The following is a 113,574-nucleotide window of genomic DNA, read 5'->3' on the forward strand; positions in this document are numbered from 1 at the left end:
CGTTGATAGGTCGGGTGTGTAAGCGCTGCGAGGCGTTGAGCTAACCGATACTAATTGCTCGTGCGGCTTGACTATATAACACCCAAGACAATTGCGGATAACGCAACGAAATCAACATCACCTGTTCTGTCTCGTCCCCCAGTGATCAACCGTTTTGCCTGACGACCATAGCGGTCTGGAACCACCTGATCCCATCCCGAACTCAGCAGTGAAACAGACCAGCGCCGATGGTAGTGTGGCTTCTGCCCATGTGAGAGTAGGTCATCGTCAGGCTCTTAATACCTAAAAACCCCCGCGGCTTCGCCGTCGGGGGTTTTTTATTGCCTGAATTAAAAAGGGTCAGGGCAACCAGATCTCAAACACCCCACCGCCCAGACTGCCACCATTATGCAGTCGAATGGACCCGGTCCGGTCCCCTTCATTGTGCAGCTGAGCAACAGACGACGCGAAGAACAACCCCAGGCTGGTGCTGCCGCTCTTGAAGTTCAGGGATTTGAAACTCGGTGTACCGCTGTGCTGCATATTCTCCGGATAACCATCTCCGTCATCCTCAACGCCAACAACCAGGAAACCCTGCTGTTCTGAGGCAGTCAGTTTGATCTTGCTCTTGGTGTAGCGAATGGCGTTGTTAATGGTGTTATTCAGCACGCCGGTCAGCAAATCTTCATCGAAGAACCCATTGATGTCATCGGCTTCGATCGCCAGCTCGATACCCAAGCCCTCGAGAAGAGGGGTGTGCCGGGCCATATGCTCGGACAGAAAGCCGGGGACGAAGTGTTCCTCTATGTGAGCCGACAGGTTGTTTTCACCAAGCCGGTAGATGCCCAGCAGTTGCACCAGATCATTGTGCATACGCTCGGCTTCATATTGCAGGGTATTGAAGCGGGACGACTCACCCACCGAGTTACCTTGCTCCTGGCGCAGCTCATCTAGAGAATTCAGCAACATGCCCAGGGAATTCTTCATGTCATGAACGGCGGATGCCAGAACCATGGAGAAGTCGATACTTTGAGACTCGCGAGGACCAGAAGAGGTCTCCTGATTTTCGGTGGTCATGACATCATTCCTTTCAGTTTTTTGCGCAAGGACATCAGCCGTCGATACTGCCGGTGTTGCTCCGGCAAACCGGAGAGCTTGGCGAGGTATTTCTCACAGCGCTTCAACAGATCGCGGTCGTCTGGGGTTTCCTGGTACTTCTTCATCAGTACCTGCACCAGATTGAGGTTGAGTGAGGCGTGAGAGGGCACTATCTCGAGGGCCTGGCTGAACGTTGACGCGGCCTCGTCAAGCTTTCCTGCCTCAAACGCCTTGATGCCATCCCGGTTCAGGGACCTTGCCTGCAATTTTTGCCGGAAGCCTACCGGCTCATCAAGCAGGTTCTCGATCTTCTGCAGCAATGTCGGATTATCCTGGCAGCGATTGGCCAGGGTTGTCAGCAGGGTTTTTGCTTCTTCGTCCCGGCCCAGCCGGAACAATGTCTTGGCATAATCCAGGCCGGCCTCAGGATCCATGAGCTCCGGTTCGCCCAGTTCGTCAGCAATACTCTCGATTGCCTTCTGGGCTTCGTTCATCCTGCCCTGGCCGGCATGAACCCGGGACTGCACAATGCGGCTGCGGACCTTGATATCCTCCTGGTCTGCGAAACGTTTTTCCATACGCCGCAGAATGGTCAGAGCTTCGTCCGCATGAGCCGAACCTTCGTCGGATGTATCACCTTCGCTGAGATCCGACAGCGACTGGCCCAGCGCGAGGTAATGCTCGGAGCTGTCGTGAATAGAGTAGGTGCCCAGGGAAACCGTTTGTCGCCATGCCTCCGATGCGGTCGACATGTCCTGATTGGAAGCTGCCAGTCCAGCCAGGTGCTTGTGCCGCAGGAGCGCGTTAGGGGAGTGCTCGGCGGCCTTCTCCAGGATTTGCTGTGCCTGGGTGGGGCGTCCCTGCTTCTCCAGTGCTTCGGCCAGCAAGTCATAGGCTTCCATGTAGTCAGGGTGTTTGCTGACGAGGTCTTTGAGGGTGACAACGGCATCGTCGTAGTTCTGATTGGCTACCAGGATTTTGCCGCGCCCCGCCCTGGCCCATGAGAGATCCCGCTGTGCCAGCACGTCGTCATAGATTTTCAGAGCATGGCTGAAATCGCCGACCTGGTAGTAAAGGTCGGCAAGGGTTTTCATCAGCCATGTCTTGTAACGGGGCTTCGCGGGTAGCGCCTGCAGGCAAAGGGAGATGGCTTCAGGGTAGTTTTCACGGTCGATTTCCCGATTGATGGGAAGCAAAGCGTTTCGCTGTGTGATCAGCCCGCTGAGCCGTTTTTCCAGCATGGCGCGGTTGATGGGTTTCGTCAGGTAGGCATCGGGCTGGTATTCCCTGGCGCCCATGACCATCTCCTTGGACGTTTCAGCGGTAACCATCAGGAACAGGGACGAGCGTTTCAGAAGTTTCTTGTGCCGCAGTTCCTCCAGAATGTGCTGGCCGTTCTTGCCGTCTCCCAGGTTGTAGTCGCACAGGACCACATCCACATGGTTGTAGGAACAGTACTGGACGGCGGTAGACGCATTGGGTAGAAGTTCGATCTTGTCAGCACCACAGCTTCGTAACATCTGCCTCATGGACAGGCGAAAATTCTCAAAGTCATCGACAACCAGATAACTGAGTTTGGCAAAGGTGTTACCGATGGCGGTGTCTGTTGAATCTGTCATGGGCGCTTCTGTTTGAGTAACTTGTTAACCACAGCCCTGAGGGCCGCTGGTTTAACAGGTTTGTAAAGAATCTGATAACCCCTGCCAATAGCATCTTCCCTGACTTCCGGGGCCATGTAGCCGGTAATAAGTATGCCAGGTATATCATTGGTTGCCTCTTCTCTCAATGCGTCCATTGCGTCGAGACCATTACGGTTATCATCGAGCTGATAATCCGCCAGGATGATGTCCGGTTCTGTGCCGTTCAGCTTGTAGCGCGCATCTTCGAGGCTTTCGGCGGTGGTGACGTCACACTGCCAGTTGTCCAGAAGGGCACTCATGCCATGAAGGATGGCAGGGTCGTTGTCGATGCACAGCACGTGTAATCCTCCCAGGCTGGAGAGGCGCCGTGGTGCAGAGGCGGGCTTGGCGGCGTTCTGTTCGCTGTGTTCGGGGGCAGCGACCGGTACGGTGATGCTGAACACACTCCCCAGACCCTGAACAGAGCGAACATTGACCGGATGGTTGAGCATGCCGCAGATACGGTCGACAATGGCCAGCCCCAGGCCCAGCCCCTTTTTATCCCGGCCCTGCTGGAAACGGCGAAACTCTTCAAAGATATGGGCGAGCTGGTCATCCGGAATGCCCGGTCCGGTGTCCCAGACTTCGATGCGAATATAGCCCTTCAGACGGCGGCACCCGAGGAGGATCCTCCCGCTGGGGGTATATCGGATGGCATTGGAAAGAAAGTTCTGGATCACCCGTCTGAGCAGTTTGGAGTCAGAGCGTATCCAGGCACTGCTGGGCACCACGTGCAGATCCAGGCCCTGATCCTTGGCGATGGCGGAAAAATCCGTAGCCAGGTGACGCATGATCTCGTTGACCGGGAACACGCCGATATCCGGCTCCAGGGCGCCTGCGTCCAGTTTGGAAATGTCCAGCAGGGTGCTGATAATTTCCTCGGCGGCCCCCAGAGAGCTGTCGATATGTTCCACCAGTTCTGTCATTTCCGGGTCACGGGCCTTGCCGGCAAGCGCAGACGTGAACAGACGGGCAGCGTTCAGCGGCTGTAGCAGATCGTGACTGGCTGACGCGAGGAAGCGGGTTTTGCTCTGGTTAGCCTGCTCGGCAACCGACTTGGCCTTGAGCATCTGCTCATTGATGACCTGCAACTCCTGGGTGCGTTCCTTCACCCGTTGTTCCAGATAGATATTGGTTTCCTTCAGCGCCTGTTCGGTGCGGCGCATGGCAGTGATGTCCTGGAAGGTGGTCACATAACCGCCGCCGGGAATCGGGCTGCCGTCGATTCGCAGCACGGTGCCGTCCGGTCGCTGACGCTCGTAGGACATGGCAAGGCCCTCCCGCATCTTGCTGCAACGGTCGGTAATAATCTCGTCAATACGTCTTGCCGGCAGATTGGCATTGGTCAGGTTGTAGCGCATCAGGTCTTCCACCGGCCGTCCGACCCGGACAAAACCGGCGGGGTAGTTGAATTGCTCCAGGTAGCGTTGATTCCATACCACCAGCTGTTGCTGATGATTCACCACTGAAACGCCCAGGCTGATGTTCTCAATGGCGGACTGCAGGAGCTCGCGGCTGAACGTCATGGCCTGGGAGGCTTCATCGACAATGCTGACAACGTCCTCGATCTGCATGTCCCGGCCGGTCAGGGTCGACTCAAGCACAACTCTGGCGGTTGAAGCGCCGATGACTGAGGCCAGCTGGCGTTCGATGAACTTCATCAGGTGCGATGAAGCAGGGCGGTGAAGGTGCAGGCGGATGGCGTTGCGCCGCTCGTAGTTGCGGAATATGGCCTCCGCCCGCTCCTCTCCCATAAAGCGGTCAGCAATGGCCTGGAGGTCAGATGTCAGGATTTCACCCTGCCAGCTTTGTTGCTGGGGTGTTTCCGCTTTTGGCTGGGGGTCCTGGAAGAACGAAGCGATCTGGATTTTTTCCCGCACCCGTTGGCGGGTGAGCATGGACAGCACGATGTAGGTGACGGTGTTGATGCCAAGGCTCCAGATGATGCCATGGCTTATCTGGTCGAGCTCGGAGCCGAACAGGGCCGTTGGCCTGGTCCAGTTGATTCCCCAGATACCCTGTTCGATGAGGGTATCGTTCAGCCATCCGGTTGAAGCCAGTGCCGGTAGCAACAGGGTGTAGCACCACATAAGGAACCCGAGCCCCAGCCCCCATACCGCGCCCGTATGGTTGCCCCTGCGCCAGAGGATGCCCCCCACCAGGGCAGGACCGAACTGGGCTGCTGCAGCAAACGAGAGGAGCCCGAAAGCCGTCAGGCTGTAGTCTTCCCCGGCCATACGATAAAAACCGTAGGCAGTTAACAGAACCACGAAGATGGCCACACGGCGGATGCTCAGCAGCAGGTAGCTGAGATCCGAGCGCTTGTTCATGCCGGGGCGGAAAAATTTCAGCAGGGCGGGCATGATGATTTCGTTGCTCACCATGGTGGCGATGGCCACGGAACAGACGATTACCATTGCAGCTGCGGCCGAGCCACCGCCGAGAAATGCCAGTATGGCGAGCCATTGTTCGCCGGCAGCAATAGGCAGGTTGAGAATCAGTATGTCGGGGTCCGAGGAACCGATTTCCGGCGACAGAAGTCCCGCCGCGGCAATGGGAAGCACAAAGGCACTGGCGATGATCAGGTAGATGGGCATGGCCCACCGGGCAGTCTCGAAATCCCGGTAGTCGGTGTTCTCTACCACCATAACGTGAAACTGCCGTGGCAGGCAGATAATGGCAAGCATGGCCACCAGTGTCTGGGTAATAAAGGCTGGCGCCTCAATTGCATCAGTGGTCAGGGTACCCACCAGTCCGGCCTCCTGGACATTGCCCCAGAGATCACCGAAACCACCGTAAAGGCCATAACCCACAAACAGCCCGACAGCCACAAAGGCAACAATCTTGATCAGTGATTCGAAGGCAACCGCCTGAATCATGCCGCGATGGTGTTCCGTGGATTCCAGGTGCCGGGTGCCGAACAGCACGGTAAACACCGCCAGCACCAGGGTGATGTACCAGGCAGAGTCGTTCCAGGCGGCTGTGCTCAGCTCGGTATGGGCCGTTCCGGCGTCGGAAAGCACGTTGAAGCCCATGGAGATGGCTTTTAGCTGGAGCGCAATGTAGGGAACGCTGCCAATGAGCGCAAAGATGGCGACCATCGCCGCCAGGGACTGGGATTTGCCATACCGCGAGGCAATGAAATCAGCGATGGAGGTGCTGTTGTTGCGCTTACTGATGAAGATGATGCGGCGAAGAAGGGGAGCGCCGAACACGAACACCAGCAAGGGACCCAGATAGATGGGCAGGAAGCCCAGCCCTTCCTGGGTAGCACGCCCGACAGCGCCGTAGAAGGTCCAGGAGGTGAAATAGACCGCAAGGGACAGGGCATAGACATGGGTTCTTGCCCAACGCCGGCGATAGAGCCCGGGGTGGCGGTCACCAGCCCAGGCAATGGCAAACAGCAGCGAGATGTAAGTGATCGAAATGAGGACTAACAGCCAGCCACTGAGCATAAACAGGCTTTCCCAGAGTACGATGAACAGACGTCAGGCCCGGTAACCGGATCTACTGGTCGCAGGCAAGCTCCAGCAACGGGTCGTCTTCGGGCAATGTTCGGAGTGCACTGGTATCCAGGCTCTTTTCGCCCTTGAGGGGGACCAGCTCACGCGAATCACAGTTTAGCAGATACATTTTCTGGGACACCGCATCGGTGTAGGACTGCTCGAAGCGATAAAGACTGAAACGGACGATATTCTGTTCAGGGTTGTCCACCATAATGCTGTTGGTGTCCAGAACGGTAAAAGCAGCGATCTGTGGCACAACATAGGCCCATGGCCGCCAGGGCGCGCCATATTCCTCGGTGCTGACGACGACAGCTTCTTCCGGGAGTTGCGTCTGCTTGAGATCAAACCAGGTGTACTCCATGTAAATCAGGTAACCCAGCATGCCGGCGCCGGCAAATACCGGAATAATCCACTTGGGCGCCTTTTGTCGGGTGATGGCACGTATAGCGAGGGCGATACCTGCGGCGCCGAGACCACAGAATACTGTCGCCACAAAAGTCCAGAACATATAATTGATTCCTCGAAAAAAAACGGGCTTCCCCAAGGAGGAAGCCCGTTCAGGTTCAGCCTGTCAGATTCTCATCTATCGTTGGCTGACATGTTGCTTAGTGGTCATAGGATTTTCCGGCACCGCGTGGGTAACGGACGCTTTCGACCAGTTCCTGAATCTCAATGGGCGGCTCTTCGGTCGCATGAGAGACCGCAAAGGCTACCGCAAAGTTGATGATTGCACCAACTGCACCGAACGACAGCGGGGAAATGCCCAGCAGCCAGTTGTCCGGAGTGTTGGCCAGGTTGTTGGTTCCCGGAATGAAGAACCAGCCAAGGAAGATGAAGATGTAGACCAGGGTAGCACCCAAGCCAGCCAACATTCCCGAGATGGCGCCCACATTGTTAATGCGCTTGAAGAAGATACCCATCATCAGCGCCGGGAACAGCGAGGCAGCCGCGATACCGAAGGCCAGAGCTACCACCTGTGCGGCGAACCCTGGAGGGTTGGCACCAAGGTAGGTGGCCAGCACTATGGCAACGGCCATGGAGATACGTGCAGCCAGCAGTTCCCCTTTCTCTGAGATGTTGGGATTGAAGCCACCTTTGATCAGGTCGTGACTCACCGCAGACGATATCGCCAGCAACAGACCAGCCGCTGTCGACAGTGCCGCCGCAAGACCACCAGCTGCAATCAGGCCGATAACCCAGCCTGGCAGGTTGGCAATCTCGGGGTTGGCCAATACCAGAATATCGTTGTTGTAGGTGAATTCGTTGCCTTCCCAGCCGCGGGCTTCAGCCTCGTCTGCGAACTCTGCATTACCATCGTTGTAGAACTGGATGCGGCCGTCGTTGTTCTTGTCTTCGAACTGGATCAGGCCGGTCACTTCCCACTCCTGAATCCACTGTGGCCGTTCATCATATTCGATGGCCTGACCCTCGACACCATCCGGATAGATAGTGGTCATCAGGTTCAGTCGAGCCATGGATGCAACTGCAGGCGCAGTCAGGTACAGCAGGGCGATGAACACCAGCGCCCAGCCAGCGGACCAGCGTGCGTCTGCAACCTTGGGTACGGTGAAGAAGCGGATGATGACGTGAGGCAGGCCGGCAGTACCGATCATCAGAGACAGGGTAAACAGAACCATGTTCAGTTTGTTGTCCACGTCTGCCGTGTAGTCCCGGAAGCCGAGTTCAGTGATAACCTGGTCCAGTTTCTCCAGCAGGGGAAGTCCCGAATCAACGTGAGTCGAGAACAGGCCGAGCGGAGGCAGCGGATTGCCAGTCAGTTGCAGTGAGATGAACACCGCAGGAATGGTGTACGCGATGATCAGAACGCAGTACTGGGCCACCTGGGTATAGGTGATGCCTTTCATACCACCGAGTACCGCGTAGATGAAGATCACGACCGCAGCGATGATCAGACCCATGGTGGCGTCCACTTCCAGGAACCGTGAGAAGGCTACACCGGCACCGGCCATCTGGCCGATAACGTAGGTAACCGACGCCACGATCAGACAGGCCACAGCCACAAACCGTGCGTTTCGGCTGTAGAAGCGATCACCGATGAACTCGGGAACCGTGAACTTGCCGAACTTACGCAGGTAAGGTGCAAGCAGCATGGCCAGCAGTACATAACCACCGGTCCAGCCCATCAGGAAGGTTGAGTTGGCATAACCACCAGCGGCAATCAGGCCCGCCATGGAGATAAAGGATGCCGCAGACATCCAGTCAGCACCGATAGCAGCACCGTTGGTGATCGGATGAACGCCGCCACCCGCGACGTAGAAATCACTTGTGCTACCGGCCTTCGCCCAGATGGCAATGCCGATATAGAGGGCGAATGAACCGCCTACGAATAACAGGTTGATTATAAACTGATCCATTCGAACTTACTCCTCATGCACGTCGAATTTTTCATCGAGCTTGTTCATTCGCCATGCGTAATGAAAGATCAGCGCGATGAAGGTAAGAATCGAGCCCTGTTGGGCGAACCAGAAACCTAGGTCGGTTCCGCCGATAGGGATCCCGGCGAGCATGGGGCGAAGCAATATGGCGAATCCATAAGATACCAGGGCCCAGACGATCAGGCTCCCGAATATCAGGCGAAGGTTCGCCTTCCAGTAATTCACAGCATCGTAGTCATGACCTGACATAGGATCACTCCTGTCTTGTTGTTGTGGGGGTTGGGTGGGTTTTCTGTGACGTGTTTGTTGTAGAGAAATTATTATTCATATAGTTCTTCTCCGACTTGTTGTCCTCTCCGACTTTACCCGTCAAGCGATATATAGATATTGGCAAAAGGTCTAATTCTCAGTTATTTGCCTGCTAAAACGTCTTCAAACGCGACACAGTTCCAGGGTTTCTAACCTGGCCGATGCATGTTTTTAAGACGCCGGTAGTACTTTAGCTTGTCGTTGAGGCCCTGCAATGTGACAACGTCGTTTTTGTGAGCTCTGTTTATGACTGCCAGGGTCAATTCTGCGGTGGCGAGGGCATCGGCGGCTGCATGGTGGCGGGCACTGACCTCAAGGCCGAAAAAGTCAGCCCAGTTGTCCAGGCCCCGGCCTCCGGTTTTCGCATCGGGAAAAAAGGCCGGAAGCATCTCGGCCACATCAATCCAGGTGTGTGGTTGGGTGTATCCAAGGGTAGTTTTGAGCGCTTTTTCAAGGAACTTCTGGTCAAACGCTGAATGGTAGGCAAGGATCAGGTCGCCGTTCATCCATTCCAGCAGATGCAACAGGGCATCTTCGGTCTCGTGGCCCCGGGTCAGGGCTTCCGGGCCGATACCGTGAATCAGTACAGTCTCACTGATGTCCAGCTCCGGGCGCCGGAGAATAAGGTCGAACTGATCACCCATGCCTATGGCATTTTTGTGGATAGCCACGGCTCCGATGGCAATGACTTCATCTTTTGCGGCGTTGAGGCCAGTGGTTTCAAGATCAAGCACGATCAGCCTGCAATCGGACAGGCGCTGATCGCCGGCGGTTTTCGGGGTTGGCAGGTGTTCACGGTCGGGCCCGCCCGTGCTGCCGGCCCTGAGCCGTTCAATCCAGTCTTTGATCTGCTCCAGCATAATGGTCGGCCCCGGGGGTCAGAGTTGATAGGTCACTTCCAGCTTCTGCTGCAAGCGCTGGGCCTGGCGGAAAGATTCGCGAAGAATTCGCCGGTCCAGTGGGTTGAGATCGTCGGGGTCGATATAGTTGGACAAGGGTTCATCCCGCTCCAGCATTTCCTGGTGGGCCCTCATCCGGATGGCCTGAATGAGGCTATAGGCCTCCTGCCAGGCATTGGCATCCTTGGGGTCGAAGACACCTTTCTCCGCCAGCTTGTTCATGCGCTCCAGTGTATTGGCTTCGCCAACACCATTGGCGAGGGCGAATACCCGGACCGCCTCCACGAAGGGCGCGAGCCCCTGGCGTTTCAGGTCCAGTTTTTTCTTCTTGCCTTCCTGGACATAGCGGAAGTTGCGGAACATGGTCAGAGGGGGTTTGCGGGTGATGGCATTGCCGGCCAGCATCTTCTGAAACAGGGCGTTCTTGCGGATGCGTGCGAGAACCTTGTCCAGCAGGGCGTCCAGTGGCTCTGTTGGCCCGAACACCGCTCTCATGTCGAGGAATATGGACGAGTACACCAGGTTTTGCGGGGTAGATGCGTCGATAAACCGGATGAACCAGTCGTCCCACTCACGGCCACTGAGGCACAGTTTCGGATTGCTGGCCATGATGTTGCCCTTGCACAGGGTGAAACCACATTCTGCCAGTTCCTTGTTGATGGTTTCGGCAAACGGCAGAAGTTTTTCCCTTGCCTGGTCTTCGCTCATTCCCTCTGGTGTTTCGAACAGGATGCCGTTGTCCTGGTCCGTCAACAATGTCTGCTCCTGCCGGCCTTCGCTGCCGAAGGTCAGCCAGGTGAAGGGAATGCCCGGGTCGTGCTTCTTTATGTTCAACTCCAGCACCCGGCGCACAGTAACATCGTTCAGGGTGGTAATGATTTTTACCACCTGACCGGAGTCTGCTCCGTGGGCAAGCATGGCGTCCACGAGCCTGGAAACGTCGGTTCTCAGGCTGACCAGGGTCCTTAGATGGCTGGCGGTGCCGATGGTACGGGCGAGATTGACCAGATCCACCCGTTGCAGGGAGAACAGGTCTCTCTCCGAGACCATGCCTATCAGGCGCTTGTCCTCATCCACCACACAGATATGGGCAAAGTGGTGCTCTGCCATGAGCATGGCGGCTTCAAAGGCGTCGGCCTGGGCTGTCAGGCAGCAGGGTTTTTTTGTCATCACCTGCCCGATGGGTGTGTCCAGCGGACCTTTCTCTTCCGCCACCATGGTGCGCAGGTCCCTCAGGGTAAAGATGCCCGTGGGGTGCCGCTCGTCATCGGTTATGACAATGCTGCCTACATTATTCTCGTGCATGCGTGCGACGGCCTTGCGCACTGGCAGGTCCGGTGAGCACACAATGGGGTTGCGAATGGCATAGCGTTCCAGGGGGGTGTCCAGAGAGTTGCTGGAGCCTATGGAGGCCATGGCGCCAGTCTGTATTCGCTGGTTGACCTGGTCCAGCAGGCTGCTGACACCCCGCAGGCAGAAATCGCGGAAAGGGTCACTCTGTGAGAACAGCGTGACAAAGGTGTCGTGTTCAATGCTGAGGCAGAAAGTGTCCCCGGAGGCGCGGTGAAGCGTACGGGTGGGGCGCTCGCCGATCAGGGCTGCCAGAGGAAAACACTCACCCTGGCTGATTTCGAACGTGGTTTCCGTCTCGCCGTCCTTGTCCCGGGCGCGTTCGCCGCGAATGCGCCCCTGCTTGACGATGTAGAATCGTTTTACAGGGCCGTCCTCCGGCGAGAGTACGACATCGTCATCGGCATAGAACCGCAGGGAAGCGTGTTCTGCAAAATGGGCCAGATGTGAATCGTCCATGTTCGAAAATGGCGAATGCTCACGCAGAAAGGTCATAATGGCGCGTGTATTCTGGGGGCGTTCGCTGTCCTGGGGTGCGGCGGTCATAAACGCGCTCCGTTGTGGTTGTTATGTGCCTGAAGTGTAGACTAACTACAGGTAAGCGGGCCCTAAGATTTTCGTCGGATAGTCAATTATTAACGCTGTGGCGGGTGTGGGCCGGCGGGTGTTAAAGTCCCATCAACCCGACTGCAAATGATATCGACATGACGACCAAAGATGAGCGCCTTAGCTTTCTGGAGGAGATGAAGGACGTCCGTCGCATCCGGAAACCCAACAAGGCCGACGTGAAGACTCCGAAGGAACTGACGCCGGGTCACCTCGAGCGGCAACGGTCAGCCATGGATCAGCCGCTGAAGGACCGTAACCCGCTGACCGCTGATATGGTGGAGCCGCTGACGGCACACGATGTCCTGTGCTGGCAGCGCCCGGGTGTCCAGAACGGGGTGTTTCGCAAGTTCCGTCTTGGGCAGTACCCGATTGAAGCACGCCTGGATCTGCACCGGATGACAGTCGAGGAGGCACGCCGGGAGGTGTTCGGCTTTATAAATGACTGTGTCCGCTACGGGCTAAGGTCGGTGATCATCCTGCACGGCAAGGGTGAGCGTAACCCGGACGGTATCGCCCAGCTCAAGAGCTACATCGCCAAATGGCTTCCGGAGCTGGACGATGTGCTGGCGTTCCATTCGGCACAGAAGCGTCACGGCGGCACCGGTGCCGTCTACGTCATGGTTCGCAAGAGCGACCGTGACAAGCAGCGCAACCGTGAAATTCACGGTGCCTGAAGATAATCAGCCAAAACCGATGAGATCGGTCCGGAGGTAAGAGTGAAACAGTTGATGTTGGTACTTTTTGTGGCAGCGGCCCTGGTCGGGTGCAAGGACCGTGTTATCTGGAATGATAACGGCAAGGTCGAAGAGGCGACAACGGACCGTGAGGTCTGGGACTCCGAGGGGAAAATGCCGACTGGCGAACGAAAGATCTGGACTGACAAGGACGGTAAGGACGTCGTCAAGTAAGGCCGTTCCGGCTGACAAACAATAAAAACTCAGCCGGGGCCATGGCTCCGGTAAACACGGGAGAGTATTCATGGCCGTGCGCCTGACTGTGAATGGCAAAAAGCAAACCGTTGAGGTTGAAAGCGACACCCCCCTGCTGTGGGTCGTTCGCGACGAACTTGGGCTTAAAGGTACCAAATTCGGCTGCGGCAAGGGGCTTTGCGGCGCCTGTACCGTCCACTTGAATGGACAGCCGGTACGTTCCTGCTCCACGCCGGTGGAAATGGCCGAAGGTGGAGATGTGACCACGATCGAAGGCCTGACAAGCGATGGCGATTTGCATCCCCTGCAACAGGCCTGGGTGGAACACGGGGTGCCCCAGTGCGGCTATTGCCAGTCAGGTCAGATCATGAGCGCTGCTCACTTGTTGCAGCACAACGAGTCTCCCTCCCGTGAGGATATTGTTGCTGCGGTAAGCGGTAATCTGTGTCGTTGCGGCACCTACTCCCGTATTGTTGCCGCCGTCGAGTCCGTGGTTGAAAACCGCGCCGGGCAGTCCAGCCGCGGGGAGGCGTGATATGACCATGAATAGACGCGACTTCCTCAAGGTTACTGCAGGCACGTCTGGCGGGCTGGTGATTTCCCTGTCGCTGCCGGGCTGTGCCGGAATACAGACCGGTTACGATGAAAAAAGCGGCGACTGGAAGCCGGATGCCTGGCTTGAGCTGACGGCCGACGACAAGGTTTATTTCACCCTGGCCCGGGTAGAAATGGGACAGGGCACCTACACCGGCCTGACCACACTGATCGCCGAAGAGCTGGAAGTGGCCCCTGCTGCCATACAGCCCAGGTTCGCACCGGTGGCCCCTGAGTACCGCAATCCTCTGTACAAGCTGCAACTGACGGGCGGAAGCACCAGCATGGCGACCAGTTGGCAGCCATTACGGATAGCCGGGGCCTCTGCCCGCATCATGCTGATCAGGGCAGCTGCCAGCGTCTGGGGCGTCAGCCCGGAAGACTGCCGGGCGGCTGACGGCCGGGTGGTGCACCCGAGCGGCGATGAAAGCCTGCCTTATGGCCGACTGGTGGAGCTGGCGGCGAAACAGGAGGCTCCAGGAGATCCCGATCTCAAGCCCCGCAACGAATGGAAATACATCGGCAAGAACCGGGGCCGCCTGGATGCCGAAGCCAAATCCACCGGCGCCCCGATCTATGGCATTGATGTTGAGCTGGACGGCATGGTTTACGCCGTTGTCACCCGTCCGCCCCGCTATGGCGCCCGCGTCCGGTCCTTCGACGATTCGGAAGCTCGCAGGTTGCCCGGTGTCCTGGACGTTTTCGACATTGAGCGGGGCGTTGCGGTGGTCGCCGACAAATACTGGCGGGCTCGCAAGGCACAGGATGCACTGACCATTGAATGGGATAACAGCGACGCCCTGAGCCTGTCGAATGACGAGGTTTTTTCTTCCTATCACAAGGCGGCCGACGAAGACCCGGGCGAAAGCGAACGCAGCGAGGGCGACTACGGAGATGCGGTCGAGAGTGCTGAACGCCTGGTTGACGCCAGCTACGAGCAGCCCTACCTGGCCCACGCCACGCTGGAGCCGATGAATGCGACGGCCTGGTATCGGAACAACGGAATTGAAGTCTGGGCACCAACCCAGGCACCGGATCTTGGCCGTATTGCGGCTGCCAGGGTAACCGACCTGTCACCGGATGATGTGACCATCCATACCACCTTCCTCGGTGGCGGTTTCGGGCGTCGGCTGACCAACGATTACATCGAGGAAGCCTCTGCGGTGGCGTTCAGAGTTGGCAAACCGGTCAAACTGATCTGGTCGCGGGAGGAAGACACCCGCCATGACCTGTATCGCCCGGCCATGCTGCATCGCATGCAGGCCAGTGTCAGCGGTGATCAGGTTACCGGCTGGCACCACCAGGTTGTTGGCCCCCAGATACTGGACTGGTACGTACGCAACGCGGCGCCTGCGCAGTATCCCTGGGCACCGAAATTTCTGTACAACACGCTGGGTCGGGTGGGGCTGATGGCCGAGGGCATTGCCACACCAAAGGATCACTCCGCCATAGAAGGCGCCATCGAGTATCCGTACCGGGTGCCGAATCTTGATATCCGCCACACCCACACGGACCCGGGCGTGCCCGTTTCCTGGTGGCGGTCAGTCGGGTTTTCCCACAACGGCTTTGCGGTGGAAACCTTCATGGATGAGCTGGCCAGTGAACTGGGGCAGGACCCCTATCAGTTCCGGCGGTCGCTGATTGACCATGAGCCCAGGCATCTGGAGGTGCTCGATCGCGCCGTCAGGCTGGCGCAATGGGACGACCCGGCACCGGAGGGCCGGGCACGCGGCATAGCCCTGTTCCGCAGTTTTGGCACCTACGTCGCCCAGGTGGTCGAGGCCAGTGTTGAGGCCGGCGAAATCCGCGTGCACAAGGTGGTCTGCGCCGTTGACTGTGGCCAGGTGGTCAATCCGGACATTGTGCGCGATCAGATCGAGGGTGGTGTGATCTTCGGTCTCACAGCGGCGCTTTATGGCGACATTACCTTCAGGGACGGGCAGGTCCAGCAGAGCAATTTCCACGATTACCCGTTGATGCGGCACGACCAGCGCCCGGAAGTGGTTGTCGACATTGTTGATAGTGACGAGGCGCCAACGGGCGTTGGCGAGCCGGGTGTTCCGCCGGTGATTCCGGCGCTGGGTAATGCGCTGTTTGCCCTGACTGGCAAGCGCCAGCGCAGGCTTCCCCTGAAAGCGCAGGTGTAAACACCGGATGGCCACTGGCGCCCACGAGTCCGTTTTCAATGACGTCCGGGACTGGCTGCTGGCGGCTTTGAATTCCGGGGCTTCTTACGTTGGTGCCATGGGCTCGGTCCGAACCTCCGCCGAGCGCCGGGAACGGCTGGCATCGCTGGGAGTGGCGGAAGAACAGCTGGGCAGGCTGAGAGCGCCCGTCGGCATCAATATTCCCAGCAAGACCCCTGCCGAGATCGCCATTTCCGTGGTTGCGGACCTGATCGCCGTACGTCACCATTTGCGGGTGGCCCGCCCATCCTTATAATGGAAATCATCAAGCGCTGAACCGGCGTGTCTGTTCCGAGGTGCCTTTTGTTTGACGTAACCCGCTACGCCATTGCCGCGCAATCCATCATTGATGCAGGCCGATTTCTGTACGGCCAGGGCTGGTCTCCGGCCACCAGCAGCAACTATTCGGCGCGCATCGACGATGAACATATTGCCGTTACCGTCTCCGGTCGCCACAAGGGGCAACTGGTCGCCGGCGATGTGATGGTGGTGGATCTGGCTGGAAAAGCCGTTCAGAGCAACGCCCGCTCATCCGCTGAAACACAGCTGCACACCGTTCTTTACCAGACCTTCCCGGAAGTCGGTGCGGTATTGCATACTCATTCGGTCAAGGCGACAGTGCTGAGCCGGCTGCTGCCGGCCGGAAAGCCTCTGACATTGCAGGGATACGAGTTACAGAAAGCCTTTTCAGGCATTGATACCCACGAATCAGAGCTCACGGTGCCGGTTTTCGACAACACCCAGGACATTCCTGCGCTTGCACGGCAAACCGGAGAATGGTTCCACCAGCATCCCGGGCAGCCGGGCTACCTGATCCGCGGACATGGCCTTTATACCTGGGGCAGGACCATGGCAGACTGCTTGCGCCATGTTGAAGCCTTTGAATTTCTGTTTGAATGTGAGCTTGAAACCATGAGGGTCCGCCGATGACAACCTTGAGTATTTTTGACCAGAGTGCACCCGAAACGCCTCGCATCGTCACCGAAGACGCCGGCAAGATTGCCAACCTGCTGGCGGAGCACGGTGTGCGGTTCGAACAATGGAACACCCGGGACCTGCCCGCGGACGCATCGTCAGACGATATCCTGGAAGCCTACGCAGGCGAGATTCAGGCCCTCAAGGACGAGTGTGGGTTTCAGGCAGCAGACGTGATCAGCCTGAACCCGGATAACCCCCAGAAGGAGGCATTTCGTAACAAGTTCCTGGACGAGCATGTACACAGCGAGGACGAAGTTCGGTTCTTCGTCCGCGGACAGGGCCTGTTCTATCTGCATTTCGGCGACCAGATATACGCCGTTCTGTGCCAGAAAAACGACCTGATCAGCGTGCCGGATGGCACACGGCACTGGTTTGATATGGGCCCGGAGCCTGCGTTTACCTGCATTCGCCTGTTCACCAATCCCGAAGGCTGGGTTGCAGATTTCACCGGCGAGGACATTGCCAGCCGGTTACCCCGTTATGAACGCCTGGCAGGAGCCGCCGGATGATTCGCGTGATCCTGACAGACATCGAGGGGACCACCAGCTCGATCTCCTTCGTTCATGAGGTGCTGTTTCCCTATTCGGCGAAGCACATGGCCGATTTTGTGCGGGAGGGCGAGGCCGACAGCATCGAGATTCGGGAACAACTGGATGCGATTGCGCAAACGTCCGGAGTGGCCAGGAACGATGTCGAGGGGCTCATTGGAGTGCTGGATACCTGGATTCGCGAAGATCGCAAGGAAACACCCCTGAAAACCCTGCAGGGCATGCTCTGGGAGCAGGGCTACCAGCAGGGTGCCTTTCGCGGCCACATCTACGAGGATGCCGCCGAATACCTTCAGCGCTGGCATGATCGGGGATTTCGCCTGTACGTATATTCTTCCGGTTCCGTGAAGGCGCAGAAGCTGATTTTCGGATTCAGCGAGGCGGGGGATCTGACACCGTTCTTTTCCGGGTATTTTGATACCCGTATCGGTGGCAAGAAAGAGCCGGAATCCTATGGCAACATCATCAATGAACTGGGCGTAGAACCCGGAACCGTGCTGTTCCTGTCGGATGTGGAAGCCGAATTGCAGGCCGCTGAAAGTGCTGGCATGCAGACGGTCTGGCTGATTCGCGAGGGAGATATCCCGGAAACTGAACGTCAGGTGGCCCGGGAATTTGCTGACGTAGACCGGTTTCTCCTGCAGCGCTGACCCACCTATTGCGCCTTCTTCTCTGAGAGCACCGTGAGCAGGAGGCAGTGTGCCTGATACCCGAAAACTGATTATCTCTCTTCTGTGCTTCTATCTGGCGGGCTGCGCCCCGGACTCGGGCGTTCCGGAGATGATGGACAACTATGTGATCCGGGTGGCGGACGCCCTGGAACTGAGCCCTGAGTTGTCCGAAGTCAGTCCGGTCTCACAGATCCCCCGTCGCCGTGAGCGCTTCCTGGAAATGCCTGACCTGGATATGGGAATGCTGGATTTCCTGTCTCTCTATGGATGTGAGCTGCAATACGTGGTTGGTGAGCGAAATTCCATTATGGGCCGGGTGATGCAACCCCTGAACCGGTTACGTTACGAGGCGAACTTTATCCGCGCCGCTGAAAACTGTATCCCCCAGACTGATCGGGAAAGTGTCAAGGAAGATCTGCAAGAGGCTATCGAGAGTAAATCCGAAACGCTGGCCATCGCTGTCTGGAATGCGACCTGGGGCGTGGAGGAGGTTGAGCGGCTTTTCACCCTGGCCCAAGGGTACTATCCCGGGAAGAGTGACGAGAACCCGGTCGCTGAGCTGGCCAGTGGTGTCATGAAGCTTAATGGGACCGTCACTGGTCTGTTGGCTGGCAACACCGATGAGCCACTGGAATACGTTGGAGAGGTACACCAGCGCTGGCAGGCTGCGCATCGGGCAGGCCAGTTGATGAACAGCGCGCAGTTGCTGGTTACACGGCTTGATGATGCGACAGCTCTGCTGGCCAGGAGGGCTGAAACCGATCCGTTATGTCCGGAGGACGGTGCCAGCACAGCAACTGGGGCCCTCGGGGAGGCCTATTCCAGAGCTTACGTTGACGGTGTTCAGACTTATCTGCAACGCGTTGACCAGGCTAAAGAGGCTCTGATCGAACCGCTGGAGAAACTGGCGGCGCAGCAGGAGGACACCATGCCGGAGGCTTTCAGGGACTGGTACCGGCAGCACCTGGACACAGGAAATACCGAAAGCCTGTGGGGCCAACTGGACCGGGCGACTGAATCCCATGCCCGGCGCTGGCAGCAGCTTCTGGCCCAGTGCGGCGTGTCCCCGGATTCGTGAAAAAGGGGGCAGCTTACCGCTGGCTTTCGGGGGTAACCCGCAGGATCTCCTCGACAGTGGTAGAGCCGGCTGACACTTTCTGTGCACCGCTGAGCCGTAGCGATTTCATACCATCCTTGTAGGCATCCACCCGCAGCTGCTCCAGTTCGCACTGCTCGGTAATCTGGCGGATCAGGTTGCCGGAGATCTGCATGATTTCATACACCCCCGCGCGACCGTAATAGCCGGTATTCCGGCACTCCAGGCATCCCACCGGGTGATAGACCTGTTTGGGCGTGGTTGCCTTCCAGGGCCGTGTCAGGCTTTGCCAGGCCTGCTCGTCCACAGGCCCCGGCTCCTTGCAGTGGGGGCACAGGGTTCTGGCCAGCCGCTGGGCCATTACACCCAGCACCGTGGCGCGAATCAGGTAAGGGGGAATGCCCAGCTCCATCAGCCGGGTAATCGCGCTGGGGGCATCGTTGGTGTGCAGGGTGGACAGCACCAGGTGCCCGGTCAGTGCAGCCTGCACGGCCATCTCGGCTGTCTCAAGGTCGCGGATCTCGCCGATCATGATGATGTCCGGATCCTGCCGCAGCAAGGCCCGCACGCCGGAGGCGAAGGTCAGCTCAATGTTGGTCTGTACCTGCATCTGGTTGAAGGCCGGTTCCACCATCTCGATGGGATCCTCAATGGTGCAGATGTTCACCTCGGGGGTGGCCAGCTGCTTGAGGGTGGAATACAGGGTGGTGGTCTTGCCGGAACCGGTGGGGCCGGTGACCAGCACGATGCCATGGGGCCTGTCGGTAATGCCCTGCCAGCGTTCCCGATCTTCCTTTGAAAAGCCCAGTTGTTCGTAGGATTTCAGCAGCACTTCCGGGTCGAAGATCCGCATTACCATTTTTTCGCCAAATGCGGTGGGCATGGTGGCCAGGCGCAGCTCCACTTCGCTGTTGTCCGGCTTGCGGGTCTTGATGCGGCCGTCCTGGGGGCGGCGTTTTTCCGCCACGTTCAGCCGGCCAAGGATCTTCAGGCGGCTGGTAACCGCCACGCCGACCTGGTCCGGAAATTCGTACACGTTGTGCAGCACGCCGTCGATGCGGAAACGCACCTGGGTGACGTTGCGCCGTGGTTCGATGTGGATGTCAGACGCACGCTGGTCAAAGGCGTACTGCAGTAACCAGTCGACAATCTTGACCACGTGCTGGTCGTTGGCGTCCGGGTTTTCGCTGGCGCCCAGGTCCAGCAGTTGTTCGAAGTTCTGCGCACCTGCGGGGTTGGCTGACTTGTTGCCACCGGCCTTGCTGACAGAACTGGCCAGCTGGTAGAACTCGACCGTGTAACGGCGGATATCCTCGGGGTTGGCCACCACCCGGCGGATATCCTTGCCGACTGCCTGCCGCAGGTTGCTTTCCCAGTCGCCCTTGAACGGCTCGCTGCTGGCGATCAGCACCTCGTCACGGCCGATTTCAACGGCAAGAATGCCATGCCGCTGGGCAAAGGCATAGGACATCACCCGGGCGATGGCCGGCGTGTCTATCTTCAGGGGGTCAATGTGGTAATAGGGTTGCTCCGCCCATTCCGCGAGCCATTGGGTAAGCTTGTCCAGATCCAGGGTGCGGCCGGTTTTCTGGCTTTCCAGGCCGGCCTTGGCGACCAGTTCCAGCGGGTGGCGATGGCTGGCTGGCCCGCTGCCACCTGTAAAAGCACTGATGTTGGCTGACAGAACCCGCTCAGCGTCCTCCTGGGTGATGTCACCGCTGGTTACCAGTGCCGTACAGATGTCCCTCAGGGTCAGTGTGCTTCTGTGGGGCGCAGGTGGATGGGTGCTGTCGGCCATGGAGTGCTTCCTGTCAGGTTTCTGAAACCGGCTGTGGGCGATTTACCTTAAGATGGACCATGGCCACTGTAAACAGCAGGAAGGTCAGCACTGTGAGGATCAGCGGCGCAATGGCGCCTTCGCTGAGCCAGGCGGACACAACGTGACGGGTGAAATAGAAAATGACCACAAAGCTCAGCCATATATAACCCCGGTTATGGCCGCGGAATACGGGCACTGCAAACACCAGTAGCGGGATCAGTTTGATGCTGAGCATCAGGGTTACCGAGACACCCTCAGTCTGCACCGGATAAAACGTCGTAACGACCAGAGTCACCAGGGTTGCAAGATAAAGCGCAATGGTCAGTCGGGCCGTGATGCGTGCTTTCGGATTGTGAAGCATTCAGGATTCCGTTGTTGGTAATGGGCTGTCAGTCGATAAGTTTTACGGCGAGCCGGGCCAGGCGTTCACCGAATGTCTGGCAGATGGTTTTTTCGTGGTCGGTCACTGCCTGCTGCACTCCGGTGCCGGCCCAGTGGGACGGGCCATAGGGGGTGCCCCCGGACGTGGTCTCGTTGAGGGCGTTTTCGGAGTAGGGCACCCCGCACAGCACCATTCCGTGGTGCAAAAGCGGCACCATCATGGTCAGCAGGGTGCTTTCCTGTCCTCCGTGAAGGCTGCCAGTTGAAGTAAAGGCACCGGCAGGTTTGCCGGAGAGCGTTCCGTTCAGCCACAGGTCCCCGGTGCTGTCGAGAAAATACTTCAGTGGCGCGGCCATGTTACCAAAGCGGGTCGGACTGCCGATGGCCAGGCCAGAACAGTTTGCCAGGTCACCCTTGCTGGCGTAGGGTGCGCCATCGTCCGGCACCGCCGGCAGCGACGCCTCGGTATCCGGCGATACGCTCGGCACTGTGCGAATTCTGGCATCAATGCCAGCCACCCGGGACACGCCCCGGGCGATCTGGGTAGCCATTTCTGCAGTCTGGCCGGTGCGGCTGTAGTACAACACCAGAATGTAGGGGGCCTCGGCAGCCATCACCTGTCTCCGTTTAAAGAATGTTGAGGACGTTCTCGGGCGGTCGGCCCAGGGCCACATTGTTGCCTTTGATGACGATGGGGCGCTCGATCAGTTTCGGGGTGGCCACCATGGCTTTGATCAGGGTCTCCCGATCCAGCTCTGGATCGTCCAGGCCCTGTTCCCGGTATTCTTTTTCGCCGGTTCGCATCAGCTCCCGTGGGCCAATATCGAGAGCCTCCAGGATGTGTTCCAGTATCTGCACTGTTGGCGGCGTTTCCAGGTAGCGTATAATTTCTGGTTCAACACCCTGTTCTCGAAGGAGTTCAAGGGTTTGCCGGGATTTTGAGCAGCGTGGGTTGTGGAAAATCCGGGTCGGTTCTGTCATGGTTCTCCCTCTTTCCGGGTCAGGTAAACCGCAAGTATGTACGAGCGCCGTAGTCTAACAGGAGGCCACCCTGTGCAATACCCTGCCGGGCACACTGTTGATAAACCCTTAGAGCATCGTGCAATGATGTCTAATTCCAGCAGGGCACGTGGAATCGGTATAATACTCGTCTTATTGATGCTGGCGGGCTGCCAGAATCCGGAGTTTGAAAAGCCGGATGGCACGGTGCTGAAATGGGAGAGCCTGCGCGGCCACTGGGTGCTGGTCAACTACTGGGCAGAATGGTGCAAGCCCTGCCTGGAGGAAATCCCGGAACTTAATGACCTCGACAGGTCCGGTGCCATTGTGGTCCTGGGCGTAAACTTCGATGACATCCGGGGCCAGGAATTGATTGAACTGGGCGACAGAATGGGAATCCGGTACGGCATGCTGAACGAGGACCCTGGCCCTGAATTCGGCTGGAAAACCCCGGTAGCCTTGCCGGCCACCTTCGTTATCAACCCTGACGGAGACCTGGTGGAAGCCCGTTTCGGCCCACAGACAGAAGAAGACATCAAAGAACTGATCGGGCGCTGAACCCACCCGATCCGGAATCATCAAGCAGGATTACCCCGGCGCTATGTCACAGACCTTTGTCCACCTCCGCGTGCACTCCGAATATTCCATGGTAGATGGGCTGGTGCGGGTGAAACCGCTGATCAGTCGGGTTGCAGAGCTGGGCATGCCAGCAGTTGGCCTGACCGAGCAGTCCAACATGTGTTCCCTGGTGCGTTTCTACAAGGCCGCCATGGGTGCCGGGGTAAAACCCGTCATTGGTGCGGATCTCTGGGTTGAAAACCCGGAAGAGCCGGACAACCCCTTCCGCATTACCCTGCTGGCACGTGATAACGACGGCTATCTGAATCTCACCGAAGTGGTTTCCCTGGGGTATACGGAAGGGCAGCGGTTCGGCAAGCCCATCATCCAGCGCAAGTGGCTGGAAGACCGCTCCGGCGGGCTTATTGCCTTGTCGGGGGCGCGGATGGGCGATGTCGGCAAGGCACTGATGGCCGGCAAGCTGGATCTTGCCCGGCAGCGCGCTGAATACTGGATGACGCTTTATCCCGGGTCGTTCTACCTGGAACTTCAGCGCACCGGCCGGCCGGGAGATGAAGACTGCCTGCACCTGAATATCGAACTGGCAGAAGCCCTTTCATGCCCGGTAGTAGCCACGAACGACGTTCACTTCCTCCACGCCGAAGATTTCGAGGCCCACGAGGCCAGGGTCTGCATCGGCGAAAGCCGCACCCTCGATGACCCGAGACGGGATCGCCGCTTCAGCGATCAGCAATACCTGCGCAGTGCCGAGGAAATGATCGAGCTGTTTTCGGACATTCCCGAGGCGGTGGAGAACACGGTCGAGATCGCCCGCCGTTGCTCGGTACAGGTGCGGATGGGGGAGTACTTCCTGCCGAACTACCCCATCCCTGATGGCATGACCATGGATGAATACTTCCGCAAGGTGTCGGAAGAGGGCCTGGAAGAGCGGCTGGCGAAGACCCTGAGCAAGGATGACCCGGACTACGACACCAAGCGCGAGGCCTACTACACACGGCTGAATTTCGAGCTCGATATCATCACCCAGATGGGCTTCCCCGGCTACTTCCTGATCGTTATGGACTTCATCAAGTGGGCCAAGAATAACGGCGTGCCGGTGGGCCCGGGTCGGGGCTCCGGTGCCGGCTCGCTGGTGGCCTACGCCCAGTTGATTACCGATCTGGACCCACTGGAATACGACCTGCTGTTCGAGCGCTTCCTGAACCCGGAGCGGGTATCCATGCCCGACTTCGACGTGGATTTCTGCATGGAAGGCCGTGACCGGGTCATCGCCTATGTGGCAGAGAAATACGGCCGTGAAGCGGTATCCCAGATCATCACCTTCGGTACCATGGCCGCCAAGGCGGTGGTTCGCGACGTGGCCCGGGTTCAGGGCAAGTCCTACGGGCTGGCGGACAAGCTGTCCAAGATGATTCCTTTCGAGCCGGGCATGACCCTGGAGAAAGCCCTGGAACAGGAGCCGCAGCTGGTCGAGTTCCTGGAAAACGACGAAGAAGCCCAGGAAATCTGGGAAATGGCCCTTAAGCTTGAGGGGGTCTGCCGTAATGCCGGTAAACACGCCGGTGGTGTGGTGATCGCGCCCACCAAGATTACCGACTTCTCGCCACTGTATTGCGATGATGAGGGCGGCAGCCTGGTAACCCAGTTCGACAAGGGTGATGTGGAAGATGCCGGCCTGGTGAAGTTCGACTTCCTGGGCCTGCGAACCCTCACCATCATCGACTGGGCCCTGAAGATGATCAATCCCCGCCGGGAGAAGCAGGGCAAGCCGGCACTGGACATCAACGAGATACCGCTGGACGACGTTCCGTCTTTCACCATGCTCAAGAAAGCGGAAACCACCGCGGTATTCCAGCTGGAATCCCGTGGCATGAAAGACCTGATCCGCCGCCTGCAGCCGGATTCCCTGGAAGACATGATTGCCCTGGTGGCGCTGTTCCGTCCTGGCCCGCTGCAATCGGGCATGGTGGATGACTTTATCGACCGTAAGCACGGCCGACAGCCAATGTCGTTTCCGCACCCGGACTATCAGTATGATGGCCTGAAGCCGGTTCTGGAGCCCACCTACGGGGTTATCCTGTACCAGGAGCAGGTCATGCAGATCGCCCAGGTGATGGCCGGCTACACGCTCGGTAACGCCGACATGCTGCGCCGGGCCATGGGCAAGAAAAAGCCCGAGGAGATGGCCAAGCAGAAGCAGTTCTTCCTGGACGGCTGTGAAAAGAACGGCATCGACAAGACGCTGGCGGAAAACATCTTCGACCTCGTCGAGAAGTTCGCCGGTTACGGCTTCAACAAATCCCACTCTGCTGCCTACGCCCTGGTTTCCTACCAGACGCTCTGGCTGAAGGCTCATTATCCAGCTGAGTTCATGGCAGCGGTGCTGACAGCGGACATGCAGAACACTGACAAGGTGGTCACGCTGGTGGAGGAATGCCGCAGTATGGGGCTGGAACTGCTGGTGCCTGATGTCAGCCGTTCCGAGTTCACCTTCACGGTGAACGAGGATGGCGCCATTATTTACGGCCTGGGCGCGATCAAGGGCCTGGGCGAGGGTCCGATTGGCAGCATCCAGGCCGGGCGCGCAGAGGGTGAACCCTACCAGGATATATTTGATTTCTGCCGCCGCGTGGACCTGAAGAAAGTGAACAAGCGGGCCATGGAGGCGCTGATTCGTTCCGGGGCCATGGACAAGCTGGGCGCCGGACGTGCACAGCTGATGGCAAGCATTGATAAGGCCATTCAACAGGCCGGCCAGCAGTCCCGCAACGAATCCGCAGGTATGACGGATATGTTCGGCGAAATGCTCATGGGCGGTGAGGATGGCGACCCCTACTCTGATGTGGCAGATGTACGGGAATGGCCAAAGAAACAGCGCCTGAAGGGGGAGAAGGATACCCTCGGCATTTATCTGACCGGCCACCCCTTCGATGAATATGAGAAAGAGGTTCGACGGTTTGTACGTTCTTCCATTGCCGACCTCAAGCCTGCGCGACAACCCCAGCGCGTTGCTGGCCTGGTGGTGGCTCAACGCTCAATGAAAACCCGTACCGGCTCTACCATGGCGTTTATCACCCTGGACGACCGCAGTGCCCGCATCGAGGCAACGTTGTTCTCCGAGGCGTTTTTCGAGAACCGGGAGCTGTTGCAGTCAGATCAGGTGATCGTGGTTGAGGGGCAGGTCAGCCACGACGATTACTCTGGCCAGATGAAAATGCGGGTGAATTCGGTGATGGACGTGGGCACGGCCCGGCAACAGTTCAGCCGCGGGCTCAAACTCGCCATTCACGCCGACCAGTTGCAGAACGGCCTGCTGGACAAGCTGGACTCCACTCTGCGGCCCTTCCGTTGTGAAGGCAGCCCGGTGTGGATCGAATACAGCAGCGACAACGCCAGCACCCGCATCGAACTGGGTGAATCCTGGCGTGTTCAGCCAGATGACGACCTATTGCTGGAGCTGAAGTATCTGGTGGGCGACCAGTCCGTAGAACTGGTCTATGATTGATAGTGTCCGGCAAGGTTCATCCCCGGTGTGGCGACGTGCTGAAACATTACGTTTTTGTCAGAAAGCGGACTCATACCAAGGTACGCTTTAGCCATGGCCCGGGCGCTGCTATCTTTGTCCAAAATTCTGGTTTGGTGACTTACATTCTCGCCATGCAAGCAAATGATGGAACATCATGAACCCTAACTATCTGGATTTCGAACAGCCTATTGCCGACCTTGAAGCCAAGATTGAAGAGCTTCGTATGGTGGGCAACGACACCGACATCAACATTACCGACGAGATCAGCCGGCTACGCAAAAAGAGCGTAAGCCTGACGGAAAGCATCTTCTCGGACCTCCAGCCCTGGGACGTGTCGAGACTGGCGCGCCATCCACGCAGGCCCTACACCCTCGACTACGTCGACATGATCTTTGACGATTTCGACGAGTTGCATGGTGACCGTCGTTACGCCGACGACCAGGCCATTGTAGGCGGTACTGCCCGCCTGGACGGTAAACCGGTGATGGTGATCGGCCATCAGAAGGGCCGGGAAGTGCGCGACAAGGTAAAGCGCAATTTCGGCATGCCCCGCCCGGAAGGCTACCGCAAGGCCCTGCGGTTGATGGAAATGGCCGAACGCTTCAGCATGCCGATCCTCACGTTTATCGATACGCCGGGCGCCTATCCCGGCATCGGCGCCGAGGAGCGTGGCCAGAGTGAAGCCATCGCTTTCAACCTGGCAGTGATGTCACGCCTGAAAACGCCGATTATCTCCACGGTAGTGGGTGAGGGCGGTTCAGGTGGCGCACTGGCCATTGGTGTATGCGACCAGCTCAACATGCTCCAGTATTCCACCTATGCGGTTATCTCCCCGGAGGGCTGTGCCTCCATTTTGTGGAAGAGCGCAGAGTTTGCCTCCCAGGCAGCCGAGGCCATGGGGGTGACCGCTGACCGCCTGAGGGACCTTGGGCTGGCGGACAATGTGATTGCCGAACCCCTGGGTGGCGCTCATCGCAACCCTGAGAAGATGGCCGAATCCCTTCGCGCGACCCTGAGCAAGGGCATTGCCGAACTCAGCCGTTTGCCGGCAGAAGAGCTGGTGTCCCGCCGCTACGAGCGGTTGACCCGATATGACACGGGCCGGTAACCCCGGCTCAGGATCAGGCTGGCCGGAGGCTCTCTGCGCCCCGGTCAGGCAACTGCCTTCAGCGCCCCGGTTACGAGTCGCCCTCAGTGGAGGGATGGACTCGGTCCTGCTTCTTCATGTTGCTGCAACCCTGCACGCCGATTCAGGTCGGTTGTCAGCGGTTCACGTCAATCATCAGTTGCAACCCAATGCCGATCGAACGGAGCAATTCTGCCAGCAGCTTTGCCGCGAACTGGGTGTGCCTCTTGAGGTCCGCCGGGTTGTGATCAATGGCCGCGAGGACGGCGCCAGTGGAGGGGTTGAGGAAGCGGCAAGGACTGCCCGTTACAATGTCTTCGAAGAGGTACTGACGTCCGGCGAACTGTTGTTGATGGCCCATCATGGTGACGATCAGGCCGAGACAGTGCTGTTTCGATTGCTGCGAGGCACCGGCGTAGCCGGGCTTGGAGGCATGCCCCATTCAAGGTCGTTGGGAGACGGGATACTGTATCGGCCCCTGCTGGGTTTCAGCCGCAATGAACTGGAAGCCTGGGCAGTCGCAAAGGGGATCAGCTGGGTGGAGGATCCCAGCAACACCGATGAGCGTTTTGACCGCAATTTCCTCCGTCAATCTATCATGCCACTTCTAAAGACCCGCTGGCCGTCACTGGTCAACCGTGTTGCGCACAGTGCACGTTCCTGTCGTGAGGGTGATGAACTGGCCGGAAAACTGGCAGAAATCCGTTTCCAGCAGTGCGCTACCGACCAGGGTGGCATCTGCGTCGACGCTTTGGGGCAACTTGTCGAGGTGGAGCAAAAAAACCTGATTCGTTGGTGGATCATCCGTAACCGATACACTCCGCCATCCATTGCCGATTGGCCTCAGGTGATTGAAGATCTGGTCAGAGCGCCTGCGGATCGGGAGCCTGAACTGCGTGGTAATGGCTATGTGGTGCGCCGCTATCAGGGCAATCTGTATCTGGTTGGTGAACCCACGGCGCTGCCATCGGTTAAACTGACACTGGTTCCTGGCCAGGAACGGGTATGGGGAGAGTGGCGTCTGCGGCTGGTGGCAGTGGCTAACCCTGAAATGCCCGTGCCGGATATACGGATATCTACGAGGGCAGGAGGCGAACGCCTCAGGCCGGCTCCCGATGGCCCCTCGAAATCCCTCAAGAACTGGCTGCAGGAAAAAAATATTCCACCCTGGGAGAGGGCGCGGCTACCGCTGCTTCTGGAGGTGAAGGATGGCCACGAAGAAGTGGTCGGAGCCGGCGACCTGTGGCTTTCCCGCAAATACTGCGGGGAGGCCCCGGCCAGTGGCTGGCGGATTGTTGTGGAGCGGGAATGTAATTGAGAAGCGGAGGCCTTTCTGGTAGTCTGGCGTCCCATCTTGAGATGACAATCTCCCTCCTTCACCGAACCAGACAAATCACGGAATCTGCATGACGCGTTATATTTTCGTCACCGGCGGTGTCGTGTCCTCCTTGGGGAAAGGTATCGCATCGGCCTCTCTGGCCGCGATACTTGAGGCACGCGGCCTGAAGGTCACTATTCTCAAGCTGGACCCATACATCAACGTGGACCCCGGCACCATGAGCCCGTTTCAGCACGGTGAGGTTTTTGTCACCGAAGATGGCGCGGAAACCGATCTGGACCTGGGGCACTACGAGCGGTTCATCCGCACGCCGATGTCACGCAGGAACAACTTCACCACCGGCCGCGTTTACGAGGAAGTCATTCGTAAGGAACGCCGCGGTGATTACCTGGGCGGCACGGTTCAGGTGATCCCCCACATTACTGACGAGATCAAGCGTCGTGTGGTCGAAGGCGCTTCCGGTGCCGATGTGGCGATGATCGAGATCGGCGGTACCGTGGGCGACATCGAATCCCTGCCTTTCCTGGAAGCCTGTCGTCAGTTGAAGGTGGAAGTCGGGCCCCAGCGCGCACTGTTCATGCACCTTACCCTGGTTCCGTACATTGCCACAGCCGGTGAGATCAAGACCAAACCCACACAGCACTCCGTGAAAGAAATGCGGTCCATCGGCCTGCAGCCGGATATTCTGCTGTGCCGTTCCGAGCACGAGGTGGACGCCAGTTCCCGCCGCAAGATCGCGCTGTTTACCAACGTGGAAGAGCGGGCTGTCATTCCGCTCCAGGACGCCAAGTCCATCTATGCGATTCCGCGCATGCTTCATGAATTCGGTCTGGACCAGCTGGTCATCGAGCGTTTCGGCATTGACGCCAGCCCGGCCGATCTTGGTGAATGGGACGCGGTGGTCGAATCCCTGATGAACCCAGACCATGAAGTCACTATTGCCATGGTCGGCAAATACATGGAGCTGCTGGACGCCTACAAGTCCCTGATTGAATCCCTGCTCCATGCCGGCATCAAAACCCGCACCAAGGTCCGGATGAACTACATCGACTCTGAAGACATCGAGCGCGATGGCACCGGTGCACTCCAGAGTGCCGATGCCATTCTGGTTCCCGGTGGCTTCGGTGAGCGTGGCGTGGAGGGCAAGATCCGCACTGTGCAATACGCCCGGGAAAACAAGGTTCCCTACCTGGGAATCTGTCTGGGTATGCAGGTTGCCGTTATCGAATACGCCCGCAACGTTGCCGGCCTGAAAGACGCCCACAGCACCGAATTCCGCGAACACACGCCGGAGCCGGTGGTCGGCCTGATTACCGAATGGCTGGATGCCAGCGGAGAGAAGGAAGAGCGCACCGAAGCGTCTGACCTCGGCGGCACCATGCGCCTGGGTGCTCAGGACTGCGTGGTGACAGAAGGCTCCACCATCGCCAACTGTTACGGTCGCAAGATTATCCGCGAGCGCCACCGGCACCGCTTTGAAGTGAATAACCATTTCCTGCCACAACTGGAAGGCGCCGGCCTGAGAATTTCCGGCCGCTCAACCGATGGCAAACTGGTGGAAGTGGTGGAAGTACCCGATCATCCCTGGTTTGTAGCCTGCCAGTTCCACCCGGAATTCACTTCCACTCCCAGGGACGGCCATCCGCTGTTCAAGGGTTTTGTAGAGGCAGCCCTGGCCCGTAAAAAGGAATTCTGATCATGGCGCAGAGTACGGTCAACGTCTCGGGAATTCAGATCGCTAACGACAAGCCGTTCGTGCTGTTTGGTGGTATGAACGTGCTGGAATCGCCGGAGATGGCCATGGAAGTGGCCGAGGCTTATGTCGAGGCCACCGGCAAGCTCGGTATTCCTTACGTATTCAAGGCTTCCTTCGACAAGGCCAACCGCTCGTCGGTCCACTCGTTCCGTGGTCCGGGGCTGGAAAAAGGTCTACAGACCCTGGCTGACATCAAGAGCAAATTTGGTGTCCCCATCATTTCCGATGTCCACGAACCGGCCCAGGCAGCCCCGGCTGCTGAAGTCTGTGACATCATCCAACTGCCCGCCTTCCTGAGCCGCCAGACCGACCTGGTGGTGGCCATGGCCCAGACCGGCGCCGTTATTAATATCAAGAAGGCCCAGTTCCTCGCGCCCCAGGAAATGCAGCACATCATCAAGAAGTGTGAAGAGGCGGGGAACGACAAGGTGATCCTGTGTGAGCGGGGCAGCAGCTTCGGTTATAACAACCTGGTAGTGGATATGCTGGGCTTCGGCATCATGAAGTCGATGAGTGTGCCGGTCATGTTTGATGTGACCCACTCATTGCAGATGCCCGGCGGACGTGCTGATTCCGCTGGCGGTCGTCGTGCACAGGTAACCGATCTTGCCCTGGCGGGTATGTCCCAGGGGCTTGCTGGCCTGTTCCTGGAGGCACATCCTGACCCGGATAAAGCCAAGTGTGATGGCCCCTGTGCGTTGCGGCTTAGTCAGTTAGAGCCGTTTCTCCAGCGGGTAAAAGCTGTGGATGACCTTGTTAAAAGCTTTAAGCCTCTCGATACCGCCTGATTGGCGGTTTTTTGCGTTCCAGAAGGACTATGGGAGTGAGCGGGAACGGCCCTACGAAAATGTGCGGAGCCATGGATGGCGGAGCTCAAGCGCACATGGATGTGCTTGTAGCGTTTTTCGTAGGGCCGTTCCCGCTCGCTCTTACTCCCAAATTTGAAATCAAACTTGGAGACAGAGAAGAATGACCAAGATTGCCAACATTAAAGGCCGTGAGGTACTGGATTCCCGCGGAAATCCTACGGTTGAAGCGGACGTTATTCTTGAAGATGGGACGGTAGGTAGTGCTTGTGCACCGTCTGGTGCGTCTACTGGTTCACGCGAAGCCCTGGAGCTTCGGGACAAAGACGCAAATCGCTATCTGGGCAAAGGTGTCCTGAAGGCTGTTGAAGCTGTGAACACCAAAATCCGCGACGCTCTCATCGGTAAAGATGCAGCTGACCAGCGTGCTCTCGATAACATCATGCTGGAGCTGGATGGCACCGAGAACAAAGCGAATCTGGGCGCCAACGCGATTCTGGCGGTATCCCTGGCAGCCGCCAAGGCTGCCGCTGCGTCACTGGGCAAGCCGCTGTATGCGCACATTGCGGATCTTAACGGAACTTCCGGCAAGTACAGCATGCCAGTGCCGATGATGAATATCCTCAACGGCGGTGAGCACGCGGACAACAACGTTGATATCCAGGAGTTCATGGTTCAGCCGGTGGCGGCCAAGAGCTTTGCCGAGGCGCTACGGGTAGGCGCAGAGATTTTCCACAGCCTGAAGAAAGTGCTGAAGGCTCAGGGCCTGAACACCGCGGTAGGTGATGAAGGTGGCTTTGCGCCCAACCTGCCGTCCAATGAAGCGGCACTGGCGGTGATTCAGGAAGCGGTGGAGAAGGCCGGTTACAAGCTGGGTACCGATGTGACCCTGGCGCTGGACTGTGCGTCTTCCGAGTTCTACAAAGATGGCCAGTACCAGCTGTCCGGTGAGGGCAAGTCCTTCGATTCCGCCGGTTTTGCCGACTACCTGGCGGGGCTGTGTGAGCGCTATCCGATTGTGTCCATTGAAGATGGTATGGACGAGAGTGACTGGGACGGTTGGAAAGTGCTTACCGAGAAGCTGGGTAGCAAGGTTCAACTCGTGGGTGATGACCTGTTCGTTACCAATACCAAAATCCTCAAGCAGGGGATCGACAAGAGCATTGCCAACTCCATCCTGATCAAGTTCAATCAGATCGGCAGCCTGAGTGAAACCCTGGACGCCATCAGGATGGCCCAGGACGCGGGCTACACGGCGGTGATCTCTCACCGTTCCGGTGAGACCGAGGACACCACTATTGCCGACCTGGCGGTTGCTACCTGTGCCGGACAGATCAAGACTGGTTCCCTGTGCCGCTCTGACCGGGTGGCCAAGTACAACCAGCTGCTTCGTATCGAGGAAGCGCTGGATGGCAGCGCGCCTTATCGTGGTCTGAGCGAGATCAAGGGCCAGGGCTGATCGCCCGGTCACCAGAATTACTCGTCGGGCAGGACTCTGGCGGGTAACCGACCGGAAAAGGCCATCGTAGCTCTGAAATTGAGAAGCACGATGGCCTTTTTGTACAACTGGTTAGCAGAACTTGTTGCTAAACTACACTAAGGTCTATACTGACTGTCCGGTTGTTGCATCGTAAACGGAATCCGCAATGAAGTTGCTCTGGTCCATCATGATTATTCTCATTCTCCTGCTACAGGTGCGCCTGTGGGTCGGGGAGGGCAGTTTTGCCCAGGTATGGGGGCTGGAAAAGGCCATTGCCGAACAGCGCGAGGTAAATGATGAGCTGGCTGTTCGTAACGAACGTCTGTATGCCGAGGTCCGCAATCTCCGTGGCGAGAAGGGTGCGGTAGAAGAGCGGGCGCGCATGAACCTGGGACTGATCCGAAACGATGAAACCTTCTTCCTGGTGGTTGAGCAGTAGGCAGCCACAAGCCAGACCTTTCAAAGCCGACCACGTTCATGAGTAAACCCCGCTACTGGCTGATCGTTCCCGCCGCAGGCTCCGGCCAGCGAATGAAGGCTGACTGCCCCAAACAGTACCTTCGGCTGGGCCAGCGTTTTATTCTCGATATCACACTTTCCTGTTTACTGGATAACGCCGCTTTTGCCGCGTGCGTGGTGGCTACAGGGCCCAATGACCAGTGGTGGCCGGGAACGGAGGCCAGCAAGGACCGCCGTATCACTACCTGTATCGGTGGTGCGGAGCGTGCAGAGTCAGTGTTGGCGGCCCTTGATGCGTTGTCTGACCGTGCGAATGATGATGACTGGGTTCTGGTCCACGACGCGGCTCGTCCCTGTCTTCATGCTGACGATCTTGCGCGTTTGTTAACCGAACTGAAGAGTCATCCGGTAGGAGGCTTGCTGGCAACGCCAGTGGCGGATACCCTCAAGCGTACCGGGCCCGGGAGCCACGAGGTTGAAGCGACGGTAGACCGTCGCGATCTCTGGCGCGCCCTGACTCCCCAGATGTTTCGTTTCCTGGCACTGAAGCAGGCACTTGAGAGCGCCATCGACTCCGGGTATCCGGTAACCGACGAAGCCTCCGCGATCGAGTTTGCGGGCCAGATACCCTGTATCGTGGAGGGACGACCGGATAACATAAAGGTTACTGTACCTGCCGATCTGGCCCTCGCCGGTTTTATCTTGGAAAGGAAATAACACTATGCGAATCGGGCAAGGATTCGATGTCCATGCGTTTTGCGAGGGTGACCATGTCACCCTCGGCGGCGTCCGTATTCCGTTCAGTCAGGGCCTGAGGGCCCACTCTGACGGGGATGTGCTGCTGCATGCCCTCGCTGATGCGTTGCTCGGCGCCACTGCCTTGGGAGATATCGGCCACTTGTTCCCGGACACCAGTGATGAGTGGGCCGGCGCCGATAGCCGGGATCTGTTGCGCAGGGTTCTGGAGCGCGTATCAGACGAAGGTTTTGTGATTGGCAATGTGGATGCCACCATCATTGCCCAGGCTCCGAAGATGGCTCCGCATATTCAAGCCATGCGTCTGAATATTGCCGAAGATCTTGCCATTCCTGCCAGCCGCGTCAGCGTCAAGGCAACCACCACCGAGAAACTGGGTTTTACCGGCCGCGGCGAGGGCATCGCCTGCCAGGCCATTTGTCTGCTTGAAGCGGTATCCTCATGATCGACGCCACTGACAGAAACCCGGAGAAGTCTGGCTGGCGCCTCGACTGGCCTACCTCCGGCGGAGGGAGAGTGGCCAGTGCCCTGCTCAAGTCCACCCCGGATGATTTTTTCGTGGATGAAGACCTGCCTCTGCCGGATGACCTGGCGTCCGGTGGCGAGCACCTCTGCATTCGGCTGGAAAAAAGGGGTGATAATACCGATTACGTTGCGCGGCAACTGGCCACTCTTTCTGGCTGTCGCCATTTCGATGTGGGTTTTTGCGGGCTCAAGGACCGCCATGCGGTCACTCGTCAATGGTTCAGTGTTTACCGGCCGGGCCAGGAAGATGAAGACGCCGCGTTCCTCGGGGAAGTAGCGGAGAACCGGCGAGTCCTCGAATACCACCGCCAGGCTCGAAAGCTGCGCCGGAGCGACCACCGGGGTAACTATTTCGAGTTGGTTCTGCGGGAGGTGTCGGGGGACCCGGAGGCTGTTGACGAGGCTCTGACCCGGTTGCGGGACCTGGGTTGTCCGAATTACTTCGGGCCCCAGCGATTTGGTCATAACGGGGCTAACCTGGACCGGGCGCTGGCCATGGATCCGTCAAAGCTGAATCGTCGTGGTTCCCGCAACGTCAAAAAGCGTGGCAGGGGGCGGTCGACCTCTGGCAGTGGCGACAGTAAAAACGTATTGTACTTTTCGGCGGCACGCTCCTGGTTATTCAACGAAGTGCTTGCGTACCGGGTGCAGAGTGGCACCTGGCTGGCACCTCTGGAAGGTGAACCAGGAACCAATGACAATCAGGATATAATGGTGACCGGCCCCCTCTGGGGTGACGGCGGAACAGAGGCGGTATCAGTCCAGGGGGAAATCGAGCGGACGGTGGTTGCTGAGCATCCAGAGTTGGCGGCGGTGTTTGCAACAACGCGGATGAAGCCGGAACGCCGGCCACTTCGGATGAGGCCGGAAGCGTTCGAGTGGCAGTGGCAGGGTCGTGACCAGCTATTGCTGAAGTTCTGGCTCGCGCCCGGGCAATATGCGACGACCTTGCTGGGTGATGTATTCGAGATAACGGATGCCACCAGGGAGACAGGGCAGGACTGACGCCTCCCGGTTTCAATAAAAGGGGCGCAAGACCCCGACAATAGAATACCCGGCACCACGTTGCGGCTTGTTGAGGTGGACACGGGTAATCAAGGCTAGCGGAGAAAATTGTGCGAATTCTGTTGTCCAATGATGATGGCGTTCATTCACCCGGACTGCAGGCCCTTTATGAAGGGCTTGTCGGTTTGGGGGATCTAGAAGTTGTAGCGCCGGATCGCGACCACAGCGGTGCCAGCAATGCGTTAACGCTGAACCGCCCATTAACGGTTGAAGACCATCCGAACGGATTCCGTTCGGTGGATGGCACTCCTACGGACTGTGTTCACCTGGGGGTAAATGGTCTGTTCGACGAGCCCTTTGATCGGGTGGTGTCGGGCATCAATACCCACGCCAATCTCGGGGATGACATTATCTATTCCGGAACCGTTGCTGCCGCCACCGAAGGCCGGAATCTCGGGTTGCCGGCGATCGCGGTGTCATTGGTCAATGAGGGGCGCTTCCATTACGAAACCGCTGCCCGGGTTGTTCGGGTGTTACTGGAGAGCAAAGATCCGCTCACTCTCGGGCCCCGTTGTATCCTCAATGTGAATGTCCCCGATGTGCCCTGGGAAGAGATAGCGGGCTTTCGCGTTACTCGCCTGGGCCATCGTGATCGAGCAGAGGGTGCGGTTCCCATGACCTGCCCACGGGGCAAGGCCCGTTACTGGATTGGCGCGGCAGGCAAAGGCAGTGATGCCGGGCCGGGTACCGATTTCAACGCTGTCCGTGAGAACTATGTGTCGATTACCCCGGTCCATGTGGATATGACCAGGCACGAAGTGCTTTCAGCCCTGCGGGAGTGGGTTGGGCTGCTGTCGGAACGGGAGGCGCGCTGATGGTCGCAGAAATCGATGGTATCGGTATGACATCACGCAGAACCCGCATGCGGCTGATACAAAGGCTGAGAGCGGCCGGCATTTCCGATGAGCAGGTGCTGCAGGCGATGTCTGATACCCCGCGCCATATCTTCCTGGATGAGGCCCTTTCCCACCGGGCCTATGAAGACACGTCATTGCCTATCGGTTATAGCCAGACCCTTTCCCAGCCCTATATTGTTGCGCGAATGACCGAAGCACTGATGCGCCACAAGCCACGCAAGGTGCTCGAGCTGGGTACCGGTTCCGGTTACCAGACCGCAATCCTGGCCCGGTTGGTGGATCAGGTGTTCAGTGTTGAGCGCATCCGGCCGCTACAGGACCGGGCCCGGGACCGGCTACGTCAGCTTGGTCTGCGCAATGTCATGCTCAAGCATGCCGACGGCGGCATGGGCTGGCCAGATCAGGGGCCCTTTGACGGGATCATCGTCACCGCCGCTCCCCGGGAAATCCCCCCGGAGCTCAAGGAGCAGCTTGCGGACGGTGGTGTGATCGTCGCTCCGATCGGTGAAGGAACCCAGATGCTGGTGGAAATGGTCCGCCATGGTGACCGGTTTGAAACCACAGACATCGAGCCGGTGCGTTTTGTTCCTCTCCTGGGCGGGGTTGTCCGGTGACCTCAGAGCCCCAAACTCAAGACACTACTGAACCGGCCCGCTCTCACCATCCTTTTGCTGTGTTTCTCAGGGGTATGGCCATGGGGGCTGCGGATATCGTGCCCGGAGTGTCCGGGGGTACCATCGCCTTCATCACCGGCATCTACTTCCGACTGCTGGAAGCCATCGGGGCAATCCCCCTGGCGGTATTCAGGCACCTGATTCGCGGCCGGATAAATGCATTCTGGCTGGCCTGTGACGGCACTTTCCTGTTGAGCCTGCTGATGGGCATTGTTGTCAGTATCGCTACACTGGCCTCTGCCATCAGTTTTATCCTGACGGAATATCCCGTTCTTATCTGGAGTTTTTTCTTTGGCCTGATTGTGGCTTCTGTCTGGCATGTGGGCCGCCAGGTTCGCCATTACGTGCCAATGCTTATCCTGCCGTTTCTTGCCGGGACGGTATTTGCCTGGTGGGTGACCACCTTGCCGGCCAGTCAGCTTGACCCCTCGGCCATGGTCTTTTTCGGAGCCGGCGCCCTGGCGATCTGTGCGATGATACTTCCGGGTATTTCCGGTAGCTTCATACTGGTCATTCTGGGCATGTACGTTCCGGTCCTGGACGCCATACGTGCACTGGATCTGGGAACGTTACTGATTTTCGTTGGCGGATGCCTTGTGGGGCTGCTGTCTGTGGCCAGGCTTATTACCTGGGCGTTCAGGCGGTTTCACGACCCGGTTCTGGCCCTGCTTACGGGGTTTATGGTGGGGGCACTGAACAAGGTCTGGCCCTGGAAGGAAGCGATGAGTTGGCGGACCAACAGCGCAGGCGAGCAGGTGCCGCTTAACGAGGCGAGCATCAGCCCCCTGGGCTATGCTGAGATGACTGGTCAGGATCCGCAACTGATGCTGGCTGTCATCTGTGCGTCCCTGGGCCTGTTATTGGTATTGCTGGTGGAATGGGCCGGCAGGAAAGAAACTGTCTGATGATCACTGCCAGCGGCTGATTTTCGCTCGGATCTGTGCGGTGGATCACAGGTCTATCGAGACGAAGTGTTACTTTTTGCTCATTGAAGGTGTGTCGACCGGTAACAAATACAACAAGTGGGTAACTTGGTTTTCTGTCCAAAATGTGCAATAAATTAGCGGGTTACTTACAACACTTTATAAAGTGCCGTATTTTTTATACGAATTTTTGATAACGGGCATATTTTTATTCTTTTCAGATCAGTGCGTGGGTTTATTATCACTGCAAAGGCAGTTCTCCCGCGGCTCCCCTCCGGTGCCCCTGTCTCTCCGTGTTCGAAAAAGCAGGGTCGCCATCGCACCCTCCCTGTGTTGCTGCTCAGTTTGGTGTTGTTTCCTTTTCTGCTCAGTGGCTGCAACACCCAGGCACTGTACCAGGACGACATTTACAACCCGCCGGTATATTGGGGCAGGCATGTGGTCAAGCCGGGTGAAACTCTCTATAGCATTGCCTGGCGCTATGGCCGCGACTACCGCGAGCTTGGCGACGCCAACGGAATCAATCCCCCTTTTAACATCAAGGCAGGGCAGGTGCTCCGGCTGGATGTTCGTGGAAATGTAACATCGTCTGGAGATAATCGGAGCAGAAGCAAACCTGCGGTGTCTTCTTCACCGACGCGGTCTGCACCGAGCGTTTCTCGCCAGCAGGCAGCGAAACCGACGGTCTCGAAAGCACCAGACAGGTCATCGCCGCTAACAGGGCAAAGCCAGACCGTCGCCAGTATCGACTGGCGTTGGCCACACGTTGGCACCGTAATTGCAGGCTATTCAACGTCCGGGAAAGTCAATAAAGGTATTGATATTGCTGGAAAAGAAGGGGACTCTGTAAGGGCGGCGGCAAGTGGTAATGTCGTCTATGCCGGTAGCGGATTACTTGGCTACGGCAACCTGGTTATAGTGAACCACAACGAGCACTATTTGAGTGCTTATGCACACAACCGGAAGATTCTGGTGCAGGAAGGGGAGGATGTAAAAGCCGGACAGGTCATCGCTGAACTGGGAAACAGCGGCACGGATCGACCCAAGTTGCATTTTGAAATCCGCAAAAATGGCAACCCTGTGGACCCCGCGCACTACCTCCCACCCCGATGAGACGGACTTGCGACACAATCCTGATGCCGGCATCAGAGACAATCGACACCAAGAACAATAATCGGCGTTTTATTATCGCCGTGAGCTAGCAATAAATGTCCTGAACAAGAAAGCGAATAACAGCAGGCGCTCGCAATAACAAGAAACGGTGAGCGAATACCCAGGATCATTGAAAGGCGGGGCAAGAGTTATGTCAGCAGAGCATGAAGAACTCATTATCGATCGCGTATCCGACGTCGAGGATGCAGACGATCAACTGTTAGCAGAAGACAAGGTAGAAGAAAAAGAGACCGCGGAAGTAGAAGCGGCCGAAACAGAAGACGATATTCCGGCCCAGGGTCGATATTTCACCAGCCAGAAACAGCTGGATGCCACTCAGCTATACCTCAACGAAATCGGTTTTTCTCCCCTTCTTACGCCTGAAGAAGAAGTCTATTTTTCACGGCTTGCCCGTAAAGGCGAAGAGTCCGGCCGGAAGCGGATGATAGAGAGCAACCTGCGGCTGGTGGTCAAGATAGCCCGTCGTTACGTCAATCGCGGCCTGACGCTGCTGGACCTGATCGAGGAAGGCAATCTGGGCCTGATCCGGGCTGTTGAGAAGTTTGATCCGGAACGGGGCTTCCGCTTCTCCACCTACGCCACCTGGTGGATTCGCCAGACCATTGAGCGGGCGATCATGAACCAGACCCGCACCATCCGCCTTCCCATTCATGTGGTCAAGGAGCTTAATCTCTATCTGCGTGCGGCCAGGGAGCTGACACAGAAACTGGACCACGAGCCTTCTGCTGAAGAAATCGCAAAGATGGTGGACAAGCCGGTTTCCGATGTGAAGCGGATGCTGGGGTTGAATGAGCGTGTTGCCTCCATGGATACACCCATCGGTAGCGGTGGTGAGAAGTCCCTGCTGGACACCGTTGCGGATGAAGGCGCATCAGACCCGGCTGATCTGCTGCAGGACAACAACATGTGTTCCTGCGTCGAGAAGTGGATTGACCAGCTCAGCGACAAGCAGCAGGAAGTGCTCTCCCGCCGCTTTGGTCTGAGGGGTTATCCCATCAGCACGCTGGAAGAGGTTGGCCAGGAGATCGGCCTGACCCGTGAGCGGGTGCGGCAGATTCAGGTCGAGGCGCTTCGCCGCCTCCGGGAAATCCTGGAAAAAGAAGGCCTGTCAGGAACCATGCTTTTCAAGTAACGGGTTCTGTCTGATCAAAAACCGGCCCGCTATCCGCGGGCCGGTTTTTTTTGCATTGCCAAATGAGAACCAGCCGGCGTAAGCGTCCGTTTGCTCCCTGTTAAACTTGTCTGGCCGGAGGGGGATAAGGGTGTCGAACTCCGGCAACTAATACCAAGACATTCAATAATAACGATCAATAAGGAAAGGACGATGAAAAAGGCCCTATCAACAGGATTTGCCTCACTGCTGCTGACTGCAGCCCTGTCAGCCCCCGCTACCGCGCTGACGGTGGAAGGAGTTGACCTGCCGGATACCTATTCGGCAATGGATACCGAGCTCAAGCTGAATGGTGCGGGCACCCGCTCCAAGTGGTTCATGGACCTCTACATCGGTGGTCTTTACGTGCCTGAGACCATTGACGATGGCCAGGCCATTATCAATGCGGATGAGCCCCAGGCGATTACCCTGCATATCATTTCCGGGATGATCACCAGCGACAAGATGAAATCGGCCACCCTGGAGGGGTTCGAGAACTCTACCGGCGGCGATCTTTCAGCCATTCAGGGCGATGTCGATACCTTCCTCGATGTATTCTCCGAGGAAATAAAGGATGGCGACGTGTTCGACCTGGTCTATTTGCCGGGTGAGGGTGTGCGTGTGCTGAAGAATGGCGACGAGCGCGCCACCATTGGTGACCTGGAATTCAAGAAGGCACTATTTGGGATCTGGCTGTCGGACGAACCCGCCCAGGAAGACCTGAAAGAGAAAATGCTGGGTCAGCGATAATAGCCTGGTAACGTGCCGGCTTCCCCGCTGGGGAAGCCAGCACTACTCCATGTAGTCCCTTTTCTGTTTGAACTCGCAAAGATCCTCGATAATGCAGGCGCCGCACTTGGGCTTTCTTGCCGTACAGGTATAACGGCCGTGCAGGATCAACCAGTGGTGGGCGTCCAGCAGGAATTCCTTCGGCACCACCCGCATCAGGCGTTTTTCCACTTCCAGTACATTCTTGCCCGGAGCAATGCCTGTGCGGTTCGAGACCCTGAAGATGTGTGTATCCACAGCCATGGCAGGCTGCCCGAAAGCGGTGTTCAGAACCACATTGGCGGTTTTGCGCCCGACACCAGGCAGTGCTTCCAGATCCTCCCGGTTATCCGGCACCTCACCCCCGTGTTTTTCAATCAGGGCGCGGCAGGTTTTGATGACGTTCTCGGCCTTGCTGTTAAACAGCCCGATGGTTTTGATGTAGTCTTTCAGCCCGTCAACGCCAAGGGCCAGAATTTTCTCCGGGGTGTTGGCAACCGGGTAAAGTTTGGCGGTTGCCTTGTTCACGCCTACATCCGTGGCCTGGGCAGACAATATCACGGCAATCAGCAACTCGAACGGGCTGGAGTAGTTCAGCTCGGTGGTCGGGTTGGGGTTGGCGTCCCGTAAGCGGGTAAAGATTTTAATGCGTTTTTGTTTGTTCATCAGCTCTCAATCAACTGCGGCCATGAATTCAGGAAACGTGCCCGGTAACCCGGACCCGCTTGCTTCCGGAGGCTACCGGGGCGGGTTCGCTGGCCTTGCGGCGTTCCTCCAGGTGGCTGTCGATGTCGTTTTTCAGGGCAATCAGCAGCCCGAGGCCAACAAAGGCGCCGGGCGGCAATACCATAAAAAGCATATCCGGATAGTTTTCAAATGGTCGGATGACCCAGTCAGCAGCAGCGGGGCCGAGCAGCAGGTTCATGTCCACAAACAGACTTCCCTGGCCAATGAGCTCTCGCATGCCGCCGAGCACGATCAGAACGGCCAGAAAGCCGATTCCCATCATGGTTCCGTCCAGCAGGGCAGGGCCTGGTGCGTTTCTGGAAGCAAAGGCATCGGCCCGGCCCAGGATCGCGCAGTTGGTCACGATCAGCGGTATAAAAATGCCCAGTATCTGGTAGAGCTGGTAGGTGAAGGCCTGCATCAGTAGTTCGGCGCAGGTCACGAATGAAGCGATGATCATCACAAAAGCGGGCAACCGTACGGATTCACTGACGAAATTGCGGATAAGTGACACCGCAAGATTGGAACCCATCAGCACCATCAGGGTCGCCAGGCCCAGTCCGATGGCATTGACCACGGTGCTGGTGACGGCCAGCAGAGGGCAGAGCCCGAGCACCTGTACCAGTGCCGGGTTGTTGGTCCAGAGTCCGTCGCGGATGATTTCGCTGGAAGGTTTGGTTGCCATGATCAGGAATGCTCCGTATTGGACGATTCGCCGGCAATTGCTTCGGGATTCAGGGTCTTTTCCCTCAGAGAGGGCGCTTCATTAAGTCGTTCTCGTATTATCTGGCGATTCTCGCGGAAATAGATCAGGGCTTTCTGAACAGCCTTGACCACGGCCCGCGGAGTAATCGTGGCGCCGGTGAACTGGTCAAACTCACCGCCGTTTTTCTTGACGTTCCATTCCCGGTGAGGGGGTTTGTCCAGAGACCGGCCTTCGAAGCTATAGATCCAGTCCGATTTTTTGGTTTCGATACGGTCACCCAGCCCGGGGGTTTCCCTGTGACCGGTTACCCGGACGCCCAGTATCGTGCCCTGCATATTCACACCAACCAGCAGGTTTATCTTGCCGGAGTAGCCGTCGGGCGCCACGATGGGCATGATCACGCCGATGGGGCGATCATCCTTGCGGGCAACCCAGACCGTGAGAGGGCCGGGCTGAGCCAGGCGTTCACTGGCCGGCAGTTGCACGGTGTCCCTCAGCAGATCGTTGGTGTGCCGGCTCTCCGGGATGATCTCGAACAGGGCCTGCGCCTCTGCACGGGCGGCCTGCTCCTGAATCCGTTCCTCGGTTATGGCCTGGGTCAAGGCAATGGTGCCACCGGTTATAACGGCGAACAAGCCAAGCCCGATGGCACTGCGACGGATTGATTGCGCGATGGCGGCCATGATTTACCCCTGACTGCCCGGCACACCCCGGCGGGCCTTGTGATGGCCGTAGGTCCGCGGTGGTGTGTAGTGGTCGATGAATGGCACGGCAAAGTTCATCAGCAGAACGCTGAAGGCTACGGCATCCGGGTAGTTGCCCCAGGTACGGATCAGGTAGATCAGGATACCGATGCCGGCGCCATAGATCAGTTTGCCCTGGTGACTGGTGGCGGCAGAGACCGGATCAGTGGCAATAAAAAAGGCACCGAGCATGGTGCCACCGGCGAGCAGGTGAAGTGACAGGGGCGCGTAAAGGTCGGCATTGCTACCAAAAGCCAGGCTCATCAAGGCCAGGCCGCCAAGAAAACCCGCGGGAATGTGCCAGGTGATGATTCGCAGGCCAATCAACAGCAGGCCGCCGGCAAGAAAGGCTGCGTTAACCCACTCCCAGCCCTTGGCAATGCCGTCACCAAAGGTGGGGTGGGCAAGCACTTCGGTCGCCGTGTGTCTGGCAATCTTGTGTTTGTATTCGTCCAGGGGTGTTGCCATGGTCCAGCCGTCGATGGCTGTTTGCTGGCCCGAGGCAATGGTTGCCAGGGTTTCGCCGAAGCCCGGGGCACCTTCCCAGAGCATGGCCGGTTCCGCCCAGTTGGTGGTCATGGCCACGGGGAAGGAAACGAGGACCAATGCATAGCCCACCATGGCCGGGTTGAAAGGATTGGAACCCAGCCCGCCGTATAGTTGCTTGGCGACGACGATGGCAGAAATAACCGCGACCGCCGACACCCACCAGGGGGTAAATTGCGGCAATGACAGCCCCAGCAGTAAGCCGGTAACAGCGGCGGTGTTGTCCCTGATAAAAAAGGCCACCGGTTTTTTCCTGAGCCGCAGCAGGGCCGCCTCCGAGGCAATGGCAACGGCGATGCAGAAGACCACGTTGATCAGGTTGCCCCAGCCGAAAAACAGAGTCTGGGCGAACAGGCCAGGCAATGCCGCAATCAGGACCCATAACATCACCCGGGATGTCGGTCGGGCCCTGTGGGCATGAGGTGAAGACTGCTGAACAAACGCCATGAATGTCGTGCCTGATTTCGTTTAATGGGTGGACTGGGGTTCGGTTGGCCGGGTGCCCGGTGTGTCACGGGCCTCAGCCAGAGCCTCTTCGGCCCGTTTAACCCGATCGTGGTTCTTCGCCACTGCGCGCTCTAGTTTCTCTACGTTGTCGGCCTGTTGCGCCTTCGCGTCATCGAGCATGCCCTGCATGGTTTCCAGCTTGGACCTGGCCTGATTCAGCTGCTTTTCCAGAGCCTCTGTATCCGGCTTCTCTGCGGCCGGCTGACTCGCCGGGGACGACTGGTTTGCTTCGGCTTTTGCCTTCTTGCGGGCCAGGGCCTGCTCGACAATAGCGGATTTGGCCGATCGCTCATCAACCGCGCTACCTTCAGCCGTTGCTTGTTCCGCCTCGGTCTGTTTCTTTGCCTGGGCTTCGGCCGCAGCCTTTGCCCGTTCCTTGCGACGGAGCTCTTTCTCTTCCTTCTCCCGTTCCAGGCGTGCCTGACGCGCCTCAAAACGCTCCCGGGCACGGTCCGATTTCAGTTGCTCTGCCCGCTGGACGCGGATTTCGTCCTTGGCAAAGCGATAGTATTGAACAAGCGGGATTGAGCTCGGGCACACGTAGGAACAGGCGCCACATTCAATGCAGTCGAACAGGTTCAGGTGCTCGGCTTTCTCGAGTTCAGTGGCCTTGGCGTGCCAGAACAGCTGTTGTGGCAGCAACTCCATGGGACAGACTTCGGCACACTGGCCGCAGCGGATACAGGGTTGCTCGGGCGGCGGCGCCGGCAGTTCGCTGGCCGTTGCTGCAATCACGCAGTTGGTGGTTTTGATCACCGGGACCGCTTCGGTTGAAAGCGTGTAGCCCATCATCGGACCACCGAGGACCAGCCGGCTGAGTTTGTCCTGTTGCACTCCAGCCTGTTCCAGCAGGTACTCGATCGGTGTGCCAATCAGAACCTCAAAATTACCCGGTTCGCGAACGGCATCGCCGGTGATGGTAACCGTCCGGGAGAGCAGTGGGAGGTCCTGGTAAACCGCCTGTGCTACGGCAACGGCAGTGCCGATGTTCTGGCACATAACTCCGATATCCGCCGGTATACCGCCACTGGGTACTTCCATGCCGGTAAGAATCTGAATCAGCTGTTTTTCGCCACCAGACGGGTATTTGGTCGGAATAACGGCGATTTCAGTCTGTGTGCCTTCGGTCGCCTTACGAAGGGCGGCGATGGCTTCCGGCTTGTTGTCTTCCACGCCGATAACGCAGCGTTCCGGGCGAAGAATCCAGGCCATGACTTTCAGGCCGGCAACAACCTCATCGGCTTTTTCCCGCATGGTCATGTCATCGGCGGTGATGTAGGGCTCACATTCAGCACCGTTGAGAATCAGGGTGTTTACCTTGCGGTCCCGGGGCGGCCGGAGCTTGATGTTGGTCGGAAAGCCGGCCCCGCCCATGCCGGAGATGCCGGCATCCCGGATCATCTCCAGGACCTGGCCGCGGTCGAGGGTGTGGAAGTCCTCCACCGGATTTCGCGGGCACCATTGGTCCTCGCCATCCGGCTTCAGGGTAATGCACCAGTCAGCCATTCCCGACGGATGGGGAACGGGATGTTCCGTAAGGCTCTCGATGATACCGGATGTAGGCGCATGAACGGGTACGCCCATGCCGGTTTTGACATCGGCGATCTTCTGCCCCTTGAGGACCCGCTCACCGACCTCGACAATGGCCTCGGCCGGGTCCCCGATATGTTGCTGGAGCGGCAGGATCAGCCGCTCGGGAATTCCGCAGCGGCGAATCGGACGGGACGTTGAAATGTCTTTGTGTTCCAGAGGATGAATGCCACCGGAGAAATCCCAAAGCTGACTCATCAGGCACTGGCTCCCTGACGATCGGTGGCAATGAGCCCTGACGCTGGCGGAGTCCAGGTCCAGGTGCGGATGTCCGGTTCAACCGTCACCATGTCGATGCAATCCACAGGGCAGGGCTCGACACAGAGGTCGCAGCCTGTGCATTCGCTTTCAATGACGGTGTGCATGTGTTTTGCGGCCCCGAGAATGGCATCTACCGGGCAGGCCTGAATGCATTTGGTGCAGCCGATACACTCGTCTTCACGAATAACAGCAACCCGCTTGACCTGCTCAACGCCATGCTCGGCATCCAGCGGTTCCGGCTCTACATCCAGAAGATCCGCCAAGGCCTTGATGGTGGCTTCACCTCCGGGAGGGCACTTGTTAATGGGGCCACCCTCTGCGATGGACTCGGCATAGGGCCGGCAACCCGGGTAGCCACACTGCCCGCACTGTGTCTGCGGCAACAGGGCGTCAATCTGGTCTGCCAGCGGGTTGCCTTCCACCCGGAAACGTTCAGCTGCAAAGCCGAGCAGGCCGCCGAATATAACGGCCAGGGCCAGAAGCACCAGAACGGCAACAAGAACGCCTGTCCACATAATCGTATTACTCCTAATCCTGTCGCCCCGTCAAACGCTTACCAGGCCGCTGAAGCCCAGAAACGCCAATGACATCAGCCCGGCCGTCACCAATCCGATGGCAGCCCCGCGAAACGCCACCGGCACATCGGCGACGGCGATGCGCTCACGCATGGCGGCAAACAGGACCAGCACCATGGAAAAACCGGCGGCCGCGCCGAACCCGTATAAAACCGATTCAACGAAGTTGTTGTTCCTGTTTATATTGAGCAGGGCGACACCGAGTACAGCACAGTTGGTGGTAATCAGGGGGAGGAAGATCCCCAGCACCCGATAGAGCAGCGGGCTGGTCTTGCGCACGACCATTTCCGTGAACTGGACTACGACGGCAATCACAAGGATAAAGGTGATTGTCCGGAGGAAGGCCAGGTCAAGCGGCTCCAGAAGGTAGGTATAGGCCAGGTAGCTGCACACCGAAGCCAGGGTCAGCACAAAGGTGGTGGCCAGGGACATACCCATGGCCGTTTCCAGTTTTCCGGAAACGCCCATGAACGGGCACAGGCCCAGGAACTGGACCAGCACAAAGTTGTTCACCAGAATGGTGCTGACCAGAATCAGCAGATACTCGGTCATTCGCCTTGCTCCATTGACCCGCGTGCCGGCCCTTACATAATACGCATGCCGGGCGTGGCACCGGAATCCGGGGACAGGATAAAGATATCCTTGCCACCAGGGCCTGCTGCCAGCACCATGCCTTCAGACATGCCGAACTTCATTTTGCGCGGCTTGAGGTTGGCAACCATCACTGTCAGGCGTCCTTCCAGATTTTCTGGCTTGTAAGCAGACTTGATACCAGCAAACACGTTGCGTTCGCCATGCCCCACGTCAAGGGTAAGGCGAAGAAGCTTGTCTGCACCCTCAACATGTTCGGCTTTCACAATTTTAACCACGCGGAGGTCGACTTTCGCGAAGTCGCCGAATTCTATCTCATCAGCGATTGGTTCAAGATTGGCTTCTGGCACTTTCTGTCCTGTCGCTGCAGGCAGTTCTTCCTTTGAGGCGTCCAGCATTTTATCGATCTGGGCCATCTCGACGCGGTTCATCAGTGGCTTGAACTTGTTGATGCTGTGGTTCTCGAGGCGCTGTTCACGCTTGTTCCAGTCCAGCGGGGCATTCAGGAATCCCTCCGAGGCCTTGGCGGTTTCCGGAAGTACCGGTGCCAGGTAGGTCATCAGCAGGTGGAACATGTTGATGGCGTTGGTACAGATGGCCTGCAGGTTGTCGTCCTGGCCTTCCTGCTTGGCAATCACCCAGGGCTGCTCGTCGTTTACATACTGGTTGGCGATATCCGCCAGCTCGATGATGCGACGCATGGCACGGCCGAATTCCCGGGCTTCGTAGAAGTCCGCGATTTCTTCCCCGGCATCAATAAACTCTTTGAGCCTGTCGTGTTCGGTCACGGTGCCGAGCTGGCCATCGAAGCGCTTGGTGATAAACCCGGCACTGCGACTGGCGATGTTCACCACCTTGCCCACCAGGTCCGAGTTGACCCGCGCAGCGAAGTCTTCCAGATTCAAGTCCATGTCATCGACGCTGCCGGTAAGCTTGGCGGCGAAGTAGTAACGCAGGTATTCCGGGTTCAGGTGGTCCAGATAGGTGCGGGCCATTATAAAAGTGCCCCGGGACTTGGACATCTTCTTGCCATTCACCGTTACAAATCCATGGGCCCAGACCGCGCTCGGGGTGCGGAAACCGGCGCTGTGGAGCATGGATGGCCAGAACAGGGCGTGGAAGTTGATGATGTCCTTGCCGATGAAGTGGTAGACCTCGGCGGTGGAATCCGCTTTCCAGAAGTGCTCGAAATCAATGTCTTCCCGGTTACACAGGTTCTTGAAGCTGGCCAGGTAACCGATGGGGGCGTCAAGCCAGACATAGAAATACTTGCCCGGTGCATCCGGAATCTCGAAGCCGAAGTAGGGCGCATCGCGGCTGATGTCCCATTCCTGCAGGCCGGCATCCAGCCACTCGGCCAGCTTGTTGGCCACCTGGGGCTGCAGGGTGCCGCTGCGGGTCCAGTTGGCGAGAAAGTCTGCGAACGCCGGCAGGCGGAAGAAATAGTGCTCGGACTCTTTCTCGACAGGCGTGGCGCCGGAGACCGCCGAGCGGGGGTTGATCAGCTCCGCCGGGGTATAGGTGGCGCCACAGGCTTCACAGTTGTCACCGTACTGGTCTTCGGTCTTGCACTTGGGGCAGGTGCCCTTGATAAACCGGTCCGCCAGGAACATGTTCTTTTCCGGGTCATACGCCTGGGTAATCTTGCGGGTGGCAATGTGGCCGTTTTCCTGCAGCTGGCGGTAGATGTACTCAGAAAACTGGCGGTTCTCCTCGGAGTGGGTGGTGTAGTAGTTGTCGAAACGGATATGGAAACCGCCAAAATCCTGTTGATGTTCCTCCCGGATGCGGTCGATCAGGTTTTCGGACGAGATGCCCTCACGCTCGGCCCGCAGCATGATCGCGGTACCGTGGGCGTCGTCCGCGCAGACGTAATAGCAGTTCTGGCCACGCATTTTCTGATAGCGCACCCAGATATCGGTCTGAATGTATTCCAGCAGATGGCCCAGATGGATGGGGCCATTGGCGTATGGCAGGGCGCTGGTTACCAGAATATCGCGCTGTTGCTTTGAACTCGCTTGCGTCATGGTTTGGTCCGAACCTTCATTCGTCAGGAGTTGGGCGTTCGCGTTTGCCGGCCTTGTTCAGGGTCAAAACTCCTTATGGCCAGAAACGGGCACAGATGATACCTTCCAAGCAAAGTTTTTTCACCCGAAACACCTGCTTTCAGCGCTTTATCCGGAGACTCCGATGGCACAGATTTCACAGCACGCACTGGAAACCGCCGTAAAACAGTACCGTGATCCCTATCTCGCCAAAGATCTGTACGAGCTGGGCGCCGTGAAATCCCTGACAGCTGACGACAGCGGCAAGGTCACGGCCATGATCGAGCTGCCATACCCCTCAAAAGGTATCGCCGGCGCGCTGAAAGAACTGCTCACCAATGCCCTGGACGACGTTGAAGGCGTTGAAAGCGTGGATGTCCATGTGGGACAGCGTATCCACTCCCACAAGGGCCAGAAAGACATCCAGTCCGTGCCCGGCGTGAAAAACATCATCGCCGTCGCCTCCGGCAAGGGCGGTGTGGGAAAATCCACGACTGCCGTCAACCTGGCCCTGGCCCTGCAAGCCGAAGGCGCCCGCGTCGGCATCCTCGACGCCGACATCTACGGCCCCAGCATAGGCATGATGCTGGGTGTCCCTGAGGGAAAGCGCCCGGAAACCCGGGAGAACAAATACTTCGTTCCCATGGAAGCCCATGGCCTGCAGGCCAACTCCATGGCCTTCGTGGTCACCGACAAAACCCCCATGGTCTGGCGCGGCCCCATGGTCAGTGGTGCCGTCATGCAGCTGCTGCAACAGACCCTGTGGAATGAACTGGACTACCTAATCATCGACATGCCCCCCGGCACCGGCGATATCCAGCTCACCATCGCCCAGAAAGTCCCGGTCACCGGCGCCGTGATCGTTACCACACCCCAGGACATCGCCCTGCTGGACGGCAAGAAAGGCATCGAAATGTTCCGCAAGGTGGAAATCCCGGTACTGGGCGTGGTGGAAAACATGAGCGTCCACATCTGCAGCAACTGTGGCCACGAAGAGCCCCTGTTCGGCCACGGCGGTGGCGAACGCATCGCCGAAGAATACGACACCACGCTACTCGGACAGCTGCCGCTGCACATGACCATCCGCGAACAGACCGACGGTGGTAAACCCTCGGTGGTGGCAGAGCCAGACTCGGAAGTGGCAAGACGATACAAGGACATCGCTCGAAGGGTAGGCGCTGAACTTTCTACCCGCGAAAGAAACCTGACGGGCTCTATTTCCAGTGTTTCCGTAACAGAACACTGATCCACGCAAAAAGTCAGATCGCAAGAACAGGCAGGGCCTTCCGAAACTGTGAAAAACAAGGATGTTTTTCTCAAGCCTACATGGACGTATTAACGGCGTGTTTCGGAAGGCCTTGCCTGTTCTTGCAGCCCCCAAGCTAAAGGTGGAATTCAGAAGCCCAAAGCTTCGACAGTCATTAAGCGAACAGGTAAACTACCGCCTCTTTTTTTATGGATACGAGACGTCACCCATGAGTATCAAATCCGACCACTGGATTCGCCGGATGTCCCGGGAACACGGCATGATCGAGCCCTTCGAGTATGATCAGGTCCGCGAAACCGAAAAAGGCCGCGTAATCTCCTACGGCACATCCAGCTACGGCTACGATGTCCGTTGCAGCAACGAATTCAAAATCTTCACCAACGTCCACTCCGCCACCGTGGACCCGAAGAACTTCGACGAAAACAGCTTCGTCAACTACACCGGCGACGTCTGCATCATTCCGCCAAACTCCTTCGCCCTGGCCCGCACCGTGGAATACTTCCGTATCCCCCGCAGTGTACTGACCATCTGCCTGGGCAAATCCACCTATGCGCGTTGTGGCATTATCGTCAACGTCACACCGCTGGAGCCAGAGTGGGAAGGGCAGGTGACCCTGGAGTTTTCCAACACCACCAACCTGCCGGCCAAAATCTACGCTAACGAAGGCATCGCCCAGATGCTGTTCTTTGAGTCAGATGAAGTCTGCGATACCAGCTATAAGGACCGCGGCGGAAAATACCTGGGACAAACAGGCGTGACCCTGCCGCGAACATGAATGGCTTTATCCTCAGGAGAGATCCACAGTGAATGCCAATCAGTTTCTGAAAGCGGTATCACAGCTGCAGGGCTGGCGGGAATTCACCTTCCTGATGGCCCTTGCGGAGCGGTCGTTTCCTAACTACGCGCTGTTCGCCGACGCTGTTGAGCTGAAAACCGGCGCGAAAATGCGCCAGTTACTGGATATGGCCTGGGAAATGCTGCAAAAAGACGTTTCCGAAGCGGCCATCCCCCAGCTATTGGCAAAACTGGAAGCCCTGTCACCGGATGTGGATGCCTACGACGCCTACGGTGTCTACCCGGCTTTCGATTTCTGCCAGTTGCTTGAACAGGCGCTGCTGAACCGGCTCAACCCGGGCAAGCACCGCGCCACAGATGCCTCACAGATGGCCACGGCAACGGTGATGAACTTCATCGAGCTTTCTGAAGGGGGAGATCTGGACGAGGACGAGCTGGTCCGGCTGCTGGAGCAGCACCCGCTGATGAAAGAGGACAAGATCTTCCAGCGTGACCTGATTCTTGCCCTCAAGCGCCAGCGCACCCCCACCAGCCAGTTTGTGGAGCGTATCCGCGAGGACGCCGCCAACGAGGGCGTGAGTAACCTCGGTATCTCCCTGAACGACTGAGCGGCGGCGTTGCCGGCTCTGTCCTACACTGGGATGACAACCCGTTTTGAACCGATACAGACAAACACCATGAAACTCTCTTCGTTCGGCCGGAAATTTACCGCAGATGCGGGCATCACCTCGCTGATGGATGATCTTGGCAATGCGCTGGCATCCGGCGACGACATGATCATGATGGGCGGGGGCAATCCTGGCCATATTCCGGAAATCCAGGAACGGGTTCAGCAGATCCTGGCGGATATAGCCCGGAGCGAAGGCGACACCCGCCGAATGGTGGGTATCTACGATCCGCCCCAGGGCGAAAAACAGTTTATTGCGTCGTTGACGGAGTTGCTGAACCGGGAGTATGGCTGGGGCCTGAAGCCGGAGAATATTGCCCTGACCAACGGCAGTCAGGCGGCATTCTTCATGCTGTTCAACATGTTCGGCGGTGACTATGGCAACGGGGTGCACAAGCACATCCTGCTGCCCCTGGCGCCGGAATACATTGGTTACGCCGATGCGGGTATCGAGCCGGGGCTGTTTCACGCGGTGCAACCAGACATTTCTTTTACAGATGCCCACGAATTCAAATACCGCGTGGATTTCGATGCGGTTGAGGTTACTGGTGAAACCGGTGCCATCTGCGTTTCCCGCCCCACCAATCCCACTGGCAATGTGGTCACTGATGACGAACTGGCCAGGCTTGAAGCCATGGCGCGCCAGCACAATATCCCGTTGATTGTTGACGGAGCCTACGGCACGCCCTTTCCGAATCTGCTATTTGTCGATGCAACACCGCATTGGAACGAACAGGTGATTCTCTGTCTCAGCCTGTCGAAGTTTGGCCTGCCGGCTGTGCGCACGGGGATCGTTATTGCCGCAGAGCCGGTCATCAAGGCGTTGTCGGGCATTAACGCCATCATGAACCTGGCCACGGGCAGTTTTGGTGCCATGCTGGCGGAACCCCTGGTGCGTTCCGGGGAAATCCTGTCACTCAGCCGGGACGTGGTCTGCCCCTTCTACAAAGCGAAGATGGAACGCGCCGTCGCCGTATTCCGCGACGCCATGGGCGAAGACAGTTGTCGCTGGTATGTGCACAAACCCGAAGGCGCCATGTTCCTGTGGCTGTGGTTCCCGGACTTGCCCATTACCAGCCTTGAGCTTTATCAGCGGTTAAAGGAAAGGGGTGTACTGGTGGTTTCCGGGCATTACTTCTTCCCCGGATTACCGGAGGATGGCTGGCGGCATCGTCATGAATGCCTGCGGGTTACATACTCACAGGACGATGAGCGGGTGGCTCGGGGGTTGCGCATTATTGCCGAGGAGGTGAAGGCGGTCTGGGCCACTGCCGGGAAGTAAATGCCCGAATGCCTAGCGATCAAAAGAGGCCTGGTTAATGGTGAGCTCATACTCGCTGCCATCCGGTTCTACCTGAAGGAAGCGGATGAGCAGGTAGTTGCGTTCAGGTGCGAACCACATCAGGGATTGTCGCTTGCTATCACTGTCGCGGACTTTCTCTGCCTTGAGAGTCGTGACCTCTTCGCCATTGATTCGCCTGATTTCTTCATCAACGACCGCAAAACGATCGGTGTCGTAGTCACCCTTGTCGATCACCCGGTATTCCATTTCGCGCTTACCGGCCTTTATGTCCTGGCTCAACTGCAACTGGTAGCCCATGGGGTCAAGAGCGCCTTCTTCCAGCGCCATCGAAAACCTGTCTCCCTCATGGTGTCCGCTGACTACCATTTTGTCCCAGTCGAAGTCGATCGCTTCTTTCCTGTTTTTGATCAGGAAGCCGGAGAGCTCGTAACGGTAACGCAGGGGGACCACCTGATTATTCTCCCAGCGAAAGATCAGGGTTTCGTCGATATCGGCGATAAACGAGTCCACATCGGTGCGGAAACGCCAGGTGCCGTCATCCCGTTTTTCCAGAATGCGGCGGGCACTGCCTTTGAGGGAGATGCCCTTGTCCATGGACGCGTTATAGCTGAGCTCCATGGGGTGAAGAGGGACCTGTTCCGTAGCTTCTTCTGACGGCTGTGCGAGGGCGGCTCCAGAAAGTAGCAACCAGGCCAGCAGAGCTGGCAAGACTGTGGCGCTGTGTTTCAGGTGCATAGAACTTCTCCGGTTGCACAATGGCAGGTGTACTTGCCTCTGGACAGTCTAACCTGCCGAATGGCTCCCACAGATGACGATAACGTCACTCAGCGGCCGCTGCGGCACCATCGTCCGGAAGCACAAGGGGGCTGTTCAGGGGCTGACCGTCGAAAACCACATAATCAGAGCCAAGCTGAATGCGCCCTTCGCAGAACCAGCGAACAACGATGGGGTAGAGCACATGCTCTTTGCGTTGCACCTTTTCGGCAAGAGATTCGGCGGTATCGTCCGGGGCCACGATGACTTCTGCCTGGGCGATAATGGGGCCGCCATCCAGTTCTTCAGTGACAAAGTGGATGGACGCGCCATGAACCTTTTCGCCCGCCTCCAGAGCGCGTTGATGGGTATTCAGCCCGGTATACTTTGGCAGCAGCGAGGGGTGGACGTTCAGCAGGGTGCCGCGCAAGGCCTGTACGAAATCCGTGGTGAGAATGCGCATGAATCCTGCCAGCACGATCAGATCCGGATTGTGGCGGCGGATCTCGGCCATCAGTGCGCCGTCGAATTCCTCACGGGATCCGTATCGGGTGTGGTCCACGGTGAATGTGTCAATATTTGCCTGTGCCGCGCGTTCAAGGGCGAACGCCTTGGGCCGGTTGCAGCCGACGGCTACGATCTGGCCCGGAAAATCGCGCTCGCGACTGGCGTCAATCAGAGCCTGCAGATTGGTCCCGCTTCCGGAGGCCAGAACCAGAATGCGAGGGGCGGTTACGGAATCTGCCTTCATGTCGACAGCAGCCCCGGCGCATAGCGTACAGACGCTGAGGAAGCGGAGTCTTCCGCTGCTTCAATAATGCCGATCTGCCAGACCTTTTCACCCAGTGCGTTCAACGTATCCAGCGCCAGTTCGCGCTGATTGGCAGGAACGCAGACGACCATGCCCACGCCACAATTGAAGGTGCGGTACATCTCTTCGATGGCGACACCGCCGGCTTCTTTCAGCCACTGGAAAACCGGGGGCAGCTTCCAGCTGTCGGTGTCAATAGCGGCGACCATACCGTCTGGCAGAACCCGGGGAATGTTTTCTGGCAGACCACCACCGGTGATGTGGGAGAGCGCGCGAATATCCACTTCACGGGCCAGTTGAAGCAGGTTTTTTACATAGATACGGGTCGGTGCCATCAGCGCATCCGCGAGGGTGGTGTCACCGATGGTCTGGTCAAGGTTCGCGTCGCTGACTTCCAGGATCTTGCGGATCAGTGAATAACCGTTGGAGTGGGGGCCGGACGAACCCAGCGCCAGCAAGACATCGCCGGCCTGCACGCGGCTGCCATCGATGATTTCACTGCGCTCGGCAACACCCACACAGAAGCCGGCCAGGTCGTAATCGTCGCCTTCGTACATGCCCGGCATTTCGGCAGTCTCTCCGCCCACCAGGGAGCAGCCTGCCTGTTCGCAGCCACGGCCAATGCCTTCGACCACCTGGGCCGCCACATCCACATTGAGCTTGCCAGTGGCGTAATAGTCGAGGAAGAACAGAGGCTCCGCGCCGCCTACAACCAGATCATTCACACACATGGCCACCAGGTCGATGCCGATGGTGTCGTGTTTCTGAAGCTGCATGGCAAGCCTGAGCTTGGTGCCTACTCCGTCTGTGCCAGAAACCAGAACCGGCTCATGGTAGCCCTGGGGAATGGCAACCATCGCGCCAAATCCTCCGAGGCCGCCGAGAACCTCCGGGCGACGTGTGCGTGCAGCCGTGTTCTTGATGCGGTTGACGAGTTCGTTTCCTGCGTCAATATCAACGCCGGCGTCACGATAGGTGAGGGAGGGCTTGTGTTCGCTCATGGTGTGCTTAACCGTTTGGACAGTGGGTCAGGCGGCGGATTTTAACAGGTGCGGAGTGGCGCTCCAAATGCAATTGCCAAGTTTGCCGTTGTGTCGGCATTCGCGGGCTGTATTGACTTTCTGCAATCCCGCCTGGCTACTCACACCATGGGGCTTGGTGTATCCTATGCGCCATTCAGACGAATTGCAGGGTGGTTCATGCCAGACTCAGGAAAAATCTCGATGCAGGCAGCGCGGTTAATCCGTCGGTCAGTGCGGTTATTCGGTCTTCTGGCGCTGATCGCAGCACCGGCCTCCGCCGTTACGGTTACCGGGCTCTACTCGGTGGAAGTGCCAGTGGCGAGCTCACAGCCGGCAGACCTGGAACAGGGGTACGCGGATGGCCTGAGCCAGGTTTTCGTGCGCGTGTCCGGCACCCGTGACGTGCTTGGCAATGAAGGGGTCAAAGCGCTGCTGGACGATGCCGAGTCCCTGTTGCAGTCCTATCAGTTTCTGCGTTCGGACAGGGATCAGCACCTCCTGCGCATGTCGTTTGGCGCTGTCGGGGTCAATCGCGCCCTCGCTTCCGTCGACGCGCCGGTCTGGGGCGCCAATCGACCCCTGACCCTCGCCTGGATTGCCGTCGAAGAAAATGGCCGTCGTACCCTTGTGCATGCTGACGGGGAAGACAGCAGCGGGAATGGCCAGTGGCGGCAGATATTTGAGAATGCGGCGGTAGACCGGGGCCTTCCGGTCAGCCTGCCACCGGCGGACTATGATCAGGACCGCGAGCTGCTTTCCGATATCTGGGGCCAGTTTACTTCCAGTGTCAGGAGCGCTTCTGAAGAGCTTGAGTATGACCTGATGTCCCTGGTGCGGGTCCGACGCTCTGGCTCCCAGTGGCGTGCCGGATGGGTTTTTGATGGCATGGGACTGGACAGCACGGAACAGTCGGTGACCGCGGATACCAAAGAAGAACTGGCCGCCCGGGTTGTCGGGCGCTGGGCCGAAATGTTTGCGGATCGCTATGCGGTCGCCGGGAGTGATGTGGGTGAATCGCCACAGGTGGATATTGTGGTGCATGGTGTAACTGACCTGACGGATTATGCCAGTGTAAACGGCGTGCTCAAGAACCTGTCTCCGGTACTCGAAGCGGGCGCTACACAGGCTCGTGAGAACCAGTTAAAACTGCGGGTGGTGTTTTCCGGGGAAATGGAACAGCTGAAACAGTACATCGCTCTTGACCCGCGCCTGGTACCGCTGTCTGATGCCGAAGTGTCCCGGATGCCTTCCGATGATACTGTTGATTCAGGTGAGGAGAGCGCTGAGGAGCCCGTCCAGCAGGCACCGGAAGGTGGTTTCGCGCTGGCAGAAGACAGTGCCGAGAATGCCAGTTCGCCGGCTAACCCTCTGTTCGTATACCAGCCGCTACTGATGGATGAAGAAGAATCGGAACAGGCATTCGAGTCACTCTATCAGGTGCTGCATTATCGCTGGCAGCCCGCTTCGATTGTTGATTCGGAAAACGGAGAGTAATTTCCGGGTGCCGCAAGGAGAGAGAGGCGTGTCATGATGACGCATCGCTGGCGCTGGATTCCCAATGCCCTGACGTTCCTGCGTATAGTGATGATTGCACCCTTTGCCGCCGCTCTTATGGCCAAGGAATACCGGATTGCGTTGGCGATTTTTTTTATCGCGGCTGCTACCGATGCGTTTGACGGTTTCCTCGCCCGCCATTTCGATTGGCGGACCCGGCTGGGTGCCATTGCAGACCCTCTGGCCGACAAGGCTCTGCTGATTTCGGCTTACCTCATGCTTACCCTGACGGGTGTCTTGCCGCCATGGCTACTCTGGTTGGTGGTGGGAAGAGACATCCTGATTGTCTGTGGTGGGCTGGCTTTCCATTACTACGTTGGCAGGTTTGATTTACAGCCTAGCATTCCCGGTAAACTCAATACGCTGATCCAGATTCTGGTGGCCCTTGCGATTATTATCCTGCTGGCGGATTTGCCAATGCAGCCGTGGGTTATCGAGGCCGGTATTCTGGTGGTTGCAGTTTCCGCACTGTTCAGTGGGGCTCATTATATTGTGGTCTGGAGTCTGAGGGCCTGGAGGGTCAAGAGTCAGTGAGTGCTTCGCAACTGGTGTTGGGGGTCAAGCTGCGTGATGACGCCCGCTTTGACAATTTCCACGGGGACAGAAATGCAGCTGCTGCGGCACGTCTGCGTGAGGCCTGTGAGCATCCGTCTCCGGTGCCGGTTGTTGCTGTCTGTGGCGACGCCGACACTGGTAAGAGTCATCTTTTGCAGGCCGTATGCCATCTTGCCGAGCAGCGTGAACAAACCGCCGTGTGCGTCAGTATGGAGGAGTTGTTGCCGTTCGGGCCGCAAGCGCTGGCAGGGTTGGAAAACCAGTCGGTGATCTGCCTTGACGATCTGGATCTCATTGCCGGCCTGGAAAGCTGGGAAGAAGCGGTCTTCCATCTGTACAATCGGGTTAATGATTACGGAAGCCTGATGGTCGTCAGCCTGTCAGAAGTGCCAGGCGGATTGCCGTTTCTGTTGCCGGATCTGGTATCGCGGCTGCGGCACGGGCTAACGATTCAGCTGGGCATAAACCGTGATGATGACCGGCTCCGGATTCTGATGGCCAGGGCCGAACAACGAGGGCTGGTTCTTGGCGACGATGTGGCGGCATTCATTCTCAGGCGTGCGCCACGAAAGCTTGCCGATCTGCTGGCAATGCTGGATCGCCTGGATGAAAATTCATTGCGTGCCCAACGCCGGCTGACGATACCGTTCGTGAAGTCGGTGATGGGCTGGTAGGGCGAACAAATACAGGGAACAGGTCAGGGGAAAAACATGAGACGAGTAGTGTTCAATCAGAAAGGTGGTGTTGGTAAATCCAGTATTACCTGTAACCTGGCCGCCATCAGCGCCGCCAGGGGCAAGCGCACGCTGGTCGTCGATCTTGACCCCCAGGGCAACTCAACCCATTACCTGCTGGGCCGGCCTGCGGTGGAGCTCAAGGACACCGTAGCAGACTACCTGGAACAGACGGTGGCGTTTACAGTGTTTAACCGCCGCGCTGACGAGTTTGTTCACGCGTCGCCCTTTGACAACCTGTTTGTCATGCCCTCCAGCCCGGAACTGGACTTCCTGGAACACAAGCTGGAAGCAAAGCACAAGATCTACAAACTGAGGGACGCGCTCAGGAAACTGGGCGAATCTTTCGATGAGATTTACATCGATACCGCACCGGCGCTGAACTTTTATTCCCGTTCGGCGCTGATCGCAGCACAACGGTGTCTTATTCCCTTCGACTGCGACGACTTTTCCCGCCAGGCGCTCTACAGCATCCTCCATGAAATTCAGGAGTTGCAGGAAGATCATAACGAAGACCTGGTGGTGGAAGGGATTGTTGCCAACCAGTTCCAGCCCCGTGCCACTCTGCCCAAGAAGCTGGTTCGCGAACTGCTGGACGAGGGGCTTCCGGTATTGCCGGTGCGGCTGTCCAGCTCGGTGAAGATGAAGGAATCCCATCAGAGCCGACAGCCGCTGATTCACATGGCGCCGAAACATCCACTGACACGGCAGTACGAGGACCTTTATCGGGTACTCCATGGAGAAACTGTCGAACTGGAACCACTGGCCGACTGAGAGCGAACGATGGCAAGACCGTCCGACCATACCGCCCGCGTGGCGGACAGCCTGCTGCAGATTGAGATCGAGTTACGGCGACTTGACGCCTGGGAAACCGATCCGCCGCCTGATGAGGCGTTGCAAAGCACGAAGCCATTTGCGGTAGATACCCTGGAATTTACCCAATGGCTTCAGTTCGTGTTCGTTTACCGAATGAAGGTGCTGATCGAAAACGGGCATCCATTGCCGGAGGTGTCGGGAATGGCGCCCATGGCGGAGGAGCATTTCCGGGGCAGAAGCGAGCCCGGTCACAGTCTTATTCGCGAACTCGCGGAGATGGACCGCCTGCTTTCCGGGCAGTCCTGACTGCTCAGCCGACATTGTCCAGTCGCATGGACAGATCTACGGCCCGCACATCCTTGGTCAGTGCCCCGATGGAAATATAGTCCACTCCTGTTTCTGCGATCGGCACCAGTGTGTCGGTGTTGATGCCGCCGGAAGCTTCCAGTTTTGCGGCGCCGGCAGTGCGACTGACGGCCTGCTTCATATCAACCAGCGAAAACTCGTCCAGCATAATGATGTCAGCACCGGCGGCAAGGGCCTGCTCCAGTTCATCCGGGTTTTCGGTTTCTACTTCCACGGGGCGGCCAGGAGCAATGCGGCGGGCCTCCGTTACTGCATTGGCAATCGAGCCGCAGGCTGCAATGTGATTTTCCTTGATCAGGAACGCATCCCACAGGCCGATGCGGTGGTTGTGGCAGCCGCCACAGGTGACTGCGTACTTCTGGGCCAGCCGCAGGCCGGGAAGAGTTTTGCGGGTATCGAGCAGTTGTACGCCGGTATGGGCCACGCGCCGCGCATACCCGGTACAGGTAGTCGCAACACCGGAGAGCATCTGAAGCCAGTTCAGCCCCGCACGCTCGGCAGTGAGCAGGCTGCGGGCAGGACCTTCCATGGTAAACAGCAACTGGTCGGGGCTCACTTCATCGCCGTCATTGACTGTCCACTCCAGGGTGACCCGGGGGTCTACCTGCCGGAATACCTCTTCGACCCAGGCCCGCCCGGCAATGGTTGCGGCTTCGCGGGTGATAACCTGTCCACGACTGATTCGGTGCTCGGGTATCAGCATGGCGGTGATATCGCCGTCTCCGATATCTTCCCGAAGGCTTTGGGCGACGGTTTCGATGCGGGACTGGCGAAGCAGTTCAGCTAGGATCATGGTCGGGATTCCGGTGGCTCTTTTGGGGTCTGGGCTTGCCTGGGCAATGCAAATAATACGGGCCAATGATTCTAAAGCCCGTAAGGGTATTCGCCAAACACAAGTGAGTCAGAATGCTAAACTGTGACCGCCATCACTTAAACACAAAAGGTGACAAATTCTGACACAAGGTGACGTCGGTAAGGCCTAAGATGTGCAATAACACACGTCTCCAGTCATTGTCCGGAGTAGCCGAATGGCGCAGGATAACAAGGTTGTAAGTCTTAAAGCCCAGAAAATGCCGGACAGGTTTTCCCTGCCGGGTTCTCTGGTGCGCCTGCGTGACGTATCTGGTCAGTCCTTGAAGGCGGTGATGTCCGGTTTTTTCGACAAGGCGGACGACGCGCTGTTCGAACTGGCGGACAAGGCTGGCACCAATCAGGACCAGACTGCCTATTTCGACGCGATGCGGGAACTCAGGCTGCGCCGCAAGAACATGACGGTTTCCGTTCTTCAGTACGTCAGCCGTGCCTTCAATGAAATTGGGTCCTTCCGTCCGGGTGGTGGCAGCGGCAACCTGGACGAGGTAGATCAGGATTCGCTGGCGCTGGTGGACCACTCCGATCTGGAGCAACAGGTCGCCATCGACAACCTGATCAACAAGCTTCGCAACCAGCACGCCGAGGCCATCAAGCTGCTGAATGTCCGGGTGTCCCACCTGGTGCCGGCTGTAAAACTTGATGATAGCCAGATGCCACTGAGCCCGGAAGTGATTTGCGGCGGCGTCGCAGAAGCCTGCACAGACCTGGAAATCGACATTCGCGCCAAACTGGTGGTGCTGAAACTGTTTGATCGTCTGCTCGTCGGAATCCTGGGAGATGTCTACAGAGATGCCAATAAAACACTGATCGCCGAAGGCGTATTGCCAGACATGCGTCGTGCGCCGGTTGGCGGTCGTTCACCTGCCGGCAGATCCGCTCCGGGATCCGGCCAGAGTGGGGGCATATTGTCAGTACGCCAGAGCTCGGAACCGATGGGGCCGCTGACGGCGCCGCCTGATGATGTCCGTGCCACCTTCTCCGAACTCAGTGCATTGCTGCATCAGGGGCAGGGCCAGGGCGACGCTGGTGGCATGCCTGCCGGCGGGGCGGGATTACTGGATACCGGCACCCTGATGTCGCGGTTGAGCGACGTTCAGGCGCAATCCGTGCATTGGGGGCAGGGTGAGGTTGTGCCTTTGTCCCAGCAGCTGCAGCCGGTTTTCAGGGCGGAAACCGGAGGCAGACTCAATGCCGGCCAGGTAGACAGCGATGTTATCAACCTGGTCTCCATGTTATTCGATTTTATCCTCGAGGATCGCCAGCTTCATCCCGTCATGAAAGCGGTCATCGGGCGTTTGCAGATTCCTGTGTTGAAGGTGGCCCTGAGTGACAAGAATTTCTTCAATCGCGGCGGACACCCGGTCAGAAAGCTTCTGAACGAACTGGCCATGTCAGCGATTGGCTGGACCGAGAAAAGAGCCGGCCAGCGCGACCCCTTGCGGGAAAAAATTGAATCCGTTGTTGACCGCGTGCTGAATGAATTCACCGACAACGTGGAAATCTTCAGCGAGCTGCTCAGCGACTTTGGTCATTTCATGGACCTGGACCGCCGGCGCAGGGAACTGGTGGAGCAGCGACTTCGTGACGCGGAAGAGGGTCGGGCCAAACAGGAAAGGGCTTCGAAGGCCACAGAAGCATTGCTAAGCGAGCAGATGGCCGGCCGGGACCTGCCGCCCCAGGTGGTCACGCTGCTGAATGAGGCCTGGGCAAAATACCTTCAGTGGATTGTGTTGCGCGAGGGTGAAGACAGTGAACGCTGGCAGGTAGCGTCCGCACTGACCCGTCAATTGGTCTGGAGCGTTGATCCACAGCCGGTCGAAGAGGGCACCCGGAGCGCACTCCTGAGGGCAATTCCCGGCATCGTGGACGGGCTGAGGTCAGCATTGCAGGAAATCGCCTGGGACCCGTTCGCAACGGACGCAGCCATACGGGACCTTGAGCTTGCCCATGTGGATGTGTTCCAGCGTCTGGTGACCACTTCCCGACGCCCCACACCTGAAGAAGCGCCGGTGCAGGCAAACACGACCGAAGTGGCGCCCCCTGCCATTACGCCGGAGGCCACTCAACAAACGCAATCAGAAGCTCCACCACAGGAGATCCCGGAACCGCTGCAGGCCCCTGAGCCGGCTGCACCAGTCGCAGAGGCTGCCAGTGCCGAGCCTTCTGAAGCGCCAATGGCGGACAGTGGCCCCGATAAACAATGGCTGGACCGTGCGGATAGCCTCCGTGTCGGCTCCTGGATCGAGCTGATTCGCGACGGCGGCAAGATTCGCTGTAAACTGGCCGCCTTTATCAAGGCGACGGGCAAGTACATTTTTGTCAATCGCAGTGGCGCGAAAGTGGCTGAGTACCAGCGTGAGGATCTGGCCACAGCGCTGGCAGCGGAAGAAATTACCATGCTTGACGATGGCCTGATTTTTGACCGCGCCCTGGAGTCCATCATCGATAACCTGCGCAGCAGTCGCAAGGACTGACCGGCGACTGACTGGATAGCAAGGCCGGCCGCTTTGTGCTTCAATCACAGGCACAAACGTAACAAAGGCGGGTGGTTGTAGAACGTCCGCCGTCGGCTTGCTGGAAACACATTGTCTGAACAAAACGCTTCCCACTGTGATATTGACCCTTCGGAAAACCCGGCCTCCAGGCTGCGCCGGACCGGGCGTATAAGCACGGCCAGGTGGTGCCCGTCACCCAATTTCGGCCCGCGACCACAAGATGCCTCCATTTCCCTGCTGGTGGTTCACAACATCAGCCTGCCGCCAGGGCAGTTTGGTGGCAATGCTATAGAGCGGTTTTTCTGCAACCAGCTCGATGCTTCACTGCACCCCTATTTTGAGACCATTGCCGGGATGAAGGTGTCGTCGCATTTGCTGATCCACCGTGATGGTTCGCCGGTGCAGTTTGTCAGCCTGTTGGACCGAGCCTGGCATGCGGGCCGGTCGTGCTTCCAGGGTGAGGACGAGTGCAACGACTTTTCGATAGGGATTGAGCTGGAGGGAGCGGACGACATCCCCTATACCGACGCCCAATACCAGACTCTGGTGGACCTGTCGCAGAAGATTATGTCGGCCTGGCCGGAAATCACCCCGGACAGGATTACCGGCCACAGTGATATCGCGCCGGGCCGGAAAACCGACCCGGGCCCGGCGTTTGACTGGTCCTACTACCGGCAGATGCTGGATGCCGGTCAGCAAACAGAGGGGGTTGGCTGATGGTACTGGTGGTGTTTCTGCTCGCGTACCTGACCAGGCGCAAGCTGGATGCGGCGAACGCCTGGTCCGGGGACTTCCTCTGGCGCGCTGCTTTTGGTGCCAACAGTAAAGTGCCCGCCGGAAAGGCAGCGGTGAAATGGAGGGGGCTGCTCATAGTTGCCGTTCCGGCCGTTTTGCTTGCCGCCAGCGAGTGGTATTTGAGGGAGCTGGGCTGGAGAATGGCGGCTTACCCTCTGGAATTCGCGCTCCTGGTGATGCTGATGGGTGCGCCCGGCTGGCGCTCACCATTGGAAGCCTACAGTGCGTCCTGGGCCAGGGGTGACATGCAGGCCGCCTGGCACCATATCAAGGATAGCCTCCCTGCCCGGGATCGAGGTGCGGCCACCTCTCCCGACGAGATGCACCTGATTCTGTCACGTTCGCTGATGGTCAATGTCTTCGAGCGATTTTTCCTGATTGCCTTCTGGTATGTGATTGGTGGCCCGGCAGCGGCATTTTTCGCACGCGGGGTCATTGCGTTGCGCGACCACTGGCCACAGGTGACAGCAAGGCCTGACTTTGCGGCATTGGCAGAGGTGCTGAACTGGCTGCCCTCCCGTTTACTGTCGTTTACCTTCGGTGTGGCCGGGGATCTTGCCGGCTGGATGAGCGAAGGGAAGCGTGTTCTGGTCGGTGTAACACTGAAAACGGATCAGGTGTTGATGGCGGCGGCGAACGGTGCGCTGACAGGCTATGCGCTGGACCCGGGGCGATTCTCGCAAATTCACCCCGACGAGTGGGCCGATTATGGCCGCCGCAGTCTGGATGCAATCAGGGATCTGCTGAACCGCAGCATGCTGGTTTGGATCTGTGTGTTGGCTCTACTGGTGATCGCGGGGGTCGTATAAGATTGATGTGTTAATAAAATTTACATTTTTACTCCGAAAAACACTCAAGTTTGTAGTACTTTAGTCGAAAATATAAACAAATAGAATAAAGCTTCATTTTTTCGACGCCTTGCGTGGGGGTATACGTGAACCAGCTTATCAAGCCTGCAGTGTCGTTGATGAACCGGCTGCCGATGTTCTACAAGTTCAGCCTGATCAGCGTTCTGTTCCTGCTGCCTATCGTTGCCCTTTCCTGGCTGGTGATCAGCGAGTTGAACCGGTCGGTAGATACCATGACCCGGGGTGTTGAAGGTCTGGAGCAGCTTGAGAAAGTGGATGCACTCCTCCAGGCCTCGCTTGATTATCGCGATTACCGGTCGCCTGGAAAGACCAAGGATGACAACGAGCTGCTCGCCAGATCGGACGAGGCCGCTGAGCGGATTGACAGACTTCTGGAAGAGTTGGCGGAAGCAGACGCACTGTTCGACACCTCCGGCAACTGGGCGGAACAGGTGGCAATGCTGCGTGAAGAGTGGCAAACGCTGAAATCAACCGACAGTTATCAGGGCAACATCGACCCCCAGTTCAAGTATTATCAGGAGTTTGTCCAGAAAGTCCGGGCCATGCTCTCCGCCACCATCGAGATCTCCGGCCTCGGCCAGGACGCGTCACGGGAAAACCTGCTGTTGCTCGGGCTTGTGCGTGAGGCACTGCCGGATGCCGAAAGCATCATCGGGCGGGCCCGTGCTTTCGGCATTTTTGCGCTGATAGAGGGGCAGGTGGGCTATGGCCTCAGTGACGTGCTGAATGAAATTTACGATCAGCTGACCAATCGCGCATCACTGCTTGGCCCCGCGCTCGCGGTGGCAATCGATGCATCGCCCACCCTGGCGGAAAATACCGGTAATGCCGTGCAAGGTATTGAAGACAGCCTGACCAGCATTCGGAATGAGCTTGATAGCGATGTCATCACTCCCATGCGCCTGGAGTTGCCATGGCAGGATTTCAATAGCACGGTCGAGAGCCAGCTTGTTCATTATGAGGCTTTTACCGCCGGCATTTTCGATGTGGTCAGCGATAACCTGAATGCACGCCTGGATCGCGAGATTCAGCAGCGACAATTCATCATTGTTGCTCTTGTGCTCGTGCTGCTGGTGGTGGTGTATCTCTATGTCGGTTTCTTCATGTCGGTACGTACCGCTATCAACCGCTTCAGTCAGGCGGCCCGCAACGTGGCTGCCGGCGACATGACGACGCACATCGAACTGGATAACCGTGATGAACTGGGGGAACTGACCACCGAGTTCAACAGCATGACGGACCGGATCGCCGAGCTGATCCGGTCCGTCAGCGGCACGACATCGGATGTTGATCGCCAGGCAACCCGGGTCAATGACACGGCAGCCGCCAATAGTGAGGCAGTGGCCCGTCAGATGGAGGAATCCGGCCAGATCAATGAAGCCATGAGCCAGATGGTGGAAGCGGTCAATGAGGTGACAGAAAGCGCCCACAGGGTATCCGACAGTGCAAGCGCTGCCGAGGGAGATACCGAGAGAGGACGCGAAGTGGTCGCCGATACCGTTGAGACCATTAATCGCCTGGCCACCGAAATTTCCGGCGCGGTGGAGGTTATCAACCGGGTAAACGGAGACAGCGACAACATCAGCCAGGTGTTGGTGGAAATCAAGGCGATTGCCCAGCAGACCAACCTGTTGGCGCTGAACGCAGCCATTGAAGCTGCCCGCGCCGGCGAGCAGGGCCGTGGGTTTGCCGTGGTTGCAGACGAGGTAAGGTCACTGTCCCAGCGCACCCACAAGTCAACGGAAGAGATCGAAGGCATGATTTCCCGCCTGCAAAGCGGTGTCAAAGAAGCGGTTGCAGCCATGACCAACAGCCACGACGTGACTGAAACCACGGTCAGGAAATCCTCGGAGGTCACCGAGGCGCTGGACCGGATTGCCCAGGGGATCTCCACCATCGTGGATATGAGTCACCAGATTGCCCAGGCGGCGGAAGAGCAGTCTGCGGTCGCGAAAAACGTCAATACCAACGTTGAGCAGATCAGCGTGTTGGGCCAGAAAACGGCGGACAACGCCGAGGAGACTCTGGCGTCCTCCCGCGAGATGTCACAATTGACGGCCTCGTTGCAGCGCCTTGTGGAAGCCTTCAGGGTCTGACAGAGGCGTGGGTCAGCTGGCGGACCTGCTCCGTCAGCATTTGATTCACTGGCACGTCAATGCCCAGCGCCTGCCCCCGGCGCGCCACATAGCCGTTGATGAAATCAATTTCGGTGGTCCGGCCCTGCTGCCGGTCGCTCAGCATCGACGATGTGTTCTTTGCTGTGCGTCGGGCGACCGTTTCGATGCGCTCACGAATGGTGTCGGGCGCCAACGGCTGACAGCCCTCGGCTTTGAGGACAGCAGCAATCTCCACACACAAGGGTTCTATATGCTGCAGATAGAACCTGTGATCCAGAATGTCGCCGTTGCAGCAGCCGAGAATAGCGGTAAAGGCATTGATTCCGGCATTGACCACCAGCTTGTCCCAGAGTCTCTGGTGAATGTTCGTTTCCCCGTGGACCTTAAGGCCGCTGGTGGCCAGGGCCTTCACTACCGGCGTTATAAGCGGTCTTGCACGGTCTGTGAGTGCACCAACCCAGGTTTCCCCCTTGCCGGCGTGGATCGTCTGGCCCCGCTCCGGGCGATTGGCGCCTTCGGTGGTGCTGGCGGCAAGAACAGGGCGGTGCGGCCACCGATCGGCGACAGCCTGTTGGCTGCCCATGCCGTTCTGGAACAACACAATAGGCGTGTCCGGTGGCAGATCGGGTAGTCGGGACTCAAGGGCGCCGAGGGTGTCGCCGGCTTTGGTGGTGACCAATAACAAAGAAGGTTGTCCAGCGGGGCTGGTCAACCAGGGAACGGTCACAGACCGGGCAGAGCCGTCGAATCGCTGAAGCCTGTAGCTCAACGAATCCGCGCAGGGAACGGCGGTTTCGTTGTGACGAGGTACAAATGCCACCTTGGCGGTGGGCAGGTACCCTGCCCACAACTGGCCGAGGGAACCGGCCCCGAGAATGGCAATCAGGCCATTCCCGGGTAGCTGATGGTTGTCCCCGTGCCGGCCCATTGGGTTTACATGGCCTCGATTGCAGTCCGCTGCTCGGTGAGACGGCTCATGCTGCCCTGGGCATCCCGGAGCTTGTCCTTCTCTTTTTCCACCACATCAGCCGGGGCCTTGGCGGTGAATTTTTCATTGCCGAGCTTGCCTTCCAGCCGGTCCACCTCTTTCTGCAGTCGCTCGAGTTCCTTGTCCAGGCGCTTGAGCTCGGCATCCTTGTCGATCAGGCCGGCCATGGGTACCAGCACTTCCATCTCGCCAACCAGTTGGGTGGCAGACATGGGGGCGTCACCGTCGGTGAACCATTCCACGCTCTCCAGCTTGGCCAGGGATGCCAGGAACTGGCGGTTCTCGTCCAGCCGGCGCTTGTCTTCCGGGGCTTTCCCACGGAGCAGTACCGGGATGGCCTTTGCCGGGGAGATGTTCATTTCGCCACGGATATTCCGTACCGCAACAATCACGCCTTTCAGCCATTCGATATCGGCGGCAACGGCGGCGTCCTGCTTGCCCGCATCCGGCTGGGGGAAGGGCTGCAGCATGATGCTGTCACCAGTCTTGCCGGCCAGTGGTGCGATACGCTGCCAGATTTCCTCGGTAATAAACGGCATGATCGGGTGCGCCAGGCGCAGAACTGCCTCAAGCACACGCACCAGCGTACGGCGGGTGCCACGCTTCGCCTCGGCACTGGCGTTGTCGTCGCTCAGGGCTGGCTTGGAGAGCTCCAGGTACCAGTCGCAGTATTCGTTCCAGATAAATTCGTACAGGGCGTAGGCCGCCAGGTCGAAGCGATACTGGTCCAGGTGGCGGATCACGTCCTGCTCGCAGCTCTGGAGTTCGCTGATGATCCAGCGGTCTGCCAGGGAGAGTGCTACCGGCTCGTTGTTAACGCCGCAATCTTCGCCCTCGGTGTTCATCAACACGTAACGGGCGGCATTCCACAACTTGTTGCAGAAGTTGCGGTAGCCCTCCAGGCGCTTCATGTCCCAGTTGATGTCGCGGCCGGTGGTGGCCATGGCGGCCAGAGTGAAGCGCAGGGCATCGGTGCCGTGGGCGGTGATGCCTTCCGGGAATTCCTTCTTTGTACGCTTGGCGATTTTCTCGGCCAGCCTGGGCTGCATCAGGTTGCCGGTGCGCTTTTCCAGCAGGTCATTCAGTTCGATGCCGTCAATCATGTCCAGCGGGTCGATGACGTTGCCCTTGGACTTGGACATCTTGTCGCCGTGCTCGTCACGGATCAGACCTGTGACGTAGACAGTCTTGAAGGGTACCTGTGGAGTGCCGTCTTCATTCTTCATGAAGTGCATGGTCATCATGATCATCCGGGCAACCCAGAAGAAGATGATGTCAAAACCGGTGACCAGCACATCAGTAGGGTGAAAGGTTTTCAGCCGTTCAGTGATGTCCGGCCAGCCCAGGGTGCCAAAGGTCCACAGGGCAGAGCTGAACCAGGTGTCGAGAACGTCGTCGTCCTGGTTCAGTTCCAGGTCCGCGGCAAGGCTGTGCTTATGGCGCACTTCGTCCTCACTGCGGCCAACGTAGATATTACCCTCGGCGTCGTACCAGGCGGGGATGCGGTGGCCCCACCAAAGCTGGCGGGAGATACACCAGTCCTGGATGTCGCGCATCCAGGCAAAGTACATGTTTTCGTACTGCTTGGGCACAAACTGGATACGCCCGTCTTCCACCGCTTCGATAGCAGGCTTGGCCAGGGTCTTGGCGTCAGCGAACCACTGGTCTGTGAGCATGGGTTCGATGACCAGGCCGGAACGGTCGCCTCGGGGTACGCTCAGCACGTGGTCTTCCACCGCCTCAACCAGGCCTTCGGCGTCCATGTCTGCCACGATCCGCTTGCGGGCTTCTTCGCGGGTAAGGCCGGCATAGGCAGCGGGCAGGGTGCCGTCTACGTCGGTGTTCTCGGTGCCATCGGGATTGACCACTTCGGCCACATCACGGATAGAGGCGTCCTGGGTCATGACGTTGATCATCACCAGGTTGTTGCGTTTGCCCACGGCGTAGTCGTTGAAGTCATGGGCCGGGGTGATTTTCACGCAGCCGCTGCCTTTCTCCGGGTCGGCGTGGCTATCGGCGACAATGGGAATGCGTCGGCCCACCAAAGGCAGGTCGACGAATTTGCCAACCAGGTGTCGGTAACGCTCGTCTTCCGGGTGAACGGCCACGGCGGTGTCGCCCAGCATGGTTTCCGGGCGCGTGGTGGCGACCACCAGGTAGTCCTTGCCGCCCTGTGTTTTCTCGCCGTCGGCCAGCGGGTAGCGCAGGTGCCAGAAAAAGCCCTTTTCTTCCTTGTTCTCCACTTCCAGATCGGAGATGGCGGTATGCAGTTTCGGGTCCCAGTTGACCAGGCGCTTGCCGCGGTAGACCAGGCCTTCGTCGTACAGGCGGATGAACACTTCCTGAACCGCCTTGTAGAAGCCGTCGTCCATGGTGAAGCGTTCGTGGTCCCAGTCCACGGAGTTGCCCAGGCGGCGCATCTGGCCGGTGATGGTGCCACCGGAGTGCTCTTTCCAGTCCCAGATGCGTTTGATGAATTCTTCCCGGCCCAGGTCATAGCGGGTTTTGTCTTCTTCCGCTGCCAGTTTGCGTTCGACCACCATCTGGGTCGCGATGCCGGCGTGGTCGCTGCCTACCTGCCAGAGGGTATTGCGGCCCTGCATGCGTTTGAAGCGGGTAAGCGTGTCCATGATAGTGTGCTGGAACGCGTGGCCCATGTGCAGGCTGCCGGTAACGTTGGGCGGTGGGATGGCGATGCTGAACGATTCGCCTTCGCCGGAGGGACGGAAGTACCCTTTGGATTCCCAGTTTTCGTACCACTGGCGCTCGATGTTTTCTGGCTGGTAGGTTTTTTCCATGGGTTTCTACTGGTGACCGTTTGGTTGATTCACAAGGGAAATTCAAGATGGCCGATTATACATGCTCACCTGGGTTGCGGCGAACCTTGGGGTGCAGGGGTACGGGGGTGGTTTGAATTTCAGACGAAAAAGAACTCGCTGCGCTCAGACACCTTTTCTCGCCTGAAATTCAAACCACCCCCATACCCTTATGTGCTCCGAGTTGTCTCGACTGTGTTCAATGGTTTTACCTGGGTTTGATTGTTAGCCTGTTTTGCATATCCCGCTTTCAGATAAAACACAGACAGACCCTGCACAGCTCTGGAGAAATCGGATAGGCCTATAAGAGTGGGGTGGTGATATTTATTTCCCGCCAGGAAAAGGTGTCCGAGCGCAGCGAGTTCTTTTCCAAGGGAAATAAATATCACCACCCCGCTCCTCCTCCAAACGAACAGTCCTACAAAAGGCTTAAAATCAGGCAAAAAATCTCACCGCTTCCTCTGATCATGCACCCGAGGCTCAATCCCCAACGCCCTCAGTTGCTTGAAATGCGACCGCGCCTGCGCAAGAACCGACTCGTCATTATGAGCCACCAACGCCAACCGCTTGAACCGGTCCGCATCCGCCGGCAACGTGGCCGAGAGGATGATGACCGTATCCCAGTCTTCGGCGACCGGCGGGCAAAGTAATATCCCGACGGGATCGGTGCAGGTAGTGGCGGAGTCGGGGACGATGCTATGGGGTATGAATGCGTCGGGGCTGAAATTCCAGAGCAGGTCGTCCAGTTCCTGGGCGTGCTGCATGGTGTCGCAGACGATGCCCACGCGGTCGCCCTGCTGCCGCGCCTTGGCCACCAGTTTGGCGGTGTGGAGGTTGCGGGCAGCAGGGGTGTTCTGGGCGAGGATGTGGAACCAGTAGGACTGGTTCCTTTCATCCTGGGCGCCGGGATTACTTGCCGGCATGGGCCATCAGGTAGTCAACCAGCAGGGGTACCGGGCGGCCGGTGGAGCCTTTGGCTTTGCCGGAATTCCAGGCAGTGCCGGCGATGTCCAGGTGAGCCCAACGGTAGTCCTTGGCGAAGCGGGACAGGAAGCAGGCCGCGGTGATGGTGCCGGCCGGGCGGCCGCCGATGTTCTGCATGTCGGCGAAGTTGCTGTCGAGCTGGCTCTGGTACTCATCCCACAGCGGCAGGCGCCAGGCGCGGTCGCCGGCGCGTTCGCCGGCGGCCAGGAGGTCGTTGGCCAGTTCGTCGTTGTTGCTCAGCAGGCCGGTGGCGTGGCTGCCCAGTGCGATAATGCAGGCGCCGGTGAGGGTGGCCATGTCGACAACCACTTCGGGGTCGAACTTCTTGACGTAGGTGAGGGCGTCACACAGCACCAGGCGGCCTTCGGCGTCAGTGTTGAGGATCTCGATGGTCTGGCCGGACATGGAGGTAACGATATCCCCCGGGCGTGTCGCGGTGCCGCTGGGCATGTTCTCGGCGGCGGCGATGACAGCGACTACGTTGATCTTGGGCTTGGTTTCGGCAATGGTTTTCATGGCACCGAAGACAGCAGCAGCGCCGCCCATGTCGTACTTCATTTCGTCCATGCCTTCGCCGGGCTTGAGGCTGATGCCGCCGGTGTCGAAGGTGATGCCTTTACCCACCAGAACGTAGGGTTTGTCTTTCGCCTTGCCGCCCCGATATTCCATAACAATCAGTTTGGCGGGCTGGGCGCTGCCGGCAGAGACAGAAAGCAGGCTGTGCATGCCCAGTTTCTTCATCTGCTTTTCGTCCAGCACCTCGGTCTTGATAACGTCGTTTTCTTTCGCCAGCTTCTCGGCGTGCTCGGCCAGCCAGGTGGGGTGGCAGACGTTTGGCGGTGTGTTGCCCAGGTCGCGGGTGAAATTCATGCCGCGGCCGGTGGCCAGCCCCAGGTTGAAGGCGTCTTTCAGTGCCTTGCCGGCAGAGGAGGCGGTAACGGTAACTTTTGCCAGTTTGCGATCTGAAGGCTTCTCGCTCTTGAACTCGCTGAAGCGGTAGAGCTGCTCTTCCAGAGTACGGCCGATGAGGTTCAGGCGTGCCGCTTCCGAACTGGTGGCGTCATCACCGGTCACCAGGGTGTCGCCCAGGCCTACCAGTACGTGTTTCGAAGGGCCGTCCTTGATCTGGCCGGCCATGGCAATCAATGCCTTGCGATAATTGGCGGGAGTGCGGTCTTTGTCCGCTCCGGTGCCAACCACCAGCAGGCGTGCCCAGGGCTGGCCGTCCAGGGGCATTTGCAGGGTGGTTGCGTTTTTACCGGTGGCGTCCCCGTTTTTGTGCAGGGTCTTGATCAGTCCGCCCAGGGCTTCGTTGGCCTGTGTCGTGGAGGCGGGCCAGTCGCCTTTCTCCGGCAGGGCGACAACGAGGCAGTCCGCTTTGGTATCGGAAATGGGCTTACTGCTCAGGGTAAAAGTCATGGCAACTCCCGTTGATTGTTCTGATGGAGGACAGACCCGGGCCCGGGTTTGCTGTCCGAATGCCTATAGCATTGGGGTTAGGGGGCAAATTATCAAGCGCTGACAGGTTGTTAACGTCTTTGTTAAACCCGTGGTCTGTCATTCGGCCCCAAGGTTACTTAGAATACGGCGAATCCCGAATTCCATCGACTCCGGTCGCATCCGGTTCTGAGAGACCGAATTGAGCATCGTTTTCCGCTACCTTACCCGCCAGGTGATTATCAGCATGCTAGCCGTTTCCGGCATTCTGCTGATGGTGTTCATGAGCGGCCGGTTTATCAAGTATCTGGCCGATGCCGCTGCCGGGGAGCTGGCCGGCGATGTACTGTTCCAGATTATGGCCTACCGCTTTCCCGGATTCCTGGAACTGATCCTTCCGCTGGGCTTTTTCATCGGCATTCTGCTGGCCTACGGGCGCATGTACCTGGAAAGTGAAATGACGGTGCTGTTCGCCTGTGGTATCAGCGACAAGCAGCTGTTGGGCAAAACCCTGGTTGGCAGTATTCCGGTGATGCTGACCGTCGGGGCCATGAGCCTTTATGTATCGCCCTGGGGCATGAAGCAGGTGGAAGCCATTTTCAATGAGCAGCGTCAGGCGACAGAGTTTGAAATGCTTGCGCCAGGGCGCTTCCAGTCGCTGTCATCCGGGGGGCGTGTTACCTATACCGAAGGGCTGAGTGACGACAAGCGACGGCTTGAAGGCGTTTTTATTGCGGAGTACAAGCCGGAGGGCGAAGGCCTGTCGATTATTACCGCCCGTGAGGGTTCCCAACTGGTTGATGAAGAGACCGGCAGCCGGTTTCTGGTTCTCGAGGAGGGTGCCCGCTTCGAGGGTGTTCCCGGTCGCCTTGATTACGATGTGACCGGTTTTGATGCCTATGGGCTGAAAATTCGCAGTGGCAACGCCCGTGAAAAAGAGCTGGAAGAGGGGCTCAGTACCTGGGATCTGATGGCATCGGACAATCCCGAGCACCGTGCGATGCTGCACTGGCGCTTCACACTGCCACTGATCGTGCCGATCGTAACCTTGCTGGCCGTGCGGCTGAGCCGCGTGAACCCACGTCAGGGCCGGTTTTTCCACCTGCTTCCGGCAATGCTGGTTTATATCACCTATCTTGGCTTGCTGATTGTGGCTCGTGACGCCCTTGAAAACGGGAAGGTTCCTGAGTGGGTCGGCCTGCTCTGGGTGCACGCCATCTTCCTGGTGCTGGGCTTGTGGCTGCAATTTGGCCCCGCCTGGCTGTACCGGCGGCGCCTGATTCGGGAGGGGCGCTCCCATGCGTAAGATCGACCGTTACGTGATGACTACCGTGGGTGGCGCCATGTTCCTGGTGATGCTGGTGGTGCTGTCTCTGGATCTGATCTTTGCCTTTATCGCCGAGCTGGATGACGCCAAAAACGATTACCAGATGCTGCAGGCCCTGTCGTTTGTGTTTATGACCCTGCCCCGCCGTATCTATGATTATTTGCCTCTCGGCGCATTCATGGGGTGCCTCGTGGGGCTGGGGGCCATGGCGAGCTCTTCTGAACTGACAGTCATTCGTGCCGCCGGGGTGTCCCTGAAGCGCATCGTCTGGTCAGCCATGAAACCGGCTCTGGTGATCGTGCTGGTCGGCGTGCTGATTGGCGAATACGTTGCGCCACCGGCTGAGCGTATGGCCCAGAGCCAGAAGGCGATTGCCCAGGGGGCGGGCGAAAATGTTGCGTCGGCATCGGGCATCTGGCACCGGGAAGGCGAGGTGTTCATGCATCTGAACGCCGTTCAGCCCAACGGGGTGCTTCACGGAATATCGCTGTTTCGCTTTGATGATGAGCGCTGGCTGGTTTCGGTCAGTTTTGCGGAGAGAGGTATTTACCAGGGCGACCACTGGTTGCTGGAAAATGTCACCACCACCAATCTGAGTGACGATCAAACCACCCAGGAAAAGCACCGGGCGCTAAGCTGGGAAACCGGTTTGTCTCCGGATGTGCTAAGCGTGCTGATTGTAAAGCCGGAAGACCTGTCCATCTCCGGCCTTTATACCTATGCCCGTTATTTGGGGGAGCAGGGATTGAACGCGGCGAATTACTGGCTGGCATTCTGGAAGAAAGTATTGATGCCATTGGGCACGGCGGTCATGGTGTTGGTGGCGATTTCGTTTGTGTTCGGCCCGCTGAGATCCGTCACCATGGGCTTTCGGGTGTTTACCGGCCTGATCGTGGGGTTGCTGTTCAAATACATGCAGGACCTTCTGGGGCCCATGAGCCTGGTTTTCGGTTTCAATCCCGTGCTGGCGATTGTTCTGCCGATTGCAGTCAATGCAGTGGTGGGCGCCGTACTCATGAGACGGGCAGGGTAGCTATTTTTTCGGCTCTTTTGGCACCGTAGCAACGATGCTGTCGGAAGCGCGGTCGGTCAGGGACAGACCGTTGATGGGGTAGAACAGCGCGACAATGGCCGGAATAGTGACGAACAGGGTGGCGGCATTCAGATAGTAGGCGCCCAGCAGGGCAACGAACAGGATTGCGGCCGCTGCGACATAGCGTTTAAGCGCCTGCGTCCAGGACACGGAAGTACCGTCCAGGTTTTCAATGCGAATGCGCCACACCTGCATGCCCAGCGTCTGCCCGTTTCGGGTCCAGAAATAACCGAAAAACAGATACAGGGCCAGGAAGAGTACAAACGTCAGTATCGGGTCTGCTCCGATGGTGCCCGCTTCCGCCATTTCCTCATACTTGTCCCAGCCGGTCATCCAGCCTGCCACAAGGGTATACGCCCAGGTGGTCACCAACAGCACCGCAACGCTGATCAGGGCATCGTAAATCACAGCCATGAGTCGCTTGATGAACGGCGCGGGGGGTAACAGCTCCTCGGCGGTATGAAAGCGGCGGGGCATGGTGTCTCCTGTGATGTTTCACGTTTTTCCTGTACTCGGCGTGTGCTAGAGTAGCGGATTTGCACGCGCATGTAAGTATGTGTCTTTAAACGTGGACCCGCACGGGTTTATAGAAGGGTATCAAAGGGCTATGAAAACCGCAGAGTTGCGACAGGCATTTCTCGATTACTTCAAGCAGCAGGGCCACACCATCGTACCAAGCAGTTCGCTGGTGCCGGAGGACGACCCTACATTGCTGTTTACCAACGCGGGAATGAACCAGTTCAAGGACGTGTTCCTTGGCCGTGAAGAGCGCGACTACACCCGGGCGACCACCTCGCAGAAGTGCGTTCGGGCCGGCGGCAAGCACAATGATCTGGAAAATGTGGGTTACACCGCGCGCCACCACACCTTTTTCGAGATGCTGGGCAACTTCAGCTTCGGTGACTACTTCAAGCGCGAAGCCATCAATTTTGCCTGGACCTTTCTGACCGGTGACGACTGGCTGAAGCTGCCCAAAGAAAAACTGTGGGTGACCATATATGCCTCTGATGACGAAGCGTTTGATATCTGGAACCAGGAAATCGGTGTTCCGGCTGACCGCATTGTGCGCATTGGTGACAACAAGGGTGCTCCCTACGCTTCCGACAATTTCTGGCAGATGGGCGATACCGGCCCCTGCGGCCCCTGTACCGAGATCTTCTTTGACCATGGCCCGGACGTAGCGGGTGGCCCTCCCGGTAGCCCGGAAGAAGACGGTGACCGCTACATCGAGATCTGGAACGTGGTGTTCATGCAGTACAACCGACAGGCAGACGGTGAAATGCTGCCGCTGCCCAAGCCCTCGGTAGATACCGGTATGGGGCTTGAGCGCATCACCGCCGTGCTTCAGGGGGTTCACAGCAACTATGAAATCGACCTGATGCAGGACCTGCTGAATGCAGCTTCTGACATTCTCGGTGGCGTGGACACCACTGAGGCCTCGCTACGGGTAGTGGCAGACCATATTCGCTCCTGTGCCTTCCTGATCGCCGATGGTGTGATGCCGTCCAATGAAGGCCGGGGCTTCGTGCTGCGCAGGATCATCCGCCGGGCTGCCCGCCATGGCAACAAACTGGGGGCAACCCGGGCGTTCTTCTACAAGCTGACTGGCGCGCTGGTTGAGTTAATGGGCGACGCCTACCCGCAACTGGTCAGCAGCCGCAAACAGATTGAAAAGGTGCTGTTGCAGGAAGAAGAGCAGTTCGCCAAGACCCTGGACAAGGGTCTGCGCCTGCTGGAGCAGGATATTGCTGAACTGAAGGGTACCGAGATTCCGGGCGAAACCATTTTCACCCTTTATGATACCTACGGTTTCCCGGTGGATCTGACCAACGACATCGCCCGCGAGCGCGGCCTGACCCTGGATTATGAAGGCTACGAAAAAGCCATGGAGCGCCAGCGCGAGCGTGCCCGGGCCGCCAGCAAATTCGGCATCGATTACAACGCCGCCGGCCTGACTATTGAAGGTTCCACCGAGTTTACCGGTTACGAGCATATCGATGGCCACGAAACCATTCGCACGGTGATTGTTGATGGCAATGAAAAGAATGCCCAGGCGGGCGATGAAGCCGTGGTGGTTCTGGAGCGCACGCCGTTCTATGCGGAATCCGGTGGCCAGGTGGGCGACACCGGCCTGCTGACCTGGAGCGGCGGCCGTTTCAAAGTGACCGATACTCAGAAGGAGGGCAATAACCACCTTCACATCGGCACTGTGATTGAAGGCGAACTGTTTCCCGGTCTGGAAGTGGATGCCCGTATCGATCATGTTCGCCGTGAACGGACCAAGAAAAACCATTCGGCAACGCACCTGATGCATGCTGCGCTCCGCAACGTGTTGGGTGAGCACGTTTCCCAAAAAGGCTCGCTGGTGGACCCGGACAAGCTGCGTTTCGATTTTTCTCACTTTGAACCGGTGACACCGGAACAGTTGCGGGAAATTGAGCACCAGGTCAATCAGCAGATACTGGATAACACCCCCGTACAGACGGAAATCACCGACATGGAACAGGCCCAGGCCAAGGGCGCCATAGCGCTGTTTGGTGAAAAATACGGCGACACCGTCAGGGTGCTCAGCATGGGGTCCGATGACTACTCCGTGGAGCTTTGCGGTGGTACCCACGTGGCGCGTACCGGCGATATCGGTTTGTTCCGCATTACCTCGGAAAGCGGTATTTCTTCTGGCGTGCGCCGGATTGAAGCCGTGACCGGTTTTGGCGCCCTGGAGTGGGTAGAAGAAACCGAGCAGACACTGCGCGAGGCGGCGAAGCTGGTGAAAGGCTCCCGTGAGTCGCTGGTGGAGAAAGTTCAGCAAACCCTGGAACGCAACCGGCAGCTCGAGAAAGAGCTCAATGCGCTTCAGGCAAAACTGGCAAGCTCTGCCGGGACTGACCTGGCCGGTTCTGCCGTGGAGGTTGGTGGCCTGAAAGTGGTTGCGTCGGAAATGGAAGGCGCGGATCGCAAGGCGCTGATGGAAACGGCAGACCAGCTCAAGAACAAGCTGGGAGAGGGTGTAGTCGTCCTCGCCAGCGTTGAAGACGGCAAGGTTACCCTGGTGGCCGGTGTGACCAAGTCTGCCACCGGCAGGATCAAAGCCGGCGACCTGATGAAGCATCTGGCTGCCCAGGTTGACGGCAAGGGTGGTGGTCGCCCCGATATGGCTCAGGGCGGGGGCAATGATCCTTCTAAGCTGGCGGAGGCCCTGGCCGGAGTTCCTGCCTGGGTTGAGAAAAATATTGCTTAGGTAACTGTCGCGAAAACGGGCAGGCGTTTATAATCCCGCCCGTTTGATCGTCTGAGGCAGGGCTTTGTCCTGCCATTTGTCCACGTTTGGTATCGGGAAAACAATGGCGCTCTTGGTTCAGAAATTTGGTGGTACATCCGTAGGCACCACCGAACGGATTGAAGCGGTTGCTGAGAAAGTCAGCCGCTTTCGCAAGGAAGGGCACGACGTGGTGGTTGTAGTGTCAGCCATGAGTGGCGAGACCAATCGGCTGATCGGCCTTGCCAATGAAATCATGGACGAGCCCACTCCCCGGGAAATGGATGTGCTGATATCCACCGGTGAACAGGTGACCATAGCTCTGCTGTCCATGGCCCTGCAGAAGCGCGGATGCGATGCGCGGTCCTATACGGGCTCCCAGGTGAGGATTCTGACCGACAGCACCCACACCAAGGCGCGCATCAAGCAGATTGATGAGCAGCGCATGAAGGAGGACCTCAATGCCGGCCGGGTAGTTGTGGTTGCGGGCTTTCAGGGCATTGACGAGAATGGCAGTATCACCACTCTGGGCCGCGGTGGCTCGGATACCACAGCCGTTGCCCTTGCTGCGGCATTGAAGGCTGATGAATGTCAGATCTACACTGATGTAGACGGTGTCTATACCACCGACCCGCGGGTGGTCGACAGCGCGCGCCGGCTTGAACGGATCACCTTTGAAGAAATGATCGAGATGGCCAGTCTTGGCTCGAAAGTTCTTCAGATTCGTGCGGTGGAATTTGCAGGTAAATACAATGTTCCTTTAAGGGTTCTTTCCAGCTTCCAGGAAGGTGAGGGCACCCTGATTACTTTTGAGGATGAAAGCGCCATGGAACAACCGCTCGTCTCCGGTATAGCCTTTAACCGTGATGAAGCCAAGCTGACGATTGCCGGGGTACCGGATACACCGGGCAGTGCATTGCGTATTCTGCAGCCGATCAGTGATGCCAATATCGAAGTGGACATGATCGTTCAGAACGTCGGTGCGGACAACCGCACGGATTTCACCTTTACCGTGCACCGGAATGATTTCAGGCGTGCCCAGGCTGTTCTCCAGAAGGTATCGGATGAGCTCAGCGCCAGGGAAGTCAGTGGTGACAGCAAGATCGCGAAGGTGAGCATTGTGGGTGTGGGGATGCGTTCCCACGCGGGTGTTGCAACTAAAATGTTTGCAGCGCTGTCTAATGAGGGCATCAATATCCTGATGATTTCCACGTCCGAGATTAAGATCTCTGTAGTGATTGACGAAAAATACCTTGAGCTGGCGGTTCGGGCACTTCATAGTGCCTTCGAACTGGACAAGCCCGTGATCGAGGAAGCTTGATAGTTTGCGGGCAAACACACCGGTTCGCTTGGGTATTCGGTAAAAAGGGCATCATTTGCAGGCTTCTGCCTTCATAAGTGCGTATAAGTGATTATGCGTCTTTTGATCAGTAAGTGATCCCACTATAAAAGTAAGCAGTATACATTTGTCGGAACAGGTAGCTCTGGATAAGGGAGTAAAGGACATGTTGATTTTGACCCGCCGTGTAGGCGAGACCCTGATGGTCGGTGATGACATCACCGTAACCGTGCTTGGGGTGAAGGGGAACCAGGTAAGAATCGGTGTCAATGCGCCGAAAGAAGTGGCGGTACACCGCGAAGAAATCTATCAGCGCATACAGAGCGAGAAAGGCTCTGAAGAGCCGGAGCCCGGCAACAGCTGAGAGTGACAAAAAGCCGTTCGAGGGAAACCCGGACGGCTTTTTTGTACCAGGGAGGGCGGGGTTTGAAAAAACTCGTGTCAACCCTATGAAATCAGAAAAATTATGGTAGTATACGCCCCGTTCTCAAGGAGAGGTGGGTGAGTGGCTGAAACCAGTTCCCTGCTAAGGAACCGTACGAGCAATCGTACCGAGGGTTCGAATCCCTCCCTCTCCGCCATTTTCTTTTGGAGATGACAGAGAACAGTCTGAAGCGAGAATTTGTGATGTGCGGCTGTAGCTCAGCTGGATAGAGTACCTGGCTACGAACCAGGCGGTCGGAGGTTCGAATCCTCCCAGCCGCGCCACTCTCGAACAGGCTTACAAGGTTTCAAGCGGCTGTAGCTCAGCTGGATAGAGTACCTGGCTACGAACCAGGCGGTCGGAGGTTCGAATCCTCCCAGCCGCGCCATATCAAGACCAAAGCGCCTCAGTTTGTGAACCCCACAGGCTGAGGCGTTTTGCTATGTATAGCTGGGAGGATTTGAACCGAAAGAGGTTCGACCGAAACCCACGCTGTGGGTTGAGGAACGCCGGAGCACAGCGACGGCGGCCCCGAAGGGGTGAGGGCCGTAGGCCCGAATAATCCTCCCAGCCGCGCCATATCAAACGAAAGCCCCCGCCCTCGAGCGGGGGTTTTTGTTTTCTGATCCCCCTCCATTAATTGCGTCATTTACTGATTGCTCCTATGGTATTAATCGCTGGTTTTAGAAATACAGTTTCGCCACGCAGAACAAAAGTGCCATCAACAACAATAATCAGGAGCAAAGATATGATGTTGAGTAAAAACCTCTTAGCAATGGCCTGTGCCACTGCAGTAGCACTTACAGCCCCGACTGTTGGCTTCGCCATGGCATCGGATCAGGGCAAGGCCCGGGGACAGGGAATAGGCAAGGGCTTGACCGAGCAAGTACGGGAGCATGACAGCCGGGTTTTCAAGGTCCAGGAAAACGCCGATCTGGCCTTCACAGCGCTCACAGGTGCGACGGCGTACTGGGGAGTGTATGAGGGCATTCAGGGACCCGCCTCCTACACCGCCGAATTCCCGCAAAACTGGAATGGCGGTGTGATCATGTACACCCATGGTTTCCGTGGCCAGGGTCAGACAGTAACGCGTGAGGTGCCCAATCTGGCGTTCCGGAATACGGCCCTGGCTCTCGGCTATGCCTGGGCGGCATCGTCTTACTCGGCCAACTATTATGACGTGCGTGCAGCCATAGAGGATACCAACCGCCTGGCGCTGGAACTGACAGACTATCTCGAGCGCGACTGGAGTGTGGGATATAGCGACCCCGGTCAGTACCTGATTGCGGGCGTTTCAATGGGTGGTCATACGGCAGCCGCCGCCGTTGAGCGCGAAACGCTGGAAACGGCGCGTTATCCGGTTGCTTACGAGGGGGCCCTGCCGTTGTGCCAGGCGGAACAGAACCAGTTCCAGTGGCTCGGCGATTACCCCCGCGTCGTCAGGGAGCTTGGCGGGTTTGGTCACAGGCCTTATGAGGACTTCCAGCAGTACGTTGGTGAGGCGCTGTTCAACCTGTTCGAGTTCGATGGGGGTGCACCTACCTTCGTGCCAAAGAATGAGGCTGGCCAACGCCTGAAAGACATTGCGAAGAATCTGACCGGCGGAGACCGGCCGATATTCGACGAAGGCTTCCAGAACCCGACATGGCACGGCGCGGTTCTGGGTACTGGTGGGCGAGACGGGACGGTAACCGGCATTCTGGCCAACGATATTTACGACAATACCGACCGTATTTATCGCTGGACAGACGGTCAGCGCTTTGCGGGTCAGGAACGGGCATTTACTGCGAAGGTTGGACGCTTCCATGCGGATAAGGGTGTCAACCCTGTTCGTGACGACGGCGTCCGCTGGCTACCTCTGGTTCAGGGTGACTTCGATGTCCCGGTACTGACCATGCACACGCTGGGTGATTTTTTCGTACCATTCGTGCATCAGCAGCTCTATCGTGAAGCGGCCGAGACCCATGGCAGTGAGGATATGCTGGTGCAGCGGGCGATCCGTGATCCGAACCACTGCGGCTTCTCGGGCACCGAGTTCTCTACAGCGCTCGTGGACCTGGTGACCTGGGTGAATTCCGGTATCAAGCCCGGTGGCGACGAGGTTCTGGACCCGGAAGAAGTGGCCGATGAGCAGTATGGCTGTGCCTACACCAATGATGAGCTGTCCAGCGGGCGTGATAATCTCCCGCAGTGCGAATAAACGGACAGTCACCAGGGTGAGGTGAAGGGCTGTAGGCCCGCCTAATCCTCCCGGCCGCGCCATATCAAACACAGATCCCCGCCCTTGAGCGGGGTTTTTTGTTTTCAGGCCTCACAACCTGAAGCGGGAGACGAGGCTCTGAAGCTCACTACCAAGCCTGGCCAGCTCTTTGCTTGAGCTGGCCGTCTGATTGGAAGAGGTTGCGGACTGGTCAGTAACGTCCCGGATACGGGTGATATTCTGGCTGATTTCTTCGGCGACCGAGGTCTGTTGCTCCGCCGCGGTGGCAATCTGATTGTTGTACTGCTTGCTGTCTTCAACGGCCCTGGCAATACGCTCTATGGTTTTACCGGTTGCTGTGGCGCGTTCCAGTGTATTAGAGGCCATGGTAGTGCTTGAGCCCATTGCGGATACTGAATTGCCCGCGCTGTGCTGCAGGGCGGTAACCAGGGTTTCGATTTCCTGGGCGGATGTCTGGGTGCGCTGAGCCAGGGAGCGGACTTCATCGGCAACCACTGCGAAACCCCGGCCCTGCTCACCGGCTCTGGCGGCTTCAATGGCTGCGTTCAATGCCAGCAGGTTGGTTTGCTCGGCAACGGACTTGATGACGTCCAGGACCGTTCCGATGTTTGCTGTTTCCTTTTGCAGTCCCTCGATCGTTTCCATGCTCTGGCTGACTTCTCTGGCGAGACTGTTGACCTGGTCGACAGTTTCCCTTACCTCGCGTTCACCATCGGTGGCCTGGCTCGCTGCGTCGGTTGCAACTTCAAGAGCCTGCTCAGCGCTTTTTGCAATTTCGGCAACGGTCGCGGTCATTTCGTTCATGGCAGTCGCGACTTGATCCGTTTCCTGTTTCTGGCGATTGATTCCATCACTGGACTGGCTGGTGACGGTTGAAAGCTCTTCTGCCGAAGCCGCGATGTTGGACGCGCCGGCCTCTATGCTCCTGACCAGTTCCCGCAGACTCGTGACCATAGTAGCGAGGGCTGCCATCAGGCGACCGATTTCATTGGTTCCGGTAGCTTTTATATCGACGGTCAGATTGCCGGACGCAACTTCTGAGGCTGCTGCAACGGCCTGATTGATGGGGGCGACGATGGCGCGGGTAATCATATAGGCCATCAATATGCCAAGGGCCAGAGCGATACCGGTGGCACCGATGATCAGTCCGGATGCCTGCTGACGCTCGGCTTCCATTTTTTCTGACTGACGTGTTCGCAGCCGGTCTGCCGATGCGATCGCACTTCTGGCAGTACTTACCATTTCCTCCGATAGGCGGTTCCCGGACTCGGTCAGTGTCACTACCGTCTGGAAACTGTTGACGTAAGTGGTCCGTGCCTGGTTGATCCCGGCCTTTTCTTCATCACTGATGCTGGCGGATTTCAGTGGGGCCTGTATTCTTTTTGCGTCGTCAAGGTAGGCCTTGACGCTGGCTTCGTCGCTCTCGATGAGAAACTTTCGCTCTGACCGACGCATGTCTTCAAACATTGCTGAAGCAAAAAACAGGGAGCTATGAGCCTTCAGGGAAGAACCGAAGATGCGTGCGGCGGTCTCCAGGCGTCCCAGAGCCTCTTCCCGTTCACTGATGTTTGCCTCGACGTCTCCCATTAATCGCTGATACTGCTTCACGTCGGACTGGATGCGCTCCAGGATGTCGAGGTCCTCGGTCATGCCCAGTAGCGGTTTGATGTCATTGGTCAATTCGAGAACACGGTCACCCTGGGCCTGGGTTTTCGTGACAGCCTCAGTTTCGCCTGTCAGAAGAAAGTTCTTTTCCTCTACGCGTGCTTCTGTAAGACCGGTATTCACCTGCCCGAGCATCGCTACGATATTTGACCTCTGGCTGAAGCTGTCCAGAGCCTGATCACCAACGACCCCCACCAAAATGGTCAGTAACAGTAAGATGGTAAAACCGCCGGCCAATCTGGCGCGGATGGTCATGTTGGTGAACAGTTCTGGAAAGTGCATTGTTAGTATTCTCTGGAGGATAGGGTTGACCGACCCCACCTTTTGATCCATGCGCTCGAGTCAAAGGCCGCGATGCGTTCCTGATACGCAGTGAAGACCAAAGGTGGATGTTATTTGATATATATTAAGTCGGTTTACGGCCCTATATTCCAGAACTTTACAGTTACAGATGATTACTGCGTGTTTTTGACCTGATACGGAATTGCGAGGCGCAGGGAAAGAACGCTATCAGAATGAGGTTGATTGTTTACCACATCAGATCATCCGGGATCTCATAGCCCGCATAGGGGTCATCGTCGCCGGCGTCGTCTTTCTTGCGGTCATGAAGCACGACTACGGCACGCTCATCCCGCTCCATGATTTTCCGCGCCACCCCTTCCGCGACAATCTCATAGGCATCGTTCACAAACACGATGGCCAGCCGGCCCCGTGACAGCTGGTCAACCATGGTGTCGTCCACAAAGATCTTCTTGATCTTCTTGTCGTGTACGAACTGGTAGGAAGTTTCCCCCCTGGACCGGTCGAGACGGTTGGTTTCCACCAGTTGCCGGATCTGGGCCTGGATGGCCTTTTTTTCGGCTTCTTTCTGGCGCTGGAGGTTCAGTTGCCGGTCCCGCTCCGCCTTTTCTTCCCTTGCCTGGCGGGCGCGGATCTCGGCTTCATTGACCTCAACGGACCCCTTGGGTTGCTGCTTGCGCTTCTTGTGTTTCTCATTGCGGATGGCCTTGGCCTTTTTCTCATCGGCCAGGCCGGCTTTCAACAGCTGATCCTGTAGTGATGGCATTCAATGCTCCGTGACGGTTTGCTATTTCTGATAAACTGCATCCAGTATACGCCCGGAACGCTCCCGGTCGAACCCACCCTCTATCGCTATTCCAGGAATTTTTATGCCGTCATTCAGTGAGCTGGGTCTTTCCCGACCAATGCTCGAAAATCTGTCGAGACTAGGTTTTGAGAGCCCGACCCCCATTCAGATCGGCGCCTTGCCTCCTGCGCTTAAGGGCAACGACCTGATTGCCATGGCTCAGACCGGCAGTGGCAAGACGGCTGCTTTCGGGATTCCGCTGGTGGAGAAGCTGAACCCACGCAGGTTTGTGGTTCAGGGGCTGGTCCTTTGCCCGACGCGGGAGTTGGCAGATCAGGTAGCCAAATCCCTCCGGGAGCTGGCGGTGGCGCGGGATAACGTGAAAATCCTCTCCTTGTGCGGCGGTGTTTCCATTGGGCCTCAGATTGGCTCACTCAGCCATGGCGCCCATATTGTGGTGGGGACTCCAGGGCGGATTCAGGATCATCTGCGCAAGGGCACGTTAAAGCTGGACCGGCTTGAGACCCTGGTTCTGGATGAAGCCGACCGGATGCTGGACATGGGCTTCCAGGAGGCAGTAGAAGACATCATTGGTCAGGCTCCGGCGAAAAGACAGACGCTGATGTTCTCTGCCACCTGGCCCGAAAACATCCGCAAGCTCAGCGAGCAGTATCAGAACAACCCGGTGGATGTGCGAATCGACAGCCAGGCTCTTGAATCCGACATTACCGAGCGCTTCTATGAGATTGCGCCGGGGCAGCAGGTTCAGGCGCTGGCGGCGTTACTGTCGCTGCATCAGCCCGCCTCCTGTATTGCCTTCTGCACCCGCAAGCAGCAGTGCGATGAAGTGGCCAGTGAACTGAATGGCCTGGGGTTTGCGGCCCTGCCGTTGCACGGAGACCTGGAGCAGCGGGACCGTGACAGTGTGCTCGTGCGCTTTGGCAACCAGAGCTGTTCTGTACTGGTTGCAACCGATGTTGCTGCCCGTGGCCTTGATATCAAGTCTCTGCCGTTGGTGGTCAATGTGGAGCCCGCCAGGGATCCGGAAGTGCACACCCACAGGGTTGGACGCACGGGGCGCGCGGGAGAGCAGGGGCTGGCCGTGACATTCTGCACCCCGTCGCAGGCGCACAAGATCAACCGGCTGGAGGCCGGGCGCCAACAGCCGGTGGAGTGGGGGAGCACGGCAGACCTGTTGGCCACGCCTTTGAGGCCATCCGCTCCCGCAATGAAAACCCTTTGCATCGCAGGTGGTCGAAAAGACAAGGTCAGGCCGGGGGATGTCCTGGGTGCGCTTACCGGTGAGGCCGGGCTTCCGGGCAAGGTGGTAGGGAAGATAGACCTCTTTGATTTTCAGTGTTTTGTTGCCGTGGAGAAGGAATCAGCGGCAATGGCCCTGAAACGACTGGAGCAAGGTCGCATAAAGGGCCGGAAAATGCGTGTACGCTATGTATGAATGAGAATCGATTTTACCTGCCCGAAACCCGTCAGTATGGGCCTGGATGCTCGGAAACCACCTATTGAAACCTGCAATTAGGTTGCTCAGCGGGTCGGAAAACGGTAAATTACGCGGGATTTTGCCCCCCGAATTGCCCGGTCTGCGGATGCTCTTCGCAGATTGGCAGGCAGCTCGGGAAAATCAACAACTCGATACAGGTAGCTATTCGTTATGAATGAGCTGATGTCACAAGCCATTGATCTGATGGTCGCAGGCATGGGGTTTGTCTTCGCATTCCTGATCATATTGGTGTTTGCAACCCTGCTCATGTCAAAACTGGTGCTTCGGTATGGTCCAGCTGAGCCTGAACCTGCCGCTCCGGCCCGCAAATCACGTGCAAAGCCCTCAGCGCCGTCGCCAGTTGATCCTGACACCGCTGAAGCGATTAAGAAAGCGATTGCACAATACCGGTCGCGCCACAAGAAGTGACCGGGCAGACAGATTAGAACCTTTAAACAGAAGGCTGACACGATGACTGACACAAAGAAACCGCTGGGGATTACGGACGTTATTCTGCGTGACGCCCACCAGTCCCTGCTGGCCACCCGCATGCGGCTTGACGATATGCTGCCCATTGCCGAGAAGCTGGACAAAGTAGGCTTCTGGTCGCTGGAATCCTGGGGTGGAGCTACCTTTGACTCCTGCATTCGCTATCTGGGCGAAGACCCGTGGGAGCGTATTCGTGAGCTGAAAAAAGCCATGCCCAATACCCAACAGCAGATGCTGCTGCGTGGCCAGAACCTCCTGGGCTATCGTCATTACGCGGATGATGTGGTAGACCGTTTCTGTGAGCGTGCCGCCGAAAATGGCGTAGATGTGTTCCGTATTTTCGATGCGATGAACGATCCCCGTAACCTGGATCGCGCCATCAAGGCCGTTCGCAAGACCGGCAAGCATGCCCAGGGCACGATTGCCTATACCACCAGCCCGGTGCACACCATCGAGATGTGGGTAGAGCTGGCGAAGGAAGTTGCGGACATGGGTGCGGACTCCATCGCCATCAAGGACATGGCCGGTATTCTGAAGCCTTATGTAGCTTTCGATCTGGTCAGCCGTCTGAAGAAAGAACTGGACATTCCGATTCACATGCAGTGCCACGCCACGACCGGCATGTCTACCGCAACCGCTATCAAGGCAGCGGAGGCCGGTATCGATAACGTGGATACGGCCATCTCCTCAATGAGTATGACCTATGGTCACTCGCCCACCGAGGCGGTGGTTGCGATTCTGGAAGGGACCGATCGTGACACAGGCCTCGATCTGAACCTGCTTGAAGAGATTGCCAGTTACTTCCGTGAGGTCCGTAAGAAGTACGCCAGGTTTGAAGGCAGTCTCAGGGGTACTGACTCCCGCATCCTGATTGCCCAGGTTCCGGGTGGCATGCTGACCAACATGGAAAACCAGCTGAAAGAGCAGAACGCGGCCGACAAGTTCGACCAGGTTCTGGACGAGATTCCCAAGGTTCGCGAAGACCTGGGTTTCATCCCGCTGGTTACGCCGACTTCCCAGATTGTGGGCACCCAGGCGGTACTGAACGTGCTGACCGGCGAGCGTTACAAGTCCATCTCCAAGGAAACCTCCGCCATTCTCAAGGGCGAGTATGGTGCTGCACCGGCGCCAATGAACAAGGAATTGCAGGAGCGTGTACTGGACGGAAAAGAGCCCGTTACCTGCCGTCCAGCCGATCTGATCGAGCCGGAAATGGAGAAGCTGACCAAAGAGCTCCGGGACACCGCAAAAGAGAAGGGCATCAAGCTGGCCGAGCAGGAAGTGGACGACGTCCTCACTTATGCCCTGTTCCCCCAGATTGGTCTCAAGTTCCTTGAAAATCGTGGTAATCCGGATGCATTCGAGCCGGTACCAACCAAAGAAGACGCAGCCGCAGCATCGGCTCCGGCCAAGAAAGGTGCTGCGGAAACCTATACCGTGGAGGTTAACGGCAAGGAGTATGTGGTTGCCGTCAACGAGGGAGGTGAGATCAGCCAGATCGAAGGCAAGGACGGTTCAGGTGCATCGGCGCCTGCCGCTTCCTCGTCTGCGCCAGCTCCTGCTGGCGATGGCGAGCCGGTTCCGGCGCCCTTGGGTGGCAACATCTTCAAGGTACTGGTTTCTCCCGGTGACGCCGTTGAAGAAGGCGATGTGCTGATTATCCTCGAAGCCATGAAAATGGAAACCGAGGTGCGCGCACCCAAGGCCGGTACCATCGGCGAAGTCTTCATCAAGGTCGGTGATGCCGTCTCCGTTGATGATGAAATGCTGACAATCGCATAAGGGCCAGCATTCCATGGATAAATTAATGACGTTGTGGACGGGCAGTGGCCTGTTCAACATAGAAATTGGCCAGGTGGTGATGATCGTCATCGGCCTGCTGCTTCTGTACCTTGCGATCCGCAAGAAGTTTGAGCCATTGTTGCTGGTACCGATTGGTTTCGGTGGCATTCTGGCGAATATTCCGGAGGCAGGGCTTGCCCTGTCTGCGGCGGAGAATGCCCTGCATTTTGCCAAGCCGGAAGTTCTGGCGGCTTTGGCCAGCACACTGGACGTTGGTTACCAGGCGGGGCAGGTCGTGACCCCTGAGGTAAAGGAGGCGTTTAAACTCGCCTTCAAGGATGCGGGCTATTCCACCGTTAGCGCGGCTAATGCCATTGCATCTGACTACGGCTATGGCAATGGCATGCTCTACAACTTCTACACCATTGTTATTGGTAGCACCGTTGGGCCGCTGCTGATTTTCATGGGTGTAGGTGCAATGACGGACTTTGGCCCGCTGCTGGCAAACCCGAAGACATTGCTGCTGGGCGCCGCTGCCCAGTTCGGTATCTTTGGCACAGTGCTGGGTGCGGCGTTGCTGGACTGGCTGGGCATTCTTGATTTCACCATCCTGGAAGCTGCTGCCATCGGTATTATCGGTGGTGCGGATGGCCCCACGTCTATCTATGTGTCCAGCGTACTGGCACCCCACCTGATTGGTGCCATTGCGGTTTCAGCCTACGCTTACATGGCGCTGGTTCCGATGATTCAGCCGCCGATCATGAAGGCGCTGACAACGCAAAAAGAGCGGGCCATCAAGATGTCCCAGCTGCGCCCGGTGACGAAGAAAGAGAAAATCGTCTTCCCGATCGTGGTGCTGGTTGCGGTTGCACTGTTCCTGCCGGATGCCGCTCCGCTGCTGGGTATGTTCTGCTTTGGTAACCTGATGCGTGAGTGTGGCGTGGTTGAGCGTCTGAGCGACACTGCTCAGAACGCACTCATCAATATCGTGACCATTTTCCTGGGGCTGTCGGTGGGCTCCAAGCTGATGGCAGACAAGTTCCTGGATGGTCAGACTCTGGGCATCCTGGGGCTGGGTATTGTGGCCTTCGGTGTTGGTACGGCGTGTGGTGTTCTGATGGCGAAGCTGATGAATGCCTTCGTCAAAGAGCCCATCAACCCGCTGATCGGTTCTGCCGGTGTATCCGCGGTGCCAATGGCAGCACGGGTGTCCAACAAGGTTGGTCTTGAGGCCAATCCGCATAACTTCCTGCTGATGCACGCCATGGGCCCGAACGTGGCCGGCGTTATCGGCTCTGCGGTAGCTGCGGGTGTAATGATCAAGCTTCTGGGCTGATCGTTTTACTGTAGTGAATAAGGAGACCCCGCTTCGTGCGGGGTTTTCTTGTTTTGGCAGTCTGTGACTTTGGGTGGTGGCACCATTGCGGAGGCCCTTTCCAGGAAACGCTACGAGCACATCCATGTGCGCTTGACTCCGGCCGTCCATGGCCGGAGACATTCCTGGAAAGGGCCTCCGCAATGGCGCTTCGCACCCCACAGTTACCGCTTAATACTCCCCCGTAGGTCGGATTAGCCAAAGGCGTAATCCGACAAAATCAATGAAAATCCCGCGAACTAACCGGCAACGCCTCAATCAAATGACTCAAATCCGACAACCGTCCCGCCATCACATGCACAATATCCCCCTCCCTCTCCAGCACACCCTTCACATGTAACAACCGCGCCGTGATCAACGGCTTACGCTGTCGCCGGGCTGTTTCCAGCCATACCACCACATTCACATTACCGGTTTCATCTTCCAGGGTAACGAAGGTAACTCCGGAGGCAGAGCCGGGGCGTTGGCGGCCGGTGACCAGGCCGGCAACCTGGACAGGACGACCCGGCTGGATGGCCTTGAGCTGTTCAGCACTGAGGCAGAACTTCAGGTGGCCCTGTTCACGGAGCAGGGCCAGGGGATGGCGTTGCAGGGTAAGGCCCTGGCTGGCGTAGTCGGCGAGCACGTTCTGGCCTTCCGTGGGTTCGGGCAGGTGTACGCAGGTGTTGTCCGGCAGGTATTCCGCACTTGTTTCAGCGGCAAAGAGTTCAGCGGGTTGTTCATGGCCGAGGAGTTGCCAGTAGGCCTGGTGGCGGTTGGCGGTGAAGTCGGGCATGGCGTTGGCGCCGGCCAGGAGTTCCATGTCCCGCTGGTTCAGGCCGGCGAGTCGGCGGAGCTCGCTGGAGGTTCGGTAACCCTGTTGTGGGCGATGCTGACAAAGTCTTTCGCCACCGCTGCTGGACAGGCCCTGAATCAGCCTCAGGCCCAGGCGTAGTTGGCGGCCGGGCTCCTCTAGGGTGTGGTCCCACTGGCTGTGATTCACATTCGGTGGCAGCACGGTGACGTTATGGCGGCGGGCGTCCTGAACCAGCTGGGAAGGAGAGTAGAATCCCATGGGCTGGCTGTTGAGCAGGGCGCAGTAGAAAGCCGCCGGATGGTGACACTTGATCCATGAGGATACATACACCAGCAGCGCAAAGCTGGCGGCGTGGGATTCCGGGAAGCCGTAGCCGCCAAAGCCGCAGATCTGCAGGTACAGCCGCTCGGCAAAATCGGCATCATGGCCTCTTTCCAGCATGCCGTTGACGAGTTTTTCCCGAAAGGGGGTCAGGTCTCCGTGGGATTTCCAGGCCGCCATGGCGCGGCGGAGCTGGTCGGCTTCGCCGGCGGAGAAGCCGGCGGCCACCATGGCCAGCTTGATCACCTGTTCCTGAAAGATGGGAACGCCCAGGGTGCGCTCAAGAACCTTCCGCACGGCATCGTTGGGGTAGTCGACCGGTTCCAGGCCGTGCTTGCGTCGCAGGTAGGGGTGCACCATATCGCCCTGTATGGGGCCGGGGCGGACGATGGCAACCTCGATCACCAGGTCGTAATAGGTGCTCGGTTTCAGGCGCGGCAGCATGTTGATCTGGGCGCGGGATTCCACCTGGAAGACGCCGATGCTGTCGCCTTTCTGGAGCATGGCGTAGGTGGCCGGGTCTTCCTCGGGAACGTCCTGCATGGTGAAGGCTGTGCCTTTTTCCTCGCTAATAAGCTCCAGGGCCTTACGGATGGCGGTCAGCATGCCCAGAGCAAGCACATCTACTTTCATCAGGCCCAGGCTTTCCAGGTCGTCCTTGTCCCACTGGATCACGGTGCGGTCGGCCATGGCGGCGTTTTCTACCGGCACCAGCTCGGCAAGCGGCCCGGCGCTGATAACAAAACCGCCTACATGCTGGGACAGATGGCGTGGAAAGCCGAGCAGGGTATTGACCAGGGTAAAGAACTGGTCAGCCACTTTCGGGTTGCGGGTGAGGTGTTTGTCCAGAATCTGCTGGCGCCAGCTGCTGGCCTTGTCCCGCCAGTCGATGCCTTCCAGTAACTGTTCCACCATGGCCGGATCAAAACCCAGGGCCTTGCCTACATCACGAATGGCACTGCGTGGTCGGTAACGGATCACGGTGGCAGCCAGGGCCGCCCGTTCGCGACTGTAGCGCTGGTAGATGTACTGGATGACTTCTTCCCGCCGCTCATGCTCGAAGTCCACGTCGATGTCGGGCGGCTCGTTCCGGTCTTTGGAAATGAAACGCTCGAACAGTAACTCCACCCGTGCCGGATTCACCTCGGTGATGCCCAGGCAATAACACACGGCAGAATTGGCCGCGGAGCCCCGGCCCTGGCAGAGGATGCCCTGGCTACGGGCAAAGGCGACGATGTCGTGGATGGTGAGGAAGTAGTGCTCGTACTTCATCTCCGAGATCAGTGCCAGCTCTTTGCGGATCAGCCCCTGAACGCTCAACGGTGTGCCTTCCGGGTATCGGCGGCGTTCGCCCTCGCGGGTCAGCCGTTTCAGGTAGGCCGCCGGCGATTCACCGTCCGGCACCAGGTCTGGGGGGTATTCGTAACGCAGGCTGCCAGGCTCGAAGGTGCACTGCTGGGCAATCACCAGGGTTTCCCGGAGCCAGGCATCCGGAAACAGGCGCTGCAGAACCGGCAATGGCCGCAGGTAGCGCTCCCCGTTCTGGAACAGGCAGTGGCCGGCGTTTTCCAGGCTGGTGTGATTGCGCAGGGCGGTGAGTACATCCTGCAGTGGCTGGCGATCCCGGCTGTGCATGTGTACCTCGCCGGTGGCGGCCACCGGGCAGCGCAGGTGGTCGGCCAGCCAGCGTACTCGGGCCAGTTGCAACTCCTCTCCAGGTTCAAGAGTGCGGGCGGCGGCTACCCACAGGCCCGGGTCAAACAGGCGTTGCAACCATTCACCGCAGGCCAGGGTCTGGTCCGCGTCCGCCTCGATGGGTGAGGGGGGCAGCCACAAACACAGGCAGTCATCCAGGGTGTGAGTTTCAATGTCCCGGAAAAACAGCTGGTACTGGCCTTTTTCAGCCCGTCGTCGCCCGGTGGTGATCAGCTGGCAAAGCTGACCATAACCCTTGCGGGTACGGGCCAGGAGAATGAAGCGGGGAACCGCGGCACCGGGTGGGGCGTCGTCCAGCTCAAACCAGCTGCCGGTAATCAATTTTACCGGGCTTCCCTTCAGCGCGGCCCAGGCTCGTGGAATACCGGCTACCGAACAGGCGTCGGTGATTGCCAGCGCGGAATAGCCCATCTCCAAGGCTCGCTCCGCAAGCTCCTGAGGGTGTGAAGCCCCGGTCAGAAAGGTGAAATTGCTGAAGCAGAACAGCTCTGCGTAAGTAAACTCGCTCATCAGCCAAACCATCCGTGTACAAACCAGCCATCCCGCACATCCCGGAATACCCAGGCAAGTTGGCCGCTGGCCAGTTGTGCAATGTAATAATCCCTGTGTACCTGCTGGCCATCCCACCAGCCACCGCTGATGCGTTCCGGCCCTGAGAACCATAGGAGCGGAGCCTCGGTAAGCGGTTGCGGGCCCTTAAGCAGCCACAACGGGCGGCGGGGCAACTGGGTGTAATCCGGCAACCGGGTGTTACGCCCGCGCAGCACTTCAGAGGCTGACCAGGCCCGCTCCGGCCGGTGGTCCGCTTGTGGGGATAACTGTCGCAGGGCGTTGTCACCAAGCCGCGCCTGCAGACGGCTGATCAGGGTGTGCCAGGCTTCATTCAGGTCCTGTGTTTCACCAAGAAGGTCCTGGCCAGTAGCCGCTTCCCGCCCCAGAAATCGTTTGACCGACAGCACCAGCGAGATCACCGGCGCTCTCAGCGGATGCTGCTCGAACCGCAAGCGAACCAGGTTCAGGAAGGCCTCGGCCCGGTGTTCAGGGCCTGAAGTGCGAATCCGCAGGCGGGTAGGTTCCTGGTGCCGATGCCGCAGGATCAGTAACAGGCTGTCGGTATCCTGCTGGCGCCAGCACAGGTCTTCCTCCAGTTCAGAGAGGATGCGCTGTAGCGGAAACAGCAGACCCTGGGACTGTTCAATTTCCTGCACAAAGTCTGCCTGCTGGCGAAAATGGTGGGGTGGCTGCCAGGGTGTTCTGGGATCCGCCCGGTTGCCCTGGATTTTCTGCACATGGGCCAGGGTTTCTGGCGACAAACGGCGGGCCAGCTCATTGGGTGGTAAGGCAAGGACTTCGCCCAGGGTGTTCAGACCAATCCGTTGCAGCCGGGTACGGGTTTTATCATCAAACTCCGCAGCCAACAGGGACATCTGCCCCAGCGCTCGCAGAATATGGCCCTTGTCTGCGGTGCATTCACCTTTGCCCGTGCGGGCAATCAGCCGGGCTGCCAATGGCGTATGACCGATGGCAACCCAGGCATTCAGCTGGCGTTCGTTCAGCCCCTGTTCCACGGTTTGCCAGACGGCTGCCAGCCCGCCATAAAGCCGCTGCAGGCTGCCCACTTCTGCCAGCAGGCCATCGGGTGGCACCAGTACGATATGGGCCGCATAGCGGTACAGCCAGCGGGCCTGGTCCTCCAGTATCCGGGCTTCCTGCTGGTGGTCTGCCCTGACCATGCCCAGCTCCGGCACCAGGCTGATGGCGGTTTTCAGACGCATACCAGCCTGCACACCCTGCGCCCGCGCTTCCGGACAGGCCTGGATGACCTTCTGGCCGGAACCTTCCACAACGGCCAGCGCCCCCTGGTTTTCACGGGAACGGCGAATATGGTCCAGCAACAGATGAGGGAAGTGCAGGTAGAGCCAGAGCATGATGCGCCTTACCCGGCCCGGCCAGACCAGGGGCCCTGAACCACCCGGGGTACTTCCCGGAAAGCCAGATCTGCCCGGTGATCCATTGCCAGTGAACAACATTGCCCGGGCCAGCTACCGCGGCGTTTCAGCACATTCACCCTGAGATCCTGCTGATCTCCGGGAACCAGTTCCAGGCGCAATGCTGCCGGGGAATTCTGTTCGGCGTAGCGGCGCTCACGGAACAGTACACACACATTGCTGCCGGCTTCTGCCGCCAGCTGCAGGCGCCGTATCTCCCGCGCGGCCAGTTTCCCGGGCCAGGCCATTACCAGACCGGTTACCGGAGAGCGCAGGCAGTTTTCCAGCGTCCACAGGAAGTCGCCCTCGTCGTCAGTGTTGATCAGTACCACCTGGTCCAGATTGACACCTTCCCGGGCCAGGGCAGGGGCGTAAGGGGTGTGAGGTGGGTTCAGCCAGAACACGGTTTTGCCGCCCCCGGACAACCGTTGCATCAAGGGCAGCAGCAGGTGCAACTCACCAATGCCGGGTGCATCCAGCAAACACTCGCTCAGCGCCCCCCTGGGCCAGCCAATGCCACCGAGCTGGTTATCCAGAACCTGGTAACCGGTGGGTTCCGCCGACTGGGTAGTACGGACATGCTGGTGGCCCTGCCAGACACGGGCATCCTGCATCAGCGTGTTCAGAATCTCGCTCATGGAAAACTCTCATATACTGTTTAAATATACAGTATTCTGAAAGACCGATGATTTCAAGCGCCGGGTTGATAATCTGGATGAGGGAACCCACGCTTGTAAGACAGCCATCAGCCATGGAGGTTGAGATGAGTGAATTGACGAAACAGAGCTGTGAAGCCTGCAGTGCGGACGCACCCCAGGTGACTGCGGACGAGAAACAGGCTTTGGGCAAAGACGTGCCAGAGTGGCAGGTTGTTGAACTGGACGGGGAAGAGCAGCTCCAGCGAGTGTTCAAGCTCAAGAACTTCGCCCGGGCCCAGGCCTTCACCAACAAGGTGGGCGACCTGGCCGAAGCCGAGAACCACCACCCCGCCATCCTGTTGGAATACGGCAAGGTGACGGTACGCTGGTGGACCCACAAGATCGGTGGCCTGCACAAAAACGATTACATCATGGCGGCGCGCACCGATGCAGCCTACGAGGAGATGCAGTAATTCAACACACCCCTCGGGAAAGCTAGAAGGCATCGTCCACGGGGCTGCGTACCCCGAAGCCGCCCTTGCGCACCACGTGTGTATAGATCTCCGTGGTGCGAATGTCTGCGTGGCCCAGTAACTTCCGAATGGTCCGGATATCGCCCGGGGCTGAATACTGTTGGTAGTTTTGCGGGTTTGCGAGCGGCTTCGTAATTTAGACCTTCCAGCGGAGTTCCCAGGAACTCCCGGTAGAGGAAAATCAGCGCATTCAAGGCAACTCGCTGAGTGGCCACACTGGTGTTGGCCTGTAAAACCAAATGTGAGAGAAACGCTTCAACGTCTGCTGCGCCCATTGTTTCCGGGTGTTTCCGATCATGGAAGCGGATAAAGCGTTTGATCCAGAAGACATAGGTTTTTTCTGTTGCATAGGCAAGGCCGCGCATACGAATGAAGCCGCGAAGCCTGTCCATGAATCGGCTTGGCTGCGCCGGAATAGCGGGTGGGATGTCCGTATCCATTATTAACGCCCTGTTAAAGCGGTGGGTTGAGTGCAAAGGTTTTCTTGCCGTTTCACCGTAGGTTATCGCCAAAATACTGTATAAGTAACCAGTAGTGTTTTGCGTTTGGAATCGAGTGCAAGAAAACAAATAATGCGGATCGCCGTTGAGCGCTCTCCTTGCTACCCTCAAGAGCCGGAGCAGACGGTTAAGACCCGGCTTAAACCGCTCTGCTCCGGCTCTTGAGGGAAAGCGGATCAATCAGCGATCGTGGTCGCCTTTGTTCCGTGCCTTCTCGTCTTGGTTGCCCGCGCTGACGATTGGCCTGATACCTTCCCAGGCTTTTCTTCTGACTGTGGAGTGGTGTGTTATTGAGAGCAGTATGACAGTCTTTCTGGACGTTCCGTTTAACAACACGTTGCACGCGACCTGCGCTTCGCTCCGGCACGTGAACGTATCTCGTTAAATGCCTGGCTCCGGGGCTTTTTGGTTCGGTATTTGGGTCAGATTTTGCAGTTTTCATCGCGCAGAAAACAGTCCTCAGTCCGGCAACAGTTTTAGTGGCTAATCGGGTGTTCAGGTCGCGGGGCAATTCGGCGTAAACATCGGTCTGTTTCGGCTCATTCGGTGCTCTGGTTCCTGGCGCAATGGGTTTAGCCGGTGCAAAGTATCGGGAGTGGGCATTCGGCATTGGGTGCCGTAATAAATTGCCGGGGTTACCGGCATCTAACAAGGCGCATCAATTCGCGGCCTGCGGCCGCCGGACGCCCTTTTCGTTGCGGCTGCGCCTCCACTACAAGTGCGCCGTTGTGCGCTGGCGTTAAATGGATTATGAGGCATGGATAAACGTTGGAGTATCTATATTGATATTGAGGGATTTGGTGCGCGCTACGATCAGACCATGGCCGCATTGATTCCTCTTAATGCCTTGATGGAAGGGATCTACTTGGTAGGCAGTAAAAAATACGATGATGATGTTAATCGTCTTTTTGCTCACCAGTTTGGCGATGGCTTTGTCATTGTTAGCTGTTTCGAAGAAGAAAAATTGGACCGGGCAACCTCAATTGCGATAGCTTTGATGCGTCATGTACTTGCATCGGGAGGGCTTGCCAAAGCCTCAATATCTGAGGGTGGCTTTTCTGATATAAAAAGCTGTTACCCAAAGCCAGTTACCGATAATGAACAGGACGGTGTTGTATCCATTGGCGCAGGTTTGATGACTATTATTCCAGTAATGGGCACAGCGCTAATAAATGCTGTTTCTGTTGATAAAAGGAGTCCTTCAGGATCGCTGCTTACGATAGATTCAACCAACAAAGACCGTATATCTTCCAATTTCCAATCAAATGGAATAGAAAGTAATCTCCATTCGATTAACTGGCTAATCGGTGAGCACGACCTGGTTAATGAGATCTTGGCCGAATCAGGATTGAAAATTCAGTCTGAAGAAGAAAGAATAACAACGCTTAGAAAATACATAAAAGATAATAAACTTAAGCCAAGTTGGATAAGGACTACCTGCTTTGAACAGAACATATCCATTTAACAATCGCAGGCACGGCGACGTCTTTTCCATTGCGGCTTCGCCTCCATTCCAAAGTCGCGCATGCTGCGGGCGTTATAAGTCAGGAGTAATCTCCGGTGCATGAGCACAGGAATGCAAGCAATCAACTCACGTTTGCCTTCGATAAAATTCCGATGGGCCAATACTCCAAAGTCACCCGCCAGGTGACACAGGAGTTCAACTTGGCAGCTTGCAGCGATAAGACCAGAGGGCTGGATGAGGTATTCCAGGACTTTGGGCATGGTTCAGCTGTAATAGCCCTTGAGTGGGACAATTGGTCGGGTTTTATAGTTTGTGCCAAATGCAAAGAATCTGAGTCGTTGGCGAGGCAAATTGCCGCGTATGTTCAAAACTTATAACAATGCCATTAAGTCTGTTCCGGGCCTTCGGCCCTCCACCGGACGCCCTTGTCAGGGCGCCGCTTATGGCTGGCGTGTGTGCCGGGCATGGCACAGAACTAGGGAGGTGAAAGTCCTCCTGCCAGGTGTTCGCAGAGCCGAAGGCTAGGAGAAGGGCAAGGGCGTCATCGCGAGGTGGGGTCTGAAGGAAGCCCAATCCAAAGCGGCGGGGCGACGAACAGGAACCCGATACGAGGTGTGGTACATCCGGGGCGAGCGGGCACGTGACCGCGAAGCCCTCCTTCTGCGACTGGGATGTGCTTTATAAATCGGGCGCCCACGCCGTGAAAGCTCTGTGCCTTACCCTGGGAGGTCTGCCACGTGTGGACGGACCCACTGAGAGACGAGCGATCGCCTCTGATCGCGTGGCAGAAATCAGCAGAGGGCATAGTAGGTTCGCCCGTGAACCGAAGGCCCGAACAGAGACAGGAGTCGAGAGTCCGTGCAGGGAAACGGGATGGCATCCGCAAAGCAGCTTTCGCTGCCCCTGGAGTCTCCAGGGGATGAACCCGTTTCCGGAAAGCGGGAGAACTCGCACTCCGTTCAACCCTCACCGTGGATGGCGCGTATATTGAGCAGGGACAACCTCAATCGCGCCCTGAAACAGGTTCGACGTAACAAGGGAGCGCCGGGCATCGATGGCATGACCGTGGATGAACTGCCGGATTATCTGCGCCAACACTGGCCGGAGATCCGGCAGCAGTTTCTCCAGCAGACCTACCGACCGAAGCCGGTCCGTCGGGTCACCATTCCCAAAGCCAACGGCGGTTCCCGCCCTCTGGGCATTCCAACGGTGCTGGATCGCTTCATCCAGCAGGCGATTGCTCAGATCCTACAGCAGAATTGGGACCCCCGCTTTCACCCACACAGCTATGGCTTCCGCCCGGGGCGCTCTGCGCATCTAGCGGTCCGATACGGACAGCGCTGCGCCCGGGAAGGTCGCGACTGGGTGGTGGATCTGGACCTCGAAGCCTTCTTTGATCGGGTAAACCATGATCGCCTGATGGCACGACTGAAACGGCACTCGCCGGACAGGCCGCTGCTCAGATTGATCAACCGGTACCTGAAGGCGGGCGTTCAGATCGACAACCGCACAGCCCCGACACCCGAAGGCGTACCGCAAGGTGGGCCACTGTCTCCGGTGTTGGCGAATGTGGTGCTGGACGAACTGGACTGGGAGCTGGAGCGGCGTGACCTGCGCTTCGCCCGCTACGCGGATGATTGCCAGATCTACGTGGGCAGTCGCCGTGCTGGTGAGCGGGTAATGGTGAGTCTGACGCGCTTTATCGAGGACTCGCTGAGGCTCACAGTGAATACACGAAAGAGCGCGGTAGACCGACCCTGGAAGCGCAGCTTCCTGGGCTTCACCCTCAGCCGGAAAGGGCAACGCTTGAAGGTGGCTAGCAAAGCCATCACGAAGCTGAAAACCCAGATCCGAATACTGAGCCGCCGAACACGGGGTCACTCACTGGCCCAGGTGATCGCAGATCTGAAAGAGACCCTGCTTGGTTGGAAAGCGTACTTCGACGCAGCTGAAGTGCTGAGCCCGCTGCGGGACCTGGACAAGTGGATACGGCGGAGAATGAGAAGTTACGTGTGGAAGCAATGGGGCCGAAGGGGGTATCGTGAGCTGAGAAAGCGGGGTGTCTCGGTCAAACTGGCCTGGAACACCGCGAAATCGGCCCATGGCCCGTGGCGGCTGAGTCACTCGCCGGCATTACGGCACGCCTTACCGGCCAGGTTGTTCCGGAGCTATGGACTGCCGGAACTGGCAGTGCGGTAACGGGTTGAATCAAGTCACTGAATCGCCGTGGTACGTGATCCGTATGCCCGGTGATGTGGGAGGAGGGGCATCGTGAGGTGCCTCCCTATCCCGATTAAGTGCCAAAGGATTGATCGATGCAAGGTGAATGTCTCTGCGGAAGCGTGAAATTCGAAATTGATGGGGAGATACGGAATCTCTATCAGTGTCACTGCTCACTGTGCCGCAAAGCCACAGGGGCTGCCGCTAACGCTGCCACATTTGTGCAGGGTTCTAGTTTTCGTTGGGTCTCAGGTCAAAGCGAGATCCGGTCGTACCAAAAGCCAAGTGGTTTCCGAAGCGATTTTTGCTCAAGTTGTGGGAGTCCGGTTCCAAATAGCCTGCGGGGCACCGAGATGGTTTGGGTTCCAACCGGTTTGCTCGATGAACTCGCCGTATCGAGGGTTTCTGTTCACCTCCATACAGCATCCGCCGCGCCATGGGAGCAAGAATCCGCTGAGTGCGTTCGATTGGAGGGCGGCCCTGAGAGCCTGGAATCACTTAACAAATTGTTGTAGTACGTTCCGGGCCTCCGGCCCTACACCGGACGCCCATTTCGCTGCGCTACATGCGCGCATGCTGCAGGCGTTATGTGGTGAATTCCGAGCATACCAAGGAGATAGGTCTACATGGATGAAGGACAGGAACCCGCCGTAAAGGAGTTCTTCGACGATTTTGTCGCGGCATTTTCGAGCTTTGACGGTGATCGTGTGGCCACCAAGTTCAGTCTTCCTTATATGGCTAAAGGGCCGGGCGATTCTTGCAGTGTTTTCGACTCACGGTTCCAGTTGGCAGAGTATTTTCAGTCCTACCTGGATGAATATCACTCACAAGGATGCCGTGAATGTCGTTACTAAAACCTTTCTGTAAATTGGCTTGGTTCTGAATCCGTGGTTGCCTCTGTAACCTGGAATTTGGTGGATGCGTCTGGCGTATCAGTCACCTCATGGTCAGAGTCGTACATGCTGGCCTTTGCAAACGGTAGTGCCTTAGCTTTTGCTACTGTAGACCACGTGGGGGAATAAAATATGTGCTTAGGCGCGGGCTCACATAACCAGTCGTTCAAGTTCGTTACGGCCTACGGCCTACGGCCTCCATCGGACGCCCTTTCCATGGCGCCTTTGGCACCATTCCAAGGTTGCCGCTTAACATTGGCGTTATGCACAAATGGAGAAACTATGAACATCAAGGATGATTGGAAGAAGGTAAAGTCAGTTTTAGAGCAAGGTCAGGCTTCTACTGTTTACTGCTCGATCGCAACCGTAAACCCCGACGGCACGCCCCACATCACGCCAGTTGGCACTGTTTTCCTTCGCGATGATCAGAGCGGGTACTTTTTTGATCACTACGCCGAGGCTTTGGGTAAAAACATCGATCAGAACCCGAATGTTTGCATCATGGCAGTCAACGCCGGTCGATTCTTTTGGCTAAGGTCTCTGCTAAAAGGCCGTTTTGTTGCTCCGCCGGGCGTGAGACTTTACGGCAAGGTCGGACGAATGTGTGAAGCCACGCCCGAAGAAATCGAGAAGATAGAAAAACGGGTTAAGCCATCTCAGTGGATGAAGGGGGCGAGGTTGCTCTGGAGTGATTTCACCCACGTTCGAGACATTGAATTTACCCATTACAAGCCAATCACCTACCCAGTGATGATGGATGGGATGTGGCCGGAACATGCATAACCAAGTGGTCAACGGGACGCCAACTACGCTGCGCTCCGTTGTCGCCCATTACCACCGGCGTTAAGCTTTATTGTTGCGTGGTGCGCAACATGCTAATATTCCTTCATGATTAAATCATTCCGTCACAAAGGACTGAAGCGGTTTTACTCGACCGGCCACACGTCTGGCATACAACCCGACCATGCCAAGAAGCTGCGTATGCAGCTGGCTGCTCTGGATACGGCGACTTCAGTGGAAGACATGGATATCCCTGGTTTTCGGCTTCATCCATTGAAGGGCAAAGACAAAGGCCGGTGGTCGATTAGGGTTAACGGAAATTGGCGCATGACGTTCGAATTCCAGGACGGCAACGCCTACATTCTTGATTATGAGGATTATCACTAATGACTATGCATAATCCGCCACATCCTGGTGAATTCATTCGTGAGGTGTACCTGGAGCCTTTCGGTATCAGCTCTCGTCAGCTTGCTTCCAGTCTGGGCGTTTCACCCTCCACTTTGTCTCGGTTGCTTAAAGGGGATAGTGGCATTAGCCCTGAAATGTCTCTGCGGCTGTCCAAGGTTCTCGGGCGTACTCCTGAGAGTTGGTTGGCGATGCAAGATATGTATGATCTATGGGTGGCTCGCGGCACAGTCAATCTGGATGGTATTCATCGCCTTGACTTCGAAGCAGCTTAACCAGTGGCTGTTGTCGGACGCGCCTGCGCTGGCGCTCCGGCACGCCGCAAAGCCAGGCGTTACACCTCACTGATCCGGCCTTGATGTCTGTACGGCAACGCCGTATATTTTAGCAATGCTATTCATCGAAACCTCAACATTCACCAAGCTATTGCCGAACTACCTCACGGATGAGGAATACCGTGGGCTTCAAACTTACCTTCTACAGAAGCCAGATGCCGGGGACCTGATTAAAGGTTCGGGTGGTGTTCGTAAAGTTCGGTGAGCACCAGCGGGCTCTGGAAAGAGCGGTGGCATCAGAGCAATTTATTACTGGAAGAAATCTGACCACGAAATATGGATGCTCACGCTGTACAGTAAATCAGAGCGCGCCAGTATTCCTGGCCACACGCTCAAGCAGATAGCGGAGGCAATCAAAAATGGGTGACAGGAACCTTGGGGCAGAGATTCTTGACGGTATCAATGAAATCAAGCAATTCAAGAAGGGCAAATTGGCTCTACGAACGCATGAGCTTTCAGCGCCTTCACCGCCCAAAGTTATCAGACTGAAATTGCACATGTCGCAGTCCGCATTTGCCGGTCTTATGGGCGTGAGTGTGCGAACCCTTCAGGACTGGGAACAGGGTCGTCGCGAGCCGCAGGGTCCTGCGGTTGCGCTTCTGCGCATTGCTGAGCAACACCCGGAAGTTTTTAGTCAACTTCACTGACCAAAGTGAGGTGTAACCAGGCCATGCACCGGATGCCAAAACCTTCGCTTCGCTGCGGCTTTGTCACCGGTGATGGCTGGCGTTAAATCAGTAGTGATACCGAAGCTGGGCGATAAGCAAAGCGTCATCCGTGACCTTGTAAACCATTCGGTGTTCTTCGTTGATTCGCCGAGACCAGTAACCAGCGAGGCTGTGTTTAAGGGGCTCTGGTTTACCGACACCTTCAAACGGTTCTCGCGTGGTCTCTTTGATCAGCTTATTGATTCGGTTAAGGATCTTTTTGTCAGTTTTCTGCCAGTACAGATAGTCTTCCCAGGCGTTCTCGGAGAAGATGAGTTTCATTCAAGAAGTTCCTTTTCTTGACCACCGCCGTGCTCCAGCTCGGCAACGGATTCCAGCAAACGACGGGCATTCTTTGGTGCGCGAAGGAGGTATGCGGTCTCTTGCAATGCCTCATAGTCCTCAAGAGAGATCATAACCACGGATTGCGATTTGCTCCGGGTGATGATCACAGGAGAATGGTCTTCACAGACCTGCTCCATGGTTTTTGCTAGATTGGTTCTAGCGGCTGTGTAGCTAATGGCATCCATAAGGCTGTTCCTGTACAGGATATTGATCATGTTCATAATACCGTACGCCAAATGATTTAACAATCGGCTGCACAGCGACCGAGTTTCCGCCACTTCGCGGCTCCAAACCGGCGCGTGAGCCGGGCGTTATGTTTCTTGATCGCACCTGTTAACTGGTGCTATTGATGGCACCGAATCGTTGACTAGGTAATCACCATGCACGTGAAATTTTCCGAGGATGTCATTCCTCTATCAGACCTGAAGATTAGTCCCGGAAAGGTGGTTGGTCGAGCGCAGGATACGCATCGACCAATCCTGCTTACCAGTCGTGGCCGTGGCATAGCAGTTGTTCAGGGGCTAGAGGATTATGAGCGAGCTGCAGAGGAATTGCGGTTCGTAAAGGCGGTGGCGCAGGGGCTGATGGATGTTCGCGAGGGCAACACCGTATCGCTGGAGGACGCCAAGAAAACGTTGGGCATCAAGTAAATGGAATTACGCATCGCACAGTCCACTCTTTGTGAGATGCTTCAAATCCACCCTGATTCTGGTCGAGTTGTACCTGAACTTAACCTCGATCATATTCGCGAATTGATCCACGCGCCATTTCGAGTCGTCTATCTCAGGCAGGCTAAAGAAGTCGTTCTCATACGGGACTGGCGGAGCGAGAGGGAGCTCGACAGACCACCCGATTGAGTGACTGACCAAGACGAAGAGCCTTAAAAACTGGATAATGGCTGCCATTCAAGGCTGCGGCCCGCCAAATTCTCCAATCCGGATACTTCGTCATGGAAATCAACGTCAATTTTCTCGACAACCTCAGACTTGAAGCCAAGTTTGATGATTTCACCGTCGTTACCGACCAGCCTATCCGCTACAAGGGCGATGGGTCGGCACCCAGCCCCTTTGATTATTTTCTGGCATCCTCGGCTCTGTGTGCGGCTTACTTTGTTCGCGTCTACTGCCTGGCACGGGATATCCCCACCGAGAATATCCGCCTGTCCCAGAACAACATCGTGGACCCTGAAAACCGCTACAACCAGATCTTCAAGATTCAGGTAGAGCTGCCCGAAGACATTTCCGACAAGGACAGGCAGGGCATCCTTCGCTCCATTGACCGCTGTACGGTCAAGAAGGTGGTGCAAACCGGCCCGACGTTCGAGATCGAACCCGTTGAAAACCTGGGGGCGGACGCCCAGGCCTTGTTGATGATCAAACCGGAGGAGGGGGCCAGCACCTTTATTGAGGGCAAGGATCTTCCCCTGGAGCAGACCATCGCCAACATGACCCGGATCCTTGAGAATCTGGGCATGAAAATCGAGATCGCGTCCTGGCGCAACATCGTGCCCCATGTGTGGTCACTGCACATCCGCGATGCTGCCTCGCCCATGTGTTTTACCAACGGCAAGGGCGCCACAAAAGAAAGCGCGCTGTGTTCGGCTCTGGGCGAGTTCATCGAGCGGCTGAACTGCAACTTCTTTTACAACGATCAGTTTTTCGGGGAAGACATCGCCAACAGCGAGTTCGTCCATTACCCGAACGAGGAATGGTTCAAGCCCGGCCCTGACGATGAGTTGCCCGAAGGCATTCTCGACGACCATTGCCTGGCCATCTACAACCCGGACGGCGAGCTGTTCGGCTCCAACCTGATCGACACCAACTCCGGCAAGACCGAGCGCGGGATTGTCTCGCTGCCTTTTGTGCGCCAGTCGGATGGCGAGGTGGTTTATTTCCCCTCGAACCTGATCGAGAACCTGTACCTCAGTAACGGTATGAGCGCCGGTAATACGCTGCACGAAGCCCAGGTGCAGTGCCTGTCGGAGATCTTCGAGCGGGCGGTGAAGAAGCAGATTATCGAAGAAGAGATTGCGCTACCGGACGTACCCCGGGAGGTGCTGGAAAAATACCCGGATATTCTGGAGGGTGTGGAAGCGCTGGAAGCGCAGGGTTTCCCGACACTGGTCAAGGACGCGTCACTGGGCGGTCAGTTTCCGGTGATGTGCGTTACCCTGATGAACCCGCGAACCGGTGGCGTCTTCGCCTCCTTTGGCGCACACCCAAGCCTGGAAGTGGCGCTGGAGCGCAGTCTTACGGAACTGCTGCAGGGGCGCAGCTTTGAGGGGCTGAACGATGTGCCGCCACCCACGTTCAACAGTCTTGCGGTGACCGAGCCCAACAATTTCGTGGAGCACTTTATTGATTCCACCGGTGTGGTCTCCTGGCGCTTCTTTAGCGCGAAGTCTGATTATGATTTCTGCGAGTGGGACTTTTCCGGCACCAACGCAGAAGAGGCGGCCTGCCTGTTCAACATCCTCAGTGATTTGGGCAAAGAGGCATACGTCGCGGTCTATGAAGAACTGGGAGCGCCGGTATGTCGTATTCTCGTGCCAGGGTATTCCGAGGTGTACCCCGCCGACGACCTGATCTGGGATAACACCAACAAGGCGCTGGACTACCGGGAGGACATCCTGAATCTCCATTCCCTGAGCGATGATCAGCTGGCGGATCTGGTGGAGCGCCTGGAAGAGAGCCAGATGGATGACTACACCGACATCATCACCCTGATCGGCATCGAGTTTGACGAGAATACGGTCTGGGGTCAGCTCACCATTCTGGAGCTCAAGCTGCTGATCTACCTGGCCCTGCAACAGCATGAGGAAGCCCTCGAAAGGGTGGAAGCCTTCATGCAGTTCAACGACAACACCGTAGAACGCAACCTGTTCTACCGGGCGGTGAATGCAGTGCTGGAGATCACCATTGATGAGGAGCTGGAGCTCGATGACTATCTGGTCAACCTCCGGCGTATGTTTGGTGAGGAGACCATGGAAGCCGTGGTAGGCTCGGTGAATGGCAGCGTTCGCTTCTACGGTCTTACCCCGACCAATATGCAGCTGGAAGGACTGGAGAAACATCTGCGCCTGGTCGAAAGTTATAAAAAGCTGCATGCGGCCCGTGCAGCGAGGCAGAACTGATTCTTCGGAGTAAGTCCTTATGAAGAAAACCTTTTTAGTGTTGATGCTCATGGTCGCTGCCAGCGCTAACGCCTCGGCTCAGGAGGTCGATTATGACAAGCGCAATCTGCATATTTTCTGCGCAAGCCATCTGGCGCTCCTCAGTGACTCACTTACCGAAGAGGGTGATGTCTACAAGGCGCTGGTATTCATGTCAGACACTCATGGCGATGAGGCGCGGAAAATGGGCGCGACCGAAACGCACTTTTCCGATGTGACCCGCTACCTGAAAACCGTCCGTAATAACAACAAAGGGAAGTGGGACAGGCTGACCTCCCGCAGCAGAGACGTCTGTTTGCCCGGTTCCTGAATGGTTTGAAACTCGCACACCCCTAAAGGTGAGGATGATTGTATGACCGACGATACCTACACGCCGCCGAAAGTCTGGAAGTGGGACGCAGAGAGCGGTGGAGCCTTCTCCAAAATCAACCGGCCCATTGCCGGGCCTACCCACGACAAGGAACTGCCAGTGGGGAAGCACCCGTTCCAGGTGTATTCCCTGGCAACCCCCAATGGCGTGAAGGCCACCATTATGTTCGAGGAATTGCTGGAGAAGGGCATCAAGGAAGCGGAATACGATGCCTGGCCGATCCGCATTAAAGAGGGTGAGCAGTTTGGCAGTGGCTTTGTAAAAGCAAATCCTAATTCCAAGATTCCGGCCATGATGGACCACACCCATCAGCCAGCCGTGCGGGTATTCGAGTCCGGGTCTATCCTGCTTTATCTGGCGGAGAAGTTTGGTGAATTCCTGCCAACGGATATCGTTGCCCGGACGGAAACCATGAACTGGTTGTTCTGGCAGATGGGCAGCGCGCCTTTCCTCGGCGGCGGGTTTGGACACTTCTACGCCTATGCGCCGGAAAAATATGAGTACCCGATTAACCGCTACACCATGGAAGTGAAACGTCAGCTGGATGTGCTGGACCGTCAGCTGGCCGATAACCGCTACGTCGCAGGGGATGAATACACTATCGCCGATATGGCTATCTGGCCCTGGTACGGAGCGCTGGTCAAGAACAAGGTCTACGAAGCAGCGGAATTCCTTGAAGCACACACCTACACAAACGTTGTGCGTTGGGCCGATGAAGTCGGTGCACGCCCGGCCGTGAAACGCGGGCTGATGGTTAACCGCACCTGGGGTGACGAGAGCAAGCAGTTGCACGAACGGCACGATGCCAGTGACTTCGAGCTGCGTACCCAGGACAAGCTGGAGCCTTCCGGAGAGAAATAATGGCAGCGCCTGGCAGCTGGTGGAAAGTGGTTCTCGCTTTTGTGATCGCGCTTGTGGTGGGCTCTGTGCTGGGTAGCCTCGTGCAGACCCACTTCAACCTTCAGGCGCTTGAAGCCCTGGGGGTTGAGATAACCATGGCAACGCAGCTGGAAACCAGTGCGCAGGATCTCGTCAATTTCGCCCCACTTTACGCCGTACTGTTTGGCATCAGTTTTCTTTGCTCACAGGGCGTTGCTGCGTTGGTAGTCAGGCTATCAAGCAACTTCAGCCGGTTGTGGTTGTACCCGCTTGCGGCGTCGGTGGGGCTTTGGGTGACACTGAAGATTGTGGATGCCCTGGCACCCATGCCCACACTCATCGCCGCGACCCGTGGCACCGGAGGTTTATTGGCCATGCTTGTGACGGCGGCGATTTCGGGCTGGCTGTTTGCTGTGCTGGTTAATCGCCCGGCTCAGCGGAGGCGAGGGTATTCAGCCGTGCCGGTGATGGCGCTTACGTTGGCTGGCAGCCTGGCCTTGCCAGAGTCGGATGCTGTAGCGGATGAACAGCCAGCCTACGAGATAGAGACAGTGGCACAGGGCCTTGAGCATCCCTGGTCGCTGGCTTTTCTGCCGGACGGGCGGATGCTGGTGACCGAGCGGCCTGGCCGGCTGCGACTGATTGCGGCGGAGGGTGAACTGCTGCCGGAATCACTTGAGGGTGTGCCGGAGGTATTTGCGTCAGCTCAGGCCGGCCTGTTCGAGGTGTTACCGGCCAGGGATTTCGAGCAGAGTCGCCAGATTTATCTGAGCTATGCCTGCGGTACAATGGAGGCCAACCATACCTGTCTGGCCAGGGGCGAGCTTGGCGAGCAAGGCCTGGACAATGTGCGCGAAATTTTCCGGGTGCAGCCGGCAAAGGAAGGTAATGCCCATTACGGGGGGCGTCTGGCCTGGCTGCCGGACAATACGCTGGTGCTTACCCTGGGTGATGGTTTTGATTACCGGGAAGACGCCCAGCGGCGTGAAAACCACCTTGGCAGCATTGTCCGTTTGAACCCGGACGGCACGGTGCCGGAAGACAACCCGTATGCCGGCAGTGATGCCTATGAGGCGGAAATCTACAGCTACGGCCATCGCAACGTGCAGGGTCTGGTCTACGATCAGGAACAGGATCGTCTCATTGCCCATGAGCATGGTCCCCGTGGCGGCGATGAAATCAATGTGATTCGTCCGGGCGCCAACTATGGCTGGCCCATTACTACCCACGGGTTGGATTACACGGGTGCCCGGGTAAGTCCGTTTGAAGAGCGGGAGGGTATTGAGCCGCCCTTGTTGCATTGGACGCCATCCATTGCCCCCTCGGGCATGGCATTGTACACCGGCGAGCTGTTTCCCCGCTGGCAGGGTGAGCTGTTGATTGGTGCGCTGGTGACCCGGCAGGTACATCGCGTCAGGCTGGAGAACGGCAAAGCAAGGGAAGTCGGCACGCTGTTTGGTGAGTTGGATGAACGTATAAGGGCGGTGCAAACCGGCCCGGACGGCGCTATTTACCTGCTGACAGACAGCAGCGATGGGCGTGTTCTGAGGGTAAAGCCTGAATAGGGAGGCGTTTGGCCCGGTCTTGCCAGCAGAGTCAGTGTCGGGAGGCTATAGTTAGAGGTGTGAATATCTGAAATCTGGCTCGCATGGAGGTCATCCAATGACGAAGCAGACGAAGAGCCAACCGCGTAACGTAGCCATCAAGCTGATTGAATCGCACCTGGTGTCAGGAAAGTTGAAGCCCGGCGAGGAAATCGGTCTGAGGATCGACCAGACGCTTACCCAGGATGCCACCGGAACGCTGGTTATGCTCGAACTTGAGGCCATGGGGCTTGATCAGGTGAAGACCGAGCTGTCCGCGCAGTACGTTGACCACAATCTGTTGCAGACGGACCACCGCAACCCGGACGACCATGTGTTTCTGCGCAGTGCCTGCGAAAGGTTCGGTATCTGGTTCAGCCCCGCCGGTTCCGGCGTGAGCCATCCGGTACATATGGAGCGTTTCGGTAAACCGGGCAAGACTCTTCTGGGTTCAGACAGCCATACCTGCGCAGCCGGGTCGCTCGGCATGCTGGCAATGGGGGCGGGTGGCCTGTCTGTCGCCATGGCCATGTGCGGTGAGCCATTTTACCTGAACATGCCCAGGGTAATGGGGGTAAAACTCACAGGAAAGCTGCCTGACTGGGTGAGTGCCAAGGACGTGATTCTTGAGATGCTTCGCCGCCACGGTGTAAAGGGCGGTTCCGGGAAAATCATTGAATACTACGGCCCGGGTCTCAAAGGGCTCTCTGCCATGGATAGACATGTCATTGCCAATATGGGCCAGGAGATGGGCCATACCGCCACAGTGTTTCCGGCCGATGACGTGGTGCGTGATTTTCTCCGGCAGCAACAGCGGGAAGCTGATTTCCAGAGGCTGGAAGCCGATGCCGGGGCCACCTACGACCTGCACGATGAGATCGACCTCGGCCAACTGGAACCGTTGATTGCGTTGCCGAGCAGTCCCGACAAAGTGTTTCCGGTGCGGGAAGTGGCAGGAGAGCCCATCTATCAGGCCTACATAGGCTCTTCCGCAAATCCCGGCCTGCGCGATTTTGCGGTTCCGGCAATGATGGTTAAAGGTCGCCAGGTTCATGAACGGGTGTCATTCGACATAAATCCTACCTCCCGTCAGGTTCTGGAAAACCTGGTAGAGCTCGGCCATCTGACGAGTTTGCTCAGTGCCGGCGCGCGCCTGCATCAGACTGGTTGCAACGGCTGCATTGGCATGGGGCAGGCACCGGCAACGGATCAGATCAGTTTGCGTACGGTGCCACGGAATTTCGCGGGTCGCTCCGGTACCAGTGAAGACAAGGTTTGCCTCTGTAGCCCCGAAACAGCCGCTGCTTCGGCGCTGACAGGTGTGATCACCGATCCCCGCGACCTGGAGATGAGTTGCCCTGTTTTCGACGAGCGCAGCACCTTTTACGTGGAAGACCGAAACATTCGTCCTCCGGCGAAGCACCCGGAACTGACTGTGGTTGAAAAAGGCCCCAACATCAGTACTCTGCCGAGCTTTGACAGCCTTCCGGACTCGTTGGAGGCTCCGGTTCTGCTCAAGGTGGGCGACGATGTCTCCACGGACGATATCCTGCCCGCGGGCTCCAGGATATTGCCATTCCGTAGCAATATCCCGGCAATCAGTGAGTTCACCTATACCCGGCTGGACCCCAGTTTTCCGGAACGGGCAAAGCAGTACCAGACGAGTGGCTCGGTGATTGTTGGGGGTGACAACTACGGCCAGGGTTCGAGCCGGGAGCATGCGGCACTTGCCCCCCGTTATCTGGGCGTGCGGGTGGTCATTGCCAAAAGCTATTCGCGCATCCACTGGCAGAACCTTTGCAGCTTCGGCGTACTACCCCTGAGTTTTGTCGCCCCGGAAACCTTTGACAATATTGAGCAGGGTGACGAACTGGCATTCGACGGGCTGGTGGAGGCGTTGGAAGCCGGGGACAGCATCCTTGCCAGGAACAGCCGCACGGGCGAACATTATGAGTTGACTCACGATCTCAGTGACCGGCAGGTTCGCATGATTATCGCAGGTGGCTTGCTGAACATGATGCGCCAGGCACTGGCCGCGTGACGCGTTGTCGTGACCCACACCAAGGAACCTCATGTCTGACCTGAAAGACCCAAGAGTTCTGTTTGCCGCCGAACGCACCCTGCTGGCCTGGAACCGAACCAGCCTGTCATTCATTGCATTCGGCTTTCTGATTGAGCGCGCGGGCCTGCTTCTGCATGTGCTGGCGCCAGAAAGCGTAGGCGTGATGAATGCCATGCTGGGGTTCTGGATTGGCATCCTGTTTATATTGCTTGGGGCCTTTGCCGCGGTGTGGTCCTCGCGTCAGTTCCGCGCCCTGTTACGCACTTTGAGCCCGGCCGAATTTCCCACCGGCTACGGATTCCGCTGGGGGCTCGCGGTTAACATGGTTGTGGCCTTCCTGGGTCTCGTGCTGGTCGGTGCGCTGTTTATCGGCCGCGGGTAGGTAGGGCGGGCGCTACCCGCGGCCTGGTCTGCTACCGTGGCCTGCGGTCACCTTCCATGATCTTGGCCACAAACACCGCTTTGCCGTACTCCTCGAACGACCACTTCATGGTGTCTGAAAGCACCCGCATCACCTCATCATACTCACCGAACATTTCCGTGCTCATGCGGCCGGGATAGATTTCCAGGCCACTTTTCTCCAGCCGTTCAACAACCGCGCGGATGGGTGGTTTATAGTCATCGGCGAGTGGATAGCAACTCAATTGCACTGATAAATACATAAAACCTCCCGGGTCAGTAACCCATGGCTGACGATGTGCTGCGGCGCGGGTCCGCACCGCCGTACAGGGTTCCGTCACTGTCGATCAGTATGCTCTGGATGGCACCCATGGCGCTACCTGTCACCACCTTGTGGCCCATCTTTTCCAGTAGCCGCACGGTGTCAGGGCTGATTCCCTGTTCGATACGGATTTCGTCTGGCAGCCACTGGTGGTGAACCCTCGGCGCACTGACCGCAGACTGTATGTTCATATTATGGTCAATCACATTGAGCAGCACTTGCAAGGTGGTCGTGATAATCCGCGAGCCACCGGGGCTGCCGGTGACCAGATAATTGCGGCCATCGCGCCTGACA

General features: G+C 57.6%; 105 protein-coding genes, 3 tRNA genes and 1 rRNA gene (1 of these 109 only partly in view). 70 read left to right on the forward strand and 39 right to left on the reverse strand.

Annotated elements, in window-relative coordinates; all coding sequences use genetic code 11:
* Window positions 1-157: 157 nt before the first annotated feature.
* Window positions 158-273: ribosomal RNA gene (gene rrf / locus QPL94_RS15915) — 5S ribosomal RNA — on the forward strand.
* A 66-nt stretch (window positions 274-339) separates the two neighbouring features.
* Here rrf and QPL94_RS15920 read toward each other — a convergent pair.
* From QPL94_RS15920 to QPL94_RS15955, 8 genes are all read right to left on the reverse strand, one after another.
* A complete protein-coding gene (locus QPL94_RS15920; protein WP_285358731.1) occupies window positions 340-1,056 on the reverse strand; it encodes a sensor histidine kinase in 717 nt (238 codons plus the stop codon).
* Window positions 1,053-2,696, reverse strand: coding sequence for a tetratricopeptide repeat-containing response regulator (locus tag QPL94_RS15925; protein WP_285358732.1), 1,644 nt, complete (start codon window positions 2,694-2,696; stop codon window positions 1,053-1,055). Before QPL94_RS15925 ends, QPL94_RS15920 begins: the two co-directional genes overlap by 4 nt.
* The gene (locus tag QPL94_RS15930; RefSeq protein ID WP_285358734.1) at window positions 2,693-6,211 is read right to left on the reverse strand and encodes a hybrid sensor histidine kinase/response regulator; all 3,519 of its coding nucleotides are present in this window, start codon (window positions 6,209-6,211) and stop codon (window positions 2,693-2,695) included. Before QPL94_RS15930 ends, QPL94_RS15925 begins: the two co-directional genes overlap by 4 nt.
* Before the next feature lie 52 nt (window positions 6,212-6,263).
* Window positions 6,264-6,770, reverse strand: a complete 507-nt coding sequence (locus QPL94_RS15935; RefSeq protein ID WP_285358736.1) for a hypothetical protein — start codon at window positions 6,768-6,770, stop codon at window positions 6,264-6,266.
* Window positions 6,771-6,867: 97 nt separating this feature from the next.
* Window positions 6,868-8,637 (reverse strand): sodium:solute symporter family protein, encoded by a 1,770-nt coding sequence (locus QPL94_RS15940; protein ID WP_285358737.1) that lies wholly within the window; start codon window positions 8,635-8,637, stop codon window positions 6,868-6,870.
* A gap of 6 nt (window positions 8,638-8,643) precedes the next feature.
* A complete protein-coding gene (locus QPL94_RS15945; protein ID WP_007154785.1) occupies window positions 8,644-8,907 on the reverse strand; it encodes a DUF4212 domain-containing protein in 264 nt (87 codons plus the stop codon).
* A gap of 209 nt (window positions 8,908-9,116) precedes the next feature.
* Entirely contained in the window at window positions 9,117-9,827 is a 711-nt protein-coding gene (locus QPL94_RS15950; protein WP_285358740.1) for a 3'-5' exonuclease, read from the reverse strand.
* Window positions 9,828-9,845: 18 nt separating this feature from the next.
* Window positions 9,846-11,762: a putative nucleotidyltransferase substrate binding domain-containing protein gene (locus QPL94_RS15955; RefSeq protein WP_285358741.1), complete on the reverse strand. Its 1,917-nt coding sequence runs from the start codon at window positions 11,760-11,762 to the stop codon at window positions 9,846-9,848.
* A gap of 158 nt (window positions 11,763-11,920) precedes the next feature.
* Between QPL94_RS15955 and smrA the strand changes: the two genes are divergently transcribed.
* The 9 genes from smrA to QPL94_RS16000 all read left to right on the forward strand — a co-directional run bounded on the left by smrA (window position 11,921) and on the right by QPL94_RS16000 (window position 18,809).
* The gene (smrA, locus tag QPL94_RS15960) at window positions 11,921-12,499 is read left to right on the forward strand and encodes a DNA endonuclease SmrA (RefSeq protein ID WP_285358743.1); all 579 of its coding nucleotides are present in this window, start codon (window positions 11,921-11,923) and stop codon (window positions 12,497-12,499) included.
* A gap of 42 nt (window positions 12,500-12,541) precedes the next feature.
* On the forward strand, window positions 12,542-12,733 hold the full coding sequence (locus QPL94_RS15965) for a hypothetical protein (RefSeq protein WP_285358744.1): 192 nt from the start codon (window positions 12,542-12,544) through the stop codon (window positions 12,731-12,733).
* Window positions 12,734-12,803: 70 nt separating this feature from the next.
* Complete coding sequence (locus tag QPL94_RS15970) at window positions 12,804-13,289, forward strand: (2Fe-2S)-binding protein (RefSeq protein ID WP_285358746.1); 486 nt, start codon at window positions 12,804-12,806, stop codon at window positions 13,287-13,289.
* A gap of 1 nt (window position 13,290) precedes the next feature.
* Window positions 13,291-15,495, forward strand: a complete 2,205-nt coding sequence (locus QPL94_RS15975) for a xanthine dehydrogenase family protein molybdopterin-binding subunit (protein ID WP_285358748.1) — start codon at window positions 13,291-13,293, stop codon at window positions 15,493-15,495.
* 7 nt (window positions 15,496-15,502) lie between these two features.
* A complete protein-coding gene (locus tag QPL94_RS15980; protein WP_285358764.1) occupies window positions 15,503-15,790 on the forward strand; it encodes an XdhC family protein in 288 nt (95 codons plus the stop codon).
* 47 nt (window positions 15,791-15,837) lie between these two features.
* Entirely contained in the window at window positions 15,838-16,464 is a 627-nt protein-coding gene (locus QPL94_RS15985) for a methylthioribulose 1-phosphate dehydratase (protein WP_285358765.1), read from the forward strand.
* Window positions 16,461-17,021 (forward strand): 1,2-dihydroxy-3-keto-5-methylthiopentene dioxygenase, encoded by a 561-nt coding sequence (locus tag QPL94_RS15990; protein ID WP_285358766.1) that lies wholly within the window; start codon window positions 16,461-16,463, stop codon window positions 17,019-17,021. The genes QPL94_RS15985 and QPL94_RS15990 overlap by 4 nt, the downstream gene beginning before the upstream one ends.
* A complete protein-coding gene (mtnC, locus tag QPL94_RS15995) occupies window positions 17,018-17,710 on the forward strand; it encodes an acireductone synthase (protein ID WP_285358767.1) in 693 nt (230 codons plus the stop codon). The genes QPL94_RS15990 and mtnC overlap by 4 nt, the downstream gene beginning before the upstream one ends.
* A gap of 49 nt (window positions 17,711-17,759) precedes the next feature.
* A complete protein-coding gene (locus QPL94_RS16000; RefSeq protein ID WP_285358768.1) occupies window positions 17,760-18,809 on the forward strand; it encodes a DUF3080 family protein in 1,050 nt (349 codons plus the stop codon).
* 13 nt (window positions 18,810-18,822) lie between these two features.
* On the opposite strand, the gene tfpB is transcribed toward QPL94_RS16000, so the two are convergent.
* From tfpB to arsC, 4 genes are read right to left on the reverse strand one after another with little or no spacing between them, the layout of a single operon-like run.
* A complete protein-coding gene (gene tfpB / locus QPL94_RS16005) occupies window positions 18,823-20,625 on the reverse strand; it encodes a type IV pilus assembly ATPase TfpB (protein ID WP_285358769.1) in 1,803 nt (600 codons plus the stop codon).
* A 13-nt stretch (window positions 20,626-20,638) separates the two neighbouring features.
* Entirely contained in the window at window positions 20,639-21,007 is a 369-nt protein-coding gene (locus QPL94_RS16010) for a DUF2069 domain-containing protein (RefSeq protein ID WP_137434026.1), read from the reverse strand.
* 28 nt (window positions 21,008-21,035) lie between these two features.
* Entirely contained in the window at window positions 21,036-21,641 is a 606-nt protein-coding gene (gene wrbA / locus QPL94_RS16015; RefSeq protein WP_285358770.1) for an NAD(P)H:quinone oxidoreductase, read from the reverse strand.
* Window positions 21,642-21,654: 13 nt separating this feature from the next.
* Window positions 21,655-22,008, reverse strand: coding sequence for an arsenate reductase (glutaredoxin) (gene arsC / locus QPL94_RS16020; protein WP_285358772.1), 354 nt, complete (start codon window positions 22,006-22,008; stop codon window positions 21,655-21,657).
* A gap of 123 nt (window positions 22,009-22,131) precedes the next feature.
* Between arsC and QPL94_RS16025 the strand changes: the two genes are divergently transcribed.
* The 17 genes from QPL94_RS16025 to QPL94_RS16105 all read left to right on the forward strand — a co-directional run bounded on the left by QPL94_RS16025 (window position 22,132) and on the right by QPL94_RS16105 (window position 40,970).
* Window positions 22,132-22,584: a TlpA family protein disulfide reductase gene (locus QPL94_RS16025; protein WP_285358774.1), complete on the forward strand. Its 453-nt coding sequence runs from the start codon at window positions 22,132-22,134 to the stop codon at window positions 22,582-22,584.
* 43 nt (window positions 22,585-22,627) lie between these two features.
* Window positions 22,628-26,110: a DNA polymerase III subunit alpha gene (gene dnaE / locus QPL94_RS16030; protein ID WP_285358776.1), complete on the forward strand. Its 3,483-nt coding sequence runs from the start codon at window positions 22,628-22,630 to the stop codon at window positions 26,108-26,110.
* Window positions 26,111-26,285: 175 nt separating this feature from the next.
* Window positions 26,286-27,239 carry an acetyl-CoA carboxylase carboxyl transferase subunit alpha gene (accA, locus tag QPL94_RS16035; protein WP_285358778.1) on the forward strand — a complete coding sequence of 318 codons (954 nt, stop codon included), beginning with the start codon at window positions 26,286-26,288 and terminating at the stop codon, window positions 27,237-27,239.
* Window positions 27,223-28,575, forward strand: coding sequence for a tRNA lysidine(34) synthetase TilS (gene tilS / locus QPL94_RS16040; RefSeq protein WP_285358780.1), 1,353 nt, complete (start codon window positions 27,223-27,225; stop codon window positions 28,573-28,575). The genes accA and tilS overlap by 17 nt, the downstream gene beginning before the upstream one ends.
* Window positions 28,576-28,663: 88 nt before the next feature.
* Entirely contained in the window at window positions 28,664-30,292 is a 1,629-nt protein-coding gene (gene pyrG / locus QPL94_RS16045) for a CTP synthase (RefSeq protein ID WP_285358781.1), read from the forward strand.
* A 2-nt stretch (window positions 30,293-30,294) separates the two neighbouring features.
* On the forward strand, window positions 30,295-31,140 hold the full coding sequence (kdsA, locus tag QPL94_RS16050) for a 3-deoxy-8-phosphooctulonate synthase (RefSeq protein ID WP_285358786.1): 846 nt from the start codon (window positions 30,295-30,297) through the stop codon (window positions 31,138-31,140).
* 181 nt (window positions 31,141-31,321) lie between these two features.
* Window positions 31,322-32,617, forward strand: coding sequence for a phosphopyruvate hydratase (gene eno / locus QPL94_RS16055; RefSeq protein ID WP_285358788.1), 1,296 nt, complete (start codon window positions 31,322-31,324; stop codon window positions 32,615-32,617).
* Between the two features lie 187 nt (window positions 32,618-32,804).
* Entirely contained in the window at window positions 32,805-33,077 is a 273-nt protein-coding gene (locus QPL94_RS16060; protein ID WP_137434036.1) for a septum formation initiator family protein, read from the forward strand.
* Window positions 33,078-33,115: 38 nt separating this feature from the next.
* Window positions 33,116-33,814, forward strand: a complete 699-nt coding sequence (gene ispD / locus QPL94_RS16065; RefSeq protein ID WP_285358789.1) for a 2-C-methyl-D-erythritol 4-phosphate cytidylyltransferase — start codon at window positions 33,116-33,118, stop codon at window positions 33,812-33,814.
* Window positions 33,815-33,818: 4 nt separating this feature from the next.
* A complete protein-coding gene (gene ispF, locus QPL94_RS16070; RefSeq protein WP_285358790.1) occupies window positions 33,819-34,298 on the forward strand; it encodes a 2-C-methyl-D-erythritol 2,4-cyclodiphosphate synthase in 480 nt (159 codons plus the stop codon).
* Window positions 34,295-35,383, forward strand: coding sequence for a tRNA pseudouridine(13) synthase TruD (truD, locus tag QPL94_RS16075; RefSeq protein ID WP_285358791.1), 1,089 nt, complete (start codon window positions 34,295-34,297; stop codon window positions 35,381-35,383). The genes ispF and truD overlap by 4 nt, the downstream gene beginning before the upstream one ends.
* Window positions 35,384-35,493: 110 nt before the next feature.
* The gene (gene surE, locus QPL94_RS16080; protein WP_285358792.1) at window positions 35,494-36,258 is read left to right on the forward strand and encodes a 5'/3'-nucleotidase SurE; all 765 of its coding nucleotides are present in this window, start codon (window positions 35,494-35,496) and stop codon (window positions 36,256-36,258) included.
* A complete protein-coding gene (locus tag QPL94_RS16085) occupies window positions 36,258-36,914 on the forward strand; it encodes a protein-L-isoaspartate(D-aspartate) O-methyltransferase (RefSeq protein ID WP_285358793.1) in 657 nt (218 codons plus the stop codon). Before surE ends, QPL94_RS16085 begins: the two co-directional genes overlap by 1 nt.
* Window positions 36,915-36,988: 74 nt before the next feature.
* A complete protein-coding gene (locus QPL94_RS16090) occupies window positions 36,989-37,879 on the forward strand; it encodes a DUF368 domain-containing protein (protein WP_350310651.1) in 891 nt (296 codons plus the stop codon).
* A gap of 348 nt (window positions 37,880-38,227) precedes the next feature.
* On the forward strand, window positions 38,228-39,010 hold the full coding sequence (locus QPL94_RS16095; protein WP_285358796.1) for a peptidoglycan DD-metalloendopeptidase family protein: 783 nt from the start codon (window positions 38,228-38,230) through the stop codon (window positions 39,008-39,010).
* A 190-nt stretch (window positions 39,011-39,200) separates the two neighbouring features.
* A complete protein-coding gene (gene rpoS, locus QPL94_RS16100; protein WP_285358797.1) occupies window positions 39,201-40,202 on the forward strand; it encodes an RNA polymerase sigma factor RpoS in 1,002 nt (333 codons plus the stop codon).
* 192 nt (window positions 40,203-40,394) lie between these two features.
* Window positions 40,395-40,970, forward strand: a complete 576-nt coding sequence (locus QPL94_RS16105; RefSeq protein ID WP_137434044.1) for a chalcone isomerase family protein — start codon at window positions 40,395-40,397, stop codon at window positions 40,968-40,970.
* A gap of 42 nt (window positions 40,971-41,012) precedes the next feature.
* Here the strand turns inward: QPL94_RS16105 and nth are convergent, their stop codons facing one another.
* Genes nth through metG form a run of 8 tightly spaced genes read right to left on the reverse strand, consistent with a single transcriptional unit; the run spans window position 41,013 to window position 49,260 of the window.
* Entirely contained in the window at window positions 41,013-41,654 is a 642-nt protein-coding gene (nth, locus tag QPL94_RS16110; RefSeq protein ID WP_285358798.1) for an endonuclease III, read from the reverse strand.
* Window positions 41,655-41,682: 28 nt separating this feature from the next.
* Entirely contained in the window at window positions 41,683-42,399 is a 717-nt protein-coding gene (locus tag QPL94_RS16115) for an electron transport complex subunit E (protein WP_285358799.1), read from the reverse strand.
* A gap of 2 nt (window positions 42,400-42,401) precedes the next feature.
* Entirely contained in the window at window positions 42,402-43,103 is a 702-nt protein-coding gene (gene rsxG / locus QPL94_RS16120; RefSeq protein WP_285358800.1) for an electron transport complex subunit RsxG, read from the reverse strand.
* A 3-nt stretch (window positions 43,104-43,106) separates the two neighbouring features.
* Window positions 43,107-44,156, reverse strand: a complete 1,050-nt coding sequence (rsxD, locus tag QPL94_RS16125; protein WP_285358802.1) for an electron transport complex subunit RsxD — start codon at window positions 44,154-44,156, stop codon at window positions 43,107-43,109.
* A 21-nt stretch (window positions 44,157-44,177) separates the two neighbouring features.
* The gene (gene rsxC / locus QPL94_RS16130; protein WP_285358803.1) at window positions 44,178-46,004 is read right to left on the reverse strand and encodes an electron transport complex subunit RsxC; all 1,827 of its coding nucleotides are present in this window, start codon (window positions 46,002-46,004) and stop codon (window positions 44,178-44,180) included.
* A complete protein-coding gene (rsxB, locus tag QPL94_RS16135) occupies window positions 46,004-46,582 on the reverse strand; it encodes an electron transport complex subunit RsxB (protein WP_285358805.1) in 579 nt (192 codons plus the stop codon). Before rsxB ends, rsxC begins: the two co-directional genes overlap by 1 nt.
* Window positions 46,583-46,612: 30 nt before the next feature.
* Window positions 46,613-47,194, reverse strand: a complete 582-nt coding sequence (gene rsxA / locus QPL94_RS16140) for an electron transport complex subunit RsxA (protein WP_285358806.1) — start codon at window positions 47,192-47,194, stop codon at window positions 46,613-46,615.
* Window positions 47,195-47,226: 32 nt separating this feature from the next.
* A complete protein-coding gene (metG, locus tag QPL94_RS16145) occupies window positions 47,227-49,260 on the reverse strand; it encodes a methionine--tRNA ligase (protein ID WP_285358808.1) in 2,034 nt (677 codons plus the stop codon).
* Between the two features lie 163 nt (window positions 49,261-49,423).
* On the opposite strand from metG, the gene apbC reads away from it, so the two are divergent.
* The 4 genes from apbC to QPL94_RS16165 all read left to right on the forward strand — a co-directional run bounded on the left by apbC (window position 49,424) and on the right by QPL94_RS16165 (window position 53,289).
* On the forward strand, window positions 49,424-50,524 hold the full coding sequence (apbC, locus tag QPL94_RS16150) for an iron-sulfur cluster carrier protein ApbC (protein ID WP_285358810.1): 1,101 nt from the start codon (window positions 49,424-49,426) through the stop codon (window positions 50,522-50,524).
* Between the two features lie 229 nt (window positions 50,525-50,753).
* Window positions 50,754-51,320, forward strand: a complete 567-nt coding sequence (gene dcd, locus QPL94_RS16155; protein ID WP_137434054.1) for a dCTP deaminase — start codon at window positions 50,754-50,756, stop codon at window positions 51,318-51,320.
* A 28-nt stretch (window positions 51,321-51,348) separates the two neighbouring features.
* A complete protein-coding gene (locus tag QPL94_RS16160) occupies window positions 51,349-51,948 on the forward strand; it encodes a YjaG family protein (protein WP_285358812.1) in 600 nt (199 codons plus the stop codon).
* Between the two features lie 69 nt (window positions 51,949-52,017).
* Window positions 52,018-53,289, forward strand: a complete 1,272-nt coding sequence (locus QPL94_RS16165; RefSeq protein ID WP_285358813.1) for a valine--pyruvate transaminase — start codon at window positions 52,018-52,020, stop codon at window positions 53,287-53,289.
* Window positions 53,290-53,301: 12 nt separating this feature from the next.
* On the opposite strand, the gene QPL94_RS16170 is transcribed toward QPL94_RS16165, so the two are convergent.
* From QPL94_RS16170 to purM, 3 genes are all read right to left on the reverse strand, one after another.
* Window positions 53,302-54,045, reverse strand: coding sequence for a DUF3108 domain-containing protein (locus tag QPL94_RS16170; protein WP_285358814.1), 744 nt, complete (start codon window positions 54,043-54,045; stop codon window positions 53,302-53,304).
* An 85-nt stretch (window positions 54,046-54,130) separates the two neighbouring features.
* Entirely contained in the window at window positions 54,131-54,814 is a 684-nt protein-coding gene (gene purN / locus QPL94_RS16175) for a phosphoribosylglycinamide formyltransferase (protein ID WP_285358815.1), read from the reverse strand.
* Window positions 54,811-55,875, reverse strand: a complete 1,065-nt coding sequence (gene purM / locus QPL94_RS16180; RefSeq protein WP_285358818.1) for a phosphoribosylformylglycinamidine cyclo-ligase — start codon at window positions 55,873-55,875, stop codon at window positions 54,811-54,813. The genes purN and purM overlap by 4 nt, the downstream gene beginning before the upstream one ends.
* 198 nt (window positions 55,876-56,073) lie before the next feature.
* On the opposite strand from purM, the gene QPL94_RS16185 reads away from it, so the two are divergent.
* Genes QPL94_RS16185 through QPL94_RS16205 form a run of 5 tightly spaced genes read left to right on the forward strand, consistent with a single transcriptional unit; the run spans window position 56,074 to window position 59,861 of the window.
* Entirely contained in the window at window positions 56,074-57,390 is a 1,317-nt protein-coding gene (locus QPL94_RS16185) for a DUF2066 domain-containing protein (protein WP_285358820.1), read from the forward strand.
* Window positions 57,391-57,423: 33 nt separating this feature from the next.
* Complete coding sequence (locus QPL94_RS16190; protein WP_137434060.1) at window positions 57,424-57,984, forward strand: CDP-alcohol phosphatidyltransferase family protein; 561 nt, start codon at window positions 57,424-57,426, stop codon at window positions 57,982-57,984.
* Complete coding sequence (gene hda / locus QPL94_RS16195; RefSeq protein WP_285358821.1) at window positions 57,981-58,679, forward strand: DnaA regulatory inactivator Hda; 699 nt, start codon at window positions 57,981-57,983, stop codon at window positions 58,677-58,679. The genes QPL94_RS16190 and hda overlap by 4 nt, the downstream gene beginning before the upstream one ends.
* Window positions 58,680-58,715: 36 nt before the next feature.
* Entirely contained in the window at window positions 58,716-59,513 is a 798-nt protein-coding gene (locus tag QPL94_RS16200; RefSeq protein WP_285358822.1) for a ParA family protein, read from the forward strand.
* A 9-nt stretch (window positions 59,514-59,522) separates the two neighbouring features.
* Window positions 59,523-59,861 (forward strand): YqcC family protein, encoded by a 339-nt coding sequence (locus QPL94_RS16205; RefSeq protein ID WP_285358823.1) that lies wholly within the window; start codon window positions 59,523-59,525, stop codon window positions 59,859-59,861.
* A gap of 4 nt (window positions 59,862-59,865) precedes the next feature.
* On the opposite strand, the gene nadC is transcribed toward QPL94_RS16205, so the two are convergent.
* Window positions 59,866-60,714, reverse strand: a complete 849-nt coding sequence (gene nadC, locus QPL94_RS16210) for a carboxylating nicotinate-nucleotide diphosphorylase (RefSeq protein WP_285358824.1) — start codon at window positions 60,712-60,714, stop codon at window positions 59,866-59,868.
* Between the two features lie 235 nt (window positions 60,715-60,949).
* Here nadC and QPL94_RS16215 point away from each other — a divergent pair, with 235 nt between their 5' ends.
* From QPL94_RS16215 to QPL94_RS16230, 4 genes are all read left to right on the forward strand, one after another.
* On the forward strand, window positions 60,950-63,268 hold the full coding sequence (locus QPL94_RS16215) for a DUF1631 domain-containing protein (RefSeq protein ID WP_285358825.1): 2,319 nt from the start codon (window positions 60,950-60,952) through the stop codon (window positions 63,266-63,268).
* Window positions 63,269-63,439: 171 nt separating this feature from the next.
* Window positions 63,440-64,006 carry a 1,6-anhydro-N-acetylmuramyl-L-alanine amidase AmpD gene (gene ampD / locus QPL94_RS16220; protein ID WP_228263330.1) on the forward strand — a complete coding sequence of 189 codons (567 nt, stop codon included), beginning with the start codon at window positions 63,440-63,442 and terminating at the stop codon, window positions 64,004-64,006.
* The gene (locus QPL94_RS16225) at window positions 64,006-64,893 is read left to right on the forward strand and encodes a histidine kinase (protein ID WP_285358826.1); all 888 of its coding nucleotides are present in this window, start codon (window positions 64,006-64,008) and stop codon (window positions 64,891-64,893) included. Before ampD ends, QPL94_RS16225 begins: the two co-directional genes overlap by 1 nt.
* A 125-nt stretch (window positions 64,894-65,018) precedes the next feature.
* Window positions 65,019-67,049 carry a methyl-accepting chemotaxis protein gene (locus tag QPL94_RS16230; protein ID WP_285358827.1) on the forward strand — a complete coding sequence of 677 codons (2,031 nt, stop codon included), beginning with the start codon at window positions 65,019-65,021 and terminating at the stop codon, window positions 67,047-67,049.
* On the opposite strand, the gene QPL94_RS16235 is transcribed toward QPL94_RS16230, so the two are convergent.
* The 4 genes from QPL94_RS16235 to QPL94_RS16250 form a co-directional block, all read right to left on the reverse strand.
* On the reverse strand, window positions 67,039-67,998 hold the full coding sequence (locus QPL94_RS16235; RefSeq protein WP_285358828.1) for a ketopantoate reductase family protein: 960 nt from the start codon (window positions 67,996-67,998) through the stop codon (window positions 67,039-67,041). The two genes, QPL94_RS16230 and QPL94_RS16235, sit on opposite strands and share 11 nt — an antisense overlap.
* A 5-nt stretch (window positions 67,999-68,003) precedes the next feature.
* Entirely contained in the window at window positions 68,004-70,856 is a 2,853-nt protein-coding gene (locus QPL94_RS16240) for a valine--tRNA ligase (protein ID WP_285358829.1), read from the reverse strand.
* 467 nt (window positions 70,857-71,323) lie between these two features.
* Window positions 71,324-71,797: a DNA polymerase III subunit chi gene (locus QPL94_RS16245; RefSeq protein ID WP_285358831.1), complete on the reverse strand. Its 474-nt coding sequence runs from the start codon at window positions 71,795-71,797 to the stop codon at window positions 71,324-71,326.
* Window positions 71,784-73,277, reverse strand: coding sequence for a leucyl aminopeptidase (locus QPL94_RS16250; RefSeq protein WP_285358833.1), 1,494 nt, complete (start codon window positions 73,275-73,277; stop codon window positions 71,784-71,786). Before QPL94_RS16250 ends, QPL94_RS16245 begins: the two co-directional genes overlap by 14 nt.
* 220 nt (window positions 73,278-73,497) lie before the next feature.
* On the opposite strand from QPL94_RS16250, the gene lptF reads away from it, so the two are divergent.
* On the forward strand, window positions 73,498-74,601 hold the full coding sequence (lptF, locus tag QPL94_RS16255) for an LPS export ABC transporter permease LptF (RefSeq protein WP_285358835.1): 1,104 nt from the start codon (window positions 73,498-73,500) through the stop codon (window positions 74,599-74,601).
* The gene (gene lptG / locus QPL94_RS16260; RefSeq protein WP_285358837.1) at window positions 74,594-75,655 is read left to right on the forward strand and encodes an LPS export ABC transporter permease LptG; all 1,062 of its coding nucleotides are present in this window, start codon (window positions 74,594-74,596) and stop codon (window positions 75,653-75,655) included. The genes lptF and lptG overlap by 8 nt, the downstream gene beginning before the upstream one ends.
* On the opposite strand, the gene QPL94_RS16265 is transcribed toward lptG, so the two are convergent.
* Complete coding sequence (locus QPL94_RS16265; RefSeq protein ID WP_285358839.1) at window positions 75,656-76,192, reverse strand: RDD family protein; 537 nt, start codon at window positions 76,190-76,192, stop codon at window positions 75,656-75,658.
* A 130-nt stretch (window positions 76,193-76,322) separates the two neighbouring features.
* Here QPL94_RS16265 and alaS point away from each other — a divergent pair, with 130 nt between their 5' ends.
* From alaS to QPL94_RS16300, 7 genes are all read left to right on the forward strand, one after another.
* Window positions 76,323-78,953 (forward strand): alanine--tRNA ligase, encoded by a 2,631-nt coding sequence (gene alaS / locus QPL94_RS16270; RefSeq protein ID WP_285358841.1) that lies wholly within the window; start codon window positions 76,323-76,325, stop codon window positions 78,951-78,953.
* A 103-nt stretch (window positions 78,954-79,056) separates the two neighbouring features.
* Window positions 79,057-80,292, forward strand: a complete 1,236-nt coding sequence (locus QPL94_RS16275) for an aspartate kinase (protein WP_285358842.1) — start codon at window positions 79,057-79,059, stop codon at window positions 80,290-80,292.
* Between the two features lie 184 nt (window positions 80,293-80,476).
* Window positions 80,477-80,674 (forward strand): carbon storage regulator CsrA, encoded by a 198-nt coding sequence (csrA, locus tag QPL94_RS16280; RefSeq protein WP_008172808.1) that lies wholly within the window; start codon window positions 80,477-80,479, stop codon window positions 80,672-80,674.
* Window positions 80,675-80,801: 127 nt separating this feature from the next.
* A tRNA-Ser gene (locus QPL94_RS16285) sits at window positions 80,802-80,891 on the forward strand.
* Between the two features lie 50 nt (window positions 80,892-80,941).
* Window positions 80,942-81,018, forward strand: a tRNA-Arg gene (locus QPL94_RS16290).
* Between the two features lie 27 nt (window positions 81,019-81,045).
* A tRNA-Arg gene (locus QPL94_RS16295) sits at window positions 81,046-81,122 on the forward strand.
* A 360-nt stretch (window positions 81,123-81,482) separates the two neighbouring features.
* Complete coding sequence (locus QPL94_RS16300; protein WP_285358851.1) at window positions 81,483-82,934, forward strand: alpha/beta hydrolase; 1,452 nt, start codon at window positions 81,483-81,485, stop codon at window positions 82,932-82,934.
* Between the two features lie 111 nt (window positions 82,935-83,045).
* On the opposite strand, the gene QPL94_RS16305 is transcribed toward QPL94_RS16300, so the two are convergent.
* Window positions 83,046-84,902 carry a methyl-accepting chemotaxis protein gene (locus QPL94_RS16305; RefSeq protein ID WP_285358853.1) on the reverse strand — a complete coding sequence of 619 codons (1,857 nt, stop codon included), beginning with the start codon at window positions 84,900-84,902 and terminating at the stop codon, window positions 83,046-83,048.
* A gap of 247 nt (window positions 84,903-85,149) precedes the next feature.
* On the reverse strand, window positions 85,150-85,686 hold the full coding sequence (locus tag QPL94_RS16310) for a DUF2058 domain-containing protein (protein ID WP_285358856.1): 537 nt from the start codon (window positions 85,684-85,686) through the stop codon (window positions 85,150-85,152).
* A 103-nt stretch (window positions 85,687-85,789) separates the two neighbouring features.
* On the opposite strand from QPL94_RS16310, the gene dbpA reads away from it, so the two are divergent.
* The 4 genes from dbpA (at window position 85,790) to QPL94_RS16330 (ending at window position 90,812) form a co-directional block, all read left to right on the forward strand.
* Window positions 85,790-87,163: an ATP-dependent RNA helicase DbpA gene (dbpA, locus tag QPL94_RS16315; protein WP_285358858.1), complete on the forward strand. Its 1,374-nt coding sequence runs from the start codon at window positions 85,790-85,792 to the stop codon at window positions 87,161-87,163.
* Window positions 87,164-87,376: 213 nt separating this feature from the next.
* Window positions 87,377-87,634 (forward strand): OadG family protein, encoded by a 258-nt coding sequence (locus tag QPL94_RS16320; RefSeq protein ID WP_285358860.1) that lies wholly within the window; start codon window positions 87,377-87,379, stop codon window positions 87,632-87,634.
* A 42-nt stretch (window positions 87,635-87,676) separates the two neighbouring features.
* Entirely contained in the window at window positions 87,677-89,476 is a 1,800-nt protein-coding gene (gene oadA, locus QPL94_RS16325) for a sodium-extruding oxaloacetate decarboxylase subunit alpha (RefSeq protein ID WP_285358861.1), read from the forward strand.
* 13 nt (window positions 89,477-89,489) lie between these two features.
* Window positions 89,490-90,812: a sodium ion-translocating decarboxylase subunit beta gene (locus QPL94_RS16330; RefSeq protein ID WP_137434082.1), complete on the forward strand. Its 1,323-nt coding sequence runs from the start codon at window positions 89,490-89,492 to the stop codon at window positions 90,810-90,812.
* 259 nt (window positions 90,813-91,071) lie between these two features.
* On the opposite strand, the gene QPL94_RS16335 is transcribed toward QPL94_RS16330, so the two are convergent.
* Genes QPL94_RS16335 through imuA form a run of 3 tightly spaced genes read right to left on the reverse strand, consistent with a single transcriptional unit; the run spans window position 91,072 to window position 96,310 of the window.
* Complete coding sequence (locus QPL94_RS16335) at window positions 91,072-94,194, reverse strand: error-prone DNA polymerase (RefSeq protein ID WP_285358862.1); 3,123 nt, start codon at window positions 94,192-94,194, stop codon at window positions 91,072-91,074.
* Window positions 94,194-95,612 (reverse strand): Y-family DNA polymerase, encoded by a 1,419-nt coding sequence (locus tag QPL94_RS16340; RefSeq protein WP_285358863.1) that lies wholly within the window; start codon window positions 95,610-95,612, stop codon window positions 94,194-94,196. The genes QPL94_RS16335 and QPL94_RS16340 overlap by 1 nt, the downstream gene beginning before the upstream one ends.
* Window positions 95,613-95,620: 8 nt before the next feature.
* On the reverse strand, window positions 95,621-96,310 hold the full coding sequence (gene imuA / locus QPL94_RS16345; protein WP_285358864.1) for a translesion DNA synthesis-associated protein ImuA: 690 nt from the start codon (window positions 96,308-96,310) through the stop codon (window positions 95,621-95,623).
* A gap of 125 nt (window positions 96,311-96,435) precedes the next feature.
* Between imuA and QPL94_RS16350 the strand changes: the two genes are divergently transcribed.
* Window positions 96,436-96,783, forward strand: a complete 348-nt coding sequence (locus QPL94_RS16350; protein ID WP_285358865.1) for a 4a-hydroxytetrahydrobiopterin dehydratase — start codon at window positions 96,436-96,438, stop codon at window positions 96,781-96,783.
* On the opposite strand, the gene QPL94_RS21405 is transcribed toward QPL94_RS16350, so the two are convergent.
* Window positions 96,765-97,283 carry a site-specific integrase gene (locus QPL94_RS21405; protein ID WP_350310643.1) on the reverse strand — a complete coding sequence of 173 codons (519 nt, stop codon included), beginning with the start codon at window positions 97,281-97,283 and terminating at the stop codon, window positions 96,765-96,767. The two genes, QPL94_RS16350 and QPL94_RS21405, sit on opposite strands and share 19 nt — an antisense overlap.
* Window positions 97,284-98,100: 817 nt before the next feature.
* Between QPL94_RS21405 and QPL94_RS16365 the strand changes: the two genes are divergently transcribed.
* From QPL94_RS16365 to QPL94_RS16395, 8 genes are all read left to right on the forward strand, one after another.
* The gene (locus QPL94_RS16365) at window positions 98,101-98,808 is read left to right on the forward strand and encodes a hypothetical protein (RefSeq protein WP_285358867.1); all 708 of its coding nucleotides are present in this window, start codon (window positions 98,101-98,103) and stop codon (window positions 98,806-98,808) included.
* Between the two features lie 873 nt (window positions 98,809-99,681).
* A complete protein-coding gene (gene ltrA / locus QPL94_RS16370; RefSeq protein ID WP_285358868.1) occupies window positions 99,682-101,007 on the forward strand; it encodes a group II intron reverse transcriptase/maturase in 1,326 nt (441 codons plus the stop codon).
* 116 nt (window positions 101,008-101,123) lie between these two features.
* Window positions 101,124-101,543, forward strand: coding sequence for a GFA family protein (locus QPL94_RS21410; RefSeq protein WP_350310644.1), 420 nt, complete (start codon window positions 101,124-101,126; stop codon window positions 101,541-101,543).
* 111 nt (window positions 101,544-101,654) lie between these two features.
* Window positions 101,655-101,882 (forward strand): hypothetical protein, encoded by a 228-nt coding sequence (locus QPL94_RS16375; protein ID WP_285358869.1) that lies wholly within the window; start codon window positions 101,655-101,657, stop codon window positions 101,880-101,882.
* Window positions 101,883-102,203: 321 nt separating this feature from the next.
* Entirely contained in the window at window positions 102,204-102,704 is a 501-nt protein-coding gene (locus tag QPL94_RS16380) for a pyridoxamine 5'-phosphate oxidase family protein (protein ID WP_285358870.1), read from the forward strand.
* Window positions 102,705-102,809: 105 nt separating this feature from the next.
* The gene (locus QPL94_RS16385) at window positions 102,810-103,088 is read left to right on the forward strand and encodes a type II toxin-antitoxin system RelE/ParE family toxin (protein WP_031211838.1); all 279 of its coding nucleotides are present in this window, start codon (window positions 102,810-102,812) and stop codon (window positions 103,086-103,088) included.
* Window positions 103,088-103,381: a HigA family addiction module antitoxin gene (locus QPL94_RS16390; RefSeq protein WP_023012140.1), complete on the forward strand. Its 294-nt coding sequence runs from the start codon at window positions 103,088-103,090 to the stop codon at window positions 103,379-103,381. Before QPL94_RS16385 ends, QPL94_RS16390 begins: the two co-directional genes overlap by 1 nt.
* Window positions 103,382-103,800: 419 nt before the next feature.
* A complete protein-coding gene (locus QPL94_RS16395; RefSeq protein ID WP_285358871.1) occupies window positions 103,801-104,088 on the forward strand; it encodes a helix-turn-helix domain-containing protein in 288 nt (95 codons plus the stop codon).
* A gap of 87 nt (window positions 104,089-104,175) precedes the next feature.
* Here the strand turns inward: QPL94_RS16395 and QPL94_RS16400 are convergent, their stop codons facing one another.
* On the reverse strand, window positions 104,176-104,430 hold the full coding sequence (locus tag QPL94_RS16400; protein ID WP_285358873.1) for a Txe/YoeB family addiction module toxin: 255 nt from the start codon (window positions 104,428-104,430) through the stop codon (window positions 104,176-104,178).
* The gene (locus QPL94_RS16405) at window positions 104,427-104,678 is read right to left on the reverse strand and encodes a type II toxin-antitoxin system Phd/YefM family antitoxin (RefSeq protein WP_285358874.1); all 252 of its coding nucleotides are present in this window, start codon (window positions 104,676-104,678) and stop codon (window positions 104,427-104,429) included. The genes QPL94_RS16400 and QPL94_RS16405 overlap by 4 nt, the downstream gene beginning before the upstream one ends.
* Before the next feature lie 195 nt (window positions 104,679-104,873).
* Between QPL94_RS16405 and QPL94_RS16410 the strand changes: the two genes are divergently transcribed.
* From QPL94_RS16410 to QPL94_RS16445, 8 genes are all read left to right on the forward strand, one after another.
* Window positions 104,874-105,143, forward strand: coding sequence for a type II toxin-antitoxin system Phd/YefM family antitoxin (locus tag QPL94_RS16410; protein WP_285358875.1), 270 nt, complete (start codon window positions 104,874-104,876; stop codon window positions 105,141-105,143).
* A 36-nt stretch (window positions 105,144-105,179) separates the two neighbouring features.
* Complete coding sequence (locus tag QPL94_RS16415; protein WP_285359331.1) at window positions 105,180-105,350, forward strand: type II toxin-antitoxin system RelE/ParE family toxin; 171 nt, start codon at window positions 105,180-105,182, stop codon at window positions 105,348-105,350.
* A 92-nt stretch (window positions 105,351-105,442) separates the two neighbouring features.
* On the forward strand, window positions 105,443-107,626 hold the full coding sequence (locus QPL94_RS16420; RefSeq protein ID WP_285358876.1) for an OsmC domain/YcaO domain-containing protein: 2,184 nt from the start codon (window positions 105,443-105,445) through the stop codon (window positions 107,624-107,626).
* A gap of 19 nt (window positions 107,627-107,645) precedes the next feature.
* Window positions 107,646-107,975, forward strand: a complete 330-nt coding sequence (locus QPL94_RS16425; RefSeq protein WP_285358877.1) for a hypothetical protein — start codon at window positions 107,646-107,648, stop codon at window positions 107,973-107,975.
* A gap of 42 nt (window positions 107,976-108,017) precedes the next feature.
* Window positions 108,018-108,896, forward strand: coding sequence for a glutathione-dependent disulfide-bond oxidoreductase (yghU, locus tag QPL94_RS16430; RefSeq protein WP_285358878.1), 879 nt, complete (start codon window positions 108,018-108,020; stop codon window positions 108,894-108,896).
* Complete coding sequence (locus QPL94_RS16435; RefSeq protein WP_285358879.1) at window positions 108,896-110,479, forward strand: PQQ-dependent sugar dehydrogenase; 1,584 nt, start codon at window positions 108,896-108,898, stop codon at window positions 110,477-110,479. The genes yghU and QPL94_RS16435 overlap by 1 nt, the downstream gene beginning before the upstream one ends.
* A gap of 97 nt (window positions 110,480-110,576) precedes the next feature.
* The gene (locus QPL94_RS16440) at window positions 110,577-112,538 is read left to right on the forward strand and encodes an aconitate hydratase (RefSeq protein WP_285358880.1); all 1,962 of its coding nucleotides are present in this window, start codon (window positions 110,577-110,579) and stop codon (window positions 112,536-112,538) included.
* A 31-nt stretch (window positions 112,539-112,569) separates the two neighbouring features.
* Window positions 112,570-112,941: a YidH family protein gene (locus tag QPL94_RS16445; protein WP_285358881.1), complete on the forward strand. Its 372-nt coding sequence runs from the start codon at window positions 112,570-112,572 to the stop codon at window positions 112,939-112,941.
* A gap of 31 nt (window positions 112,942-112,972) precedes the next feature.
* Here QPL94_RS16445 and QPL94_RS16450 read toward each other — a convergent pair whose 3' ends face one another.
* Window positions 112,973-113,221: a thiamine-binding protein gene (locus tag QPL94_RS16450; protein ID WP_285358882.1), complete on the reverse strand. Its 249-nt coding sequence runs from the start codon at window positions 113,219-113,221 to the stop codon at window positions 112,973-112,975.
* A 13-nt stretch (window positions 113,222-113,234) separates the two neighbouring features.
* On the reverse strand, window positions 113,235-113,574 hold the end of the coding sequence (gene ggt, locus QPL94_RS16455; protein ID WP_285359332.1) for a gamma-glutamyltransferase. 1,316 nt of this gene lie beyond the right edge of the window; only the last 340 of its 1,656 coding nucleotides appear in the window; the start codon falls outside the window, past its right edge; its stop codon occupies window positions 113,235-113,237.

The organism is Marinobacter sp. SS13-12, assembly GCF_030227115.1.
Classification (GTDB): domain Bacteria; phylum Pseudomonadota; class Gammaproteobacteria; order Pseudomonadales; family Oleiphilaceae; genus Marinobacter.

What these genes read in the sequence shown, in the direction of transcription:
- lptG (WP_285358837.1), top strand. Translation starts at nt 74,594, where the DNA reads ATGCGTAAGATCGACCGTTACGTGATGACTACCGTGGGTGGCGCCATG.
- eno (WP_285358788.1), top strand. Translation starts at nt 31,322, where the DNA reads ATGACCAAGATTGCCAACATTAAAGGCCGTGAGGTACTGGATTCCCGC.
- QPL94_RS16425 (WP_285358877.1), top strand. Translation starts at nt 107,646, where the DNA reads ATGAAGAAAACCTTTTTAGTGTTGATGCTCATGGTCGCTGCCAGCGCT.
- pyrG (WP_285358781.1), top strand. Translation starts at nt 28,664, where the DNA reads ATGACGCGTTATATTTTCGTCACCGGCGGTGTCGTGTCCTCCTTGGGG.
- QPL94_RS16420 (WP_285358876.1), top strand. Translation starts at nt 105,443, where the DNA reads ATGGAAATCAACGTCAATTTTCTCGACAACCTCAGACTTGAAGCCAAG.
- nadC (WP_285358824.1), bottom strand. Translation starts at nt 60,714, where the DNA reads ATGATCCTAGCTGAACTGCTTCGCCAGTCCCGCATCGAAACCGTCGCC.
- nth (WP_285358798.1), bottom strand. Translation starts at nt 41,654, where the DNA reads ATGAACAAACAAAAACGCATTAAAATCTTTACCCGCTTACGGGACGCC.
- purM (WP_285358818.1), bottom strand. Translation starts at nt 55,875, where the DNA reads ATGAGCGAACACAAGCCCTCCCTCACCTATCGTGACGCCGGCGTTGAT.
- rpoS (WP_285358797.1), top strand. Translation starts at nt 39,201, where the DNA reads ATGTCAGCAGAGCATGAAGAACTCATTATCGATCGCGTATCCGACGTC.
- ltrA (WP_285358868.1), top strand. Translation starts at nt 99,682, where the DNA reads ATGGCATCCGCAAAGCAGCTTTCGCTGCCCCTGGAGTCTCCAGGGGAT.
- ispD (WP_285358789.1), top strand. Translation starts at nt 33,116, where the DNA reads ATGAGTAAACCCCGCTACTGGCTGATCGTTCCCGCCGCAGGCTCCGGC.
- QPL94_RS15990 (WP_285358766.1), top strand. Translation starts at nt 16,461, where the DNA reads ATGACAACCTTGAGTATTTTTGACCAGAGTGCACCCGAAACGCCTCGC.
- QPL94_RS16245 (WP_285358831.1), bottom strand. Translation starts at nt 71,797, where the DNA reads ATGCCGGCAAGTAATCCCGGCGCCCAGGATGAAAGGAACCAGTCCTAC.
- alaS (WP_285358841.1), top strand. Translation starts at nt 76,323, where the DNA reads ATGAAAACCGCAGAGTTGCGACAGGCATTTCTCGATTACTTCAAGCAG.
- QPL94_RS16375 (WP_285358869.1), top strand. Translation starts at nt 101,655, where the DNA reads ATGGATGAAGGACAGGAACCCGCCGTAAAGGAGTTCTTCGACGATTTT.
- QPL94_RS16415 (WP_285359331.1), top strand. Translation starts at nt 105,180, where the DNA reads ATGCTTCAAATCCACCCTGATTCTGGTCGAGTTGTACCTGAACTTAAC.
- QPL94_RS15945 (WP_007154785.1), bottom strand. Translation starts at nt 8,907, where the DNA reads ATGTCAGGTCATGACTACGATGCTGTGAATTACTGGAAGGCGAACCTT.
- smrA (WP_285358743.1), top strand. Translation starts at nt 11,921, where the DNA reads ATGACGACCAAAGATGAGCGCCTTAGCTTTCTGGAGGAGATGAAGGAC.
- QPL94_RS16205 (WP_285358823.1), top strand. Translation starts at nt 59,523, where the DNA reads ATGGCAAGACCGTCCGACCATACCGCCCGCGTGGCGGACAGCCTGCTG.
- metG (WP_285358808.1), bottom strand. Translation starts at nt 49,260, where the DNA reads ATGACGCAAGCGAGTTCAAAGCAACAGCGCGATATTCTGGTAACCAGC.
- QPL94_RS15970 (WP_285358746.1), top strand. Translation starts at nt 12,804, where the DNA reads ATGGCCGTGCGCCTGACTGTGAATGGCAAAAAGCAAACCGTTGAGGTT.
- QPL94_RS16320 (WP_285358860.1), top strand. Translation starts at nt 87,377, where the DNA reads ATGAATGAGCTGATGTCACAAGCCATTGATCTGATGGTCGCAGGCATG.
- accA (WP_285358778.1), top strand. Translation starts at nt 26,286, where the DNA reads ATGAACCCTAACTATCTGGATTTCGAACAGCCTATTGCCGACCTTGAA.
- QPL94_RS16300 (WP_285358851.1), top strand. Translation starts at nt 81,483, where the DNA reads ATGATGTTGAGTAAAAACCTCTTAGCAATGGCCTGTGCCACTGCAGTA.
- QPL94_RS16200 (WP_285358822.1), top strand. Translation starts at nt 58,716, where the DNA reads ATGAGACGAGTAGTGTTCAATCAGAAAGGTGGTGTTGGTAAATCCAGT.
- QPL94_RS16330 (WP_137434082.1), top strand. Translation starts at nt 89,490, where the DNA reads ATGGATAAATTAATGACGTTGTGGACGGGCAGTGGCCTGTTCAACATA.
- QPL94_RS16090 (WP_350310651.1), top strand. Translation starts at nt 36,989, where the DNA reads ATGGCCATGGGGGCTGCGGATATCGTGCCCGGAGTGTCCGGGGGTACC.
- QPL94_RS16435 (WP_285358879.1), top strand. Translation starts at nt 108,896, where the DNA reads ATGGCAGCGCCTGGCAGCTGGTGGAAAGTGGTTCTCGCTTTTGTGATC.
- QPL94_RS16305 (WP_285358853.1), bottom strand. Translation starts at nt 84,902, where the DNA reads ATGCACTTTCCAGAACTGTTCACCAACATGACCATCCGCGCCAGATTG.
- QPL94_RS16215 (WP_285358825.1), top strand. Translation starts at nt 60,950, where the DNA reads ATGGCGCAGGATAACAAGGTTGTAAGTCTTAAAGCCCAGAAAATGCCG.
- dcd (WP_137434054.1), top strand. Translation starts at nt 50,754, where the DNA reads ATGAGTATCAAATCCGACCACTGGATTCGCCGGATGTCCCGGGAACAC.
- QPL94_RS16115 (WP_285358799.1), bottom strand. Translation starts at nt 42,399, where the DNA reads ATGGCAACCAAACCTTCCAGCGAAATCATCCGCGACGGACTCTGGACC.
- QPL94_RS15925 (WP_285358732.1), bottom strand. Translation starts at nt 2,696, where the DNA reads ATGACAGATTCAACAGACACCGCCATCGGTAACACCTTTGCCAAACTC.
- apbC (WP_285358810.1), top strand. Translation starts at nt 49,424, where the DNA reads ATGGCACAGATTTCACAGCACGCACTGGAAACCGCCGTAAAACAGTAC.
- QPL94_RS16390 (WP_023012140.1), top strand. Translation starts at nt 103,088, where the DNA reads ATGACTATGCATAATCCGCCACATCCTGGTGAATTCATTCGTGAGGTG.
- QPL94_RS16340 (WP_285358863.1), bottom strand. Translation starts at nt 95,612, where the DNA reads ATGCTCTGGCTCTACCTGCACTTCCCTCATCTGTTGCTGGACCATATT.
- dbpA (WP_285358858.1), top strand. Translation starts at nt 85,790, where the DNA reads ATGCCGTCATTCAGTGAGCTGGGTCTTTCCCGACCAATGCTCGAAAAT.
- QPL94_RS16025 (WP_285358774.1), top strand. Translation starts at nt 22,132, where the DNA reads ATGATGTCTAATTCCAGCAGGGCACGTGGAATCGGTATAATACTCGTC.
- truD (WP_285358791.1), top strand. Translation starts at nt 34,295, where the DNA reads ATGATCGACGCCACTGACAGAAACCCGGAGAAGTCTGGCTGGCGCCTC.
- QPL94_RS16335 (WP_285358862.1), bottom strand. Translation starts at nt 94,194, where the DNA reads ATGAGCGAGTTTACTTACGCAGAGCTGTTCTGCTTCAGCAATTTCACC.
- imuA (WP_285358864.1), bottom strand. Translation starts at nt 96,310, where the DNA reads ATGAGCGAGATTCTGAACACGCTGATGCAGGATGCCCGTGTCTGGCAG.
- rsxA (WP_285358806.1), bottom strand. Translation starts at nt 47,194, where the DNA reads ATGACCGAGTATCTGCTGATTCTGGTCAGCACCATTCTGGTGAACAAC.
- tfpB (WP_285358769.1), bottom strand. Translation starts at nt 20,625, where the DNA reads ATGGCCGACAGCACCCATCCACCTGCGCCCCACAGAAGCACACTGACC.
- QPL94_RS15950 (WP_285358740.1), bottom strand. Translation starts at nt 9,827, where the DNA reads ATGCTGGAGCAGATCAAAGACTGGATTGAACGGCTCAGGGCCGGCAGC.
- tilS (WP_285358780.1), top strand. Translation starts at nt 27,223, where the DNA reads ATGACACGGGCCGGTAACCCCGGCTCAGGATCAGGCTGGCCGGAGGCT.
- QPL94_RS16310 (WP_285358856.1), bottom strand. Translation starts at nt 85,686, where the DNA reads ATGCCATCACTACAGGATCAGCTGTTGAAAGCCGGCCTGGCCGATGAG.
- QPL94_RS16165 (WP_285358813.1), top strand. Translation starts at nt 52,018, where the DNA reads ATGAAACTCTCTTCGTTCGGCCGGAAATTTACCGCAGATGCGGGCATC.
- QPL94_RS15940 (WP_285358737.1), bottom strand. Translation starts at nt 8,637, where the DNA reads ATGGATCAGTTTATAATCAACCTGTTATTCGTAGGCGGTTCATTCGCC.
- QPL94_RS16250 (WP_285358833.1), bottom strand. Translation starts at nt 73,277, where the DNA reads ATGACTTTTACCCTGAGCAGTAAGCCCATTTCCGATACCAAAGCGGAC.
- QPL94_RS16085 (WP_285358793.1), top strand. Translation starts at nt 36,258, where the DNA reads ATGGTCGCAGAAATCGATGGTATCGGTATGACATCACGCAGAACCCGC.
- rsxB (WP_285358805.1), bottom strand. Translation starts at nt 46,582, where the DNA reads ATGTGGACAGGCGTTCTTGTTGCCGTTCTGGTGCTTCTGGCCCTGGCC.
- QPL94_RS16450 (WP_285358882.1), bottom strand. Translation starts at nt 113,221, where the DNA reads ATGTATTTATCAGTGCAATTGAGTTGCTATCCACTCGCCGATGACTAT.
- QPL94_RS16440 (WP_285358880.1), top strand. Translation starts at nt 110,577, where the DNA reads ATGACGAAGCAGACGAAGAGCCAACCGCGTAACGTAGCCATCAAGCTG.
- yghU (WP_285358878.1), top strand. Translation starts at nt 108,018, where the DNA reads ATGACCGACGATACCTACACGCCGCCGAAAGTCTGGAAGTGGGACGCA.
- QPL94_RS15955 (WP_285358741.1), bottom strand. Translation starts at nt 11,762, where the DNA reads ATGACCGCCGCACCCCAGGACAGCGAACGCCCCCAGAATACACGCGCC.
- QPL94_RS16395 (WP_285358871.1), top strand. Translation starts at nt 103,801, where the DNA reads ATGGGTGACAGGAACCTTGGGGCAGAGATTCTTGACGGTATCAATGAA.
- rsxD (WP_285358802.1), bottom strand. Translation starts at nt 44,156, where the DNA reads ATGGCGTTTGTTCAGCAGTCTTCACCTCATGCCCACAGGGCCCGACCG.
- QPL94_RS16385 (WP_031211838.1), top strand. Translation starts at nt 102,810, where the DNA reads ATGATTAAATCATTCCGTCACAAAGGACTGAAGCGGTTTTACTCGACC.
- QPL94_RS15920 (WP_285358731.1), bottom strand. Translation starts at nt 1,056, where the DNA reads ATGACCACCGAAAATCAGGAGACCTCTTCTGGTCCTCGCGAGTCTCAA.
- mtnC (WP_285358767.1), top strand. Translation starts at nt 17,018, where the DNA reads ATGATTCGCGTGATCCTGACAGACATCGAGGGGACCACCAGCTCGATC.
- QPL94_RS16410 (WP_285358875.1), top strand. Translation starts at nt 104,874, where the DNA reads ATGCACGTGAAATTTTCCGAGGATGTCATTCCTCTATCAGACCTGAAG.
- QPL94_RS16225 (WP_285358826.1), top strand. Translation starts at nt 64,006, where the DNA reads ATGGTACTGGTGGTGTTTCTGCTCGCGTACCTGACCAGGCGCAAGCTG.
- QPL94_RS16170 (WP_285358814.1), bottom strand. Translation starts at nt 54,045, where the DNA reads ATGCACCTGAAACACAGCGCCACAGTCTTGCCAGCTCTGCTGGCCTGG.
- purN (WP_285358815.1), bottom strand. Translation starts at nt 54,814, where the DNA reads ATGAAGGCAGATTCCGTAACCGCCCCTCGCATTCTGGTTCTGGCCTCC.
- QPL94_RS16405 (WP_285358874.1), bottom strand. Translation starts at nt 104,678, where the DNA reads ATGGATGCCATTAGCTACACAGCCGCTAGAACCAATCTAGCAAAAACC.
- QPL94_RS16275 (WP_285358842.1), top strand. Translation starts at nt 79,057, where the DNA reads ATGGCGCTCTTGGTTCAGAAATTTGGTGGTACATCCGTAGGCACCACC.
- QPL94_RS16060 (WP_137434036.1), top strand. Translation starts at nt 32,805, where the DNA reads ATGAAGTTGCTCTGGTCCATCATGATTATTCTCATTCTCCTGCTACAG.
- QPL94_RS15930 (WP_285358734.1), bottom strand. Translation starts at nt 6,211, where the DNA reads ATGCTCAGTGGCTGGCTGTTAGTCCTCATTTCGATCACTTACATCTCG.
- rsxC (WP_285358803.1), bottom strand. Translation starts at nt 46,004, where the DNA reads ATGAGTCAGCTTTGGGATTTCTCCGGTGGCATTCATCCTCTGGAACAC.
- QPL94_RS15975 (WP_285358748.1), top strand. Translation starts at nt 13,291, where the DNA reads ATGACCATGAATAGACGCGACTTCCTCAAGGTTACTGCAGGCACGTCT.
- ispF (WP_285358790.1), top strand. Translation starts at nt 33,819, where the DNA reads ATGCGAATCGGGCAAGGATTCGATGTCCATGCGTTTTGCGAGGGTGAC.
- QPL94_RS15935 (WP_285358736.1), bottom strand. Translation starts at nt 6,770, where the DNA reads ATGTTCTGGACTTTTGTGGCGACAGTATTCTGTGGTCTCGGCGCCGCA.
- QPL94_RS16105 (WP_137434044.1), top strand. Translation starts at nt 40,395, where the DNA reads ATGAAAAAGGCCCTATCAACAGGATTTGCCTCACTGCTGCTGACTGCA.
- rsxG (WP_285358800.1), bottom strand. Translation starts at nt 43,103, where the DNA reads ATGGCCGCCATCGCGCAATCAATCCGTCGCAGTGCCATCGGGCTTGGC.
- oadA (WP_285358861.1), top strand. Translation starts at nt 87,677, where the DNA reads ATGACTGACACAAAGAAACCGCTGGGGATTACGGACGTTATTCTGCGT.
- QPL94_RS16350 (WP_285358865.1), top strand. Translation starts at nt 96,436, where the DNA reads ATGAGTGAATTGACGAAACAGAGCTGTGAAGCCTGCAGTGCGGACGCA.
- QPL94_RS16445 (WP_285358881.1), top strand. Translation starts at nt 112,570, where the DNA reads ATGTCTGACCTGAAAGACCCAAGAGTTCTGTTTGCCGCCGAACGCACC.
- QPL94_RS16010 (WP_137434026.1), bottom strand. Translation starts at nt 21,007, where the DNA reads ATGCTTCACAATCCGAAAGCACGCATCACGGCCCGACTGACCATTGCG.
- csrA (WP_008172808.1), top strand. Translation starts at nt 80,477, where the DNA reads ATGTTGATTTTGACCCGCCGTGTAGGCGAGACCCTGATGGTCGGTGAT.
- QPL94_RS16265 (WP_285358839.1), bottom strand. Translation starts at nt 76,192, where the DNA reads ATGCCCCGCCGCTTTCATACCGCCGAGGAGCTGTTACCCCCCGCGCCG.
- QPL94_RS15980 (WP_285358764.1), top strand. Translation starts at nt 15,503, where the DNA reads ATGGCCACTGGCGCCCACGAGTCCGTTTTCAATGACGTCCGGGACTGG.
- QPL94_RS16380 (WP_285358870.1), top strand. Translation starts at nt 102,204, where the DNA reads ATGAACATCAAGGATGATTGGAAGAAGGTAAAGTCAGTTTTAGAGCAA.
- QPL94_RS16365 (WP_285358867.1), top strand. Translation starts at nt 98,101, where the DNA reads ATGGATAAACGTTGGAGTATCTATATTGATATTGAGGGATTTGGTGCG.
- QPL94_RS16240 (WP_285358829.1), bottom strand. Translation starts at nt 70,856, where the DNA reads ATGGAAAAAACCTACCAGCCAGAAAACATCGAGCGCCAGTGGTACGAA.
- QPL94_RS16235 (WP_285358828.1), bottom strand. Translation starts at nt 67,998, where the DNA reads ATGGGCCGGCACGGGGACAACCATCAGCTACCCGGGAATGGCCTGATT.
- QPL94_RS16400 (WP_285358873.1), bottom strand. Translation starts at nt 104,430, where the DNA reads ATGAAACTCATCTTCTCCGAGAACGCCTGGGAAGACTATCTGTACTGG.
- dnaE (WP_285358776.1), top strand. Translation starts at nt 22,628, where the DNA reads ATGTCACAGACCTTTGTCCACCTCCGCGTGCACTCCGAATATTCCATG.
- kdsA (WP_285358786.1), top strand. Translation starts at nt 30,295, where the DNA reads ATGGCGCAGAGTACGGTCAACGTCTCGGGAATTCAGATCGCTAACGAC.
- QPL94_RS21410 (WP_350310644.1), top strand. Translation starts at nt 101,124, where the DNA reads ATGCAAGGTGAATGTCTCTGCGGAAGCGTGAAATTCGAAATTGATGGG.
- QPL94_RS16190 (WP_137434060.1), top strand. Translation starts at nt 57,424, where the DNA reads ATGATGACGCATCGCTGGCGCTGGATTCCCAATGCCCTGACGTTCCTG.
- arsC (WP_285358772.1), bottom strand. Translation starts at nt 22,008, where the DNA reads ATGACAGAACCGACCCGGATTTTCCACAACCCACGCTGCTCAAAATCC.
- QPL94_RS21405 (WP_350310643.1), bottom strand. Translation starts at nt 97,283, where the DNA reads ATGGATACGGACATCCCACCCGCTATTCCGGCGCAGCCAAGCCGATTC.
- QPL94_RS16185 (WP_285358820.1), top strand. Translation starts at nt 56,074, where the DNA reads ATGCCAGACTCAGGAAAAATCTCGATGCAGGCAGCGCGGTTAATCCGT.
- wrbA (WP_285358770.1), bottom strand. Translation starts at nt 21,641, where the DNA reads ATGGCTGCCGAGGCCCCCTACATTCTGGTGTTGTACTACAGCCGCACC.